The organism is Micromonospora sp. WMMD1082 (assembly GCF_029626175.1).
In the GTDB taxonomy this organism is placed as follows: domain Bacteria; phylum Actinomycetota; class Actinomycetes; order Mycobacteriales; family Micromonosporaceae; genus Micromonospora.
The window spans coordinates 6,977,844-7,092,317 of the sequence record NZ_JARUBM010000002.1 but is presented as its reverse complement, the minus strand read 5'-3'; the positions used below and the strand labels follow the sequence as shown (position 1 = coordinate 7,092,317).

Sequence of the window (114,474 nt, the reverse complement as noted above, 5' to 3'; positions counted from 1 at the left end):
CGCTGGATCCCGAGCTGCCGGCCACCCTGAGCGGCCGGATCCTGGGCGGGCTGCTCCGCGAGGAGATGGGCTTCAACGGCGTCGTGGTGACCGATGCGGTGGAGATGCGGGGGGTCACCGATCGGTACGGCTTCGCCGGCACGGCGGTGCGCGCCCTCGCCGCCGGTGCGGACGCGATCTGCGTCGGCGGCGAGCACGCCGACGAGGAGACGGCGCGTTACCTGCGCGACGCCATCGTCGCCGCGGTCCTCTCCGGGGACCTACCCGAGGAGCGGCTGGCCGAGGCGGCCAAGCGGGTCGGCCAACTCGCCGCCTGGACGGTGGCGGCCCGGGCGGCCCGCCCCGGCACGGGCGTCGCGGCGGCGGGTGCGGGTTCGGTGGTCGGGCTGGCCGCCGCGCGGCGCGCGATCCGGGTCACCACCAGCGGGCCAGCCACCATGCTGCCGCTGGCCGGCCCGCCGCACGTGGTGGAGTTCCAGCCGCCGCACAACATCGCGATCGGGTCGGAGACCCCCTGGGGGGTGGCCGCGCCGTTGACCGCACTCGTGGCGGGCACCACCGGGGTCCGGTACACCGAGGCCACGGTGCCCGTCGACCCGACCGCCGGTGCCGCCGGCCGGCCGCTGGTTCTGGTCGTGCGCGACCTGCACCGGCACGGCTGGATGCGGGAGGCGGTCGCCCGGGCGTCGGCCGCCCGGCCCGACACGGTGGTGGTCGAACTCGGGGTGCCCGCGCTGGTCACCGGCGCGGTGCACGTCGCCACCCACGGCGCCACCCGGGCCGCCGGCCGGGCCGCGGCCGAGCTGCTCAGCGGCGTCGCCGTCACGCCGGATTGGTGACCAGGTCGGCGTACTCCGGGTGACGCTCGATGAAGGCGGCCATGAACGGGCACTGGGGCACCAGCCGTTGGCCCTGCGCGCGGACCTGGTCCAGGGTGCCGCGCATCAGCGCCGCGCCGACGCCCATGTTCTGGAAGGCCGGATCCACCTCGGTATGGGTGAAGACCAGCACCTCGCCGCGGGGCAGGTACGCGACGAAGCCGGCGAGCGCGTCGTCGACCAGGATCTCGTAGCGGTGTTTGGCGGGGTTCTCCTCGACCAGCATGCTCACCCGGTCCATTGAACCCTTTTCCACCTGGACCGCGCGGCGATTGTGCGCCGTGTCTCCCCTTGCGGTCCGACGGACCCCAGGGGGAGGTGGAAAAGGGTTCATTGAACACCCGTTGCCGGGCCGGGGGCGGGCCGCGGGCTTCTCGTACCCTGGTCGGTGTGACGAAACCCCCCACCCGTACGACCCGCCGCACCCCCGCCCCCCGCGCCCGCCGGGCCGCCGGACTGCTGGCCGGCCTCGCGCTCGGCGCGGCCCTGCTGGCCGGTTGCAGCTCCGAGGGAGCCAGCACCAGCTGCGGGCTGGACGCCTGCACGGTGACCTTCGACCGGGGCGTGGACGCCCGGGCCAACGTCCTCGGCGTCGAGGCCCGCCTGGTCGAGGCCCAGGACGACGTGGTCACCGTCGAGGTGGGCGGCCAGCAACTGTCGCTGACCGTCGGCCAGCAGGCCACCGAGGTCGGCGGGCTCGCGGTCACGCTGGACAGCGTCACCGACTCCGAGGTGAAGGTCCGCATCTCCAACAACCCGGGCTGACGACGGTCGCCGATCCGCCTTCCGCTTGGTCCGCCCGTCGTGTAGCCGGCCGGTCACCGCCCGCCTCCGGGCGGTGACCGGCCACGTTTGGAAATCCTCGCGTCCGGAGATTGAGGCGCCATGTCTCTCACCCGGAACGCCGAAGCCACCGCCGCCCGTACGGCCGACAGCCGGTGGCTGGAACTCCTCGCCCGGGCCGGTTTCATCGGCTACGGGATCGTGCACCTGCTCTTCGGCTGGCTGGCGCTGCAGATCGCCTTCGGCAACTCGTCCGACGACGGCGATCAGGCCGGCGCGCTGCGTACCCTCGCCGCTCAGCCCATGGGCAAGGTCATCGTCATCGCCATCGCCGTGGGGATGCTCGCCATGGCGATCTGGCAGGCCCTGGAGGCGGCCGTCGGGCATCGCACCGAGCGGGGCAACGACCGGCTCAAGGAGCGGGTCGTCTCCGGTGCCCGCACCGTCATCTACCTCTGGCTGGCCTGGACCGCCTGGAAGGTCTTCACCAACGCCAACTCCGACAGCGCGTCGCAGCAGGAGGAGTTCACCGCCCGGATGATGGAGTCCACCGGCGGCCGGTGGCTGGTCGGCCTCGCCGGCCTGGTCCTCACCGGGATCGGCGTGGGCATGGCGATCTACGGCGTCAAGAAGAAGTTCATGAAGCGCCTGAAGACCGGCGAGATGAACCCCCGCACCACGAAGCTCGCCCGCCGGCTCGGCCTGGCCGGCTACGCCTCCCGGGGCAGCGCCTTCGCGGTGACCGGCCTGCTGGTCGTGCTGGCCGCGGTGAACTACGACCCGGAGCGGGCCCGTGGTCTGGACGCCGCGCTGCGGACGCTGCGCGACCAGGCGTACGGCACCATCCTGCTCACCCTCGTCGCGCTGGGCATCGCGGCCTTCGGTGTCTACTGCTTCCTTCAGGCCCGCTACCGCAAGGTATGACCTTCTCCTCCGCAGGCTCCCTGCGGTGGCCGGTGACGGCGATCCGAGGCAACATTGCCCCTTTGGTCGGATCTTGCCGTCGCGCCGGGAGGAGAAGTAGGACGTGCACAGCTACCTCGCGACGGTCGTCGCCGCGCTCGCCGCGGCGGCGATCGCCCTTGCCGTGGTCGAGGTGGTGCACCGCCTCACCCGGCGGTGGGGCCGCCGCTCGCTGCTGCTGACGGAGTTGACGGAGCATGCACACCGCTCCTTCCAGATCGCCGCCACGGTGCTCGCGGTGCAGTTCGCCGTCCGTTTCAGCACCGGGTACGCGGTCGGCACCGCCTGGCGCCAGGCGCTGCTGCACCTGCTGGTGCTCGCCGTCATCGCCGCGGCCGCCTGGCTGGTCGCCTCGCTGCTGATGGTGGTCGAGGACACCGCACTGGCCCGGTTCCGGGTGGACGTGCCGGACAACCGCCACGCCCGCCGGGTGCGTACCCAGGTCGTGATGCTGCGCCGGCTGACCGTCGTGGTGATCGTCGTGCTCGCCGCCGGCGTGATGCTGATGACCTTCCCCGCCGTGCGGGGCATCGGCGCCGGCGTCCTCACCAGCGCCGGTGTGGTCGGTATCGTCGCCGCGCTGGCCGCGCAGAGCCTGCTGGGTAACGTCTTCGCCGGCCTGCAACTCGCCTTCAGCGACGCCGTACGCCTCGACGACGTGGTCGTGGTCGAGGGCGAGTGGGGCCGGATCGAGGAGCTGACGCTCAGCTACGTGGTGGTCCAGGTCTGGGACGACCGGCGGCTGATCCTGCCCACCTCCTACTTCACCAGCACCCCGTTCCAGAACTGGACCCGCACCGAGGCGGCCGTCCTGGGTACCGCCGAGTTCGAGGTCGACTGGTCGATTCCGGTGCAGGCGATGCGGGAGGAACTGCGCCGCCTGGTGGAGGGCACCGAGCTGTGGGACGGCCGGGTCTGCGTACTACAGGTCACCGACGCGACCGGCGGCATGATCAAGGTGCGCGCGCTGGTGAGCGCGAGCAACGCGGGTGCGCTGTGGGACCTGCGCTGCCTGGTCCGGGAACACCTGGTGGCGTGGGTACGCGACCACCGGCCCACCGCGATGCCCCGGCTGCGCGCCGAGGTCGGCGACGGCGGGGGCGTGCTGCCCTGGCAGTGGGTGCAGCCCCGGCGCCCGTCGCGCCGCGCGGTCGAGGGCGAGGTCCCCGACGACGCCCGCCTCTTCGGCGGCAGCCACGACGGCGACGCCCGCCAGGAAGCCTTCACCGGCCCCGAAGACCCCACCCCCACCCCCACCCCCACCCCCTCTCCCGCCCCCCACCCCGCCACCCAGCGTTGATCATGAAGTTGTTGTGCGCCCACCCGGCGTGTCGCGACAACAACTTCATGATCAACGCGTTAAGGGGTGAGGGGGTTTGGGATGGGGGGATTTGGGGAGGTGCTGCGCGGTGCTCGTTCGGGTCGGGGAGCGTGTGCAGGATTGACGGGCGGCGACTCCGGGCATACAGCGCGGTGATGACGAGAGGGGGACAGCATGGCTGACGTGGCGAATGCCCGTACGTCCCACAACGGGAGCGATCCGTCCACCGCCGAACTGGTCCAGCGGGCGACGGAGCAGGTGTCGCGTCTGGTCCGGGACGAGCTCGCGCTGGCCCGCGCGGAGTTGACCCAGAAGGGCAAGCATGCCGGCATTGGCCTCGGTCTACTTGCCGGTGGCGGCGCGCTCGCCTTCTTCGGCCTCGGGGCACTGATCGCCGCCGCGATCCTGCTGCTGGCCCTGGTACTGCCGGCGTGGGCGGCGGCCCTGATCGTGGCGGCGGCCCTGTTCCTGGTCGCCGGCGTGCTGGCGCTGATCGGCAAGCGGCAGGTCAGCCAGGCGGTCCCGCCGGTGCCCGAGGCGACGGTGCGTAGCCTGCGGGCGGATGTCGACGTGGTCAGCGCCGCGGTGAAGGACAGGGGACGGGCATGACGGGCAACGGCATGGGCGACACCGAGGCGCTGCGGGAGGAGATCCGGCGGACCCGGGTCGAGCTGGGCGAGACGATGGAGGCGCTGGCCGCCAAGGCCGACGTCAAGAAGCGGCTGAAGTCCTCGGCGGACCAGGCACGCGAGCGGGTACGGGAGCAGGCGGCGCTGACCGTCGCCCGGGTCCGCGCCCAGACGGGCCTGGACCACGCGCAGGGGCGCGGACGGCAGGGGCCCGCGCCGTTCATCGCGCTCGCGGCCGGCGCGGTCGCCGCTGCGGTGGTGCTGCTGATCATTCGGGGGAGGCGCGGGTGAGCAAGGGCATCAGCAAGGTCGCCTACAAGCCGGTCGGCGTGCTCATGGGCATCGCGGCCGGCGCGATCGCGGGCGTGGTCTTCCGTCAGGTGTGGAAGATGACCGCCGGTGACGGCGATGCGCCCAACCCGACCGACGAGGACCGCCGCTGGGTCGAGATCCTCGCGGCGGCGGCGTTGCAGGGGGCCATCTTCTCCGTCGTCCGGGCCGCGGTGGACCGGGGCGGTGCGGTCGGCGTACGCCGGCTGACCGGTCGGTGGCCGGACTAGGGCGTGCGACCGCAACGCCTTTTAGTGCAACAGCAATAGCGCGTCAAGGGCCCTCTCACCATTTGCCGGTGAGAGGGCCTTTTGCCGTGTCTCGCAGCCCCGCCCAGCGGATCTCACGCATCCGTCAGGTCACATGTCGGAGAATTTCGTCGGGTAGGCTGTGCGAAGTTTTTGCGTACGTGGTTTGCTGTTCCACGCTGTTGAGAGACGGCGTGGGTTGAGAGAAGTCTCCTCATCGGGGGCCGCCTCAGGCGCCGCTGCTCGAAAACGGCCAACCGGCCGCACGGCGTGCTCGGCCGCCAGTTTTAGAAGGAGATACGCATGGCGCAGGGAACCGTGAAGTGGTTCAACGCTGACAAGGGCTTCGGCTTCATCACCGTCGACGGCGGGGGTGCTGACGTGTTCGTCCACTTCTCGGCCATCCAGTCCAGCGGCTACCGCACGCTGGAGGAGAACCAGCGGGTGGAGTTCGAGATCGCCCAGGGCCAGAAGGGTCCGCAGGCCGAGCAGGTCCGCCCCCTCTGAGGCACCGGTCGGCGACCGCCGGCCAGTGGCGAGGCAGTCCCCGAATCAGTGCGAAGCCCCGCGTTCCGACCGGACGCGGGGCTTTCCGCATCCGTACGCTGTGGCCGGTCAGCGCCCGGTCAGCGTCGGTTGCGGGCGCGGACGCCGAGCCAGAGCAGGATCAGCCCGACCAGCACCAGCACCGGCCCGAGTACGGCCCAGATCCGCTGGTCGGTCATCACGCTGCCCTGGACGTAGCCGAGGCCCTGCACCGTCCAGACGGCACCGATGACCACGGCCAGCAGGCCGAGCGTGAGCCGGAACCAGCCACTCATCACGGTCTCCCGCTGCTGGGGGCCGCCGGGGGTCGAGCCGTGAGCCCCGCCGTGGCCCGGGCCTTCAGGCCCGCCGGGGGCCGGACGGTGGGGCTCGCCGGGGGCCGGGCGGCCGGCGGGCGGTTCGTTCACCACCGGTGGTGCACCTGGGGGCGGATCATCTCGTCGTAGACCGTCGCCACCTCGGCCAGTTCCTCGGTGGACAGTGCCGGTTGGCCGGCCACGGCGGCGTTGCTCCGGGCCTGCGCGGCGTCGCGGGCACCGGGGATGACCACCGTGACCCCCGGTTGGTCGAGCACCCAGCGCAGCGCGAACTGGGCCATCGTCCGGTCCGCGCCGACCAGCGGGGCGAGTCGCCGGACGGCGGCCAGGCCGGTGGCGAAGTCGACGCCGGAGAACGTCTCGCCGACGTCGAACGCCTCCCCGTGCCGGTTGTACGTGCGGTGGTCGTCGGCGGCGAAGGTGGTGTGCTCGTCGTACCGGCCGGAGAGCAGGCCGCTGGCCAGCGGGACGCGGGCGATGATGCCGACCCCGGCGGCCGAGGCGGCCGGCAGCACGCGTTCGAGCGGCTTGTGGCGCAGCGCGTTGAGGATGATCTGCACGCTGGTCACGCCGGGCCGGGCGATCGCGGTGAGCGCCTCGTCGCAGGTCTCCACGCTGACGCCGTACGCCGCGATCCGCTTCTCGGCCACCAGGGTGTCGAGGGCGTCGAAGACCGTGTCGTCGCCGAAGACGGCCGTCGGCGGGCAGTGCAACTGCACGAGGTCCAGTGTGTCCACGCCGAGGTTCGCCCGGGACCGGTCGGTCCACCGGCGGAAGTTGTCCAGAATGTACGCCTGCGGGGTCTGTGCGACGCGCCGGCCCATCTTGGTCGCCACCGTCAGCCCGGCGTCGGGGTGCGCCGCCAGGAAGCGCCCGATCAGCTGCTCGCTGCGCCCGTCGCCGTAGACGTCGGCGGTGTCCAGGAAGGTGACCCCGGCGTCGACCGCGGCGCTCAGCACCGCCATCGCGTCGTCCTCGGTGACCGTGCCCCAGTCGGCGCCGAGCTGCCAGGCGCCGAGCCCGACCACGCCGACCTGTCGGTCCATGCGGGGAAACGTGCGTTGCTCCATGGGTGGAGCCTAGTGACCCGCCTTCCCGCGCCGGGGGCCGGGCCGTACGGTAAAACAATACGAGCGTACGGTTTGCGGAGTGTGGAGGCGGCATGTGGGATCCGGCGGCGTATCTGCGCTACGGCGACGAGCGCTCCCGACCCTTCCACGACCTGCTCGCCCGGGTGGCCGCCGACCGGCCCCGGACGGTGGTCGACCTCGGCTGCGGCCCCGGCACCCTGACCGCCGGCCTCGCCGCCCGCTGGCCGGACAGCCGGATCATCGGTCTGGACTCCTCGCCGGAGATGATCGCACGGGCCACCGCGCTGGGCGCCCCGGTCACCTTCGGCGTGGCCGACGTCCGCGACTGGCACCCCGACCCGGACACCGACGTGGTGGTCAGCAACGCGGTGCTCCAGTGGGTGCCCGGCCACCGCGAGCTGCTCACCCGCTGGGCCGCCGAGCTGCCCACCGGCGCCTGGCTGGCGATGCAGGTGCCCGGCAACTTCGACGCACCCTCGCACCGCGCGCTGCGCGAGGTCGCCGGGCGCCTGCCGTGGCGGGCGGAGCTGACCCCGCTGCTGCGGGAGGCACCGGTCGCCGACCCCGTCGACTACGCCGGGTCGCTGGCCGCCGCCGGCTGCGCCGTCGACGCCTGGGAGACTACCTACGTGCACCTGCTGGCGGCCCGTCCCGACGCGGACCACCCGGTCCTGACCTGGATGGAGGGCACGGCGCTGCGCCCGCGCTGGCCGCCGCCGACTGGTCCGCCTTCCGGGCCGCCCTGGCGGTACGCCTCGACGAGGCGTATCCGGTGCGGCACGGCCAGGTGTCCTTCCCGTTCCGACGGATCTTCGTCGTCGCCCGTACCGCCCGCGCCCAGGAGAACCCGTGACCGATCTGCGTACCTTCATCGCCGGACTGCCCAAGGCGGAGCTGCACGTGCACCACGTCGGATCCGCCTCGCCCCGGATCGTGGCGGAGCTGGCCGCCCGGCACGAGGGGCGCAGCCCCGTACCGGCCGATCCGCAGCTGCTCGCGGAGTACTTCGTCTTCCGCGACTTCGCGCACTTCATCGAGCTCTACCTGAGCGTGGTGGATCTGGTCCGTGACCAGGAGGACGTCTGGATCCTCACCCACGAGGTGGCCCGGGAGCTGGCCCGCCAGCAGGTCCGCTACGCCGAACTGACCGTGACGCCCTACTCGCACGTGTCGCGCGGCATCCCCGCACCGGCGTTCTGCGAGGCGATCGAGGACGCCCGCCGGCGGGCCGCCGCCGACTTCGGCATCGAGCTGCGCTGGTGCTTCGACATCCCCGGGGAGGCGGGGCTGCCGGCGGCCGAGGAGACGCTGCGGATCTCGCTGGAGGAGCGCCCGGACGGGCTGGTCAGCTTCGGCCTCGGCGGCCCCGAGATCGGCGTGCCGAGGCCGCAGTTCAAGCCCTACTTCGACCGGGCCCGGGCCGCGGGGCTGCGTTCGGTGCCGCACGCCGGGGAGACCACCGGCCCACAGACCATCTGGGACGCGCTGCGCGAGCTGGGCGCCGAACGCATCGGGCACGGCATCTCCGCCGCCGAGGACCCGCAACTGCTCGCGTACCTCGCCGAGCGGCAGATCCCGGTGGAGGTCTGCCCGACCTCCAACGTGCGGACCCGGGCCGTGGCGCACATCGAGGAGCACCCGCTGCGCCGGCTGGTCGAGGCCGGGTTGCTGGTAACCGTCAACTCCGACGACCCGCCGATGTTCGGCACCACCCTGGACGACGAGTACGCGGTGGCCGCCCGGCTGCTCGACGCCGGCCCGGAACAGGTGGCCGGCCTGGCCCGCAACGCGGTGGGCGCGTCCTTCCTCGACGCCGCCGGCAAGCAACGGATCAACGCGGAGATCGACGCCCACCTGGCCGCCACGACCGGCTGACGGCGCCGGCCCGGCCGGTGGCGCGATGCCGTCCCGGCGGAAGTGGCGCGGGTCGCCCCGGCGAAAGTGGCGCGCGGCGGGAGTGAGGTGTGGGGGGACCGTGTCTCCCGCCGCGCGCACGGCTCCACCGGTCGATGTGCGCGCCGGTGGAACTGCTGGGTTCGACGCCGATCCTGCCAGCTGCGCCGGGCGGCCGGACCGGCATTAATCCGGATCTAAGGAAGACTTGTGCCGGCACACAGCCCGCCCGCGCGGTGACCGTACGGCCGACGTTCAGCGGTCCGCCGGGCGCTGCCGGGGCCAGCGGCGTCCGCTGGCCTTCTGTTCCCGGCCCTCCCGCGCCATCCGGCCCACCAGGCCGAACCGGCTGACCTGGCGCGGTGTCGCCTCCGGATCGGCCAGCAGCATCACCACGCTGGCCCCGCCCAGCCGGGCCCGGTCGATGCTGACCGAGCCGTTGGCCTGCAACGCCACCCGCTTGGCGATGTCCAGCCCGAGACCGGTGGAGCCCTGGTCGCTGGCGCCGCGACGCAGGGCCCGGTCGGGGTTGGCGATACCGGGCCCGGCGTCGTCGATCCGGATCGCCACGTAGCCGTCGCGGCGGGAGACCGCCACCTCGAACGCCGTGCCCTGCGGCGTGTAGCGGAACACGTTGCCGATCACCGCGTCCAGGGCGGCGGCCAGCTCGGCCCGGGGCACCGGTACCGGAATGCGCAACTGGGCACCGGAGACCCGGTGCGGGCGGTTCTGGTCGCCGGCCAGGGCCGCCCAGAAGACCATCCGGTCCCGGACGACCTCGCTCACGTCACACATCGCCGGGGCGGCGGCCTCGGTCGCCACCGCCTTGCGGGTGGTCTTGATCAGCACGTCGATCTCACCCTCCAGGGTGACGATCGCCTGCCGGATCCGCCGGATACCGCGCCGGTAGTCCAGCTCCGCCTGGCTGAACGAGCCCACGCTGGTGTCGTCGGACTCCAGCGCCTCGGCGTCCAGCCGCAGCACGGTCAGCGGGGTGCGCAGCCGGTGGGACAGGTCCGCCACCAGCTCCCGCTCGTCGGTGCGGGCGGCCACCAACCGCTCCACCATCCGGTTGAACGCGTGGCCGGCCTCGGCTAGCTCGCGCGGGCCGTTCGGCTCGACGCGTACGCCCAGGTCGCCCTCGCCCACCGCGAGCGCCGCCTTGACCAGGCCCCGACCGGCGTCGGCCGCCCGGCCGGCAACCCGGTCCACCACCAGGACGGCGGCGCCCACCAGGGCGACGGCCACCCCGATCAACAGCAGCCACCGGCCGCCGGGGCCGGCGTCGAGTGCGGCGTCCGGGACGAAGACCTCGACCACGGCGGTCCGCTCGCCGAGCACCACCGGATCCAGCCGCAGCACCCCGCCGTCGATGTCGACGACCAGGGAACGCCCCTCGGACCGGGCCCGGTCCAGCTGCCCCGCGTCGGCCCGCCCGGCGGTGGAGTCCCCGTCGAGCCCGTGCACCACCGGCCGGGTGGCCGGGTCGTCGCCACTCGCCTCGATCGCGCGGGCCACCACCTCGGCCTCGGTGCTGACCGCGAGCGCCCCGGTCACCAGCGCGCTGCGGCGGGCCGCGTCGGCGATCGCCTCCTCGCGGGCTTGCCCGCCGAGGGTCAGCCCGAGCGGGACGAGGAAGGCCAGCGCCAGCAGGGCGCCCATGCCGGCCGTCAGCAGGGCCAGCGACCGCCTCAGTCCGGCGCCACCAGCCGGAAGCCCACCCCCCGCACGGTGCGCAGGTAGCGCGGCTTCGCCGCGGACTCGCCCATTTTGCGCCGTAGCCAGTACAGGTGAACGTCGATGGTCTGATCCTCGCCGACCGATGGCTGCCGCCATACCTCCTCCAAGAGCTCCCGCCGGGACACTACCCGGCCAGGGCGTGCGGCGAGATACGCCAGCAGGTCGAATTCCTTGCGGGTCAGCGCCAGCGCCTCGCCGTCGAGGAGGGCACTGCGTTCACCGACGTCGACCCGCAGCCCGCCCACGCTGTGCACGGCCGGCTGCGCGACGCGGCTGGCCCGGCCCACCCGGCGCAGCACGCTGGTGATCCGGGCGTCCAGGTGCGCGCCGGTGAACGGCTTGACCATGTAGTCGTCGGCGCCGGCCCGCAGCAGCTTGACCACGGACTGCTCGTCGTCGCGGGCGGTGGCGATGATGATCGGCACGTCGGTGATGCCCCGCAGCATCCGCAGCGCGTCCGAACCGTCCAGGTCCGGCAGGCCGAGGTCGAGCACGACCAGATCCGGCGTCTCCGCGGCGACCCGGCGCAGCGCGTCCAGCGCGGTGCCCACGGCGTGTACGGCGTGGCCCCGGTCGGTGAGGGAACGAAGCATCGCGCCGCGGACGACGTGATCGTCTTCGACCAGGAGGACGGTGGCCACCTCAGCACGGTACCCGCGCCGGCAAGCGCGGCGTCATTGCGGCCCACCCCGGAACACGCCAAGCTGGTGCGACCATGACGTTCACCCTCTATCCGGACACCCGGCTGACCCTCGCCCGGGACAGCCTCGCCGGCCTGTCGGTCGGCGACGCCCTCGGCGCCCAGTTCTTCGTCCCCGGCCGGCACCCCGCCGACCTGGCCGCCGAACGGCTTCCCCCACCGCCGTGGCAGTGGACCGACGACACCGAGATGGCCTGCTCGGTGCTGGCGCAGCTGGCCGAGGCGGGCCGGATCGACCGGGACCGGCTCGCGCTGGACTTCGCCGAGCGCTGCGAGCCCTACCGTGGCTACGGGCCCGGCGCGGTGCGCATCCTGCACCTGATCCGTACCGGCACCCCGTGGCCGGTCGCGGCGGCAGCCGCCTTCGACGGGCAGGGCTCCTGCGGCAACGGGGCCGCGATGCGGGTCGCGCCGCTGGGGGCGTACTTCGCCGACTCGACCGGCCGGGCGGCCGCGCAGGCCCGCGCCAGCGCGGAGGTCACCCATGCCCACCCGGAGGGGATCGCCGGTGCGGTGGCGGTGGCGGTCGCCGCGGCCCGCGCCGCCCGGGCCCGCCTCGACGGCGACCGGCCGGAACCGGGCCGGCTGCTCGCCGGCGTGGCCGCCGCGCTGGACCCGGCCACCGAGGTGCACCGGGGCGTACGCCGGGTCGCCGGGCTGCTCGGTCGCCCGCTGCCCGAGGTGGTGGACGCGGTCGGCAACGGCTCCCGGGTCACCGCGCAGGACACCGTCGCCTTCACCTGCTGGGTCGCCGCCACGCACCTGGACGACTACCCGGCGGCCGTGCGGGCCTGCGTGGCGGCGGGCGGGGACGTGGACACCACCGCCGCGATCGCCGGTGGCATCGTCGCCGCGTACACCGGGGTCGGCACCGACGGCGGCGTGCCCGCCGACTGGCTGGCCGCCCGGGAGCCGCTACCCGACTGGGTCGGCTGACCGAGCCGCTACCCGACTGGGTCGGCTGACGACCCCGGCGGGCACCCGCCGCTCACCGCCGTGCGCCCGCCTCGGCGGCCTCGCTGCCCGCCCGGCCGGTGGTGTCGGCGTCATCGCCGGTCGGCTCCCCGTCGAGCACCGAGCGGTCGATCTCCTCGGCCGAGTTCCGGCGCCAGCGGCTGATCAGCCAGCCCACCACGGCACCGCCGCCGAGGCCGGCGACCAGGCCGGCGGCGAGCAGGCTGTTGGCGTTCGGGCCACCGTCGCCGGTGGCCTCGGCGGGCGGGTCGCCGGCCGACGGCTGCCCGTCCGGCGCACCGCCGTGCGCGCCGTGCCCACCCGGCGCGGCCGGATCCGCCGGCAGCAGCGCCAACGCGGGCAGCGGTCGCTGGCCGGGGCCGCCCCACCGCACCACCATGCCGTCGGCGTACGTCTGGAGCAGCTCGAAGGCCAGCCGGTCGGTCTGCGGCAGCGGCCCCATCGACAGCGGCAGCCGGGCCGGTCCGTCGCCGGCATTCGGGGTGCGGGACCAGGTCACCGTGGCGGTCACGATGTCGGTGGCGGGCGCGTGGAGACCGGCCACCGGCGTGTCGAGCTTGCGGGTGGTGATCAGCGGCGCCCAGCCGTCGACCGACAGCGGGTAGACCTCGGCGATCGGGTTGTCGGCCGGCAACCGCACCTCGATCCGTTCGGTACGGATGCCGGGCCGCTCGTCGGGCACCACGAACTCCACCTTCACCGACTCGCCCTGCCGGGCCTGGGTCGGGGTGAAACTCGCGTCCGCCGCCCACGCCGTGCCCGGCCAGAGCAGCACCACGGCCGTGACCAGGGCGGCCACCGGCCCGCCCCGGCGTCGACGGCTCCCGCCGCGCGTCATCGCCATCCTGGGTCCCCATCCGTGTCCGTGGCCGGAACGGGCTCCGGCCACACCTGGTAGTTCGTATCCCGGGCCGAAAAGGTTCAACGGTCGGCCCGATCGCCGGTGGCCCGGTGTCGACGGCGAGGCCACCGGGGCGCCCGATAGCATCAGTGCGCCGACATCGGCACCATCCGTTACGTCTGCTGCGAGGAGTCACCCGTGTCCGCACCCCGTACCCCCGCCGTGGCCGACCCCGTCGTCGTCGCCGGGACGACGGCGGCCGACGCGGTGGCCGCGGCCGGGCTGCCCACCACCGGCCCGAAGGCGATCGTGGTGGTCCGTGACCCGCAGGGCGTGCTGCGCGACCTGGACTGGCGGCCGTCCGAGGAGACCGCCGTCGAGCCGGTGGCGCTCGACGAGCCGGACGGGCTGAACGTGCTGCGCCACTCGACGGCGCACGTGCTCGCCCAGGCCGTGCAGGACGTCTTCCCGGAGGCCCGGCTCGGCATCGGCCCGCCGATCGACAACGGCTTCTACTACGACTTCGCGGTGGACAAGCCGTTCCAGCCCGACGACCTGGCCCGGCTCGAGAAGCGGATGCAGGAGATCATCAAGTCCGGGCAGCGGTTCCGCCGCCGCCGCTTCGACAGCCTGGACGAGGCGCGGACCGAGCTGGCCGCCGAGCCGTTCAAGCTGGAACTCATCGAGGTCAAGGGCGAGGGGCTGGATTCGTCCGAGGTGATGGAGGTGGGCGGCGGCGAGCTGACCATCTACGACAACCTCGCCGCCGACGAGGACAAGGTCTGCTGGTCGGACCTGTGCCGCGGCCCGCACCTGCCGAACACCCGGCTGATCGGCGCGTTCAAGCTGATGCGCTCGGCCGCCGCGTACTGGCGGGGCAGCGAGCGCAACCCGCAGTTGCAGCGGGTGTACGGCACGGCCTGGCCGACCCGGGACGGGCTGAAGGCGTACCTGAAGCTGCTGGAGGAGGCCGCCCGGCGCGACCACCGCAAGCTCGGTGCGGACCTCGACCTGTTCAGCTTCCCCGACGAGATCGGCTCCGGTCTCGCGGTCTTCCACCCCAAGGGCGGCATCATCCGCCGCGAGCTGGAGGACTACTCGCGTCGCCGGCACGAGCAGGCGGGGTACGAGTTCGTCAACAGCCCGCACATCACCAAGGCGCAGCTCTTCGAGACCTCGGGTCACCTGCCCTACTACGCCGACACGATGTTCCCGCCCATGCAGTTGGAGGGGGCGGACTACTACCTCAAGGCGATGAACTGCCCCATGCACAACCTGATCTTCAGGTCGCGTGGGCGGTCCTACCGGGAACTGCCGCTGCGGCTGTTCGAGTTCGGCACCGTCTACCGCTACGAGAAGTCGGGCGTGGTGCACGGCCTGACCCGGGTACGCGGCCTGACCCAGGACGACTCGCACATCTACTGCACCCGGGAGCAGATGCCCGGTGAGCTGACCACGCTGCTGTCGTTCGTGCTGGACCTGCTGCGCGACTACGGCCTGGACGACTTCTACCTGGAGCTGTCGACCCGCGACGACTCGCCGAAGTTCATCGGGTCGGAGGCCGACTGGGCCGAGGCCACCGAGGCGCTGCGTACCGCCGCCGAGACCTCCGGGCTCGACCTGGTGCCCGACCCGGGCGGGGCGGCCTTCTACGGCCCGAAGATCTCGGTGCAGGCTAAGGACGCCATCGGCCGGACCTGGCAGATGTCCACCATCCAGGTCGACTTCAACCAGCCGGAGCGGTTCGGCCTGGAGTACCAGGCGGCCGACGGCACCCGGCAGCGGCCGGTCATGATCCACCGAGCGCTCTTCGGCTCGATCGAGCGGTTCTTCGGCGTGCTCACCGAGCACTACGCGGGGGCGTTCCCGGCCTGGCTGGCCCCGGTGCAGGTGGTCGGCATCCCGATCCGCGAGGACCACACCGACTACCTGCACGGCTTCGTCGCCGCGCTGCGCGCCGAGGGCATCCGCGCCCAGGTCGACGCCGGTGACGAGCGGATGCAGAAGAAGATCCGCACCGCGCAGCAGCAGAAGATCCCCTTCATGGTGATCGCCGGTGACGACGACGTGGCCGCGGGCACGGTCTCGTTCCGCTACCGGGACGGCTCCCAGCGCAACGGCGTGCCGCTCGCCGAGGCGGTCGCCCACGTCCTCGACGTGGTCGGCTCCCGCACCAACACCGGCCCCTCCGCACAGATGTAAGGGCGGGCGGGGGTCGTAGGATCGCCGGTGTGACTGGGGCGGAGCACATCGACAGGGACATGGCCGACGGGCTGGACCGGCTCTGGACGCCCCACCGGATGACGTACATCTCCGGGGAGGACCGGCCGGAGGGCGGCTACGAGAAACCCTCCGGGTGCCCGTTCTGCCTGGCACCGGGCCGGCCGCCGGAGGAGAACCTGGTGGTGGCGCGCGGCGGGCACGTGTTCGTGGTGCTCAACCTGTATCCGTACAACCCGGGGCACCTGCTGGTCTGCCCGTACCGGCACGTCGCCGACTACACCGACCTGGACGGGCCGGAGACGGCCGAGCTGGCGTCGTACACCCAGACCGCGATGCGGGTGATCCGCAAGGTCAGCAACGCGCACGGCTTCAACCTGGGCATGAACCAGGGCGGCGTGGCCGGCGCCGGCATCGCCGCCCACCTGCACCAGCACGTGGTGCCCCGGTGGGGCGGCGACGCCAACTTCATGCCGGTCATCGGGCGTACCAAGGTCCTGCCGCAGTTGCTGGGCGACACCCGCGACCTGCTCGTGCGCGCCTGGCCCTCCTGACCTGCTCGTCCGCGCCTGGCCCTGCTGACCCGCCCCGCCGCCGGCCCTCCTGAGCCGCCCGCCGCCAGTCATCCGCACCGCGCCCCCTTTGCTCTGCTTACCCCCACGCAACGGTTACCGACCGGAGCCGATGCGTATCGGTAAGCAGAGCAAACGGCGCGTGCGGGAAGAGAGATCGAGGCGGTACGCAGGTCGTTCGCAGAAGGGCGCGAAACCGGGCGCAGCCACGGTGATCCGGGCGGCACCGGTGCCCGTACGGATGATCGTGCTGGATGTTTGTCAAAGCCTGTCCGGTAGATGGCACGATGCGCCGGTGGGGGAGTCGACGCGGACACTGGGCCGCAGCGGCATCGAGGTCAGCGCCCTGGGCATGGGCTGCTGGGCGATCGCCGGTCCCTGGGCGGCGGGGCAGGCCCCGCTGGGCTGGGGCGCGGTCGACGACGAGGAGTCGGTCCGGACGATCCGCCGGGCGCTCGAGTGCGGTGTGACGCTCTTCGACACCGCCGACACGTACGGGGCCGGGCACGGTGAACGCATCCTCGGGCGGGCCCTGGCCGGCCGGCGCGACGCGGCGGTCATCGCCACCAAGTGGGGCTACACGTTCGACGAACGGACCCGGCAGGCCATCGGGCCGGACGCCTCACCGGCGTACCTGCGGCGGGCCGTGCGGGACTCGCTGCGTCGCCTCGGCACCGACCGGATCGACCTCTACCAGCTGCACCTGGCCGATCTGCCCGTGCCCCGGGCGCAGGAGCTGATCGGTGCGCTCGAGGACCTGGTCGCCGAGGGCCTGGTCCGGGCGTACGGCTGGAGCACCGACCGGGCCGACCGGGCGGCCGCCTTCGGGCACGACGCCCCGCACGCCGCCGCCGTGCAGCACGGCCTGTCGGTGCTGCGGGACGCACCCGACCTGCTCGCCGTCTGCGAGAAGTACGACCTGGCCAGCGTCAACCGTGGACCGCTCGGCATGGGGCTGCTCACCGGCAAGTACCACCCCGCGTCGACCCTGCCCCGCGACGACGTACGGGGGATGACCTCGGGCTGGCTGGAGTGGTTCCGCGGTGGCCGGCCCGCGCCGGAGTGGCTGCGCCGGGTGCACGCCGTCCGGGCGACGCTGACCGCCGACGGGCGCACCCTGGCGCAGGGCGCGCTCGGTTGGATCTGGGCACGCAGCGGCCGGACGATCCCGATCCCGGGCTGTCGCACCGTTGCCCAGGTGGAGGAGAACGCCGCCGCGCTGGCCCTCGGCCCGCTCGCCCCCGACCACTTCGCCGAGGTGGAGCGGCAGCTCGCGGCGCTGCGCACGGCCGCGCTCCGGGAGGCCGACCGCCCCTACTGGCCGAGCCCCATGCTCCCCACCGCCCGCCCCTGACCGTGCGGGCCCGGCACGCTCAGACGTGCTCCTTGCGGATCTGGTCGGCCAGGTGGGCGGGCATGGGGTCGTAGCGGACGAAGTGGCGGCGGAAGGTGCCGGCGCCCGAGGTCATCGCGCGCAGCTCCACGGCGTAGCGCAGCAGCTCCGTGGCGGGAACCTCGGCGCGTACCAGGGTGCGCCCGTCGGAGTCCGGATCCGGCTCGGTGCCGAGCACCCGGGCGCGCCGGCCAGACAGGTCGCCCATCACGGTGCCCACGTTGCCGTCGGGAACCCGCACGGTGACCTCGTCGACCGGTTCCAGCAGCGCCGGCCCGCCCTGTTCGGCGGCGTCGCGCAGGGCCAGCGCCCCGGCGGTCTGGAACGCCGCGTCGGAGGAGTCCACGCTGTGCGCCTTGCCATCGACCAGGGTCACCCGCAGGTCCACCACCGGGTGGCCGGCGACGATCCCGCGCTCCATCTGGGCGCGGACACCCTTCTCCACGGAGGGGATGTAGTTGTGCGGCACCGCGCCGCCGACCACCCGGTCGACGAACTCGAAACCGGCGCCGCGCGGCAGCGGCTCCACCTCGATGTCGCAGACGGCGTACTGGCCGTGCCCGCCGGACTGCTTGACGTGCCGGCCGTGCCCGCGGGCGGGTGCCGTCAGCGTCTCCCGCAGCGACACCCGCACCGGCTCGGTGTCCAGGTCGACCCCGCCGGCGCGCAGCCGCTCCAGGACCACGTCGGCGTGCGCCTCGCCCATGCACCAGAGCACCAGCTGGTGGGTCTCCGGGTTGCGTTCCAGCCGCATCGTCGGGTCGCCCGCCACCAGCCGGGCCAGGTTGCGGGCCAGCGCGTCCTCGTCCGAGCGGGACTTCGCCACGATCGCCACCGGCAGCAGTGGCTCCGGCATCTCCCAGGGCGCGATCAGCAGCGGGTTCTCCCGGGCGGAGATGGTGTCGCCGGTCTCCGCGCTGCCGGACTTGGTGATCGCGCAGATGTCGCCGGCCACGGCCACGCCGACCTCCCGCAGGGCGGCACCGAGCGGGCTGTAGAGGTGGGCGATCCGCTCGTCGGCGTCGTGGTCGGGGTGGCCGCGTTCGGCCAGGCCGTGCCCGCAGATGTGGACGGTCTGCTCGGGGCGCAGCGTGCCGGAGAAGACCCGGACCACGCAGACCCGCCCGACGTGCCGGTCGATGGTGGTCTTGACCACCTCGGCGACCAGTGGGCCGTCCGGGTCGCAGGTCAGCGGCGGTCGCGGCGAGCCGTCCACCCCGGTCACCACGGGCAGGTCGTGCTCCGGCGGCGACGGGAAGCCGGCGGTGAGCACCTCCAGCAGCGCGTCCAGCCCGACCCCGGTCGCCGCGCAGACCGGCACCACCGGGTAGAAGTGACCCCGGGCCACGGCCTTCTCCAGGTCCTCGACCAGGACCCCGGAGTCGATCTCCTCGCCCGCGAGGTAGTGGTCCATCAGGCTCTCGTCCTCGCTCTCGGCGATGATCCCCTCGATCAGCTCGTTGCGGGACTCGACGATGGCCGGCAGATGTTCCGGGTCGGGCTCGCGGACCTGCGGCGGCAGGCCGTCGGTGTAGTCGAAGATCCGCCGGGTGATCAGCCCGAGCAGGCCGACGGTGGACTCGCCGTCGTCGCCGAGCATCGGCAGGTAGAGCGGGAGCACGTTGTCGCCGAAGACGCGCTGGCAGAGCGCCACCGCCTCGTCGAAGTCGGCGCGCGGATGGTCCAGCCGGGCCACGGCGACCGCCCGGGGCATGTCCACCGCGGCGCACTCCTCCCACAGCGCGGCGGTGGCGGCGTCCATCCCGTCGACCGCCGAGACCACGAAGAGCGCGGCGTCCGCGGCGCGCAGGCCGGCGCGCAGCTCACCGACGAAGTCGGCGTAGCCGGGCGTGTCGAGCAGGTTGACCTTGATCCCGTCGTGCAGCAGCGGCGCACAGGCCAGGGCCACCGAACGCTGCTGGCGTACGGCCGCGGGGTCGTGGTCGCAGACGGTGGTGCCGTCGGTGACCGAGCCGGCGCGCCCGATCGTGCCGCTCGCCGCGAGCAACGCCTCGACCAGGGTCGTCTTGCCCGCTCCGGAATGCCCGACGAGCACCACGTTGCGGATCCTGGCGGGATCGGTCACCGACGGTACGCCGCCGGTGGCCCCCTTGTCCTGACTCCTCTGCGCCATCGGGCGCACCTCCCTCAGCCGGTGGTGGTGGTGGCGACCGCCGCGTGCGACGGGGATGCGGCCCGGGCGGGTGCTGCGGCGATATCCTCCGGTGGTTCGCTGGGAACCGGGCGGTCAACAGGCGGTGGGGTGAGCCGGGTCACCCTCCTGGCTCGATCTCACACCCGTTGGCGGGTCGGCACAACCCACCCGGGCGGTCGGCGCGACCCACCCTGGTCAGGCGGCGGTATCGCGGTCGACGGCCGACGGTTATCGTGGGACCGCCATGGCGAAGATCTTCCAAGTGTCGGTCCGCGCGGGGATGACCCGCGTCGTGGAGCCGATCGCCCGTAGCCTGCTGCGCGCAGGCGTGTCCCCCAACACGGTCACCGTCGCGGGCACCCTCGGGGTGCTCGTCGGTGCGCTCGGCTTCGGCGCCCGCGGCCATCTGGTCGCCGGTGCGCTGATCGTGACGGTCTTCGCGCTGACCGACCTGCTCGACGGGACGATGGCCCGGATGAGTGGCGGGTCGACCCGGTTCGGAGCGTTCCTCGATTCGAGCATGGACCGGGTCGCCGACAGCGCCGTGTTCGGCGCGGTCGCCTTCTACCTGGCCACCGAGGGAGATCGCGCGGGCGTGGCCGCCGCGCTGATCTGCCTGGCCGCGGGTGGGCTCGTGTCGTACGTCAAGGCCCGCGCCGAGGGGCTCGGGATGGACGGCAACGTCGGCATCGCCGAGCGTACCGAGCGACTGCTGATCGTCGGCGTCGGCGGCCTGCTCACCGGCCTGGGCCTCGAACCGGCGCTGCCGATCGCGCTCTGGCTGCTGGCGGCGGTGTCGCTGTTCACCGTGGGACAGCGGATCCGGCACGTCTACCGGCAGGCCCAGCGGGTCGGTGCGCCCGGCGGCCCCGGGTGAGCGGCACACCGCGGTGAACCTCACCGAACTCGGCTTCGTCGCCGGCTGGCGGCTGGTCCGCGTGCTGCCCGGGCCGGTCGCGGCCGCGGCGTTCACCGCCGTGGCGGACCGTGCCCACCGTCGCCGGGGCGCCGGTGCCAGCCGGCTGCGCGCCAACCTGCGCCGGGTGGTCGGCCCCGATCTGCCCGAGGCCGAGCTGGACGCGCTGGTCCGCCGGGGCCTGCGCTCGTACGCCCGCTACTGGATGGAGGCGTTCCGGCTGCCGTCGCGCAGCCGCGAGCAGATCCTCGCCGGGTTCCGGCTGGGCGGCGCCGAGCTGCTCGCCGCCGACGTGGCGGCCGGGCGGGGCGCGGTGGTGGCGCTGCCGCACGCCGGGAACTGGGACGCGGCGGGTGCCTGGGTGGCGGCCAACGGCTGGCCGCTGTCCACGGTCGCCGAGCGGCTCAAGCCGGAGGGGGTCTACAAGCGGTTCATGGCGTTCCGGCAGGGCCTGGGGATGGAGATCCTGCCCACCAACGGTGGCGCGCGCCCGCCGATCGACGTGTTGACCGACCGCCTGGCCGCCGGGGCGGTGGTGCCGCTGCTCGCCGACCGGGACCTCTCCGCCCGGGGGGTGGAGGTCGAGTTCTTCGGCGGCCGGACCCGGATGCCGGCCGGTCCGGCGCTGCTCGCGCTGCGCACCGGCGCGCCGCTGTACGTGGCGTCGATGTGGTACGAACCGGACGTCGCGTGCGCCGCGCTGGACGGCCCGCTGCCGGTGCCCGGGCCCGAGGAGGGCACGCTGGACGCGCGGGTCCGATCGCTGACCCAGCTGATCGCCGACCGTCTCGCGGCGGGCATCGCCCGGCATCCGCAAGACTGGCACATGCTGCAGCGGATGTGGCTGGACTGAGGGGACGGGCGCAATGCGGATCGGCATCGTCTGCCCGTACTCCTTCGACGTACCCGGCGGGGTGCAGAACCACGTCCTGGACCTCGCGGAGGCGCTGATCGGGCTCGGGCACGAGGTGAGCGTCCTCGCCCCGGCGGACGAGGACTCGCCGCTGCCGCCGTACGTGGTGCCGGCCGGCCGGTCGGTGCCCCTGCCGTACAACGGCTCGGTGGCCCGGGTGGCGTTCGGGCCGGTCTCCACCGCCCGGGTGCGCCGGTGGATCACCCGGGGCGACTTCGACGTGCTGCACGTGCACGAGCCGCTCGCGCTGAGCCTGTCGATGGTCGCGGTGCTCTCCGCCCGGGGGCCGGTGGTGGCCACGTTCCACACCGCGATGACCCGCTCCCGGATGCTCGCGGCCGCCCAGGGCGCGCTCCAGATCGTGCTGGAGCGGATCACCGCGCGGATCGCGGTGAGCGCCCTGGCCCGCAAGGTGCAGGTCGAGCACCTGGACGGCGGCGCGGTGGAGATCCCCAACGGGGTAGCGGTGGCCAAGTTCGCGGCGGTCGAGCCGCTGCCCGGCTGGCCGGGGGAGTGCGCGCCGGGTCGCGGCGGCACGCTCGGCTTCCTGGGCCGGTTCACCGAACCTCGCAAGGGGTTCCCGATCCTGCGGGACGCCTTCGTCGAGCTGGCCCGGCAGCGGCCCGGCCTGCGCCTGCTGGTCGCCGGCCCCGGCGACGCCGACGATCTGTTCGACCGGTTCCCGCCCGATCTCCGGGACCGGGTCACCTTCCTCGGCCTGGTGTCGGAGGAGGACAAGGCGCGCATGCTGCGCAGCGTGCACCTCTACGTGGCGCCGAACACGGGGGGTGAGTCGTTCGGCATGATCCTCACCGAGGCGCTCGCCGCCGGCACCACGGTCGTCGCCAGTGACCTCGACGCCTTCCGCCGGGTGCTCGACGGCGGCCGGGCCGGGCGGCTCTTCCCCACCGGTGACGCGGCGGCGCTGCGTGAGACGCTGACGGGGCTCCTGGACGACCCGGCCCAGCGGGCGGAGCTGACCGCCTGTGGTGACCAGGTGGTGGCGAGTTTCGACTGGCCCGTGGTTGCCCGCCGGGTTCTGGAGGTATACGCAGCGGCGATAGAGGCGACCGACGGGCGGGTGATCGACCAGGAGTGGGCGGGGCCGGACTGACCGGGAGGAACGGGAGCAGCACTACGATGCCGGGCATGTGGTGGGTGGTGGGCGCGACGGTGGTCGTCGCCCTGGTCGTGCCGTACCTCATCTGGACCGCCGGCCGGGTCGAGCGGCTGCAGGCCCGCGCGCAGCTCGCGGCCCGCGCCCTGGACGCCCACCTGCTGCGCCGGGCCGCCGCCGCGGCGGTGCTGGCCGAGCGCCGCTACGGCGTCGAGCTGTACGCGGCGGCGCGCATCGCGCTCGACGCCCGGCCGGACGAGCGGGAGGCGGCCGAGAACGACCTGACCCGGCAGCTGCGGGCGGTTCAGCTCGATCCCACCGACCCGGACTGCGAGGCGGTCATCGCCGCCAGCCGGCGGCTCGCCCTGGCCCGGCAGGTGCACACCGACCTGGTCCGGGACGCCCGCACGGCGCGCGGCCGTCCGCTGGTACGCCTGTTGCGGATGGGGCGCCGGCACAGCTGGCCGCGGTACTTCGACATCGACGACCCGACTCTCACCGTCCCCGCCGCCGACGTGTCCACCCGCTGACCGGCACCGACCGGCCCCGCCGCCCGGGAACAGCTGCCCGAGCGGCAGCCACCCGGGGGACAGCCGCCCGAGCGGCAGCCGTCCGGGCGGCAGCGTGAGTGACGGCGGCCACAGAGCAGGCCACCACGGGTCTGATTGGCCGTCGGAGCGGCGTTGCCTCGGGCGTAGCATCTCCGCTGCCACCTCCCGAGGACGCCTGAGGAGCGATGATCCGTGCCCGAGACGACTTCCCCGAACGCCAGCACCCCCGTGGTCGGCACCGCGCGCGTGAAGCGCGGCATGGCCGAGATGCTCAAGGGCGGTGTGATCATGGACGTGGTCACCGCCGAGCAAGCCAAGATCGCTGAAGATGCCGGCGCGGTCGCGGTGATGGCGCTGGAGCGGGTGCCCGCGGACATCCGCGCCCAGGGCGGAGTGTCCCGGATGAGCGATCCCGACATGATCGACGGCATCATCAACGCCGTCTCCATCCCGGTGATGGCCAAGGCCCGCATCGGCCACTTCGTCGAGGCGCAGATCCTGCAGTCCCTCGGCGTCGACTACGTCGACGAGTCCGAGGTGCTCACCCCCGCCGACTACGCCAACCACATCGACAAGTGGGCCTTCACCGTGCCGTTCGTCTGCGGCGCGACGAACCTGGGCGAGGCGCTGCGCCGGATCACCGAGGGCGCGGCCATGATCCGTTCCAAGGGCGAGGCCGGCACCGGTGACGTCTCCAACGCCACCACCCACATGCGGAAGATCCGCCAGGAGATCCGCCGCCTCCAGACGCTGCCGACCGACGAGCTGTTCGTCGCGGCGAAGGAGTTGCAGGCCCCGTACGAGCTGGTCAAGGAGGTCGCCGAGACCGGCAAGCTGCCGGTGGTGCTCTTCACCGCCGGTGGCATCGCCACCCCGGCCGACGCGGCGATGATGATGCAACTCGGCGCCGAGGGTGTCTTCGTCGGCTCCGGCATCTTCAAGTCCGGCAACCCGGCCCAGCGGGCCGCCGCGATCGTCAAGGCGACCACCTTCCACGACGACCCGGACGTGCTGGCCAAGGTCTCCCGGGGCCTCGGCGAGGCGATGGTCGGCATCAACGTCGACGACATCCCGCAGCCGCACCGCCTGGCCGAGCGCGGGTGGTGACGGCACCGGTCATCGGCGTGCTCGCCCTGCAGGGCGACGTCCGCGAGCACGCCGAGGCCCTGACCGGGGCCGGCGCGCAGGCCCGACCGGTACGCCGGGCGGCCGAGCTGGACGCGGTCGACGGCCTGGTGATCCCGGGCGGGGAGTCCACCACCATGAGCAAGCTGGTGGACATCTTCGAGCTGCGCGAGCCGATCGACAAGCGGATCGCCGAGGGCATGCCGGTCTACGGCTCGTGCGCCGGAATGATCATGCTGGCCACCGACGTCCTCGACGGCCGGCCGGACCAGCGCGGCTTCGACGGCATCGAGATGACCGTGCGCCGCAACGCCTTCGGCCGGCAGGTCGACTCGTTCGAGGCGCCGGTGGAGATCGCCGGCCTGGACGGTGGACCGCTGCACGCGGTCTTCATCCGCGCACCCTGGGTCGAACGGGTCGGCGACGGCGTCGAGGTACTGGGCACGGTGACCGACGGTCCGGCCGCCGGCCGGATCGTCGCGGTGCGCCAGGGCAACCTGCTGGCCACCGCCTTCCACCCGGAACTCACCGGCGACCGCCGACTGCACGCCTACTTCGTCGACCTGGTCCGCGCCGCAACCTGATCAGCCGGCCACCGAGCGCAGGCCGCCCGGCCGCCGGCCCAGCAGCCGGTCCAGCGCCTCCGTGCTGGCGGCGTCGGCGGGCAGTTGCACCACCAGCCGCTGCTGGTCGTCGGCGAACGCCAGCGTCTCGTACGCCAACCGCAACGGCCCGACCTCCGGATGCCGCAACCAGCGGACGACGGTGGTCGGCACCGCGACCGGCCGGCGCTGCCACCGGGAGGTGAACGGCGCACCGACCGTGCGGCCGAGCCGCTCGGCGAACTCGTCGGTGGCCGGATCGCCCCGGCGCAGTCCGTGCAGCTCGGCGACCTGCTGGTCGGCCAGCTCCGCCCAGTCGGGGAAGTGCTCGCGGGCACGTTCGTCGGCGAAGACGAACCAGACCAGGTTGGGCCGGTCGCGGTCGAGCAGCCCCAGCGGGCGGGCCAGCCGGTCGAACGGATCGTTCCAGGCCAGCACGTCGCCGAGCCGGTTGAGCAGGTACGCCGGCCGGTCCCGCAGCGCCTCCAGCACCGCCTGGACCTCCGGGCGGACGGTACGCGAGACCGACGGCCGGCATCCGGTGCACAGTTGCCGGCCGTGGTTGACCGCCACGAGTTGCTGGAGGTGTTGCCGGTCGGCCTCGTCGAGCCGCAGGGCGTTCGCCAGCGCGGCGAGGATCTCCGGCGAGGGGCGGGTGTCCCTGCCCTGTTCGAGGCGGGTCAGGTACTCCACGCTGACCTGGGCCAACGTCGCCAGTTCCGCCCGCCGTAGCCCCGGGGTGCGTCGCCGGGTGCCCTCCGGCAGCCCGACCTGCTCGGGCCGCAGCGCCTCCCGGCGGCTGCGCAGGAAGGCGCCCAGCTCTCCGTCCATCACGGATCCAGTGTGCCGGTGCCACCTCCGGTGAGGGTGTCCCCGTCGGGGCTACCCGCGCGCCGGTCTCCCGGTGGTGCCGACCCATGGATGGGATGGGGCCATGGACAGTGCGCAGCAGAAGAGACCGGTCGTGGTGGGTTTGGTCGTGGGCAGTAGTCGTCCGGGCCGGCGGGGACCGGCGGTGGCGGGATGGGTGGCCGAGGTGGCGGCGGGCCACCCGGCGCTGCGGGCCGGGGAGGTGAGCATCGAGCTGATCGACGTCGCGGAGCAGGAGCTGCCGCTGCTGGACGAACCGGTGCCGGCGAGGTTCGGCGACTACCGGTACGAGCACACCCGCCGCTGGGCGGCGGTGGTGTCGGCGTACGACGCGTTCGTCTTCGTCACGCCGGAGTACAACGCGTCGATCCCGGCGGTGCTCAAGAACGCCGTCGACTACCTGGACGCCGAGTGGCGCGGCAAGCCGGCCGGCGTGCTCAGCTACGGCGTGCACGGCGGCGGTCGGGGCGCCACGCAGTTGCGGGAGATCCTTACCGAGGTGGGCGCGGCGGTCGTGCCGAGCCAGGTCGAGTTGGCGCTCTTCACCGACTTCGACTGGTCCGGCGTTGATCCGTCCGACCCGACCGCCGCCGGGCGGATCGCGCCCGCCGACGAGCGCGTCACCGCCGTGACCGCCATGATCACTGATCTGTTGGCCGCCAGCCGGGAAACGGTCGGCCTGGCGGGGGTCGCCCCACAACCCGACGCGACGGCGGCGGGGTAGGCGATGGGGGAGGACCGCTGCGAGCAGCGGGAGACCGCCGAGTTCAGCGTGCTGGGCTCGTACGGCATGGGGGAGTAGCCTTTGTCCGTTCTGCGGTGATCGGGGGAGATCGGGCAGGCCGCCGGCGTGCGGCGGGTGACGGCCACCCGTCGTACGCCGGTAGGATTGTCGAGATTCGGCAGGGCCATCTGGCCGCCACGGCTTCCACCAAGAGCTGACCGGCACCACCGCGTGCGCCGGTGCGGAGCGGGGCGTGCGCGGTGCGGTCGATGCAGGCGGCGGGTAGCAACGGAGGTAACAGATGTCCGGCCACTCAAAGTGGGCGACGACCAAGCACAAGAAGGCGGTCATCGACGCCAAGCGCGGCAAGATGTTCGCCAAGCTGATCAAGAACGTGGAGGTCGCGGCGCGTACCGGCGGGGGCGACCCGGCGGGCAATCCGACCCTCTACGACGCCATCCAGAAGGCCAAGAAGAACTCGGTCCCCAACGACAACATCGACCGGGCGGTCAAGCGCGGCTCCGGCCTGGAGGCCGGCGGCGCCGACTACCAGACGATCATGTATGAGGGGTACGGCCCGAACGGCGTCGCGCTGCTGATCGAGTGCCTGACCGACAACCGCAACCGGGCCGCCACCGAGGTGCGCACCGCGCTGACCCGCAACGGCGGCTCGTTCGCCGATGCCGGCTCGGTGTCGTACATGTTCTCCCGCAAGGGCGTGGTGATCGTCCCCAAGGCCGGCACGACCGAGGACGACGTCATGCTGGCGGTCCTCGACGCGGGCGCCGAGGAGGTCAACGACCTGGACGAGGCGTTCGAGGTGGTCTCCGAGCCGGGCGACCTGGTCGCCGTGCGGACCGCCTTGCAGGATGCCGGCATCGAGTACGAGTCGGCCGAGTCCTCGCTCATCCCCAGCGTCAGCGTGCCGCTGGACGAGGAGGGCGCGCGCAAGATCTTCAAGCTGATCGACGTCCTGGAGGACAGCGACGACGTGCAGAACGTCTACGCGAACTTCGACGTCTCCGACGAGATCATGGCAGCCGTCGGCTGACCCGGCATCGGCCAGCACCTGCCCGGACGGCCCGTCGCCGCTGCGTGGGTGACGGGCCGTCCGGTGTCGAGGTCAGGCTACGGCCGAAGCTGGATCAGCGTCGGTAGTGACTCCTGGGCGGTCCAGCGGCTCGTGTTCCGGGTGGCGTTCTTGTTGATCTGGTCTCGGTTGATGGTCTTCGTCGGCCGGCCGAGGTAGTAGATCTCCGTGCCGCTCGCGGAGTCCCCGTTGTACGCCACGCAGGTGTGGGTGATCTCGACGGTCACCAGCCGGCCCATCGAGTCGTACTCCCTGATGGTGTCGTCCCGGCAGGCGGGGGCGAGCTTGGTGACGAGGTTCTCGTAGCCGCGGATGAGGCCGTTGAGCAGGTCGGTGGTGGTGAGGCCGTACTTGGCGAAGGCAACCATGGCGATGGAGTAGATGACCCCCATCAGTTTGCCGATGTTGTCGGCGGCGCGGGGATCCTGGACGGCGTTCAGGTAGGCGTTGGAGAGCGCGGCGCAGTCGACGGCGCCGTTGACGAAGGGACCGAGCAGGCTCCCCGGCATGCTGTCGATCTGCGCGATCTTGGTGACGGCGGCCTCGGTGCAGGCCTCGACGTCGGCGGCGGCGATGGCGTCGATGTGGTTGAGGATCTCCTGCTTGGAACTCTCGACGGCGGCGATGATCTCCTGCTTGGCCCGTTCCAGGTCGCTGCCGCCGCCGCTGCCACCGTAGAGGTACGAGACCACGGCGACGGCGATCTGGGGCCACGGGATCGCGGCGCGGGCGGGTTGGGCGGTGCCGGAGACGGCGAGCACCATCGCGGTGGTCGCGGAAACGATGCCGGTGACGATTCTGCGTTTCATGTACGGGCTCTCATCTCATCTCTCGGGGGGATGTCTGCCTGGTCGGTCACGGTCAGGGGAGGCCGACGCCCCTGTCGATCAGCACCTGTAGGGCCCGCTTCGCGAGCCGCTGTGCGGTGTCGTACATGAGGACGTCCGCCACGAGTTGCCTGTTGAAGGGCCCGGGGAGCGGTGGATCGTCGTCGATCCGGAAGGTGTCGGTGCCCTCCCAGTACGTCCCGCGGACCGTCTTTCCGCCGTAGGAGCAGGTGTACGTGTAGAGACCGGCGTTCGGGACGCCGCCGTCCACGCAGTCCGGCGTCATCGCCTGGATGAGGTATTCCAGGCCCTGGCGGAAGTACGGGCGTTGGGTCGCCGCGAGATTCGTGCCATCGTCGGCGTCGACCATGAGGTACGCGGTCTCCAGCATGGTGAACAGGGTGATCATCGCTCGACCCACGGCATCGAGCGCGTCGTCGTCGTCGCGGACCGTCTGTAGGTGCACCTTTGCCGCGTAGGCCGCGTCGTGGGTGCTGTTCAGGGCGGGGCCGGCGGCCCACGGCACCTGCAACAGTTCGACCTTTGTCACGGCCGCCTCGGTCTTGGCCTGGATCTCGTGGGTGAGCTGCGAGTTGAGGCGGGCGAGCAGGTCGACCCTGGTGCCGTTGACGGCGCCGATCACCTGCTGAATCAGCTGGTTGATCTCCTGCGGGGTGTAGACACCGTCCCGCCCCATCTCGGCCGCGGCGAGAAGAATGTCGATGAGCTTCCCGTAGTCGACGCCCTCGGCGACCTGTGCCCTGGCCGACGCAGCCCCCGCCTCAGCCCCCGACGCAGCCGCCGACGCAGCCCCTGATGCCGCCGCCGACGCCGCCGGGGGCGCCGGCAGGGCCAGCCCCACACCCAGCGCTACGGCGATGACCCCACGGAGAAGTAGTTTCCCTGTCCGCACTCCGATCCTCCTCACCTTCCGTCCATCGATGCCGGCCGGCCAACGGCGGTCAGCGTTCCATTCCGGAGAAGGCGTGCGGTATCCGTGAAACTACGCAACCGTGGATTGCGTGAGGTGGGGTCCGGTGTGGCCGGAGACCGGTCACCGCGCGGTGCCATGACGTAGCGCGGCGTCTAGGATCGGTTCCAGGCAACGAGTCTGGGGAGGCGCCGTGGCCGCACGTCCGTTGGGCGTGGGCGCGTCGGCGTCCCTCGTCGGCCGTACCAGCCAGCTGGCGGCGCTCGACTCGGCCGTGTCGGCGGTGGCCGGCGGCGAGTTCGTGGCGGTCAACCTGTGCGGCGAGGCGGGCATCGGGAAGACCAGCATGCTGCGGGCGCTGGCGGACCGGGCGGCAGCCGCCGGGCTGCTGGTCTGCGCGGGCCGGGCCGCCGAGTTCGAGCGGGACGTGCCCTTCGCGATGTACGCCGACGCGCTGGAGCCACTCGTCTCGGCCGGCGGCACGGCGGAGCACGGCGAGGTGGTGTCGCGTGCTCTCCACGGCCAACCGATAGCCCACGGTTCGGCCTCGTCTGTGGACCGGGCCCGGATCTACGCGGCGGTACGGCGGCTCGTCGACGGTGCCCGGGCACCCGGCGTCGCACTGCTCCTCGACGACCTGCACTGGGCGGACGAACCGTCGCTGGAGCTGACCGAGTACCTCATCCGCAAGCCACCGCGCCGCCCGGCGCTGATCGCGGTCGCCTTCCGCAGCGAGCAGCCCCCGGCCGGGGTCGCCGACGCGATCGTGCACCTCGGCCCGGCCGCCATCCACATCGACCTGCCCCGCCTCGGGCCCGCCGACATCGACGCGCTGCTTCCGGGGGTGCCGCGCCGCCGTCGGATGCTTCTCTCGCGGGCCAGTGGCGGTAACCCGCTCTACATCCAGGAGCTGTCCCGCTGCCGCGACGACACGCTCGCGGCGCTGGTGGACAACGACGACGTGGACGTCTCGGAGCGTCACGTCCTCACCGCGCTCGCCGGCGACATCGCCGATCTGGACGGGCCGGTTCGCCGCGTCGCGTACGCGGCGGCCATCGCCGGCGACCACGCCTCCATCGGCCTGGTGGCGCAGGTGGCGGAGTTGCCGACCGGCGCGGTGGTGGACGCCGCCGACGAGCTGCACCGGCGCGGGCTGATGGGCGTCGACGCCGCGCAGCTGCGGTTCCGGCATCCGCTGGTGCGCGCCGCCGCCCACGAGCTGGCCGGTCCGGCGTGGCGGGTCACCGCACACGCCCGCGCGGCGGCCCACCTGCGCGCCCATCACGGCCCTCCGCAGGTGGTGGCACACCACACCGAACGGTCCGCCCAACCCGGCGACGAGGCCGCCGCCGAGACCCTGATCGACGCGGGCCTGGCCTTCACCTACCACGCGCCGGCCCAGGCGGCCCGCTGGCTCGGCGCCGCCCTTCGCCTGCTGCCGGAGGGCCATCCGCTCGGTGACCGGCGGCCGACCGTGCTCCTCCAGTACGCCCGCGCCCTGGGGCTGAGCGGCGACCTGGAACGCAGCCGGGAGGTGCTGCGCGAGCTGGCGCACGTCGACGACCGGGTGCGTACCGAGGCGGCGGCGTTCCGCGCGGTCGTGGCCCGCCTGCGTGGCGACATCGACGAGGCGGCCAGCCTGGTCACGGCGCAACTGACCGGCGAGCGGCTGCCCCGGACCTCGGCGGGGAAGCTGCACGTGGAACTCGCCGCGATAGCGGCGCTCGGCGAGGACAGCGACACCACGGTACGGCACGCGGAGCGCGCACTCGCCCTGCTGGAGGCCGACCGTCCAGCGCTCTCCGCCGCGGCACGTGCGCTGCGCGCCTTCGGCGGTCTCTACCGCGGCGACCTCGACGCGGCCCGGCGCGACGGGGCCGTGGCGGCCGAGCTGGTCGACACGGCGACGAACGCGGCGCTGCGCCCGCACGTCGAGCTGTTCGGCCCGCTGGCGTGGGTCCGCATGCACCTGGGCGAGGTCGCCGCCGCCGCCCATCACCTGGACCGGGCGGCGGACGTGGTGGAGAGCGTCCGGGACAGCAGCGCGGTGCCGTACCTGCTGGTCGTGCGCGCCGCGCTCCAGACGCGGCTCGGGCACCTGGAGACGGCCATCCAACTCGCGGACGAGGCGGCGGCGGTTGCCCGGCGCATCGGCAGCGTCGAGATGCGGGCCATGGCGGAGGCGGTCGCGCTGCGTCCGCTGCTGTTGACCGCCGGGCCGTCGGCCGCCCTCGGCGCCACCGACCGGCTCGCTACGAGTGACTGGCCGCGCTCCCGGATGTGGCGGCGGGTCGGCCAGGTCAACCTGGCCATCGCCCATCTGGCCGCCGGGCGGCCGGAGTCGTGCCTGGGGATCGTCGCCGACCCGGGGCCGTGGCCCGCCGGCCCACCGACCGCCGTACCCCGCGACGCGCTGCGCGCGATCGGGCTGGCCAGGTCGGGTGACGCCGGCACCGCCGGCCGGTACGCCAGCCGGGCGGTCGCGCTGGCCGACGCCGCCGGGCTCGCCTACGAACAGGGCTGGGCCGGCTATGCCCAGGCGTACGTGGCCGCCGGTGCGCACCGGTACGACGAGGCCGCGACCCTGGCCGCCGCCGCTGCCACCCGACTCGCCGTCGCCAGGGCGCCCGTCGAGGAAGCGCTCGCGCGGCACCTGGCCGGCAACGCGCATGTCCGGGGCGGTCGCCCCGGGCGGGCCCGGGACGCCTTCCGGCAGGCCCAGGAGGGGTACGAAGCCTGCGGGGCCACCTGGCTGCTGTCGGTGCTCGCCCGGGACCGGGCCGCGACACCGTCGCGCCCCCGGCGGGAACCGCGCCCGGCGGCGACCGGCACCACCACGCTCTCCGCCCGGGAGCGGGAGATCGCCGAGCTGGTACGCGGCGGCCTGACCAACCAGGAGATCGCCGCCCGGCTCTTCCTGAGCCGCCGTACCGTCGAGTCGCACCTGTCCCGGATCTTCGCCAAGCTGGGCGTGCGTTCGCGCACCGAGATGGTCGGCCGGTTCACCGGCACGGCCCCCACCCCGTAGTACCCTCGCCCCGGCTGTAGATCTGGACACTTTCCGTTCGACGCTGACGGTAACTGTCCAAGTCGCCCGGTCTCTTCGGGACGCCGTGCAGACGCAGAGAGGGCATGCGGTCTGCCGCGCGGTCTGCTCGGCCCCCGTGGACCACGAAGCCCGCAAGGGCAAGGCCCCGTCGGATCATGCTGCCAAGATCTGCACAGTTTCAGGGATACTGCTGCCTCAGCTCCGTCCGAGGCAGCAGTATCAGGGAAGTTGCGCGGATCATGAACCCGGGCCGGGACCTCTTGTCGCCGGTGCGCTGTGGTGGGCTCCCTCTAGCGGTCAGATCTCACTGCCGTTGCCCGCGCTGCGGGACGGGGGCCGTCCAGGCCAGGAAGCGGTCGAACAGCTCCATCGGGGTCGGAGGTGGGCAGTCGGCGCGGCGCAGCAGGTCCCCGGTGGCGTCGAAGAGCATCCCGGCCAGGTAGACGGAGAGGCCGACCCGGTCGGGTCCGTATTCGATCCGGAGCAGCATCCGGGCGGTCGGGCACGGCCAGGCGGCGGAGCACACCCGGCACGACCATCCGGGTCGCTGGGGCAGGTGCTGGTGCACCGGATGCAGCCGGCCCAGCGGCTGCCGCCGGTCGGGAGAGAAGTGCGGTGCGCTCATCCCCCGATGCTGACGGATGCTGTTGCCCGAGTCAATAGACTCCGTAGTTGTCGGAGTCGAGTATGGTGGCCGCTGTCATTGTCAACGTGTGGAGATCGTGGGCGTGTCGGAGATTCGGGAGATGCTGGGGAACGTCTCCCGGCAGCGTGCATCCGTGATCGCCAACCAGCGGAACTTCCCGGAGCCCATCGCGGTGCTGGCGATGGGAAAGGTGTGGCGGAAGTCGGATGTCGAGGCGTGGATCAGGGAGCATCGACCGGAGCTGACGGAGGACTGACCGGGGCGCGGGGGGTGTGGGTGGCGACGATCGGACGGTTCGCGCCGGGCGACGTGGTCGTCCGGCGTGAGGTGCTGCGTGGCGAGGTCTGGTTCGGCTGTCCGACGATCTGTGTCGAGGATTCTCCCGACCTGCTCGCGCTCTACCTGCCGACCAGCACCGAGTTCGGTTTCCCGGACGAGGGGGCCTTCCCGTGCGGGCGGCACCCGTGGCAGACGGCCGGGCACCGCGCCTGGACGGGCCACGGCAAGCTGATGCTCCAGCGCCCCGGCGAGGCGCACTCGATCGATGTCTTCTGGTCCGGCCCGGATCGGACCTTCGCCGGGTGGTACTTCAACCTCCAGGACCCGTTCCGGCGTACCCCCATCGGGGTGGACACCCTCGACCACGAGTTGGACCTGTGGTGGGCGGCGGACGCCGACCGGTACGTCTTCAAGGACGTGGAGATCTTCGCCCAGCGGCTGGTCGAGGGGCGCTACCCCGGGATGGGTGAGGCGATCCGGGCCGAGGGCGACCGGATCGCCGCCCGGCTCGACGCCGGTGAGCGCTGGTGGGACCGGTCCTGGGCGACCTGGCGGCCCGACCCGGCCTGGCCGGTCCCGCGCCTGCCCGCCGGCTGGGCCGCGGTGCCGGGGGCGGCGTGACCTGACGTCCCTCAGTGGACGAACTGGGTGCGCCGTCGGGAGCGCCGGTAGCCGAGGAACAACACCAGGCCGGCGACGGTGGCCACCGCGCCGCTGGCCATAATGATCATGGGAAGCCGCTCGGAGAAGGTCGTCGGCAGGCCCCAGGAGCCGTTCCGGTCCGGGAAGGTGATCCGGGCGGTGACCTCGCGGTGGATCCGGCCGCTCTCCACCCGGAGCCGGGCCTGCCACGGGCCGTTGGGCAGTTGCGGGTCGAGCACCACCTCAAGCTGGGCGGTGTCGCCGGGCAGCACGGTCGTGCCGAGCCGGGCCGGGAAGGGGCCGGCACTCAGCCCGCCCGGCCCGTCGGAGAGCCACAGCTTGCCGCTCAGGTCGAGGGCGCGCTCGCCGGTGTTGCGGACCCTGGCCCGGACCACCGGGGCGCCCTGCTCGGTGCGGCCCGGCACCAGCTCCTCGATCCGGAAGTCCGACGGCGGCTCGCCGCCCCGGCCGACGTCCAGATACACCCGGATCCCGACCCGGTTGACCCGCCGGACCAGCATCGCGGCGTCCTGGCCGTCGGCCCCGCTGACGGTCGCCCAGATCGCGCCGTAGCGCTCACCCCTGGAGGCCGAGGGAGGCACGTCGATGGTGGCGCGCACGACCGTGGTGCTGTGCGGCTCCGCCATGATGACCGGTTCGTCGATGGTGATCCACGAGGGCAGCTCGTTGTCGTTCGGTTCCGGCGCCGGCATGAACTCGTGATTCCTGATCTCGGCGGCGCCGGCCGAGAGGGTGATCCGGTGTGGTGAGTCGGAGGTGTTGCTCACCTCGATCCGCCGGGTCATCCGACTGCCCGGCTTCACGTGGTCGACGATGTAGACCCGAGCCCGGGGGTCGTCGTGCCGGTCCGCCGACGCCTCCACCAGGCGGATGCCGATGCTGCCGGACGCGCTCGGGGCCGGGCTCGGGCTGCGCTCCCGGTCGGCCGCGGCGGCCGGGATGCCGGCCGCGACGCCGGTCACCAGGGTGACCAGCGTCGCGGCCAGAACGCCCCAGGAACGGGTCGTCACTGCCGTCATCGGGATCAGACGACGCTGTGCGTGATGGTGCCGGTGAACTCCCCGGCGATCGTGGCGAGCGGGATGTTCACGCTGAGCAGCGGATTCCAGGTGGCGGTGTTGTTGCCGACGCCGTCGGTGCCGTGACTGAACGCTTCCTGCTCGGTGTCCAGCGGCACCCCGCCGGCCGGCGGCGGCGTGCAGGGGCCGGCCTGGCCGGGGGTGAAGGTGCCGGAACCGGTGGTGGCGGTGGCGGGGCCGGAGCAGTAGAGGACGTTCCCGCTGTCGATCGTCTCGCCCGGGTCGGCGCCGTCGTCGGTGGTGAAGTCGGTACTGATCACCGAGGCGGTCCAACCCACCCCCGATTCCGCCCGCAGGTCCTCCACCAGGACCGGGCCGAGCTGGCCGAAGGCGTACCCACCGGGCGGGCTGTCGTTGGTCAGCGCCACGTCGTCCGGCACGGTGATCTGGAGATCACCCGCCAGCACCTCGAAGGTCACCTCCGTGTCGCACGGGTCCGGTGTCACGCAGGTGTCGGCCTGCGCGGGCGTGGCGACCAGTAGCGCGGCGGCCACGGTGGTCGCCCCGACGAGGGTGCTGGCGGCGAGTCGCAGTCTCATTCAGTACCTCCTGTAGACGATGGTGTCCACCAGGGAGGCTATGTCCGCTTTAGGGTTTTTGTCGTCTATGACGGATTCAGGTCACGAGGACGGGTGAACCTGCCGCGTTGTTCAGCCCAGCGTCTCCCGCTCCCGCCAGGCGGTGCGGATCGAGGTGCGGCCGTTGGTGCGCAGCAGCGACCCCTCGTACACCCGGGCACCCGCGGCCAGGAAACCGGCGGCGGCGACCAGGAGCAGCACCAGCGACACCGCCAGCTCCCAACCGGCCGCGTCCCCGGTGAACAGCCGCAGCGGCATCGCCGTCGGCGAGGAGAACGGCAGGTACGACAGCACCCGCATGGCGGTGGTGTTGTCGTTCAGGAAGATCACCGCGAAGAACGGCAGCATCACCGCGAGCTGCACCGGCATCGACACGCCGCCGATGTCCTCCAACCGGTTGACCAGCGCGCCGGCCGCCGCCCACATGGCCGCGATCAGCACGAAGCCGAGCAGGAAGAACGGCAGGAACCAGCCGATCGCCGGCCCGAGCAGCGAGAGCAGCCCGCTGCTGTCGCCGAACGCCATGCCGGCCACGGCGACCAGCGCGACCAGCCCGATCTGCCCGAGCGCGAGGACGGTGCCGGCGAGCATCTTCCCGGCCAGCAGGGCACGCACCGGTACCGCGGCGACCAGGATCTCCACGATCCGGGTCTGTTTCTCCTCGATGATGCTCTGCGCGATCTGCACGCCGAAGGTCTGCGAGGTGACGAAGAAGATGAAGGCGAAGGCGAACGGCACCAGGAAGGCCACCACCGGGTCCACCGCGTCGGGGTTCAGCAGCCGGACCGGGGGTTCGGTGCTCAGCGCCGACACCACGTCACCGGGGGCGTCGTTCATGGCGAGCACCGCCGGCCCGGCGACCACGGCGGCATCCGCGTCGCCGTCGCGTACCGCCTGCTCGGCGGCGGTGTCGTCGGGCACCGTCCGGACCTCCAGCCCCGCCGCGCGCAGCGGTCCGGCCACCGCCTCGGTGGCGGCCACGGTGGACGGCCCGCCGGACAGCAGCGGCGGCAGGATGGTCGCCGCCGCGGCGATCAGCAGGAAGAACAGGGTGCTGATCAGGAAGGTACGGTCGCGCAGCTTGACCCGGATCTCCCGGGCGGCGACCAGGCGGGTGGCCTGCATGACGTTCACTGGGTGACCTCTCGGAAGATCTCGGCGAGGGAGGGGCTGACCGGGCGGAACACGCGCACCGGCCCCCGGGCCAGCGCCGCGTGCAGCACCGGCTGTTCGTCGGTGCCGGGGGCGAGGTCGAACACCGCGCGGGCGCCGTCGAGGTCGACCAGGCTCACTCCGGGCTGGTCCCGCAGCCAGCCGGCGTCGGTCTCCACCTCCAGCTCGTACCGGGGCGTGGTGTACGCCGCGCGCAGCTGCTCCCGGGCGCCGGCGGCGCGGATCGCGCCGTCCGCGATGATCACCAGGTCGTCGCAGAGCCGCTCGACCACGTCGAGCTGGTGGCTGGAGAAGAGCACCGGCACCCCGGCGGAGGCCCGCTCCCGCAGCACGGCGACGACCGTGTCCACGGCCAGCGGGTCCAGCCCGGAGAACGGCTCGTCGAGCACCAGCACCTCGGGGTCGTGCACCAGCGCGGCGGCGATCTGGGCGCGCTGCTGGTTGCCCAGCGACAGCGTCTCCAGCAGGTCGTCGCCCCGCTCGGCGAGACCCACCCGCTCCAGCAGCGTGTCGGTGGCCCGCCCGGCCGCGTCGGCGGCCAGCCCGTGCAGCCGGCCCAGGTAGGTCACCTGCTCGCGGACGCTCATCTTCGGGTAGAGGCCGCGTTCCTCGGGCATGTAACCGAAGCGCCGCCGGGCCTCCCGGCCCAGCGGCTCGCCCTGCCAGGTCACCCGGCCCGCGTCCGCGGCGAGCACCCCGAGGATGATGCGCATGGTCGTGGTCTTGCCGGCGCCGTTGCCGCCGACGAAGCCGGTCATCCGGCCGGCGACCACGTCGAAGGAGACGTTCTTGAGTACCTGACGGTCGCCGAAGCTGCGGTCGACGCCATCGAGGCGGAGCACCTTGGTCACGCCGTACACGCTAGATCGCCGGCCATCGACTGCCCTCCGCCCGCCGACGGAGATTGCGTCTCCGTCGGAAGGCGGAGGCGCTCAACCGCCGGGCCGGACCACCCCGTGCTCGTACGCGAAGACCACCGCCTGCACCCGGTCGCGCAGGCCCAGCTTGGCCAGCACCCGGCTGACGTGTGACTTGACCGTCGCCTCGCCCAGGTGCAGCGCGCCGGCGATCTCGGCGTTGCTGGCGCCCCCGGCGACCAGCACCAGGACCTCCCGCTCCCGGGGCGTGAGGTCGCGCAACGCCGTCTCCGGCGTACCGCCGTCGCCCATGGGGGTGCCCGCCCGGGCGAAGGTGGCGATCACCCGCCGGGTCAGCTCCGGGGCGAGCAGCCCGTCGCCCCGGGCCACCACCCGGATCGCCTCGACCAGCGCCTCCGGCGTGCCGTTCTTGAGCAGGAAGCCGCCGGCCCCGGCGCGCAGCGCGGCGAAGAGGTAGTCGTCCCGGTCGAAGGTGGTGAGGATCAGCACGGTGGGCCCACCCGGGCCCGCGGAGTCGGCGCCGATCCGCCGGGTGGCCTCCAGCCCGTCGACCCCGGGCATCTCCACGTCCATCAGCACCACGTCCGGGCGCAGCGCCCGGGTCATCCCGACGGCCCGTTCGCCGTCCGCCGCCTCGCCGACCACCTCGATGTCGTCCTCGATCTCCAGGATGACCCGGAAGCCGGTGCGCACCAGATGGTGGTCGTCGACGAGCAGCACCTTGATCATCCGCTGAGGCTCGCTCATGAAGGAATCTCCGCTGTCTGCCGGAGCGGGAGGCGGACCCGCACCCGCCAACCGCCGCCGGTACGTTGACCGACCTCCAACTCGCCGCCGTGGGCGGTGACCCGCTCGCGCATCCCGATCAGTCCCAGCCCGTCGGCGTTCGCCGGCCGGGTGGGGCGGCCGTCGTCGGTCACCTCGACCTCCATCTCCTGCCGCAGATAGCGGATCCGGACGTCGAGCAGGGTCGCCCCGGTGGCGTGCTTCACCACGTTCGTCACGGCCTCCTGCACCACCCGGTACGCGGCCTGGGAGACCGACTCGGGCAGCGGCGCCGGATCGCCGTACACCCCGAGGGTGGCGCGCAGCCCGGCGTCGCGCGCCCGGTCCAGCACGGCGGGAACCTGGTCGATCCCGGCCGGCTGTGCCGCGGTGTCGCCGTCGGGGGAGCGCAGCACGCCGAGCATCCGGCGCAGCTCGTCCACGGCCGTGCGGGCGGACTCCTCGATCGAGGCCAGCGCGGACCGGGCCTTGGCCGGATCCCGGTCGAAGACCCGGCGGCAGGCGGACGCCTGCACCCCCATCACCGACACGTGGTGGGCGACCACGTCGTGCAGCTCGCGGGCGATCCGGACCCGTTCGCCGACCACCGCGTGCTCCCGCGCCTCGGCCTGCGACCGGCGCAGCCGCTCGGCCTGCTCCGCCACCTCATGCTGCCGGCGGGCGGCGATCCAGGCGGTCTCGCCGAAGAAGTACGTGAACCCGAAGAACAGCGCGTTGACCAGCAGGCCGGTGACGATCGCGGCGAGCAGCGGCGGCACCGGCCCGATCGCGTCCGCGAAGGTCTCCTCGGTGATGGCGTCGTAGCTGGTCAGGTAGGCGATCCCGAACCAGACGAACATGGCGGTGATCACGCCGATCCGCAGCCGCCGGGCCAGCCGGCGGTCCTGACCCCAGGCGCCCAGGGTGTAGATGGCGGCGAACAACGCCCACTGGGAGAGCTGCCACTCGGGAACGGCGCGGACCTGCGACCCGATGAAGGCGGCCGAGACGACCAGCGCCGTGGCGGCCGGGAATCGGCGTCGCCAGATCAGCGGCAGGGGCACCGCGACGGTCCAGAGAACCTGTTCGAGGCCGGACGGCGGTGGGCCCAGCAGGAACGTCCCGGTGCTGCGGGCCAGGGTGAGGCTGAGCAGGGCCAGCGCCGTCGCGGCCAGCCCCGCGTAGAAATCCAGGCGCCGCTGCTCGGGTGTGGGGCCCGGCCGCCGCCACTCGTCGGTGGTCACCTGGTGAGGATGTCACCCGTTCCGCTGGCGGGTGCTGCGACCCGGCCGCTGGTTGCCTCGGGCGCTCAGACGTCGTCAACCGGAATGTAGTGCACCAGGTCAGCTGCGATGAGCGCGGGCACCAGATGGGGTTCGCTGGTGAGGTAGTAGGCGTCGTGCCTCAGCGCGGCCCAGACCGCGTGGGCGCGGCCGAGGTCGCCCTTGACCAGACGGACCACGGTGGCCACCTCGGCCGCCTGCCCGGCCGCCAGCGGCAGCACCGTCACGCCGGGCAGGGTGGCCAGCACGCCGAGCCGTGCGGTGGCCGGTCGATCCGCGCTGGTCTGCGCGTACGCCTCCAGGAGCGCCACCGTGGGCAGCCCGACATACGCGCCCTCGTCGGCGATGTCGACCAGCAGTTCCCCGACATGCACATGCCCTCGGGAGAAGGAGAGCACGGCGGAGGCATCCAGGACGGCTCGGATCTCGATGTCGTCGCGCATCAGGCGGCGACGATGTCATCGGTCGGCCATGTTCCGGACGTCAGCATGTCGCGCCGGCGTGCGTTCTCCGCCCGCTGTTCGGCGGTGAGGCGGGGCAGCTTCCCCCGCACCCGCGCGACGCCCTCGTCGGTCACGTCGATGCCAACGGCCCGCAGCGTGGCGGCGGTGGCGGCGGCCCGGTCCATCCGGGCACGGAGGGCGTCGGCGACAGCGGCCGAGGCGTTCTCCTCGCCGTCGAGGTAGGCGGCCACGTCATCGGGGAGACTCACCGTCACACGCTTCGTCATACCCGGATCATACCGGTCCGCCCCCTCGGACCACGGTCGGCGCGCCGGGCTGCGTACGCTGTCCCGGTGGTGACCCTCGACCTGCCGATCGAGACCGGGCGGCTGCTGCTGCGCCCGTTCCAACCGTCCGACCTGGCCGACCTGCACGCCTACTTCGCCGACCCCGCCGCGCACCGCTACCTCTACAGCGAGGCGCCGGCGGATCTCGACGGCACCCGGGAGGTGCTGGCGCGGCGGCAACAGCGGACCGTCCTGCGCGAGCAGGGCGACGCGCTCCAGTTGGCGGCGGTGCGGCGCGGGACCGGCGAGGTGGTCGGCGACGTGGTGCTGATCTGGACCAGCCCGGAGCACCGGCAGGGCGAGATCGGCTACCTGCTGCACCCGGAGCACCGGGGGCACGGCTACGCCACCGAGGCGGCGGAGGCGATGCTGGCGCTCGCCTTCGACCGGCTGGACCTGCACCGGGTCGCCGGCCGGCTGGACGCCCGCAACACCGCCTCGGCGCGGGTGCTGGAGCGGCTGGGCATGCGGCGCGAGGCGCACCTGCGGGAGAACGAGTTCGTCAAGGGCGAGTGGACCGACGAGGTGATCTACGCGATGCTGGCCCGGGAGTGGCGGGCGCGCCGCGACGCCGCCCCGGCCGCGCCCGGCCGGGGCGACCGGGCGGGCGCGGCGATCGAGGGATAGCGGGGGCCGCCGTGGTCAGCCGGTGCCGTGGCCGGCCATCGGCGGCAGCGGGCAGTGCAACAGACCGCAGATCGTACGCAGCAGCTCGATCTCGGGCACGGTCATCATCCCGTCGTGGCTGATCACCGCGACGGTGGCCGCCACCAGCCGCTCCTTGTCGGCGGGGCGCAACCCGTCCAGCACCGGCCAGGCGGTCTCCAGCGCCAGCACGCCGTTCTCCGGCGGCGCGTACGGCAACGTGGTGCCCGGCAGCAGCGTGGCGATGCCGGCCTGGAAGGCCCGCTCGGCGGCGGCCTGGTCGGGGTGCCCGACCTGGGCGAGCGTGGCCAGCAGGTAGCCCGCCGCCGAGCGGGCGTCGGTGAGGGTGCGCCGGTCGGTACGCCAGCGGGAATCCGGTCTCAGCGACTCCTCCAGCTCGGCGAGCAGCAGCCGGGAGAGGCAGTACTCGGTCACGTTGATCGCGCCGTCGGCGTGGATCAGGGTGAACACCTCGGCGAGCAGCACCTCCAGCTGCGCGTCCGGGCGGTCGCGCAGGGCCGGGAAGGCCAGCTCGGCCAGGGGCAGCCGGAGCATCGGGTGCAGGCCGGCCAGCTCGCCCGCCTCCCGCAGCGCGGCGTCGGCGAGGTCGGACCCGTGCCGTTCGGCCAGCGCGGCGTGCTGTTGCTGGCGGACCTGCGGCTCCTCGCTGAGCAGCAGGCCGAGCAGCAGCGGTATGGCCGCGTCCCGGTTGCGGGCCCGGTCGAGCAGCGGCTCGGGGATCCGGTCGAGGATCGCGGCGGCGTGCGTGTAGGCGGTCTCCGTGGGTGCGGCCACCCGGCCCAGCACCTCCGTGGGCGCGACGCGTACCCGGGTGTCGCCCGTCGGCAGCGCGGGCCCGGCCGGCGCCACCCCGCCGGTGGCGGCCGGCGCGGCCGATGCTCCCGGTGCGGCCGGCGCCAGCCCCATCGCCACGTCCTCCTGCCGGCCGGACGGCGGTGCCGCCGCCCAGCGCTGGGCCAGCTGGCGCAGCTCGGCCGGATCGAACGACGGCTCCAGGGCCCGGATCCGGTCGGCCAGCGGGGGATGGGTGGCGAACCAGGACGTCCGGGCCGCCTCGCCGAAGAGCATGTGACCCACCTCGTCGCGCTTCGGCGACTTCAGCTCGGAGCCGTCGGTCAGGCCGCCGATCTTCTTCAGCGCCCCGGCGATGCCGCCGGTCTGGCGGGTGTACTGCACGGCCGAGGCGTCGGCGAGGTACTCCCGCTGCCGGGACACCGACGCCTGGATGAGCCTCCCGGCGAGCACGCCCACGTAGCCGGCCACCAGCAGGGCCAGCCCCACCAGCGCCAGCGGGGCGGCGCTGCCGCCGCTGTTGTTGCCGCGCGAGCGACCGCCGCCGATGACGCCGGCGCGGGCCAGGCCCCGGCCGATCACGGTCAGGAACAGGATGCCGAACAGCAGGCCCATCAGCCGGATGTTGAGCCGCATGTCGCCGTTGACGACGTGGCTGAACTCGTGGGCGATGACCCCCTGCAACTCGTCGCGGTTGAGCCGCTGCAACGCGCCCCGGGTGACGGCGACCGCCGCGTCGGACGGGCTCCACCCGGCGGCGAAGGCGTTGATCGCCGTCTCCTCCGGCAGGACGTAGACCTCGGGGACGGGCACGCCGGAGGCCAGCGCCATCTCCTCGACGACGTTGCGCAGCCGGCGCAGCTCCGGGTCGGTGGTGTTCGGCGGCACCGGCACCCCGCCCAGCTCGCGGGCCACCTTCCCACCACCACCGCGCAGCGCCAGCGTACGCACGAGCGCGGCCAGCCCGATCGCGGCGACCGTCGCCACGGTGACCATCGCGACGAGCCCGGCCAGCTGCCCGGGATCGGCGGAGGCGGCGTTGAACGCGAAGATCGCCGCGAGGTTCACCACCACCACGATGCCGACCACGGCCAGCACGAACAGCAGCACCAGCCGGGTCGACAGCCGGCGTACCTGGCGCTGCCGCTCGAAGAAGTTCATCGGGGCCCGATCAGAACGAGACCTGCGGCGCCTGGCGCTGCTGCGGGTCGTCCGGCTGGAAGAGCGCGGCCGGCCCGAAGGAGAACATCCCCGCCACCACGCTGGACGGGAACACCTCGCGCTTGTTGTTGTACGCCATCACGGCGTCGTTGTACGCCTGCCGGGCGAAGGCGACCCGGTTCTCCGTCGAGGTCAGCTCCTCGGACAGCTGCATCATGTTCTGGTTGGCCTTGAGGTCCGGGTACGCCTCGGAGAGCGCGAACAGCCGGCCCAGGGTGGCGGTGAGCATGTTCTCCGCGCCGCTGAGCTGCTGCATCGCGGCCGGGTCACCGGGGGCCGCCGCGGCGGTGGCCTGCGCGTTGACGGCGGCATTGCGGGCCGTGATGACTGCCTCCAGCGTCTCCCGTTCGTGCTTGAGGTAGCCCTTGGCGGTCTCGACCAGGTTGGGGATGAGGTCGTGCCGCCGGACGAGCTGCACGTCGATCTGGGCGAAGGCGTTCTGGTACGCGTTGCGGGCCCGGACCAGCCCGTTGTAGATCGAGACGCCGAAGCCGAGTACCGCCACGACGATCAACGCCAGACATACCAATCCGATGATCAGTTCCACGGCCGCTCCCTCGGTGCGCGTCGGTTGTCCCGCTGATCATCGTACGTTCGTCGGTCCAGTGCTGCTGCCGCCTGTCGCGCCGACCTGGCTCCGCCGATCCGCCGCCTGCCTCCGCCGACCCGCCGGCTGCCTTCGCCGACCGGGCGGGACGGCGGCGCGGGCGGGACCGCCGTGCGTCCCGCCCGCGACATTCAGTGCCGGCATCGGTGCCGGGGTCAGCGCTGGGCCCGGCGCGCCTTGACCACGCTGTCGATCACGTCCCAGACGGAGATGACGACGATGGCGACGACGCTGATCCGGGCGACGGTGTCCAGACCGCCGTCGCGGAGCCAGGCGAAGCGGGCGACAAACTCCGGGTTGAGCAGCCGGTCGTCGAGCAGCAGCCAGATCGCCGGCACCGCGAAGGCCAGGTTGAGCAGGGCGTTGACGCCTACCAGCGGCCAGGTCCACCGGCGGGCGCGGTACTTGGCGATCTCCAGCCCGGTGCTGGCGACCAGGACGGCGAGGAAGAACGGCAGCCAGGATGTCCAGAGCGCCGGGTCGAGGATGGGCAACCGGTCGCCGTCGCCGATCACCGACTGGAAGTGCTGCCACGGCAGGAAGGCGATGAACAGCACCAGGAACACGATCGAGGCGCACACGTCGATCAGCGTGGTGTCTCCTTGGCTGGGCTCGTCGGGGAGCTGGTCGACGTTCCACGCGGGCAGGTGCAGCGGGGTGCCGAGCCGTTCCAGCACCGCGAAGACCGCCGTCACCCAGAAGGTGATGTGCAGCGCGACGTTGAGCGCCGTGACCACGCCCTGGCCGATGGCACCGGCCGGGTTGTCGTTGACGGTGGCCTGGACCACGCCGACCGTCACCCCGGCGATGGCGGGCACGATGCTGAGCAGCACGATCAGCAGGCGTTGCCAGGCCAGGTAGTAGGTGGGGCCGATGAGTTGGAGCCGGCGGTCGGCGTACCGGGCGGCCAACTGCGCCGGGTCGCCCAGCTCGTTGAGCACGTCGCGTTCGGCCGCCGGCGCCTCGTCGCCCGCGGCGGTGCGGTCGTCGATCATGTCCGCGATCGAGGCACGCAGCTCGGTGGCGATCTCCTCGCGCCGCCCGGCCGGCACCGAGCGCAGGGTGGCGGCGAGGTAGCGGTCGGTCAGCGATGTCATGGGGTGTCTCCTTCGATGAGGGTGGCCAGGGAGGTCTGTACGGCGGCGAGGTCGTCGAGCAGCCGGCGCAGCACCTGCTCGCCGGCCTCACTGGTGCGGTAGAACTTGCGCGGGCGGCTCTCCTCGGTGTTCCACTCGCTGGTCAGGAGCCCCTGCTCCTCCAGCCGCCGCAGCAGGGGGTAGAGGGTGTTGGCGTCGACCGGGAAGCCATGCCCGGCCAGCCGTTGCAGCAGCGCGTAGCCGTAGCCGGGCCGGCGCAGGGCGACCAGGCTCGCCACCACCACCGTGCCCCGGCGTAACTCCTGAAGGTGTGTCCGCAGGACATCGTCGCTGACCATGCGTCACACCATACTGTGTGACACACACTATTGTCTACCGCCCAATGATGTCCCCAACACGACGACGCCCCGGGCTCGATGATCGACACATTGGGTGGGGTGCGAGGGCGCGGTGTGGTGGAGGGGGGTTTGGGGCGGCGATAGGGTGGTGCGGTCCGACTCGATCATTCGACCTGGGGGGCTCCGTATGGGCGATTCGTTCGCGCATCTGCACGTGCACACGGAGTACTCGATGCTCGACGGGGCGGCCCGGCTGAAGGACCTGTTCGCCGAGGTCAAGCGGCAGGGGATGCCGGCGGTGGCGATGACCGACCACGGCAACATGCACGGCGCGAACGACTTCTACAAGCAGGCCATGGCCGCCGGGGTCACCCCCATCCTGGGCATCGAGGCGTACGTGGCGCCGGAGTCGCGGTTCCACAAGCAGCGGGTGCGGTGGGGCCGGCCGGAGCAGAAGAGCGACGACGTCTCGGGTAGCGGTGGCTACACCCACAAGACGATCTGGGCGCGCAACAAGACCGGCCTGCACAACCTCTTCACGCTCACCACCAAGGCGTACACCGACGGCTACTTCGTCAAGTGGCCCCGGATGGACGCCGAACTGCTCGCCGAGTACGCCGACGGCCTGATGGCCACCACCGGCTGCCCCTCCGGCGAGGTGCAGACCCGGCTGCGACTCGGCCAGGACGCGCAGGCCCTCGAAGCCGCCGCGAAGTACCAGGACATCTTCGGCAAGGAGAACTACTTCCTGGAGCTGATGGACCACGGCCTGGATATCGAGAGCAAGGTCCGGAAGGGGCTGCTGGAGATCGGCCGCAAGCTCGGCATCCCGCCGGTGGTCACCAACGACTCGCACTACACGCACGAGGCGCAGTCCGAGGCGCACGACGTGCTGCTCTGCGTGCAGACCGGCAGCAACGTCGCCGACCCGAACCGGTTCAAGTTCGGCGGCAGCGGCTACTACATCAAGTCCGCCGACGAGATGCGCGGCGTCGACAACTCCGACGCCTGGCTGGAGGGCTGCCGCAACACCCTGCTGGTGGCCGAGCGGGTCGACCCGACCGGGATGTTCGAGTTCCACAACCTGATGCCGCGCTTCCCGGTGCCGGAGGGGGAGACCGAGGAGTCCTGGTTCCGCAAGGAGACCTTCGCCGGCCTGGCCCGCCGCTACCCGGAGGGCATCCCCCAGGGGCACGTGGTGCAGGCCGAGTACGAGCTGGGCGTCATCATCCAGATGGGCTTCCCGTCGTACTTCCTCGTGGTGGCCGACTTCATCGGTTGGGCCAAGGCGCAGGGCATCGCCGTCGGTCCCGGCCGTGGCTCCGCGGCCGGCTCACTGGTCGCGTACGCGCTGGGCATCACCGACCTGGACCCGATCCCGCACGGGCTGATCTTCGAGCGGTTCCTCAACCCCGAGCGGGTCTCCATGCCGGACGTCGACATCGACTTCGACGAGCGCCGGCGTGGTGAGGTGATCAAGTACGTCACCGACAAGTGGGGCGAGGACAAGGTCGCGCAGATCGCCACCTTCGGCACCATCAAGGCGAAGGCCGCGATCAAGGACTCGGCCCGGGTGCTCGGCTACCCGTACGCGGTCGGCGACCGGATCACCAAGGCCATGCCGCCGGCCGTGATGGGCAAGGACATCCCGCTCACCGGCATCTTCGACCCGCAGCACCCGCGCTACGCCGAGGCCGGCGAGATCCGTGGCCTGTACGAGTCCGACCCGGACGTGCGCAAGGTGATCGACACCGCCAAGGGCATCGAGGGGCTGATCCGGCAGACCGGCGTGCACGCCGCCGGCGTCATCATGTCGGCCGAGCCGATCATCGAGCACATCCCGCTGATGCGCCGGGACGCCGATGGGGCGATCATCACCCAGTTCGACTACCCGACCTGCGAGTCGCTCGGGCTGTTGAAGATGGACTTCCTCGGGCTGCGCAACCTGACCATCATCGACGACGCCCTGAAGAACATCGAGCTCAACCACGGCCGCAAGGTCGACCTGCTCAAGCTGCCGCTGGACGACAAGCCCACGTACGAGCTGCTGGCCCGCGGCGACACCCTGGGCGTGTTCCAGCTCGACGGCGGGCCGATGCGCTCGCTGCTGCGGCTGATGAAGCCGGACAACTTCGAGGACATCTCCGCCGTCCTGGCGCTCTACCGGCCCGGCCCGATGGGCGCCAACTCGCACACCAACTACGCGCTGCGCAAGAACGGCCTCCAGGAGATCACCCCGATCCACCCGGAGCTGGCCGAGCCCCTGGAGGAGATCCTCGGCCCGACCTACGGCCTGATCGTCTACCAGGAGCAGGTGCAACGCGCCGCCCAGGTCCTCGCCGGCTACAGCCTGGGCAAGGCCGACCTGCTGCGCCGGGCGATGGGCAAGAAGAAGAAGGAGGTCCTCGACAAGGAGTTCATCCCGTTCCGGGACGGGATGCGGGGCAACGGCTACTCCGACGAGGCCATCAAGACCCTCTGGGACATCCTCGTCCCGTTCGCCGACTACGCCTTCAACAAGGCGCACACCGCCGGCTACGGCCTGGTGTCGTACTGGACCGGCTACCTGAAGGCCAACTACCCGGCCGAGTACATGGCGGCGCTGCTCACCTCCGTCGGCGACGACAAGGACAAGATGGCGATGTACCTGTCGGAGTGCCGGCGGATGGGCATCCAGGTGCTGCCACCCGACGTGAACACCTCGGCCGGGCCGTTCACCCCGGTCGGCCGGGAGATCCGCTTCGGCCTCGGCGCGATCCGCAACGTCGGCGCGAACGTGGTCGCCGCGGTCATGCGCTGCCGCGACGAGAAGGGCGAGTACGCCGACTTCTACGACTTCCTGTCCAAGGTGGACGCGGTGGTCTGCAACAAGAAGACCATCGAATCACTGATCAAGGCCGGGGCGTTCGACTCGCTGGGGCACCCCCGCCGGGGCCTGCTCGCCGTGCACGCCGACGCCATCGACGCGTACGCCGACGTCAAGCGCAAGGAGGCGGTCGGGCAGTACGACCTGTTCGGCGCGGGCTTCGGCGACGCCGAGACCGCGACCACCACCACGGTCATGCCGATCATCGCCGAGGGGGAGTGGGACAAGCGCGACAAGCTCGCCTTCGAACGCGAGATGCTCGGCCTGTACGTCTCCGACCACCCGTTGTTCGGCCTGGAACACATCCTCGGCGCGGCGGCCGACACCACCATCGCCGCCCTCTCCGAGGAGGGCACCGTGCCCGACGGCGCGGTGGTCACCCTCGCCGGCATCCTCTCCGGCGTGCAGCGCCGGGTCACCAAGCAGGGCCGGGCGTGGGCCTCGGCGACCCTGGAGGATCTGGCCGGTGGCGTGGAGACGCTGTTCTTCCCGAACACCTACGAGGTGATCGGGCAGTACATCGCCGAGGACGCGATCGTGGTGGTCAAGGGCCGGGTCGACCGGCGCGACGACACCCCACGCATCATGGCGATGGACATGTCCCTGCCCGACATCAGCACCAGCACGGCGAACAAGCCGGTCACCCTCACCATTCCGGTGACCCGCTGCACCCCACCGCTGGTGGAACGGCTCAAGGAGACCCTGGTGCTGCATCCCGGCGACGCCGAGGTGCACGTCAAGCTGCTCAACGGCAGCCGGAGCACCACCCTGCGGCTGAGCCCGGTGCGGGTGGCGGCGACCACCGCCCTGATGGCCGACCTGAAGAGCGTCCTCGGCCCGGCCAACGTCAGCTGATCCGGCGCCGCACCGCAGGGCCCCGCTGGCTTCGTCCAGGCCCCTGAAAGCCTTGGGACGAGTGCGCGCCCCGGCACCGAGGAAACCTGGTGCCGGGGCGTGACGTTTGTGTGGGGCTGGTCAGGCGCCGAAGCGGTCCGCTTGCACGGTGCGGACGAACGCGACGAAGGCGGCCGGCGCGAACGCGAGGGCGGGGCCGGTCGGGTCCTTGCTGTCCCGGATGCCGACGATGCCGGGAAGGTTGTCGGCGACCTCGACGCAGTTACCGCCGTTGCCGCTGCTGCGGGTGCTCTTGCGCCACCGGGCGCCGGTCAGGTCCATGTCTCTGCCACTTCCCTTACGAGATCGACTGATTGCCGGTGGGACAGCGCCTCACCACGGACGTCCTCCCACGCTGCCAGTATGGCCGCGATGTCGTCGGGATCGCTAACCACTTGTCCCTGTAGCTGCGTGTCCAGGTACGCCGCGATGCGATGATCCCGGCTGGTGGCGATCACGAACGGCCCGTCCAGGCCAGCGTAGGCCCCCACGGACCACGGCACGACGTGGACGCGGACGTGGGGCTGCTCGCTCGCGGTGACCAGGGCCTGTAACTGCTCGCGCATCACCTGGGGGCCACCCACGGGCCGGCGCAGCGCGCACTCGTCCACCACGGCCGTGAACCACGGCGGGTTGTCCCACCGCAGGACGGCTTGCCGGGCGAGCCGCGCCGCTACCAGCTGGTCCACCTCCTCCGGGGTGCGCCGCCCGCTCGCGCTGAGCACCGCCCGTGCGTACGCCTCGGTCTGTAGCAGGCCGGGGAGGACGTTGGGCTCAAACGATCGGAGTTCGGTTGCCTCGCGTTCGATCTCCTGCCATGGACGGAACCAGACGAGGTCACGCATTCGGCGTCTTGTCGTGTCCGGCCATATGTCCGACTCGTCCCGGCCGAGTGCGGCGGCGGCGGTGGCCCGGTGGCCCGGATGGGGTATCCGGCCCTGGCGTAGCCAACGGTCCGTGGTCTTCGGGTCCACGCCGATCTTCGCGGCCAGTGATTCCGTGGTGTGGCCTGTCTCTCGGAGCGCTACCCGCAGTGCGTCGTTCACCGATCCTCCATCGGACAGATTAGATTTCTGGCCACCATACAGACACGCGGTGTTGCTGTCTGGTCACTGTTTGGCAGTGTGTCGCCAGAGGACAGCGCGGCCGGTGGAGGCACACCCGACAGCCCGGCGGCTGCGCTTGTCGAGGGGCCGCCCTGGGCGGCAACCGAGGGCGGCCCCTCCCTGACCAGCCGAAGGGGACGCCATGGGCGCAGTACGTGAGCACCTGCCGGGCCGTCCGCACTGGCGCTGCCGCGCGTGTGGCGCGCACTGGCCGTGTCAGCCGGCCAAGCTCTCCCTCCGCCGCGAATACCGGGGACACACGCTGGCGCTCGTCTTCTATCTCGCGATCTCGTTGCGGGAAGCCGTGGACGACACCGCCCGGCTCGGGCGGACGCCCGACCTCGCCGCACTGACCGACCGCTTCATGAGCTGGGTTTCTTCCCCCCGTGCCCCGGCCGAGAAGGGCTGAGGTCGATGCGTTCTTGGTGCCACGAGGCGAGGATTGGCGCTCAGCGCCGGCCGGGTCGGGTGGCTAGCGTCGATCACCGTGGAACTCGAACAGGCGCAGAAGCTGTGGCAACCGCAACCCGGGTGGCTCGACACCGCCAGCTACGGATTGCCGCCCGACCCGGCCTGGGACGCGTTGCAGGAGGCGCTCGCCGCCTGGCGGGTCGGCCAGCAGTCGTGGAAACCCTGGGGCGAGGCGACCGGCCGGTGCCGGGCCGCGTTCGCCCGGCTGGTCGGGGTGCCGGCCGCCGACGTGGCGGTCGGTGCCACCGTCTCCCAACTACTGGCACCGGTCGCCGCCGCGCTGCCCGCCGGCGCGCGGCTGGTCGTGCCCGAGGTGGAGTTCACCTCCAACCTGTTTCCCTGGCTCGTGCAGGCCGAACGGGGCGTCGAGGTGCGCACCGTGCCGCTGGACGGGCTGGCCACCTCGATCGACGCCGGCACCGACCTGGTGGCGTTCAGCCTGGTGCAGTCCGCCGACGGCACGGTGGCCGCGTACGACGACATCGTCGCGGCGGCCCGGGCCCACGGCGCGCTCGTCGTGGTGGACGCCACCCAGGCGTGCGGCTGGCTGCCGTTCGACGCGGCCCCCGCCGACGTGGTCGTGGCCGGCGGGTACAAGTGGCTGATGGGCCCCCGGGGCACCGCGTTCGCCTACCTCGCCCCCGGGCTGCGCGACCGGCTGCGGCCCGACGCCGCCGGCTGGTACGCGGGCCTCGACCCGTACACCTCCTACTACGGCCCGCCGCTGCGGCTCGCCGAGGACGCCCGCCGGTTCGACATCTCGCCGGCCTGGTTCAGCTGGGTGGGCGCGGCCCCCGCGCTGGACCTGCTGCTGGAGATCGGGGTACCGGCGGTGCGGGAGTACGACGTGGCGCTGGCCAACCGCTTCCTCGCCGGGCTGGGGCAGCCGCCGGGGAACAGCGCGATCGTCACCGTCGAGGTGCCCGGCGCGCAGGAGAAGCTGGCGCGGGCCGGGATCCGCGCGGCCGTGCGGGCGGGCCGCGTGCGCGCCTCCTTCCACCTCTACTCCACGGTGGAGGACGTCGACCTCGCCCTGGAGGCGTTGACCGGCTGACACCGGCGGGCCGGCTGACACCGGTGGGCCGGCCGCCCTCGCCGCGCGGCCGGCGAGGGCGGCTGGCTCACTTGGCGTTGCCGGTGACGATGCCCGGGTTGATGCACAGACCCGGCGTGCTGCCGTTCTTGTCGGCGATCTCCAGGCAGCGGGTCACCTTGTCCACCTGGGCGTTGGTCTCGGTGATCTGCTTCTGGATCTCGGCGTTGAGGCGGTCCTGTTCGAGGTTGCGGGTCTGGGCGAGCTTGTCCTGGAACGCCTTGATGTTGCCCTCGGTCTTGTCGTCGTGGTTGACCCGGGTGATGGTGACCGACAGGATGTCGACGTCGTCGGCCAGCCGGCCCTCGGCGCTGGACTTGATGCTCTCCGAGAAGGGCTTGAGGTCGACGTTCAGGTTGCCGGTCTTCGAGTCGATGCGCTCCAAGGGGTTGTAGGAGGCGAAGGCGTCGTTCACCGCACTGTCGAGTTGGACGCCGACCCGCTGCCCCCGGAAGCTCTCGAAGTCGCCCTTGTAGTCCATGAACTGCTGCGGGGCGTTCTCCGGCCGGACCTGCCACTCGATCAGCACCTCCACACAGGCGTCGGCGAGGGTGCCGGTGCGTACCCGGACGCAGTTGTTGTCGCCGATGTGGTCGTACTTCTGCCGTCCGGCGTCCCACTCGCCGACCCGCTGCCACGGCGCGACCCACTTCAGGCCGGAGCCGGTGACCTCGCCGGTCGGCTTGCCGAAGCTGGTGACGATGCCGACCGAGCGGATCGGCACCGAGTGGGCGCTCGATGTGACGGCCAGGAAGAGTGTCACGAGCAGGGCGCCGACCGTCGCCAACCCACCCATCTGCCGCACCTGGCGTTGCGAGCTGAGCAGGGTGACGGCGAGGGCGAGGGCCGCGAGGACGGCGGTGACGATCGCGAGGATGAAGCCGAAGGGCATGACCGTGGGGCCTTCCAGGTGGGCTGCTGAGTGGATCATCAACGTAGCCGCCGGGGGCAAGGGCCGCGCTGGCGGTCGCGGCCGTGGTCATGCCGCTGGCCGGCACCCCGGGTGGGGGTGCCGGCCAGCGGTGTGGTTGGTGTGTCGGGTGTCAGCTGTTCCAGTGTGCGGCGACCAGGTCGGCGGCCAGCTGTTCCCACTGGGCGTAGTGGTCCGGGAACGCGGAGACCTGGACGGTCTGGGCGGCGACGGTGAGGGGCATGTCCTGCCAGCCGTCGACCTGCTTCAGGCCCTTCAGGAAGGCCAGGGTCGAGTATTCGGGGTCGGTGATCTGTTCGACCGTGCCCCAACCGCTGGACGGGCGCTGCTGGAACAGGCCCTGCGAGTCGTGGTCGTTGCGGTCGCCGAGGTGACCCAGGTTCTCCAGCTTCGACTCCTGCAACGCGGTGCCGATGGCGACCACGGCGGCACGCTCGTCCATGTCGGCCTTCTTCGTCGCGGCGATGATGGCCTTGACGTTGTCGACCTGCTCGTCGGTGAGGTCGATGCGGGACTGGGCGCCCTGCACGCCGTGCGGGATCAGGGTGCTGGTGTCGGGCTTGTCGGTCTGGACGGCGGCGGCGATGGGGTTGGTGGGGGTGGGGTTGTCGGTGGTGTTGAGGGGGCCGGCGGCGAGGCCGCCGGCGATGGTGAGTCCGGCGAGGCCGAGGATGCTCTTACGCAGCATGGTGTTCATGGGGAAGCTCCGTTCGGGGGTTGGCGCACGGGTGCCGACAGGGGGGTCGGCGGTGCGCGGGCACCGTCAGGCGCTCAAGGGAAGAGGGGAGGTCGTGGTGGCGCGCGGGCTAGGGGGGTTCTTCGCGGCGCCGGACCATGTATAACGACCGACCGGGCCAGGTCATTCCCGGGGTGCGCCGGCCGGTGGCGCGGCGGTCAGGGCCGGGGGCCCTGCTTGGTCAGCCACCGGTTACAACGCCCCCACCCCAGCGCAGATTCCGCCGGGGGCGGGTGTCAGTCCGGACATCCCGGACATCGAATCCAGCCGGGCCACTGTCGCCGGCCAAGCGGCCCGCCTGTGGGTGCGTTTCTTGCTGCTGGGGCGACAAGAAACGCACCCAAACCCCGGCGGCGAGCGGGTGTTGGGGTGACCGGCGTCACAATAGATACGAACCTGTTCCGTATCGTTATTGCCGGACCTAGGCTCGGCATCGATTACGGACGGGACCGTATCGAAACCGGGGGGCCGGAGATGCAACCGAACGGGAACACCGGACATCCGAGGAGGTGGGCGATCCTCGGGGTGATGGTGATCAGCCTGCTCGTGGTCGTCCTCGACAACACCATCCTCAACGTCGCGCTGCGTACGCTCGCCGACCCGGTGCACGGGCTCGGGGCCAGCCATGGCGAGCTGGAGTGGTCGATCAACTCCTACACGCTGGTCTTCGCCGGGCTGCTGTTCACCTTCGGCGTGCTGGGTGACCGGGCCGGCCGGCGTCGCATCCTGCTGATCGGGCTGGTGCTCTTCGGCCTGGCGTCGCTGCTCTCCGCGTACGCGCAGAGCCCCGCCCAGCTCATCTGGGCCCGCGCGCTGATGGGGATCGGCGGCGCGGCCATCATGCCGGCCACCCTGTCGATCATCTCCAACGTCTTTGACCCGCGCGACCGCGGGCGGGCCATCGGGATCTGGGCCGGCGCGGTGGGCCTGGGGGTGGCGATCGGGCCGGTCCTCGGTGGCCTGCTGCTGGAGCACTACTGGTGGGGCTCGGTCTTCCTGATCAACGTGCCGGTCGTGGCACTCGGCGTGCTCCTGGTGGCGCTGCTGGTGCCCGAGTCGCGGGATCCCCGGCCGGGCCGCATCGACGCGGTCGGCGTACTGCTCTCGGTGGTCGGTCTGGTCGCCCTGACCTACGGCATCATCGACGGCGGCGAGCACGGCTTCGGCCGCCCCGTGGTCTGGGCCTCGATCCTCGGCGGCGTCGCGGTGCTGGCCGCGTTCGTCGCGTACGAGCGGCGCAGCAGCCACCCGTCGCTGGACGTCCGGCTGTTCCGGGTGCCCCGCTTCGCCGCCCCGGTGGCGCTGATCGGGCTGGTCTTCTTCGGCGCGATGGGCGTGATGTTCTTCAGCACGTTCTACCTGCAACTGGTGCGCGGCTACAGCCCGCTGGAAACCGGCCTGCTCTTCCTGCCCTTCGCGGTCGCCCAACTCGTCTTCGCCCCGCGCAGCGCCACGATGGTGCGCCGGTACGGCGCCCGGACGGTCTCGACGGTGGGGCTGGTGCTGACCGCGGTGGCGCTGAGCGCCTTCGCCTTCGTCGATGCGACCACGCCCATCTGGGTGGTGCTGGTCGCCTTCTTCCTCCAGGGCACCGGGATGGCCAACATCATGCCGCCGGCCACCGAGTCGATCATGTCGGCGCTGCCCCGGGAGAAGGCCGGTGTCGGCTCGGCGGTCAGCAACACCATCCGGCAGGTGGCCGCCGCGCTCGGCGTGGCGGTGATCGGCTCGGTGCTGGCCGCCGGCTACCGAGGGGGGATCGACCCGGCGTTGGCGGAGCTGCCGCCGACGGCACGCGAGGCGGCCGGCGAGTCGATCGCCGGCGCGTACGCCGCGGCGGGGCAACTCGGCCCCGCGGGCCCGCAGCTGGTCGCGGCGGCCAACGACTCCTTCGTCTCGGCCATGCACCTCTCGGCGACGGTGGCCGCACTGGTCACGGCCGGCGGCATCCTGGTGGCACTGCGCTGGATGCCGGGCCGATCCGGCGCCGGCGCGCCGACGCCGAGCGGCGAGCCGGAGTTGGCCGGTGCCGCATAGCGTCGGGGACGATGGGCAGATGAGTACCACGGCAGATGCTCCGCGGCCGCCCGGGCGGCCGCGGAGCGTCCGCGCGGACGAGGCGATCATCGAGGCGACGCTGGACCTCCTCGCGGAGGGCAGCACGATCGAGGCGATCTCGGTCGAGGCGATCGCCGCGCGGGCCGGGGTCGGCAAGGCCACGATCTACCGCCGCTGGCCGGGCAAGGACGCGTTGCTGCGCGACGCCCTGCGTACCCTCAAGGGCACCCCGCCGCCGCCGTCCGGCCGCTCCGTCCGCGACGACCTGATCACGCTGGTCAGCGCGATCGGGCGCAACATCGACCCCCGGGCGGAGCGGATCATGCCGTGTCTGGTGCCCGAGGTGAACCGGAGCCCCGAGCACTACGCGCTCTACCAGAACATCATCGAGCCGCGCCGGGCGATGATGCGGGAGGTGCTGCAACGCGGCGTCCGCGACGGGTTGCTCCGCGCCGATCTCGACATCGAGGTGACCATGGCGATGCTCGCCGGCCCGATGCTCGTCCAGCGGATGATGCGCTGGCATCCCGACCTCGACGAGAGCACGCTCCCCGAGAAGATCGTCGACGGCGTCCTGACCGGCATCCGCACCGGCTGACCCCCGCCGCCCGCGACCGGCGGTTCAGCCGGCGGGTTCAGCCTGCGGTTCGGTCGGCCGGGCCGCGCAGGCGGTGCAGGCGCAGGGCCAGCTGCACCTCCAGGGCCCGCTCGGGCCGCTGCCAGTCGGCGCCGAGCAGCTGCCCGACCCGCTCCAGCCGCTGGGTCACCGTGTTGACGTGCACGTGCAGCTGCTCGGCGGCGCGGGCCAGGCTGCCGCCCACCCCGAAGTACGCCTCCAGGGTCCGCACCAGCGCGGTGCCCCGGCGGGCGTCATAGTCGACCACCGGGCCGACGGTGGCGGTGAGGAACCGGCTGACGTCCGCGTCACCGCCGTCGCCGACCGTGCCCAGCAGCAGCCCGACGAAGCCCAACTCGGCGGTGCTCGCGCCCTGCCCGGCCCGGCCCAGCGCGCCGAGCGCGGTCAGGCAGCGGTCGGCCTCCCGGAAGGCGGCGGCCAGCGACGCCGGGCCGGTGGACGGGCCGCTCGCCCCGGCGGTCACCGGCCGTCCGGTGATCCGCGACAGGTCCCGGGCCACCGCCCGGGCACTGCCGCCGGCGTCCTGCCCGGGCAGCATCAGCGCCACCCGGCCGTCGCGCGCCGCGGCCAGCCCGCCCCGGGTCGAGGCGTACGTGGTGGCCCAGGAGAGCGCCCGCTGCCGGGCCGAGCCGGTCGCCGCGATGGCGTCGTCGCCGACGGCCACCAGCACGTACGGTGCGTCCAGGTCCACGCCGAGGCGGCGGGCCCGGCTGCGCAACGCCTCGGTGTCCCGCAGCGGCCGGGCGATCAGGTCGTCGAGCAACTCGCCCCGGACCCGGCCCTCCGCCTCGGCGACGGTACGCCGGAACAGCAGCAGCAGGGCGGTCACCAGGGCGGCCCGCTCCAGGATCCGCTGGTCGGCGTCGGCCGGTTCGCCATCGGGGCGCAGCACCAGCACGCCCAGGTTCTCCGCGCCGGCCACCACTGCGGCGTACCACAGCGTGCCCCGGCGTACGCTGCGTCCCTCGGTCCGCGACGCGGCCACCGCCTCGACGATCTCCGCCCGGTCCGGCTCCTCGATCTCGCCGACCCGGGCCAGCCGCCGCCCCTCGGCGTCCAGCGCCAGCAGCGCACCGCCGAGCACCTCGGTGACCGCCGCCGCCACGTCCTCCACCCCGCCGCCGCGCAGCACCAGGGCGGTCATCCGGTCGTGGGCCGCCGCGGCCCGCTCCACCGAACTGCTGTGCGCGCGGATGGTGGTGTTGGCCGAGGAGAGCTCCTCCAGCGCCGCGCGGGTCTCGGCCAGCAGCCGCGCGGTGTCGATCGCCACCGCGGCGTGGGCGGCCAGCGAGAGCAGCAGCGCCACCTCCTCGCGGGCGAACGGCCGGGCCGACCGGTTCGCCGCGTAGAGCACGCCGATGCTGGTCGAGCCGAGCCGCAGCGGCACCCCGAGGATGGCCACCAGGCCCTCCTCACCCACCCCGGCGTCGATCTCCCGGGTGTGGTGGAAACGCTCGTCCTGCGGGTAGTTCGCGGTGACGTACGGGGCTCCCGACTGGGCCACCAGGCCGCCGAGCCCGGCACCCATGGGCAGCCGCAGCCGCTGGAACCGGGCGGAGACCGAGCCGTCGGTCACCCGCATGTAGGTGTCGCCGCGCTCGGCGTCGTTGAGCGTCATGTAGGCGACGTCGGCGCCGAGCAGGTGCCGGGCGCGGTGCACGATCGCCCGCAGCACGTCGTCCAGGTCGCGCAGCCCCGCCAGGTCGCTGACCGTGTCGTACAGGCCGGACAGCTCGCTCTCCCGGCGGCGGCGGCGCTCCAGCAGCGCGCGGACCCGCAGCGCCACCGTCTTGGCCTGCTCCAGCTCGGCGATCCGGTCGGCGGGCAGCCCGGCCGACCGGGCGGCGACCAGCGGTCCCTCGAACTCGACCGCGGCCGCCTCCCGGGCCAGCAGTTCCAGGAACTCCACCGGCGACGACATGACCGACATTGTGCGGGTGGCCGGCGCTAGTTCGCCGTCCAGCCCCCGTCGAGCGCGATCGAGGCGCCGGTGAGGAACGCCGCCGGCGGGGAGCAGAGGTAGGCCAGCAGCTCCGCCACCTCCTCGGGCTCGATCAGCCGCTTGATCGCCGCGCGGGCCAGCATGATCTTCTCGATCACCTCGGTCTCGGCGATGCCGTGGGTGGCCGCCTGGTCGGCGATCTGGCTCTGCACCAGCGCGGTGCGCACGTACGCCGGGTTGATGCAGTTGGCGGTCACCCCGTGCGCCGCGCCCTCCAGCGCCACCACCTTCGACAGCCCCTCCAGGGCGTGCTTGGCCGAGACGTACGCCGCCTTGTACGGCGAGGCCCGCAGCCCGTGCACCGAGGAGATGTTCACGATCCGGCCCCAGCGGCGCGCGTACATGTGTGGCAGTGCCCGCCGGATGAGCAGGAACGGCGCCTCGACCATCACCCGCTGGATGTACTCGAAGCGTTCGACGGGGAACTCCTGCAGCGGGGCGACGTGCTGTAGCCCGGCGTTGTTGACCACGATGTCCACGTCGGCGTCGAGCCGGTCCACCGCCTCGGGGTCGGCCAGGTCCACGCCCTCGGCCCGGCCGCCGGCCTCGGCGGCCACCAGCTTGGCCGCCTCGACGTTGCGGTCCACCACCAGCACGCTGGCGCCGGCCGCGGCCAGCCGCAGGGCGCAGGCCCGGCCGATGCCGCCGCCCCCGCCCGTCACCAGGGCGGTACGACCGGAGAGGTCGACGTTCACGACGTGGGGGACCGCCACGGGTTCTGCCGTCATGGCGCATGAAGTTACGAGCTGTGTGGCCGATCGCACATGGCGTCGCGGCACATACTCCCGCCGGATTCTGTGGCCGGCCGCGACACCACCGCCCGCACGACGTGACGACGTGCTCGCCGGCCCGCCCCGACGGTCGTGTCTCGGCGTGTCTCGCGGCGTGGTGGCGGCGATCGGCGGGCGTGTCCCGCGGCGCGGCGTGGCGACGGCATCGGTAGGGTGTCGAACACACGTACTGGGAGGAGGCGGCGTGCGGGTGCTCGGCGTCGACCCGGGGCTGACCCGGTGCGGGGTCGGCGTGGTCGAGGGGGTGCCCGGCCGGCCCTGCACGCTGGTCGCCTACTACGTCGTCTACACCGATCCCGCCGACGAACTGCCCACCCGCCTGCTGCACCTGGACCGCTCCCTCACCGGGCTGGTCGCCGAGCACCGGCCGGACAGCGTGGCCGTGGAGCGGGTGTTCAGCCAGCACAACGTGCGTACGGTGATGGGCACCGCCCAGGCCAGCGGGATCGCGGTGCTGGCCGGGGCGCGCGCCGGGCTGCCGGTGCAGACGTATACCCCGAGCGAGGTGAAGGCGGCGGTGACCGGTTCCGGTCAGGCGGACAAGGCCCAGATGACCGCGATGGTCACCCGGTTGCTGCGGCTGCCCGAGCCGCCCCGGCCGGCCGACGCGGCGGACGCGCTCGCGCTGGCCATCTGCCACGTGTGGCGCGGTGGCACGCGCTCGAAGCTGGCCGCCGCCGCGGATCGGGCCCGACGAGGAGGAGCGAGATGATCGCCAGTGTGCGTGGCGTGGTGATCGCCACCGGTCCGGACCACGCGGTGATCGAGGTCGGCGGGGTCGGCCTGGCCGTGCAGTGCGCCCCCGGCACGATCGCCGACCTGCGGGTCGGCCAGCCGGCCCGGTTGGCCACCAGCCTGGTCGTCCGGGAGGACTCGCTCACCCTCTACGGCTTCGCCGACGACGACGCCAAGTCGCTGTTCGAGCTGTTGCAGACCGCCAGCGGGGTCGGCCCGCGCCTGGCGCAGGCGGTGCTCGCCGTGCACACCCCCGATGCCGTACGCAAGGCGATCGCCAACGCCGACCTCGCGGCGCTGACCCGGGTGCCCGGCATCGGCAGGAAGGGCGCCGAGCGGCTGGTGCTGGAGCTGCGCGACCGGATCGGTCCGGTCGCGGTGGGTGCCGACGGTGCGGCCGGGGTCACCGGTGGCGCGTGGCCCGAGCAGGTCCGCCAGGCGCTGATCGGGCTCGGCTGGACGGCCGGGCAGGCCGACCAGGCGGTCGCCGCCGTCGCCGAGACCGTCGACGGACCCACCCCGCCGGTGCCGGTGCTGTTGAAGCAGGCCATCCGGCTGCTGGGCCGGACCCGGTGACCGGCGACAACCTGGTCTCGGCGTACGTGGCCGACGCCGAGCAGGAGGCGGAGGCCAGCGTCCGGCCCAGGCGGCTGGACGAGTTCATCGCCCAGCACCGCGTCCGTGACCAGCTGGACCTGCTGCTACAGGGGGCGATGCGGCGCGGCTCCCCGCCCGACCACATCCTCCTGTCGGGCCCGCCCGGCCTTGGTAAGACGACCCTGGCCAACATCGTCGCCGCCGAGCTGGGCACCGGCATCCGGGTGACCAGCGGGCCGGCGATCGAGCGCTCGGGCGACCTGGCGGCGATCCTGACCAGCCTGGCCGAGGGCGACGTGCTCTTCATCGACGAGATCCACCGGATCGCCAAGCCGGCCGAGGAGCTGCTCTACAGCGCGATGGAGGACTTCCGGGTCGACGTGGTGGTCGGCAAGGGGCCGGGCGCCACCGCGATCCCGTTGGACGTCGAACCGTTCACGCTGGTCGGCGCGACCACCCGCTCGGGCCTGCTCACCGGCCCGATGCGGGACCGGTTCGGCTTCGTCGCGCACCTCGACTTCTACGCACCGGGCGACCTGGAGACGCTGCTGCACCGCTCGGCGCGCATCCTCGGGGTGCCGATCACCGACGACGGGGCGGCGGAGATCGCCGGCCGCTCGCGCGGCACGCCGCGCATCGCCAACCGGCTGCTGCGCCGGGTGCGGGACTTCGCCGAGGTACGCGCCGACGGCGTGGTCACCGTCGATACCGCCCGCGCGGCCCTGACCGTGTACGACGTGGACGCGTTGGGGCTGGACCGGCTCGACCGGGCGGTGCTGACGGCGCTGGTCGGCTCGTTCCGGGGCGGCCCGGTCGGCCTGTCGACCCTGGCCGTGGCGGTGGGGGAGCAGCCGGACACGGTGGAGGAGGTCTGCGAGCCGTTCCTGGTACGGGCCGGTCTGCTGGCCCGTACGCCCCGGGGGCGGGTGGCGACCGAGGCCGCCTGGCACCATCTGGGTCGTACGCCCCCGAATGGTACATTTGCCACCGATGATCCTGTCGCGCCCGACCTGTTCTCGGTGGACACCGACCAGCCGTGATCTGTTCGTGATCTGTGCCGCATTCGGCGTTCCCAGGCAGAGCGACTAGACTCGCCGCGGTCTGTACAGGATGTGAAAATCCGCCTCCGTTCCGGCGTTGACGCGCCGATCGGGGCCAATGGGAAGGTCGACAACCGTGTTCAACGCAGCAGAAGGCGGCGCCGGAGCGGGCGGTTTCACGCCGATCCTCCTGATCGCCCTGCTCTTCGGCGTCATGTACTTCATGATGATCCGTCCGCAGCAGAAGCGCCGCCGCGAGGCCGAGGCGATGCAGTCCGCGCTCTCCCCGGGCGACGAGGTGGTCACCATCGGCGGGCTCTACGGCACGGTCACCGGTGTCGAGGACGACAGCGTGCTGCTTGAGGTCGCTCCCGGTGTGCAGACCCGCTACGCCCGCCCGGCGATCGCCCGGGTGGTCACCCCGGCGGAGCGTCCCGTCGAGTCGACCGCCGAGGAGACCGACTCCGTCAAGGAGTGAGCACCCCGCCCACCCGGTCGCCGGTCCGCCGGCAGACCGGGCGGGGAGGCGACCACCCGCACGCGTCCCCGAGCGGGTGGTCGCCTCGACGCACGGAGCGAGACAACTGGATAGCAGGCCGACGCCGGGCGTCGGCGCGCCGGCTCGCCCCGGTCCACGCGCCCGCGTCGACCCCCCGAGGCGGCGCCGGCCCGGGCGCCGTCGGAAGGCAGACTGTCGGCCGGGCCCCGGCCGACCCGCCGCCGCGCCCGCGGCGGCGTGACCACAGGGAGACAGGACAGCCGTGGCACCACCTCAGGGACAGATGCGCCCGGGACGGCAGTTGGCCGTGCTCGGGGCGATCTTCGTCGTCCTCTATCTGTTGGCGTTCTTCTCGGGCGGTGCCAGCGGCGGCTGGAAGGACCGGCTCGAACCGCGCCTCGGTCTTGACCTGGTCGGCGGCACACGGCTCACGCTGGAGGCGACCAACACCCTCGACGGTCGGGCCCCGACGGCGGACAATCTCGAACGGGCCCGTCAGATCATCGAGAGCCGGGTCAACGCGTACGGCGTCGCCGAGGCCGAGGTGGTCACCGAGGGCGACCGCAACATCGTCATCTCCCTGCCCGGCGAGAACCGCGACCTGAGCGAGGTCGGCAGCGCCGCCGAGCTGCGCTTCCGCAAGGTGCTGAAGATCGCCGACGGCAGCGGGTCGGTGCCGTCGCCGGCACCGACCGAGAGCCCCGAGCCCGAGGCGAGCCCGACCGGCACCCCGAGCCCGACCGGCACCGCCAGCCCCACGCCCGACGCCGAGGCCACCGCGTCACCGTCGCCCGGCGGCCAGGGCGGCGGCGCACCCACCCCCACCCCGTCCGAGTCGCCGAGCGCCACCCCGTCGCCCGCCGCGACCGAAGACGTGCCGCAGAGCATCGAGGAGCAGCGCCAGGCCGTCGAGCAGAAGGTCGGCGCCGAGGCGTGGGCCGCGGCGAGCGGGCTGCAGGCGCCGGCCGACCTGAGCGCCGACCCGTCGCTGGCCGAGACGCTCAAGCCCTTTGCCGAGCTGAGCGGGCGCGAGGTCGCCGTACTGCCCGCGCAGATGCAGTTCAACGTGCCGACGATCGGCTGCCTCCAGCTCGACGACCGGCCGCCGGCGTCCATCTCCGACCCGGAGCAGCAGGCCGTCGCCTGTGAGGGCGGCTACGCCAAGAACCTGCTGGACGTCGCGAAGGTGCTCGGCACCGACGTCTCCGGCGCGACCGCGGTGCGCGACCAGACCATGCAATGGGTGGTCAGCCTCAACTTCACCAGCGCCGGTCAGGACAAGTGGACCGCACTGACCCGCGAGGCGTTCAACAACGACGCACAGGCGTGTGACGCCTCCGCGCTCGGTGACGAGGGCAAGTGCCGCGTCGCCGTGGTGCTGGACAACCAGATCATCTCGTCGCCGCAGATCCAGGGCGTGCTGACCGGTAACTCGCAGATCACCGGCAACTTCACCAACGCCGAGGCCAGCGAGCTGGCCGGCTACCTCAGCTACGGCGCGCTGCCGGTCACCTTCGAGGCGCAGGAGCAGCAGAACGTCACCGCCACCCTGGGCGCCAGCCACCTGCGGGCCGGTCTGCTCGCGGCCGGCATCGGCATGCTGCTGGTCATCATCTACTCGTTCTTCTACTACCGCCTGCTCGGCTCGGTGATCTTCCTGAGCCTGGTCCTGTCGGGCCTGCTGCTCTTCGGCGCCCTGGTGGTGCTCGGCCGGCAGATCGGCTTCACGCTCACCCTCGCCGGCATCGCCGGCATCATCGTCTCACTCGGTGTGGCGGCGGACTCGTTCGTCATCTACTTCGAACGGCTCAAGGACGAGATCCGGGACGGCCGCAGCCCGCGTAGCGCGGTGCCCCGAGCCTGGATCCGGGCCCGCCGGACGATCATCTCGGCGAACGCGATCACCATCCTGTCGGCGCTGGTGCTCTACATCGTCTCGGTCGGCACGGTCAAGGGCTTCGCCTTCGCCCTCGGCCTGGCCACGGTGCTCGACCTGCTCGTCGTCTTCCTCTTCAGGCATCCGGTCATGACGATGTTCGCCCGCACCAGGGCATTCCTGTCCCCGCGGGTCAGCGGGCTCGGCCGGGTCCTGCCGGCCCGGTCGGAGCAGCCTTCGCCCCGCAACCAGCGCGTCAAGGAGGCCTGAGATGGCTGAGACTGGTCTGGCCGCCCGCCTCTACCGAGGCGAGGCCGGCCTCAACATCGTCGGCCGGCGCCGAGCGTGGTTCACCATCGCCGCCGTGCTGGTGGTGATCGCGCTCAGCAGCGTCATCTTCCGCGGGTTCAGCCTCGGCATCGAGTTCGCCGGCGGCAACTCGTTCCAGATCCCGACCAGCGTCGGCACCATGGAGCAGGCGGAGGCCCGTGCCGACGAGGCGCTGACCAGCGCGGGCGGCGGTGCCCACGTGGTCACCGCCCAGCGGGTCGGCGGGGGCGGCGGCGAGTTCTACGAGCTGCGCACCACCGAACTCGGCGCCGAGCAGGCCGAGGCGGTCCGGATCGAGATGGGCCGGCTCTTCAACATCGATCCGGCGGAGATCGCCAGCAACCGGGTCAGCGAGGCGTGGGGTAGCCAGGTGACCAACCGGGCCCTGCTCGGTCTGGTGATCTTCCTCGCGCTGGTGACGGTCTACCTGGTCCTGCGCTTCGAGTGGCAGATGGCCGTCGGCGCCATCTTCTCGCTGGTGTCGAACCTGATCCTCACCGCCGGCATCTACTCGATCGTCGGCTTCGAGGTCACCCCGTCGACGATCATCGGATTCCTCACCATCCTGGGCTTCGCCATGTATGACGTGGTGGTGGTCTTCGACAAGGTGCAGGAGAACACCAGAGGGATCACCGCGAACAACAACCAGACGTACGGCGAGGCGGCCAACCTGGCCGTCAACCAGAGCCTGATGCGGTCGATCAACACGTCCGTGGTCGCCCTGCTGCCGGTCGGCGGCATCCTCTTCATCGGTGCCGGCCTGCTCGGCGCGGGCACCCTGAAGGACCTCGGCCTGGTGCTCTTCGTCGGCATGGCGATGGCCTTCGTCACCTCGATCACGCTGGCCACCCCGCTGCTGGTGGTGCTCAAGAACCGCGACCCGCGGATCCAGGCGCACAACAAGCGGGTGCAGGCCCGCCGGGCCGCGATCGGCCGGGGCGAGACCCCGGCGAAGCCGGCCGCCTCCCGGGCGGCCGAGCCGCGCGACGAGGAGCCGGTGACGGCGGAGCCCGACGCGGCGCTGGCCGGGGCGGCGGCACCGAAGGTCGGCGCCCGTCCGGGTGGCAAGCGCTCCGGCGGGGCCCGGGGCGGGCGCCCGCGTGGTGGCGGCGGAAACCGCCCGGGCGGCGGAAAGCGACGCTGAGGACGCCGGGGGCCACCCGGTAGGAACCGTACCGGCGGCGTCCTGCATGCTGTGACGAGCAGCGTGCGGGACGCCGCCGTCGCGTGGAAGGGAAACGGAACGCCGTGACGGAGACCCACAGCACCGTGGTACGCGGGGACAGCGGGCCGGAGACGGCCCGGTTGGTGGCCAGCCGGGTGCTCGACGTGCCCGACTTCCCCAAGCCCGGCGTCATGTTCAAGGACCTGATGCCGTTGTTCGCCGACGGTGACGCCTTCCGGGACGTGATCGACGGGATCGTCGCGTACCACGGACGGGAGTCGTTCGACACCGTGGTCGGCATCGAGGCGCGGGGCTTCGTGGTCGCCGCGGCCATCGCGTACGCGACCGGCCTCGGCGTGGTGCCGGTGCGCAAGGCCGGCAAGCTGCCCCGGGCCGCCTACGCCGCCTCCTACGCGCTGGAGTACGGCGAGGCCACGCTGGAGGTGCACCAGGACGCCTTCACGGCCGGTCACCGGGTGCTGGTGGTCGACGACGTGCTCGCCACCGGGGGCACCGCCGCGGCCACGCTGGACCTGGTGGAACGGGCCGGCGGCACGGTGGCCGGCTTCACCGTGCTGCTGGAACTGGCCTTCCTCGGCGGCCGGGACCGGCTGGCACCGCGTCCCGTCCATGCCCTGTTGACCGTCTGAGGCGCGTCGACACCGGGCGGACCCGGCACAGTCCGTCCGGCGGAGCGGCACGGCACCCCCGGGGCGGGTAGCATTGCCCATTGCTGACCGGGCGGTCACCCGTCTGAGCGGCGCTAGACCAGGCCGGCCGGCGCACGGTCGGTGTTTCCCGGCGAGCGGTGAGGAGGCCGGTGTCCCACGATGTCGTCCCTCCGGCGGAGGGCACGGTGCACCCGACAGGTGACGCGGACGGCTCGCTGGCCGAGCACAACGGTGCCGCACCGGCGCCGGGCGGCGGAACCGGCGCGGCGGGGCCCACCGGCGACGCCACCCGTACGCCCGCCGACGCCGACGTCGCGGCGACCGAGACCACCGCGGACTCCTCGGCCGGCAGCGGCTTCGCGCTGTCCCACGCGCCCACCGGGCGCCGGGTCCGGGCGCGCCTGGCGCGGTTCAACGCGCCGTGGCAGTCGTCGCAGGTCAGCGAGGTGCTGGAACCGCTGATCTCGTCACACCGGGAGAATCACCCCAAGGCCGACGCGCGGCTGCTCCAGCGGGCCTTCGACACCGCGGCGCGCTGGCACTCGGGTCAGTACCGCAAGTCCGGCGACCCGTACATCACCCATCCGCTGGCCGTGGCGACCATCCTGGCGAACCTCGGCATGGACACCACCACCCTGGTCGCCGCGCTGCTGCACGACACCATCGAGGACACGGAATACTCCCTCGACCAGATGCGCGCGGACTTCGGTGGCGAGGTCGCCCTGCTGGTCGACGGGGTCACCAAGCTCGACAAGGTCAAGCTCGGCGACGCGGCCAAGGCCGAGACGATCCGCAAGATGGTCGTCGCCATGGCCAAGGACCCGCGCGTCCTGGTGATCAAGCTGGCCGACCGGCTGCACAACATGCGGACGCTGACCTTCCTGCCCCGCCCCAAGCAGGAGCAGAAGGCGAAGGAGACGCTGGAGATCCTCGCCCCGCTGGCCCACCGGCTCGGTATGAACACGATCAAGTGGGAGCTGGAGGATCTGGCCTTCGGGACGCTCTTCCCGAAGCGGTTCGAGGAGATCAACCGGCTGATCGGGGAGCACCAGCCGCAGCGGGAGGCGTTGCTGCGGCAGGTGACGCAGAAGGTGCAGACCGACCTGAAGGCCGCCAAGATCAAGGCGGAGACGACCGGTCGGCCGAAGCACCTGTACTCGATCTACCAGAAGATGATCGTGCGGGGTCGGGACTTCAACGACATCTATGACCTGGTGGGTGTGCGGATCCTGGTCGACACGGTGCGGGACTGCTACGCGGCGTTGGGGGTGATCCACGCGAACTGGCAGCCGGTGCCGGGCCGGTTCAAGGATTACATCGCGATGCCGAAGTTCAACATGTACCAGTCGTTGCACACGACGGTGATCGGGCCGACCGGTAAGCCGGTGGAGATGCAGATCCGGACGTACGCGATGCACCGTACGGCGGAGTTCGGTATCGCGGCGCACTGGAAGTACAAGGAGCACAAGGGCACCCAGATCGTCGGGCCGCCGGCGCACATCGACGAGATGACCTGGCTGCGGCAGTTGCTGGACTGGCAGCGGGAGGCGGCGGATCCGAGCGAGTTCCTGGACGCGCTGCGGTTCGACCTGTCCAGCCAGGAGGTGTACGTCTTCACCCCGAAGGGCGACGTGATCCCGTTGCCGACGGGGTCGACGCCGGTGGACTTCGCGTACGCGGTGCACACCGAGGTGGGGCACAAGTGCATCGGGGCGCGGGTCAACGGCAAGTTGGTGCCGTTGGAGTCGACGCTGTCCAACGGCGACGTGATCGAGATCTTCACCTCGAAGTCCGACACGGCCGGCCCCACGCAGGACTGGTTGGGCTTCGTCAAGAGTCCTCGGGCGCGGACGAAGATCCGACAATACTTCAACAAGGAGCGGCGCGAGGAGGCGATCGAGGAGGGCAAGGACGCGATCGTCAAGGCGATGCGTAAGCAGGGCATGCCGTTGCAGCGGATGCTCACCTCCGACAACCTGATGGCGATCGCCCGGGATCTGCACCTGGCCGACGTGGCGTCGCTGTACGCGGCGGTCGGCGACAGTCAGGTGTCCGCGCAGTCGGTGGTGCAGAAGCTGATGGCCTCCTACGGTGGCGAGGAGGGCGCGGCGGAGGACATCGCCGAGACCGCCGTGGCCACCCGACCGCCGCGCAGCCGTGCCTCCAGCCACGATCCGGGTGTGGTCGTCCGCGGCGTCAGCGACGTGTGGATCAAGCTGGCCCGCTGCTGCACGCCGGTGCCGCCGGACACCGTCTTCGGCTTCGTGACCCGCTCCGGCGGGGTAAGCGTGCACCGCGACGACTGCGCCAACGCCGAGGACCTGCGCGCCCAGGGCGAGCGGGTGGTCGAGGTGAACTGGAAGCTCACCTCCGCCTCGACGTTCCTGGTCGCCATCCAGGTCGAGGCGCTGGACCGGCACAAGCTGCTTGCGGACGTCACCCGGGTGCTCTCCGACGAGCGGGTCAACATCCTCTCCGCCACCGTCACCACCACCCGCGACCGGGTGGCCGTCAGCCGGTTCAGCTTCGAGATGGCCGACCCCAAGCACCTGGGCCACCTCCTCGCCGCCGTCCGCAAGGTAGACGGCGTCTTCGACGCCTACCGCGTAACCTCCGGCGCCTAACCCCACCCCCCGGGGCCGGACCCCACCCCGCGCTCTCTCGGTTGATCATGAAGTTAGCGGGCGCTTTGATCTCCAAAACACCCGCCAACTTCATGATCAACGGGGTGGCGGTGGGGGTGGGGTGGGGGCAGTGCAGCGCCCGCCGGCGGGGGCCGGCGGGCGCTGTGGTGTGTGGAGGGGAGGGTCAGCCGGTGGCTTCGCTCATGGTGAGGTCGGTGATGACGACCTCCTTCTTGGGGTGGCCGCCACCGGCCTGCTGGGCGAACGCGCCGTCGTCGCCGGCGGCCGCCACGTCCTTGACGATGTCCATTCCGCCGGTGACGGTGCCGAGGACGGTGTAGTTCGGGTCCAGCGGCGAGTCACCGTAGACGATGAAGAACTGGCTGCCGCTGCTGGCCGGCTGGCCGGAGTTGGCCATCGCGATGACGCCCTCCGGGTACGGCGGCCGCATCTCGGTCGGCAGGTTCTCCTCCGCCATCCGGTAGCTCGGGCCGCCGGTGCCGTCGCTCTCCCGCCAGCCGTCGCCGGTGGCGCTCGGGTCGCCGCACTGGAGCACCTTGATGCCCTCGGTCACCAGCCGGTGGCACTTGGTGTTGTCGAAGAAGTTCTGCTCGGCCAGGTGGGTGAAGCTCGCCGCGGTGCACGGCACCGCCGACCGGTCGATCCGCGCGGTGATCGGGCCGAGGTTGGTGGTGATCGTCATGGTCTGGACGCCGGTGCGGCTCTGCTCGGCCTGCGGCAGGCCGACGTCCTTGGTCGTCGGGCTCCGCTCGCCGTCGGCCAGCTCGATCCAGTCACACTGCACCTGGCCGCCGCCCTCGGCGGTATTGTCGGTGCCGCTGTCGTCGCCGATCAGGCTGCTGGCCAGCCAGGCCGTGCCGGCAACCACCAGCAGCAGCACCACACCGGCCCCCACGACCGCCTGGGTCTGGCGGCGCTTACGGGCCCGTGCGGCCCGCTCGGCCATCTCCTTCTCGAGCCGGGCGCGGGCCGCCGCGCGCTGCCGCTCTCTGGTGGACGTCACGCCTCGATCCTCCTGGACTGTATGTGGATGCCGCTGCGGTGGGGTGGATCCCCGTGGCGCGGTCGGTGCCGGTCGCCGGGTGGTCAGCCGGCGTTCGGGCTGGCCTCCGGTGCGCCGGAGGGCTCCGGGCTCGGCGTACCCGTGGGACCGGGATCGGCGGGTGACGCCGGATCCAGCACGGGCTCGCCGACGGTCAGGCTCTGGATGACCACGTCGTTCTCCGGCTTGACCTTCTCCCCAGCCTCATTGTCCACCGTCGGCAGGGCGCCGATCGTCTCGACGACATCGAGGCCACCGGTGACCCGGCCGATGACCGGGAACCTCGGCTCGGCGGTGGTGAAGTCCTTGAAGAAGATCAGGAACTGGCTGCCGTTGGCACCCGGCGGGTTCGCGATCATCGCGACCGTGCCCTTGGGGTACGTCGGCGGCTCGTCCGGCGCCGGGCTGGGTTCCGGCGACGCCTCGGGGGCGGTGGGCACATTCTCGTCGTAGAACGAGTACGCCGGGCCACCCAGGCCGCTGCCGCTGGGGTCGCCGCAGCGCACCGCGCCGTCGGCGGTGATCTCGTGGCAGTTGGTGTTGTCGTAGAAGCCCTGGCCCGCCAGGTGGGCGATGCTCGCCGCGGCGCACGGCGCGTTCGCCAGGTCCAGCTCGACGGAGATCGGCTCGCCCTGGTTGGTGGTGATCGTCATCGGTCGGGTGCCGGTTACCGGCAGCCCGGTGGTGGCGGGCTCGCCCACGTCCTTGAGGTTGCTGTTGCCCTCGGTGTTCTGCGGGGTCCAGAGGCAGACCTCGTCGGCGGCGGTGTTCTCGGTCGGCTCCCGGTCGAAGGCGCCCAGCGCCCACGCCGAGCCGGCGACGACCAGCACGAGGATCAGGGCAGTGCCGACGCCGGCCTGGATCCGTCGGCGACGTCTGACGGCGGCGGCCCGGCGGGCCAGTTGCCGGTCGAGCTTGGCCCGCGCCAGTTTGCGCTGCCGGTCCCTGCTGGAAGCCACCCGTGCTCCCCTTTCCTCTACCCTGGTCGTCAGCCGGTGGTCGCGTACCCGTCGGGCGGCAGGTGCGCCACGCCACACGCCCGCCAGAGTGTACGGGTACCGGCTGGGAAAGTCGTGTACGAGGTCGGCGCTCGACTACATCGGGGTACGTCAGTGCCCCGTGGTGCCGGTGGGACGGATGGGGCCGGGACCGACGCGGGCGCCGGTTAGGCTGCCGGGAGGACGACTCGACGGAAGGGGAGCGGACGTGCTCGTGGCCGGCTTTCCCGCGGACGCCTTCGGCACCAACTGCTACGTGGTCGCCGCCGCCCCGGGGGAACAGTGCGTGGTGGTCGACCCCGGCATCGGGGTGATCGACCGGCTGGACGCGCTGCTCGCCGAGCATCGGCTGCATCCGGCCGCGGTGCTGCTCACCCACGGGCACCTCGACCACACCTTCTCCGTGGCACCGGTCTGCGGTGCGCGCGGGATCACCGCGTACGTGCACCCGGAGGATCGCGAGCTGCTGGCCGACCCGGCCAAGGGGCTGTCGGCGGAGCTGGCCCAGCTCTTCGGCGGGCGGCTGCCGTACACCGAACCGGACGACGTGGCCGAGCTGGCCGACGGGACGACGCTCGCCCTCGCCGGGTTGGAGATCACCGTCGACCACGCACCCGGCCATACCGGCGGGTCGGTGCTGTTCCGGTTGCCCGGCGCCGGCTCGCCCTGGGAGGCGGAGCAGATCTGCCTCTCCGGTGACGTGCTCTTCGCCGGCTCGATCGGCCGTACCGACCTGCCGGGCGGCAGCATGCCGACGATGCTCACCAGCCTGCAGAGCAAGATCCTTCCGCTGGCTGACGACACCGTCGTACTGCCCGGCCACGGCCCCGCGACCACCATCGGCCGCGAGCGCGCCACCAACCCGTACCTCGCCGAGGTGGCGGGGATGGGCGGTGCGCGACCGGCGGCCCCCACCCGCGGCCTGTAGCGGCCGCGCCGACTTTCCCCGCGCGGACCGCGCGGCACCCAAGGAGTACGTCATGAGCAAGCCCACGCCCATCTCCGGGTTCCCGGAGTGGACGCCCGCCCAGCGGATGATCGAGCAGTACGTGCTGGACCGGATCCGCTCGACCTTCGAGCTGTACGGCTTCGCCCCCCTGGAGACCCGGGCGGTGGAGCCGCTGGACCAGCTGTTGCGCAAGGGGGAGACCTCCAAGGAGGTCTACGTGATCCGGCGTCTGCACGGCGACCCGGAGGGCGCGGCCGGAGACGACACCCTCGGCCTGCACTTCGACCTGACCGTGCCGTTCGCCCGGTACGTGCTCGAGAACGCCGGCAAGCTGACCTTCCCGTTCCGCCGCTACCAGATCCAGAAGGTGTGGCGCGGCGAGCGCCCGCAGGAGGGGCGGTACCGCGAGTTCCTCCAGGCCGACATCGACATCGTCGACCGGGACACCCTCGCGCCGCACCACGAGGCGGAGATGCCGCTGGTCATCGGCGATGCGCTGCGCTCGTTGCCGATCCCGTCGGTCCGCATCCAGGTCAACAACCGCAAGATCTGCGAGGGCTTCTACCGGGGCATCGGGCTGACCGACCCGGAGGCGGCGCTGCGGGCGGTCGACAAGCTCGACAAGATCGGCCCGGCCGGGGTGGCGGAGCTGCTGGCCGCCACCGCCGGGGCGAGCGAGGCACAGGCCAAGGCGTGCCTGGCGCTGGCGGAGATCTCCGCGCCGGACGCCTCGTTCGCCGACGCGGTGCGGGCCCTGGGGGTGAGCCACCCGCTGCTCGACGAGGGCGTCGAGGAACTGGTCCGGGTGGTGGAGACCGCCGCCGCGCACTCGCCCGGCCTCTGCGTGGCCGACCTGCGCATCGCCCGAGGGCTGGACTACTACACCGGCACCGTCTACGAGACGCAGATGATCGGGTACGAGCGGTTCGGCTCGATCTGCTCCGGCGGTCGGTACGACAACCTGGCCAGCGCCGGCGCCACCCGGTTCCCCGGGGTCGGCATCTCGATCGGGGTGACCCGGCTGCTCGGGCTGCTCTTCGGCGCCGGTGCGCTCTCCGTATCGCGGGACGTGCCCACCTGCGTGCTGGTGGCGGTGGCCAACGAGGAGCTGCGCGGGGCCAGCAACTCCGTTGCCGAGGCGCTGCGCTCCCGGGGCATCCCCACCGAGGTGTCGCCGAGCGCCGCCAAGTTCGGCAAGCAGATCCGGTACGCCGAGCGGCGCGGCATCCCGTACGTCTGGTTCCCCGGCGCGGACGGCGCCGCCGACGAGGTGAAGGACATCCGCTCCGGCGAGCAGATCGTCGCGGCGGCGGGGGAGTGGGCGCCACCCCGGGCGGATCTCACGCCGCTGGTGAGCTGAGCCCCGACGTTTCGGTACGCGGGGGCGACCCTGGGTGGTGCGGGGCGGACCTCGGTCGCGTTGGCGGAGTGAGCCCCGGGCGCGGCAGTCGCTGGCTCTCTCGACGACTGCCGCGCCCGAGGCGGTTCAGGGCGCCCCACCGTCTGGGTCGTGGGTGCCGGGCGGTCCGGGCGGGGGGTGTCGGTCAGGCGGGGGAGTCCAGGGGCAGCAGGAGGCAGCTGGAGGTGGCGTGGGCGACCAGGCGGGACCGGCCGTCGGTCAGCCGGGCCTCCGCCAGGGCGGTGCGCCGACCGCGTTGCAGCACGGTTCCCTCGCAGCGCAGCGTCCCGGAGTCCACGGTGACCGGGCGGAGGAACTTCACGTTCAGGTCCAGCGAGGTGTAGCCGACGCCGACCGGCAGGGTGGTGTGCACGGCGCAGCCGGCGGCGGTGTCCAGCAGGGTGGAGATCACCCCGCCGTGCACCGTGCCGAGCGGGTTGTAGTGGAACTCCTGCGGCTCCAACTCGACCACGACCCGACCCTCGTCGGCCTCCATCCGGGCCATGTCGATCAGGTGCATCACCGGCGGGGCGGCCAGCTCGCCGCCGATCATGGCGCGGATCAGCTCCAGCCCGCTGCGCCGGCCGACCTGGGTGGCGTTGATGCTCGGGTCGGACCAGGAGAAGGTGCGGCTGCGTGCCGCGCCCTGCGTCTGCGTCATGGACTCAGCCTGGCAGTGGTTGCTGAGTCTGTCAATCAGACCTAGCCTCATGGGCATGAGACCCGCGGCCCTGGACTGGTCGGTCGACAACTGCACCGTCGCCCGCGCGATGGAGATCCTCGGCGAGAAGTGGACCCTGGTCGTGCTGCGCGAGGTGTTCAGCGGGGTACGCCGCTTCGACGACATGCGGGTGCGCACCGGCGTACCCCGGCAGGTGCTGACCAACCGGCTGGCCACCATGGTGGAACAGGGGGTGCTGCGCCGCGAGCCGTACCGCGAGCCGGGTAGCCGGCTGCGCCACGAGTACCGGCTCACCGCCAAGGGGCTGGACCTGTGGCCGGTGCTGGTCGCGGTGCTGGCCTGGGGTGACCGGTATCTCGCCGATCCCGAGGGTCCGCCGCTGAGCGTCGGGCACCGCGACTGCGGAGCCGAGATCCGCGTCGAGCTGCACTGCGTGGCCGGTCATCCCGTCACCGACCCCCGCGATGTGCTCCCCCGCCCCGGCCCCGGCGCCCACCCCCGCTGACCCCCTCCCGCCCTCCCCACACCCCTCCCCACCCTCCCGCCGCCGCGATCTTGCACTTGTGGTCGTTCCAAACCAGGGTGAAAGTCGCGTATTGGGGACCACAAGTGCAAGATCGACGCAGGTGAGAGGGCGGGGGAGGGCGGGAGGGGCGGGGTGGGGGTGGGGGGGTTACCAGGCGAAGCCGGCGGGGTAGGAGACGGTGGCGAGGACCTGCTGGCCGGTGGCGTTGGGGTGGAAGTAGTCCCAGCTGGAGAGCTGGTTGAGGGTGAACGGGTAGCCAAAGACGGCGTTGCCGTCGTACCGGCAGTTCGAGCCGTACGCGGCGCAGGCCGCCGCGAGCTGGCCGTTGAAGTCGACCACCCGCTGCCGTACGCGGTTGCGCCGGTCGACATCGGCCTGTGCGGTGGAGGTGGGGCTGGCCAGGATGGACTGGCAGATGCTGAAGAGGGACCAGGCGGTGCGAGCGCTGCCGCTGTCCTTGCCGACCGACCAGAGGCGGTGCACGTCCGGGATGCTGATCACGTAGACCCTGGCGTTCGGCAGACCGGCCTTGAGCCGGTTCAGGCCGGAGTCGATGTTCGCCCGGAAGGTGGCCACCGAGGTCATCGTCGACTCCGAGCTGGTGCAGGCGTCGTTCGCGCCGATCAGGACGGTCACGTAGTCGACCCCCTGGCTGACCGCGGTGCCGGCCTGGCCGTACAGGTCGGCGGACTTCGCGCCGGTGCTGGCGGCGTTGTGGTTGCGGCCGTTGATGGCCGAGTTGACCCCACGGATTCGCAGGTAGTGGCTGTTCACGGCGGAGTCGCCGCCGGTGCTGAACGAGCGGTTGGTGCAGTCGACGTACCACCCGCAGGCGTTGAAGCCACGGGTGATGGAGTCACCGAGACTCGCCATCGAGGTCGGTGGTGGGCCGGGGTCGGCCGTTGCGGGGCTGGTGAGGAGCAGGACGAGGGCGGTGGCGCCGGCGAGGGCAGCCAGCGTGCGTCGGACGAGGGTCATGGTGGCCTCCGGTTCACGGGTTGCCGGATTGCGGCGGTGACCAGAGCGTATAGATGACCTTCTGTGTCCACAATGTTTCGGACGGGTTGCCTGGGGCCGACGGGTGAAACCGGGCAAAGGGGGGTCTTGTTTAGGATCTTAAATATGTGAATACTTTCCCTCGCTCGGCCATTTCCCCAGGTGGTCGAGCTGCCCCCGCCCCTGTCGCCGTGACAGGGCCTTAACCCCCAACCGGGAGGCTGTTACATGCGACCCACAAGGTCAATGCTGCGTCGCGTCGTCACCGTCGCCGCCGCCGGAACCCTGGTCGCCGGCACGCTGCTCGGCGCGCCGGCCCAGGCGGCACCCGCGTCCGTCTCATCCGACGCCGCGGCCGCCCTCGCCGAGCGGCTCGGTGAACGTGCCGCCGGCAACTACGTCGACGCCGCCGGCAAGATGGTCGTCGCCGTCACCGACTCCCTCGCGGCCCGCCAGGTGGCTGCCGCCGGAGCCACCCCCAAGATCGTCAAGCGCGGTGCCGCCGAGCTGAACCGGGCCACCGCCGAACTGGACCGCTCCGCCGCGATCGCCGGCACGGCCTGGTGGGTCGACCCGGTCACCAACCAGGTCGTCGTCTCCGTGGACAGCACGGTGACCGGTGCGAAGCTGGAGCGGGTCAAGGCGGCCGCCGCGCGGACCAACGGCGCGGTACGCATCGAGGCCGAGGCCGGCGTACTGAGCACCCGCATCTCCGGCGGCGAGGCCATCTACGCCCAGGGCGGCGGGCGCTGCTCGCTCGGCTTCAACGTCCGGACCGGCAGCACCTACTACTTCCTCACCGCCGGGCACTGCACCAGGATCGCCGCGAACTGGTACAGCAACTCGGGTCAGACCTCGCTGCTGGGCACCCGCGCCGGCAGCAGCTTCCCGGGCAACGACTACGGCATCGTCCGGTACAGCAACCAGAGCACCGTGCAGCCGGGCAACGTCTACCTGTACAACGGCAGCTACCGCGACATCACCGGGGCCGGCAACGCGAGCGTCGGCCAGTCGGCGCAGCGTTCGGGCAGCACCACCGGGGTGCGCAGTGGCTCGGTGACCGGGCTGAACGCCACGGTCAACTACGCCGAGGGCCAGGTTCGCGGCCTGATCCGCACCAACATCTGTGCCCAGCCCGGTGACAGCGGCGGCTCGCTGTTCAGCGGCGGCACCGCGCTCGGCCTGACCTCCGGCGGCAGCGGCAACTGCAGCAGCGGCGGCACCACGTACTTCCAGCCGGTCGTGCCGGTGCTGAACGCCTACGGCGTGAGCGTCTACTGATCCTCGTTACCGATCTACCTGCTCCGCCAGCGGGCCGCCGGATTCCTCCTCCGGCGGCCCGCCCGCGTGCCTGGTGGGTTCTTGGGTTAGGCGGGGGCTCTGCTCCACACCGGGCGTCAAGAAGTGGCCCTTCCTTGCACCCGTCGAACGGGGACGGGTGGGTGCTGACAGAATGCCGGGAGCAGAGACGTAGTACAGACGAGGGAGACGCACGTCGTGATCCGTACCCATGACGCCGGCAGCCTGCGCGCGACGGACGCCGGCACCACGGTGACGCTCGCCGGGTGGGTGGCCCGCCGGCGCGACCACGGCGGTGTCATCTTTGTCGACCTGCGGGACGGTTCCGGCGTGGTCCAGGTGGTCTTCCGCGAGGAGGACGCGCACGCCCTGCGCAACGAGTACTGCGTCAAGGTCGTCGGTGAGGTCACCCGGCGGCCCGAGGGCAACGAGAACCCGGAGCTGCCCACCGGCGAGATCGAGGTGACGGCGGCCGAGCTGGACGTGCTCTCCGAGGCCGCGCCGCTGCCCCTGCCGGTGGACGACCAGGTGGTGGCCGGCGACGACGTCCGACTGAAGTACCGCTACCTCGACCTGCGTCGCGGTGGGCCGGCGCGGGCGATGCGGCTGCGCTCGCGGGCCAACCAGCTGGCCCGCGCGGTGCTGCACGAGCGCGACTTCCTGGAGATCGAGACGCCGACGCTGACCCGGTCCACGCCGGAGGGCGCCCGCGACTTCCTGGTCCCGGTCCGCCTGCAGCCCGGCAGCTGGTACGCGCTGCCGCAGTCGCCGCAGCTGTTCAAGCAGCTGCTGATGGTCGGCGGCATGGAGCGCTATTACCAGATCGCCCGCTGCTACCGCGACGAGGACTTCCGCGCCGACCGGCAGCCGGAGTTCACCCAGCTCGACATCGAGATGTCCTTCGTCACCGAGGACGACGTGATCGACCTCGGCGAGGCGATCGTCGCCGCGCTCTGGTCGGATCTGGCCGGCTACGACATCCCCCGGCCGATCCCGCGCATCACCTGGCACGACGCCCTGGCACGGTACGGGTCGGACAAGCCCGACCTGCGCTACGGCGTGGAGCTGACCGAGCTGACCGACTACCTGCGCGGCACCCAGTTCCGGGTGTTCGCCGGGGCGATCGACGCGGGCGGCTACGTCGGCGCGGTGGTCATGCCCGGTGGCGCCGGCCAGACCCGCAAGGAACTGGACGGCTGGCAGGACTGGGCCAAGGCGCGCGGCGCGCGGGGCCTGGCGTACGTGGTGCTCGACGCCGAGACCGGCGAGGCGCGCGGTCCGGTGGCGAAGAACCTCTCGGCCGAGCACCTGGCCGGGCTGGCCGACGCCGTCGGCGCCAAGCCGGGCGACGCGGTCTTCTTCGCCGCGAGCGGCGAGACCCGCGAGGCGCAGGAACTGCTCGGCGCGGCCCGCGTCGAGATCGCCCGGCGGGCCGGGCTGGTCGACGAGAGCGCCTGGGCGTTCTGCTGGGTGGTCGACGCGCCCATGTTCGAACGGACGGACGAGGGTGGTTGGACCGCCGTGCATCATCCGTTCACCTCGCCGAACGCCGAGTGGGTCGACCGCTTCGAGGAGGCGCCGGACCGGGCCCTGGCGTACGCGTACGACATCGTCTGCAACGGCAACGAGATCGGCGGCGGCTCGATCCGTATCCACCGCCGCGACGTGCAGCAGCGGGTCTTCGACCTGCTCGGCATCTCGCCCGAGGAGGCGCAGGACAAGTTCGGCTTCCTGCTGGAGGCGTTCAGCTACGGCCCGCCCCCGCACGGCGGCATCGCGTTCGGCTGGGACCGGGTCTGCATGCTGCTCGCCGGCGCCGAGTCGATCCGCGAGGTGATCGCCTTCCCGAAGACCCGGGGCGGCTTCGACCCGCTGACCGGCGCCCCCACCCCCATCACCGGCCAGCAGCGCGCCGAAGCCGGCATCGACGCCAAGCCCAAGCCCCACCCCGCCCCCACCCACCCCGGCACCGCCGGCCCCGCCGCCCCCGTAGCCGACCCCACCTAACCCACCCCACCCCCGCGTCCCTCCGCGTTGATCATGAAGTTAGCGGGGCGACACGCCGAAGCGCGGCCCGCTAACTTCATGATCGACGTGGTCGGTCGGTGGGAGGCGGGGCGATGCGGGTGGTGTTGGTGGTCGGGGGGAGTGGGTTGTTGGGGCGGGAGGTGTGTCGGCGGGCCCTGGGGGTGGGGTTGCGGGTGGTGGGGACGTACCACTCGGGTGAGGTGGGGGTGCGGGGGGTGGTGGGGCGGCGGGTTGATGTGACCGATCGGGCGGCGGTGCGGGCGCTGGTGTCGGAGGTGCGGCCCGACGCCGTGGTGTCCACCCCCTACCGGTACGGGGACTGGGCGGTCACCGCCGACGGGGCGGCCAACGTGGCGTACGCCGCCGCCGAGGCCGGGGCGCGGCTGGTGCACATCTCCAGCGACGCGCTGCACGCCGGGCGCCCCGAGGCGTACGCCGACGACGACCCGCCCACGCCGATCTTCCCGTACGGGGCGGCGAAGGCGGCCGCGGAGACGGCGGTACGGGCGATCGATCCGGCCGCCGTGTTGGTGCGTACCTCGCTGATCCTGGGAGAGGGGAGCAAGCAGATCCAGCTCTGCCGGGACGCCCTGGCCGGACGGGCGACCCTGTTCACCGACGAACTCCGCTGCCCGATCGATGTCGGCGACCTCGCCGCCGCCGTACTGGAACTGGTGCCCTCCACCGTCGCCGGCCCGCTCAACGTGGCCGGCCCGGACGCGGTCAGCCGCGCGGAGTTGGGCCTGCTGGTGGCCCGTCGGGAGGGCATCGACCCGGCCGGCCTGACGACCACCACCGGGGCCGCCGCCGGGGTGGTGCGCCCCACCGAGGTACGCCTCGACTCCTCCCACGCCGCCGGTCTGCTCAGCACCCGGTTGCGCGGCGTCACCGAACTGCTCGCCGCCTAGTGACACCGCACTAGCCCCGACGCGGACAGCGGTGCCCCTTCAACACCTTTGGGTGCAGCTCTTGTCGCTGGAGCAGCAATAACTGCACCCAAACCCCAGTGACCCTCCACCTCCACCCCCGCGACCATCCCAAGCACAGGTTCTATGCACAACTATTGTGCATAGAACCTGTGCACAGTTACTGTGCATTCATGACGGAGGAAGAGGGGCGACCCGCGCCACGGCGGGTCCGGATCGATCACCGGCAGGTCCGCGCGCTGGCGCATCCGCTGCGGACCCGGCTGGTCGGCGCGTTGCGGGTGAAGGGGCCGGCCACCGCCACCGCCCTCGCCGAGCTGCTGGACACCAACACCGGCGCCACCAGCTACCACCTGCGCCAGCTCGCGGAGGTCGGGCTGGTCGTCGAGGAGCCCGACCGGGGGACCGGTCGGCAGCGCTGGTGGCGGGCCGCGCACGACGTCACCAGCTGGGAGAACACCGACTTCGACGACGACCCGGACGCCCGCGCCGCGGTCGAGTGGATCCAGGCCGAGCAGGTGCGCCTCTTCATCGAGCACACCGAGCGCTGGTTCGCCGTACGCGACCAGTGGTCGCCGCAGTGGCGCGACGCGTTCGGCATGAGCGACGCCTTCATGACCATTCCGGCGACGCGGTTGACGGCGCTCCAGGCGGAGCTGTGGCAGATCCTGGAGCGCTACCGCGCCGAGGCCGATCCGGGCGAGCCCGGTGCCGAGCAGGTGCAGATTTTCCTCGCCTCCTTCCCCCTGCTGCTCGGGGCGAAGCGATGAGTCAGCTCTCCGTACGCCAGATCCGGCGTCGTTTCCTGATCCTGCACGGCCTGCGCTGGCTGCCGACCGGCCTGCTGCTCCCGGTGATCATCCTGTTGATGCAGGAGCGGGGTCTGACCCTGGCCCAGATCGGCCTGGCCGCCGCCGCCCAGGGGGTGGTGGTGCTCGCCCTGGAGCTGCCCACCGGCGGGTTCGCCGACGCCCTGGGCCGCAAGCCGGTGCTGGTGGTGGCCAGCGTGGTCGGCCTCGCTTCGATGGGCCTGCTGCTGGTGGCGGACTCGTTCGTCCTGCTGGCCACCGTCTGGGCGTTGCAGGGGGTGTTCCGCGCGCTGGACAGCGGCCCCCTGGAATCGTGGTACGTCGACAGCACCCTGGCCGCCGACCCGGATGCCGCGTACGAGAAAGGGTTGGGCCAGGGCGGCACCGTGCTCGGCCTGAGCATCGCGGCCGGCGCGCTGCTCAGCGGCGGCCTGGTGGCTCTCGGCCCGCTCGGTCCGGTCAGTGCGCTCACCACACCGATCGTGGCCGCGCTCCTGCTCCAGGCGGTCGCCCTGGTGGCGCTGCTGACGCTGCTGGTGGAGCAACGCCCGGCGGTCGGTCCGACCGCGCTGCGGGCGTCGGTCCGCGCCGCCCCGCGCATGGTCGGCGAGGCGTTCGGCCTGCTGCGCCGCTCCCGGGTGCTGCTCGCCCTGGTCGCGGTCGAGTTGTTCTGGGGGTTCGGGATGGTCGCCTTCGAGATGCTGCCGCCGGTGCGGTTGGCCGAGGTGGTGGGGGATGCCGACCGGGCCGCCGCCCTGCTCGGCCCGGCCACCACCGTGGCGTGGCTCGCCTCGGCCGGCGGTGCCGCGCTCACCCCGCTGCTCATCCGCTGGCTCGGTGCCGCACCCGGCGCGGCTCTGCTGCGGATCGTGCAGGGTGCGATCGTGGTCGGCATGGCCCTGTTCGCCGGCCCGGTCGGCTTGCTGATCGCCCTCGTCGCCTGCTACGCGGTGCACGGCGCGGCGAACCCGCTGCACATGGGGCTGCTGCACCGGCAGGTCGACGGCCCGTACCGGACCAGCGTGATCTCGGTGAACTCGATGATGAGCATGCCGGCAGCCGCGCTGGGCGGCGTGTTGCTCGGCGTCGTCGGCGACCGCGCCGGGGTGAGCGCGGCGATGCTGGTCGGCGCGGTGGTGCTGGCCGTCGCCGCGCCGCTGTACCTGCCGGCGTGGCGGGCCGGCCGCCAAGCCGGCGACACAACCGGCGACGCGACCGGCGGCGGGGGCGTCGGTCTGGCGGACCGGACCGAGGTGAGCGAGCAGGTGCCGACGTAGCCGAGTGCCGGGGCAGGGGTGATCCACGGTGGAGATTGGCGAGCCGACCGATCGGGTACATCCCGCGCCGACCTACTGGAACCCCCACCGGAGGAATGCCATGCTCGCCATCGCCGCGGCCGCGGTCTTCGGCTTCGCCCTGCTGCTCGACCTGCTGGACACCAACCTCGGCGCGCCGGACCTGTTCAACTGGAACACCCTCGTGCTGATCGGACTGCTGCTGCTCGCGCTCTACCTGGCCGGCGTGGGCCGGGGCCCGCGCGGCGGCGGTGGCGGTCGCTGGTACCGGGGCCGTCGGCCGGGGCGCGGCTGACCGGAACGGATCACCTCGGGCTCGGCCGGTGGCGCGATTCCGGCGTTGCCGGCCGAGCCCGGTACTGTTCTCGTGATGGAGTCCGACGCCCTCTTCACCCTCGGTGAACCCGCAGCAGCACCCGGTGCGCAGGCGGGTGCCGGCGGCGTCGGCGGCTTCGCCGCGGTCGGGCCGGACGCGCCGCTGCCGGTCCGGATGCGCCCGGCCGACCTGGACGAACTCGTGGGCCAGGAGCACCTGCTCACACCCGGTGCGCCGCTGCGGCAACTGGTGGCCGGCAGCGCGCCGATGTCGGTCATCCTGTGGGGCCCCCCGGGCAGCGGCAAGACCACTATCGCCCACCTGGTCGCCGGCGCCACGGATCGGCGCTTCGTCGCCATGTCGGCGCTGTCGGCCGGGGTGAAGGACGTCCGGGCCGTGATCGACACCGCCCGGCGGCAGCGGCGCGCGGGCGGCCCGCCGACGGTGCTCTTCATCGACGAGGTGCACCGGTTCAGCAAGACCCAGCAGGATTCGCTGCTCGCCGCCGTGGAGGACCGGACCGTCACGCTGCTGGCGGCGACCACGGAGAACCCGTACTTCTCGGTGATCTCCCCGCTGCTGTCCCGGTGCGTGCTGCTCACCCTCCGGCCGCTCGACGACGCGGCGGTACGCGGACTGCTGCGCCGGGCGATGGCCGACGAACGTGGTCTCGCCGGTGCGCTCACCCTCGCGCCCGAGGCCGAGGAGCACCTGGTCCGGCTGGCCGGTGGGGATGTCCGCAAGGCGCTCACCGCGCTGGAGGCGGCCGCCGCGTCGACGACCGCGCTGGGCAACGAGCGGATCGACCTGGCCACCGCCGAACGGGCGGTGGACACGGCGGCCGTGCGCTACGACCGGGCGGGCGACGCCCACTACGACGTGACCAGTGCCTTCATCAAGAGCATGCGCGGTTCGGACGTGGACGCCGCGCTGCACTGGCTGGCCCGGATGCTGGTCGCCGGGGAGGACGCGAGGTTCATCGCGCGGCGGCTGGTCATCTTCGCCAGCGAGGACGTCGGCATGGCGGACCCGGCCGCCCTCGGCGTGGCCACCGCCGCGGCCCACGCGGTGGAGTACGTCGGCCTGCCCGAGGCGCAGCTCAACCTCGCCCAGGCGGTGATCCACCTGGCCACCGCACCCAAGTCCAACTCGGCCACCACGGCGGTCGGCGCGGCGATCGCCGACGTACGGGCCGGCCGCGGCGGCCCCGTTCCCCGGGGCCTGCGGGACGCGCACTACTCCGGTGCCCGGGGCCTCGGGCACGGCACCGGCTACCGCTACCCGCACGACGACCAGCGGGGTGTGGTCAGCCAGCAGTACGTGCCGGACGATCTGGTCGGCACCGACTACTACCGGCCGAGCCAGCACGGCGCGGAGCGGTCGGTGGCCAGCCGGCTGCCGTTGCTGCGCCGGATCGTCCGCGGGCTGCCCACCCCCGCCCGCACGGACGAGTCGACGGTGGGCGGTCCGGTGCAGACGCCGACGCCGTCCGGCGTCGACGGCAGCCGCCTGACGGCCACGGAAGCCGCCTCGGCGGATGAGGTCGGCGCCAGCGCCGACGGGAGGGGTCAACAGTGAGATCGTCGGAGCGACCGGACGACGGCCCGGACGAGCGGCGCGGCAAGGCCCGCCGCTGGGGCCGGAGCAGATCCGAGGCCGCCCCGGAGGAGCCGGGCGGCGGCGAGGACTTCGGCTGGATCGACGACCTGCGTTCGGCCAAGCAGGAGCGCGGCCAACTGGGCCCGGACGGTGTCGCGCCGGCACCGGAGCCTCCCGCCGCGCCCAGGCCGGGCCCGGACCGCCCGGGCCAGGCGCCGCCCGCCGCACCCAGGTCCGGTCCGGATCGCCCCGGTCAGGCGCCGCCCGCCCGACCCGGCCCGGCACCGGCGGGCCGTGGGGCACCCGGCGTACCCGTGCCACCCCCGCCCGGCCGGGGGCCGGTGCCGCCGGCCCGCCCGGCGCCGCCGGATCCGGCGGCCGGCCCGCCCGCCGCGCCACCGCTGCGCCGGGGGGCGGCCGAACCGCCCCGCGCGCGACCGGTGGACGGTCCCTGGCCGGGAAACCCCTCCGTGCGGACGCCCACCGGCCCACCGCCTGTCGGCCCACCGCCTGCCGGCACCCGGGAGCGGCCACCGGCCGGCCCGCCGTTCGGCGCCGGTCGCCCCGAGCCCGGTGCGCCGCACACCCCGCCGCACACTCCGCCGGGCGGCTGGCCGCAGCAGCCGGAGGCCGCCGGGCGCCGGGCGCGTCCCGGCGAACCGGTTGCCGGTGCGGCCGGGCCCCGGTCCGTACCGGGGGGTGGTCCGGTCGCCGGTGCCCCGGCCGCCGGGCCGGTGTCCGGGCCGCCGCAGTCCCGTGTCCCGGGCCCGGAGTCGCCGCGACGAGGTCGACGCGCCGTACCGGATGCCGCCGCCGACCCGGCCGGTGGCCGTGGTGCCGGCCGGACGGCACCGGAAACGACGCCCGTCTCCGGTGCGCCGGGCATGACGCCCGCCGCCGGTCGACCGGTCGGCGCTCCGGCCGGCGGCCGGCGGGCCGGTCGCCGGCGAGCCGCCGAGCCCGAGGACAACCAGGCGGTGGTGCCGCTGTCCGGCAACGCGCCGTCGATTCCCGGCGTACCGTCCACCAACCCGGTCGCACCGGTCAGCGGCGGGAGCGCCCCCACCGGCCGCGGGACCGCACCGGACGCGTCGACCGCCACCGGCGGCCGGGGCCGTCGGGGAGGCACCGAGGCGGATCGGCCGCAGGACCCCGCCGCCGCCCGGGGCCGGCGGGCGGCCGACGAGCAGCCGTCCGGGCGGCACGGCGTCGTGAGTGGAAACGCCGCGGAACCGCCATCCGGCGGCCGGGCCGGCGACGGCCGCACCGTTCGCCCGGAGCGACCGGCCGACTGGCTCAGGCAGGCCGGCCGCCCCCACCACACCGATCCGGCGCTGCCGACCATCACCAAGCGACCCGCGCCGCCGTCCGGTGCCCCGATCGGTCGCGGCGCAGGCACGCCGCCCGGCGGTACGCCGGCGGCCGGTGAGCGCCACGGCGCGGACGCCGCCGGCTCGGCCGGCCGGCCGAACGCCAGGGCCACGCCGGCTCGGCCACCGGTTGACGGACGTCGTGGCGCCGACCCCGGGCCGCAGCGTCCGGGTGTCGGTACGCCGCGCCCCGCCGACGCGCCGCCCACCGGACGTGGCCGCCCGACTCCCACCTCCGGCCCACCGGCCCCCGGTGCGGGTGTGCCCGAGCCGTCGACGGGTCGGCCCGGCTCTGCCCCGCTGACCGGCGGCGCCCGGCCGGACGGTGCCCCCGCCGGCCCGCCGCGCGGTGCGGCCCGTCCGGACGGGCCGCCGGCGACGAGGGGAACCGCCCGTCCCGACGGCGCGCTCACCGGCCCGTCACGCGGTGCCGCCCGCATCGACGGGATGGCCGGTGGCGCCGGCCGTCCGGGCGGACCGCCGCCGGCCCCCGCCCGTGGCGCGCCGCGGCCCGACACCGGCCCGCGTGGCGGTGCGGTGCCGGGCGACCCCACCCGGGCTGGCGGGGAACGCCCCGAACCACCCGGATCGCCGGCCGTGGCCCGGGCCGCGGCCTCGGTGCGACCGGACGACCGGCTGGCCGGCCGGGCCGCCCCGCCGCACCGGAACCCGGCCCGTCCCGAGCCCTCCGGCGTCCCGCCGGTGCCGCCGACGCGTACCGGCGAGGGTCCGGCGGTGGCCCGGGCCGCGGCCGCCGTGGCGCCCGTCGCGCCGGTCGACCCGCGGGCCGGGATGCAGCCGTCGGTACGGCGCCCCGGCGAGCCGGAGAACGCGACCACCGGACGGCCCGAGGACGACCTCTCCGACGACCGTGACGAGTCCCGTCGGCCGGCTCCGGGGTCTCCGCGGCTGCGCACCGCGATCCTGGTGCTGGCCAGCCTGCTCCTGCTCGGCGGGGTGCCGGCGTACTTCGGCATGGAGACCTCGGACCGGGATCCGGTCTTCGTCTCGCTGGACGAACTGGAGGTGCCGCCCTGGGCGGCGGTCGATCCGGTCGACGACGTCAGCGGCAGCCAGTGGTGCCTGCTCGACTGCCGGTTGCGGGAGCGCACCGCCACCTCCGACCGATCGACGGAGGAGACGGCCCAGGCGTACGAGGCGGCGCTGACCCGGGACGGCTGGCAGCCGTGGCGGCCGAACTACTGCCCCGAACAGGAGGAGAAGGGGAGCTACACCTGCTGGCGGCGGGACGAGATGACCCTCGACCTCTGGGTCCGGGAGCGGACCTGCGTACCGCCCCCGGTCGACGGCGAGCCCGCGGTGGTGCCCTCGCTCGACCCGTCCACCGCGGCGCAGGAGTGCCCCGGATCGTTGGTGTCGGTGAAGGTACGCAACGCGATCGACGACGACCGGACGCGACCACAGCCGAGCACCGACCCGTCACTGACCGGTGAGGATCCCTTCCCGACACTGACCGATGATCCGTTGGGGGAGTTGACGCCCTCACCACCGTCCTGAGCCGATCGTCATCACGGACGGTAGGGTCAGGTTCTGGTCGGGCGACTCGGGGGATCTCGTGCCCGAGACACTGTTTGAGGAGGACAGGGCGTGGGCTTTTTGGAGGTTGCGGCGCTGATCGCGGCGATCGCGTTCGCGATGCTGGTGCTGATCCTGACGCTGCCCATCCTGCGGCTGCGGCACACCGTCGACGCCACCACTCGGATGATCAACGACCTCAACGACCGGACCGCGCCGCTGCTCGGTGACGTCAACACCACGGTGCGCAACGTCAACGTGACGTTGGAGCAGGTGCAGACCTCACTCGACGGCGTGAACCTCCAGCTGGCCAAGGTCGACACCATGACCAGCCACGCGCAGAACATCAGCGCCAACGTCGCCAACCTGGTCACCGTGGTCTCCGCCGCGGCGGCGAACCCGCTGGTCAAGGTGGCCGCGTTCGGCTACGGGGTGCGCAAGGCCGCGTCCGCCCGCCGGCACGCCGAGACCGAGCGCGAGGTCCGGGACACCATCAAGTCTCAGCGGCGCGCCGCCCGGCGCGGGAACCGCTGACCGACCGGGACCGGGAGATACGAGCATGAGGCGCCTCTTCTGGCTGGGCATCGGGCTGGCCGTCGGCGTGGTGGTGGTCCGCAAGGTGACCCGCGCCGCGCACGCGTACACCCCGGCCGGCATCGCCGACAACCTGTCACAATCCGCTGGCGGCCTGGTCGAGGAGGTGCGTAGCTTCGTGGCGGACGTACGCGCCGGGATGGCCGAGCGGGAGCACGACATCCACGAGGCGTTCGCCCAGGGCGAGGCGTTCGACGACCAGTTCGCCGAGCTGCGCGAGGACCCGCGTATCGGCGATCGAGAGATTTTTCCGGAGGAACACCAGCGATGAAGACGGCGGAGATCAAGCGGCGGTACCTCGCCCACTTCGAGGCGAACGGGCACACCGTGGTGCCGTCCGCTCCGCTGCCCGCCATCAGCGACCCGAACCTGCTGTTCGTCAACGCCGGCATGGTGCAGTTCGTCCCGTACTTCCTCGGCCAGCAGACCCCGCCGTACCGGCGGGCGGTCAGCGTGCAGAAGTGCATCCGGACGCCGGACATCGACGAGGTCGGCAAGACCAGCCGGCACGGGACGTTCTTCCAGATGAACGGCAACTTCTCGTTCGGTGACTACTTCAAGGAGCAGGCGATCCCGCTCGCCTGGGAGCTGTCCACCAAGCCGGTCGACCAGGGCGGGTTCGGCCTGGATCCCGAGCGGATCTGGGCGACCGTGTACCTCGACGACGACGAGGCGTACGACATCTGGCGCCGCACCGGCGTGCCGGACGCCCGGATCGTGCGGCGGGGCAAGGCGGACAACTTCTGGTCGATGGGGATTCCCGGTCCGTGCGGCCCGTGTTCCGAGCTGTACTACGACCGGGGCCCGGCCTACGGCCGCGAGGGCGGCCCGGAGGTCGACGAGGACCGCTACCTGGAGTTCTGGAACCTCGTCTTCATGCAGTTCGAGCGGGGACCGGGCACCGACAAGGAGAACTTCCCGATCCTGGGGGAGCTGCCGGCGAAGAACATCGACACCGGCATGGGCCTGGAGCGGATGGCCTCCCTCCTCCAGGGGGTGGACAACCTCTACGAGATCGACGAGGTCCGGCCGATCCTGGACCGGGCGGCCGAGCTGACCGGCAAGCGTTACGGCGCGCAGTCGGGTCACGCGGCCACCCAGTCGCACCCGGACGACGTGCGGCTGCGGGTGGTCGCCGACCACGTGCGTACCGCGTTGATGCTGATCGGTGACGGGGTGACCCCGGGCAACGAGGGCCGGGGGTACGTGCTGCGGCGGATCATGCGCCGGGCGATCAGGGCGATGCGGCTGCTCGGCTGGCAGGAGCGGGCGCTGCCCGAGCTGCTGCCCGTGGCGCGCGACTGCATGGCCCCGTCCTACCCGGAGCTGTCGGCGGACTTCGACCGGATCTCGGCGTACGCGTACGCCGAGGAGGACGCGTTCCTGGCCACGCTGCGCGCCGGCACCACGATCCTGGACACCGCGATCGCGCAGACCCGCACCGCGGGCGGTGCGGCGCTGTCCGGGGAGAAGGCGTTCCAGCTGCACGACACGTACGGCTTCCCGATCGACCTGACCCTGGAGATCGCCGCCGAGCAGGGCCTCACCGTCGACCAGGACGGCTTCCGCCGGCTGATGGCCGACCAGCGCGCCCGGGCCAAGGCCGACGCGCAGGCCCGCAAGACCGGGCACACCGACCTGTCGGCGTACCGCTCGGTGCTCGACGCGGGCGGGCCGGTCACCTTCACCGGTTACACCGAGGTGGCCCGCGAGTCGACGGTCCGGGCGGTGCTCGGCACCGAGGGTGCGCGCGCGGCGGCGGTCGAGGGGGACCTGGTCGAGCTGGTGCTCGACACCACCCCGTTCTACGCGGAGGGCGGCGGCCAGCAGCCCGACCTCGGCATGATCACGGTGGGCGGCGGCCAGGTCGAGGTCCTCGACGTGCAGCAGCCGGTGCCGGGCCTGATCGTGCACCGGGCCCGGGTGCTGCGGGGCGAGGTGCGCGCGGGTGAGACCGGCTACGCCGAGATCGACACCAGCCGGCGGCGGGCCATCTCCCGGTCGCACACCGCGACCCACCTGGTGCACCAGACGATGCGCAACTTCCTCGGCGAGTCCGCCACCCAGGCCGGTTCGCTGAACGCCCCGGGCCGACTCCGGTTCGACTTCAACACCGCGACCGGGGTGGCGCCGAGCGTGCTGCGCGACGTGGAGCAGCAGGTCAACGAAGTGCTCCTGGCCGACCTTGAGGTGCACGCCTTCGTCACCTCGCTGGACGAGGCGCGTCGCATCGGCGCCATGGCGCTCTTCGGCGAGAAGTACGGCGAGCAGGTCCGGGTGGTCGAGGTCGGTGACTACGCCCGCGAGCTGTGCGGCGGCACCCACGTGGCCCGCTCCGGCCAGCTCGGCCTGGTGAAGATCCTCTCCGAGTCGTCCATCGGTTCCGGCGTACGCCGCGTCGAGGCGCTCGTCGGCATGGACGCGTTCAACTTCCTGGCCCGCGAGCATCTGCTGGTGGCCCGCCTCGCCGAGCTGTACCGAGTCCCCGCCGAGCAGGTCGCCGACCGGGTCGAGCAGACGGTGACCCAGCTGCGCGACGCGGAGAAGGAGCTGGAGAAGCTGCGCGCGCAGCTGGTGCTCGGCGGCGCGGCGGCGCTCGCCGCCCAGGCCAAGGATGTGCGCGGGGTCGCCTACGTGGGCACCGAGGCGCCCGAGGGGGCGGCCGGCAACGACGTACGCACGCTCGCCCAGGAGATCCGGGGCCGGATCGACCCGGCGCGGCCCGGCGTGGTCGCGGTGGCGGCCCGGGCCGGTGGCAAGGCGTCCCTGGTGGTGGCCGTGAACCCGGCCGCCCGCAGCCGGGGCCTCGCCGCCAACGACCTGGTCAAGGCGGCGTTCTCCGGGCGTGGCGGCGGCAGCCCCGAGCTGGCCCAGGGCGGTGGGCTGCCCGAGTCGGAGGTGCCGAGGCTGCTGCTCACGGTCGAGCAGGCGGTCGCCGGGGCGTGACTCACCAGCGGGGCGGATCAGGGCGGGCCGGGTCGGTCCGCCCTGACGCGTTTGTCGGGAAAGGTGACGTGGCGTGAGGGAATCGCCCCGCGGCGTACGACTGGGAGTGGACGTCGGGCAGGTGCGAATCGGGGTGTCCCGGTCCGATCCGCACGGGGTCCTAGCCACCCCGCTGGTCACCCTCGCACGGGAACAAAAGCCCAGGCCAGAGGCGGTGCCGTCGGACGTCGCCGAGCTGGCCGCGCTGGTCGCCGAACACGAGGCCGTCGAGGTGGTGGTGGGCCTCCCGGTCAATCTTGCCGGCCGGCACGGCCCCGCGGCGGAACATGTGAAGGCGTACGCTCTTTTACTGGCCGGTGTGATCACGCCTGTCCCGGTGACGTTCACCGACGAGAGGATGTCCACGGTCGTGGCGAGCCGTAGGCTTGCCGAACGCGGTGTCCGGGGGAAAAGGCAACGCGCGGTGGTCGACCAGGCCGCCGCGGTGGAGATTCTGCAGAGCTGGCTGGATGCGCAGCGGAGGCCGACGCAATGATGGACGATCTGGACCTCGGGTTCGACGAGCAGGAGCGGGGGGAGAAGGGCAAGCATCGCCGGGGCCGCCGCAAGGACGGCCGTTCCGGAGGCGGGCGGGGCAAGACCGTGCTCGCGCTGCTGCTGGCGGTGGTGCTGCTCGGCGGCATCGGCGGCGGCGCCTTCTACGGCTTCGACCGGATCCAGAACTACTTCGTCACGCCGGACTACGACGGCGCCGGCACGGAGGACGTGACGGTCCAGATCCCGCAGGGCGCGTTCCTGGCCGACATGGCGGTGGCGCTCTACGACGCCGGCGTGATCAAGAGCACCAAGGCGTTCATCGAGGCGGCGGAGGACAACTCCCGTAGCCGCAACATCCAGCCCGGCACGTACAAGCTGCGCAAGCAGATGAGCGGGGAGAACGCCCTCACCGCGATGCTCGACCCGCAGAGCCGGATCGTCAACGGGGTCACCATCCCCGAGGGGCGCACCGCCAAGGGCATCTACAAGCTGCTCAGCGAGCACACCGACATCCCGGTCAAGGAGTTCGAGGCCGCCGCGAAGGACCCGGAGAAGCTCGGCGTACCGGACTGGTGGTTCACTCGCAACGACGGCAAGAAGGTCAAGAAGTCCATCGAGGGCTTCCTCTTCCCGGACACCTACGAGATCCCGCCGGACGCCACCGCCGAGGCCATCCTCGGGCAGATGGTCGACCACTTCCTCACCGTCACCGGGCAGATGGAGTTCGCCGACCGGGTGCAGAAGGAACGCAAGATTAGCCCGTACGAGGCGCTGATCGTGGCGTCGCTGGCGCAGGCGGAGGCCGGCACCAAGAAGGATCTCGGCAAGGTCGCCCGGGTCGCCTACAACCGGGTGTACCGAGGCGGATTCGACTGCACCTGCCTGGAGATGGACGTCACGGTCAACTACTACTTCGAGCTGACTGGTCAGGAGACCAAGACATCCGGCCAGATGACGCAGAGCGACCTCGACAACCCGAAGAACCCGTACAACCGCAAGCTGCCCGGCATGATCCCCACCCCGATCAACAACCCGGGCAAGGAAGCCCTTGAAGGGGCGATGGATCCACCGAACGGCGACTGGCTCTTCTTCGTGGCGATCGACAAGGAGGGCAACTCCGCGTTCGCCGAGACCTATGCGGATCACCAGAAGAACGAGGCCAAGGCCCGGGAGGCCGGGATCATCTGATGGCGGTCACGCGGCGGGCGGCGGTGGTGGGTAAGCCGATCGCGCACTCGCTCTCTCCGGTGATCCACAACGCCGGGTACGCCGCCGCCGGGCTGGCCGGGTGGTCGTACACCCGGATCGAGTGCGCGGCGGCGGAGCTGGCCGATCTCGTCGCGGGCCTGGGCCCGGAGTGGGCCGGGCTGTCGGTGACCATGCCGGGCAAGGAGGCGGCGCTCGCGGTGGCCGCCGAGGTCTCGCCGGTCGCCGCCGCCGTGGGTGCGGCCAACACGTTGGTACGCCGACCCGACGGCTCCTGGTACGCGGACAACACCGACGTCACCGGCATGGTCGAGGTGCTCACCGAGGCGGGCGTACGCGCCTTGCCGGATCGTCGGCCGGACTCCGCCTCGCGCGCCCCGGGGTTTCCCAACGGCCTCTCGGTCACCGTGCTCGGTGCGGGCGGCACCGCGCGGGCGGCGCTGGCCGCGGTGGCCCGGCTGCACGCGGCCGACGTGACCGTGGTGGCCCGCCGCCCGGCGGCGGTCGCCGAGCTGGCGCCGGTCGCGGACTCCCTCGGGGTGGCGATGAGCGCCGCGCCGTGGTCGGCGGCGCCGGACTTGGCCGGCGCCGACCTGCTGATCTCCACGGTGCCGAAGGGTGCGGCCGACGAGCTGGCCGACGCCGTGCGCTGGCGTCCGGGCACCGTGCTCTTCGACGCGATCTACGACCCGTGGCCGACCCCGCTGGCCGCCTCCGCCGCTGCCGCCGGCTGCCGCATCGTCTCCGGCCTCGACCTGCTGCTGGCCCAGGCCATCGGCCAGTTCGAGCAGTTCACCGGCGTCCCCGCCCCCCGCCCCGCCATGGCCGCCGCCCTCACCGCCTGACCGCCACCGGCTTCAACTGGTGACGGTCAGGCGGTGAGGGCGGCCCGACCTTACTGGGGTTACCACGGAGTGCACAGGAATATTGAAATGGTGCAACGACCTGCGGCGTTGTCAGCAGTAGGAAGACTTCGACGTGTAGTAGGCGATCGACCAGATATCGTAACCGTTGTAGAAAAGAACCTGGTAGCGGCCGTCAATGCGCTTTAGGGCGAGGGTGGTGTTGGAGCCGCGATAATATACGTAGCCATTTCCCTGGTCGCTGAGCCGGTCGTCGGCCCGGCCGAACGTCAGTGGGCCCACCTTGCCGTCCGCGCTTAGGTTGTTGCGCTGCTGCCAGGACTTGGTTGCCGACTCCGTGACCGGCCCGAACTCGCAGTCGACCTGTGCGAGGGTGAGGAGTCCATCGGCGACCAGGACACGTTGCCAGAGCCCGACGGCACTGCTGCTTGCGTAACTCGTCCGACTGAGCGTGCCTTCGTCACCCCAGTCATCAGTGACGACGCCAGCGCCACCAATGTAGCCCTGGGACACTGATGCCTGTGCTGGCGATGGCTGGAGCAGCGAGCCTAGCAGCGCAAGTGCGAACGCGGAACTGGCGAGCGCGCGCCACCTTTTTGGGCGCGTTGAAGTCGACCGTGTTCTTTGCATGGCAGTTCCTCCCCGTCGTTTCTCTGATGCCGGTAGAGCGTCTTGGACGTGTCGCTGTTTCTCCGGCCAGTGGCATCCAAGTATTGCCTGTTCTCGATCAGCAATCAAGGATGTAACGGAGCGTTACTGTGGAGGGCGAGCGTCTCGATGTCTGTCGGTGGGTGGTCGTGCGGGATGGCAGGGGTGAACGGCTGTCACCCCAGGTCCGTCTTAGGTGCCCCTTAAGACGCGCTTAGGTCGCGATGTTGTTAACACGCTCTGTTGCGGACGTCGATACGCTGCTCAGCGTTAACCGTTCCGTCACGAGGAGTGTCTGTGGCCAGGCGTGGACTGCACCGGCTCATCCGGCACGGCGGCTCCCGGCGTAAGGCCGTGATGCTCGGTGTCATCGGCACCACGGTGGCGCTGGGGCTCGGCGCGACCATGGTGCCCCTGCTCGCCGACGACGACCTGTCGATCCCGGTGGTGGCCGACACCACCGCCACGACGGTGCCGCAGGACGGCGACAACAGTGTCAAGACGACGCTGGCGACCTGCCCCGCCCGCTGCGACGGCAACCCGCGCGGCGCCCGGGAGGCGGTGCTCACCTTCCTGGTGACCTCGGTGCCGGCGACCGCGGTGCGGGTCCGCGCGACGCTGCGGGTGCACGCCTGGCAGGCGTTCGACGCGCGGGTGACCGCGCACGACTCCCGGCTCAACGCCCGCGCCGCCCGGCCGGCACCCGCACCGCTCGGCGCGGCCCTGGACGCGGTCGACGGGGTCGGCAAGGGCTTCAACGAGTGGGACGTCTCGGCGCTGGTCACCGGCAACGGCATCTGGACGCTGTCGCTGGCGCAGACCGGGCTGGACACCCGCATCTACTGGGCCTCGGCCGAGCACCGCAACGCGGATCTGCGTCCCCGCCTGTCGATCAGCTACGGCGTGGGTACGCCTGCGACCTCGGCCGCACCCAGCACCGCGCCGACGCCCACGGCCGTGCCCACCCGGGTGCCGGTGGCGGCGAGCGCCTCGCCGAGCGTCCCGCCCAGCGTGAGCCCGACGCCCGTCCGGCCGAGTCCCACGGCGCCGGCCGATCCGGCCGGCTGCGGAAAGGTCTCGGCGAAGCTGGTCCCGTCCTGCGGGGCCTGGTGGGGGATGTACACGCCGTCCAGTGCCGCCACCGGGTGGGACCACGGCAAGGTGTTCGCCGATGTGGAGAAGCAGGTGGGACGGACCTTCGACATCGTCCACCGCTACCACGACTTCTCCAACGCCGGCAGCAACGGTGCCTTCCCCGACGCCTACCAGCAGCAGCAGATGCGCGAGGGCCGGCTGCTCTTCTTCGCCTGGGAGAGCCGGATCTTCTCCTCGGGCACGGTGCTGAGCTGGAAGGACGTCTACAGTGGAGGGCACGACGCGACCATCGACGCGGTCGCCGGCCGGATCCGGGCCATCGGCCAGCCGGTCTTCATGGGCTTCGACCACGAGCCGGAGGACGAGCCGGCCAAGGGCAGCGACGCCGACTTCGTCCGGGCCTGGCGGTACGTGCACGACCGGTTCGCCGCCGCCGGGGCCGGCAACGCCGTCTGGGTGTGGACGATGATGGGCTGGTCCGGCCACTACGACCGGTACGCCGGCCTCTATCCGGGTGACCGCTATGTCGACTGGGTGGCCTGGGATCCGTACAACTTCCACGTCTGCAACAACAGCACGCTCTGGAAGACGCCGGCCGCGACGATGGGCTCGTTCTACCGCTGGCTCGACGAGCACGGCATCGGTGCGGGCAAACCACGGATGCTGGCCGAGTTCGGCACCAACTTCGACGCGTCCGACCCGAACGCCAAGCGGCGCTGGTTCGAGGAGTTCCCGGCGGCGCTGAAGGCCCACCCGAAGATCAAGGCGGTGAACTACTTCAACTCCCCGGGCATGACGCGCACGACCGGCACCTGCAACATGACCATGAACCAGGACGCCTCGGCGCTGGCCGGGTTCGCCGCCGCCGGACGGGACGCCTACCTGCGGCAGCCGACAGGAGGAGGCCGTTGAGCTGAGGTGAGCCAGGGATCGGTGTCGTCACGGCGACTGTCGGGGATCCGATCGTCGGCGAGGTTGTCCGTTTCCGGATTCACCGTCCGCCCAATCGGTGGATGTTGCCCTCCAGGGTGGGCCGGGCACGCTACGTGCATTCTCGTCCACTCTGGAGGCGCAGCGTGCCCAGAATCTCCTTCCTGTGGCGTCCTACCCGTCGGTGCCGATTCCGGGCTGCAGCCGTCGCGCTGGTGACCGCTGCGGCCGTGCTGGTCGTGCCCACCGCGACCTCGGCGGCGGTGGTGCCGGTGCCGGGGCCGGCGACCCTGGTGTCGGCGAACCCGGCCGACCAGACCCCGCACGCCCGGGACGGCGAGGCCCGCGCCTTCGCCCAGGTGGGCAACACCGTCTTCGTGGGCGGCAGCTTCACCCAGATCCGCCAGACGGTCGGCTCGGCGTGGATCTCCCGCAGCTACCTCTTCGCGTACGACCGGAGCACCGGGACCATCTCCACCGCGTTCCTGCCGGTGCTCGACGGGGCGGTCAACGCCCTCATCGCCGGCCCGGGTGGGACGCTGATCGTCGGCGGGGCGTTCAAGAACGTCAACGGCATCTCCCGCCGGAACCTGGTGGCGCTCGATCCGGCCACCGGGATGATCGTCGACAGCTGGGTCGGCCGCTCCGACGGCGGCAACGTCCGCGACCTGGTGCTGCACGGCAACTGGCTCTACGTGGCCGGCGCGTTCAACTGGCTCAACGGCACCGCGCACGCCGGGCTCGGCCGGCTCAACGCGACCACCGGCGCGATCGACCCCACCTTCAACATCAACACCAGCGTCGGCCGGCACGGCACCAGCATGTACGCCTGGACCATCGACGTCTCGCCGGACGGCGGCACCCTCGTCGTGGGTGGCAACTTCCTCTACGTCAACGACCTGCCCCGCAACCAGATGGCCCTGGTCGACCTCACCGGCACGCCGAGCGTGATCGACTGGAGCACGGAGCGGTTCGTGCCGCCCTGCGCGGCACCGGCGACGTTCGTGCACTACGTGCAGGACGTGCGCTTCGGCGCGGACGGCACCTGGTTCGTCGCCGGCACCAACGGCGGCGCTGGCTGGCCGGCCGCGTACTGCGACGCGCTGGTGCGTTTCGAGACCGCTGACCGGGGCCCCAACCAGGTCGCCACCTGGGTCAACTACACCGGTAACGACACGATCACCTCGGTCGAGGTGGCCGACAACGTCATCTACCTCGGTGGGCACTTCCGCTGGCTGAACAACCCGAACGCGAGCGACCGGGCCGGCAACGGCGCGATCGACCGGCTGGGCATCGGCGCGGTCACCCCGGCCACCGGCATGCCGGTGAACTGGAACCCGCGCCGCAGCGGCGGCTCCGCCCTGCCCTCCGGCGCCAGCTCCTGGGGGTCGACCGTGCCGGTGCTCTGGCGGGGCAGTGACGGTCTCTACTTCGGGCACAACTCCGACGGCATGGGCAACGAGTACCACGGCCGGCTCGGCATGTTCCCGCTCAGCGGTGGGCGCACCATCACGCCGAAGAACCCGCCCACGGCCAGCAGCGGCCACCTCTACCTGAACGCCGGCAGCGGGCAGGTGGCGAAGGTGCCGTTCGACGGGGCCAGCCTCGGCACCGCCACCACGGTGAGCCAGCCGAACTACACCGGCGCCGGGGCGACCTGGCGGGTCGACGACCGGATCTACTGGTCGCGGGTGGTCTCCGGCAGCCCGACCGGCAGCCGGATCGACATCTCGCTGTTCAACGGCGCGACGATCGGCGTGCCCTGGGAGGCGTCGGGCTACAACGACTGGTACAACCCGGCGTCGCTGACCGGGGCGTTCTTCCTCGACGGCCGCCTCTACTACACCCGCAGCGGCGCCAACAACCTCTACTACCGCTACTTCGAGATCGACGGCAACTACCTGGGCGCCACCGAGTTCGTGCTGCCGACCACGGGCGTCACCTGGTCGTCGGTGCGCGGCATGGCCTGGGTGAACGGCCGGATCGTGCACGGCGCCACCGACGGATCGCTGCGCAGCGTGGCGTTCGATCCGACCGCCGCTCCCGCCGCCGTGGTCGACGGTGCCTCCTCGACACTCATCGCGTCCGCGACACCCGAGCTGACCTGGTCAGTGCCCGCCACGTTCTTTTCCGTTCAGTAGCGTTCACTGTTCGTAATGATGCCTCGATAGTTTGTGCAGGTCGGGCCGGTGGCGCTCCGCCGCCGGCCCGCTGGAGGTGGGGAGGCTCGTTGACCGTCATCCGGCGGGGACTCGTGGTGCGTACGATCTTCGCGGTCAAGCGCGGCTGGTATCAGCTGCGCTACCCGCGCCTGCACCTGGGCGCGGGCGTGGAGATCCGGGGACGCATCCGGCTGCGTCGCGGCGTACGGGTGAGCATCGGCGAGAACACCCGGTTGAACAAGCTGGTCCGTTTCGCCGGTCACGGCGAGGTGCGCGTCGGCGCGAACTGCCTGCTCAACGCGACCTGGATCGGCGCCTGGACCTCGGTGACCGTCGGGGACGGGTGCCTGCTGTCGAACTGTGAACTGCTCGACAACGACTTCCACAACCTCCCCCCGGCCCTACGGCACGACCCGCCGACGGCGGCCAGCCGGGCACCGATCGTGGTCGAGGACAACGTGTGGATCGGCGCGCACGCGCTGGTCATGAAGGGCGTACGGGTCGGCCGGGACAGCGTGGTGGGTGCCGCGACGGTGGTCCGGACGGACGTGCCGCCCGGGGTCGTGGTCATCGGCAATCCACAACAGATAGCGAAGAAGTTCCATGACTGATGCCACTCCCAGCGCCTGGACCGGCGACGGCGGCACCGCCGCCGGGTCGTCCCGCACCGTCACGATCACCGACGTGGTGCGCGTACCCCTGCACCGGATCCGGCTGGTCGCGGCGGCCGCCGCCTGCGGGCTGCTCGGCGCGACCGGCTACGTGCTGCTGGCACCGGCCGCGGTGACGGCGAGCGCGGTGGTGGCGGTCCGTCCGGTGGTGACTGACGCCTTCACGCCCAGCGGCGCCGCCGCCGACCGGGCGGTGAACATGAACGTGGAGAGCGGGATCGCCACCGGCACCGAGGTGGTCGGGAAGCTGGCCGAGGCGTTCGGCTCGGACCAGCGCACCGTGCGCGACGCCCTGGAGGTGGAGGTGCCCGCCGGCGGCCAGATCCTGCGCTTCGTCTACCAGGCGGGCCGCGCCGACCGGGCCGTCGAGGGCGCCAACCTCGCCGCGCAGAGCTATCTGGATATCCGGCGCGCGATGTACGAGAAGCAGCGCGAGGAGATGCTGCGCTCGTACGAGGCCAGCATCAGCAAGGTCGTCGAGCAGCAGGTCGCGGTGCAGCGGCGGATCAACAACGCCCGGGACTCCGCCGCCGCCAACGCCGCGGTCGCCGAACTCGGCGGGATCAACAACCAGCTCACCCAGCTCAACTCCGCGCGGACCGAGATCGCCGCGGTCGACGTGAACCCGGGCTGGGTCACCCGCAGCGCCGAGCTGGCGCTGACCTCGTCGGCCGTCAACCCGGCGCTGCTGCTGGCCGGCGGGCTGCTCGGCGGCACGCTGATCGGGCTGGTGCTCGCCTTCGTGTGGGAGTCCGTGGACCGGCGGATCCGGACCGTGGCCGACGCGACGGACAGCACCGGTCTGCCGCTGCTGGGCACCATCCGCAGCCGTGGGCTGCGGGGTCGGGTGGTCGACTCCGACGTGCGCTACGTCGCGATGGCCGTCGCCGAGCGGGTGCGCCAACCCGCCCGGGTCGCCGTGGTGACCGCCCGCGAGGACGCCACCGCGATCACCGCCGGGCTCGCGGTCGCGCTCGCCGTGGCCGGGCGGGAGGTGTTCGTGGCCGACGACAGCGGCCGGACCGACCGGTTGCGGGCCGCGGTGCTCACCGACCGGGATCGGCTGCCCGCCGGCATCGACCCCACCCGACCCGGCGTGCCCAAGCCGCGTACGCCCCCGACGGACACCGACGACGGACCCACCGAAGTGATCACCCGGCGCCCCTCTCCGCACCCGATCGGCGCGCGGGCCTCGACCGACCCGGAGGCCACGCTCACGCTGCCCCGGGTGACCCAGACCGTCGTCGGCGCCGAGAACGGCCGGCTGACCGGCAACGAGCAGGTGGTGGTGGGCGCCGGCAGCATCCGGTTCGGCACCTGGCGGCAGGGCGCCGACCAGCGCCTCGTGCTGTACAACGCCCCGCCGGCCGAGGCCGACGAGCGGGGGGTGGCAGTGGCCCGGCAGGGCACCGCCGTGGTCGTGGTCGAACGCGACCGGACCCGCCAGGCCGACCTGCGCCGGCTCGCCGGGCGGCTGCGCGCGGCCGGGGTGAACCCGCTCGGGTTCGTGCTGTGCCGCAGCGGGCGGAGCTGAGACGTGCCGGTCACCCGCGCCCCGGCCACCACCGAGCCGCCCCGGCCGGTGAGCCCCGCGGCGCGACCCCTGCCGCCCGCGCCGCCGCGACTGCCGCTGTGGCCGCTGGCGGCGATGTTCGGGCTGGTCCCGCTCTGGTGGCTGGCGGGCGCCTTCTATCTCGGTTGGCCGTTGCTGGGCGCCCTGCTGTTCACGTTGCTGGCCACCCGGGGTCGGGTGCCGCTGCCGCCCGCCGCCGGGATCTGGCTGCTGTTCCTGGCGCTCGTGGTGGCCAGCGCGACCCGGCTGGCGTCGCCGACCTCGCTGCTGACCTTCGCGCTGCGGCTCTCCTTCTACCTCACCGCGCTGATCGTCGCCGTCTACGTCTACACCGTCGCCCGGGAGCGCCCCGACCAGGCGGCCGTCCTGGCGCCGCTGTGCGTGTTCTGGCTCGGGCTGGTCGCCCTGGGCTGGCTGGGCGTGCTGGTACCACGCTTCGAGTTGACCACCCCGGTCGAGATGCTGCTCCCCGCCGGTGTGGCCCGCGCCCCGTTCATCCATGACATGGTCCATCTCGCCACCGCGGAGTACAGCGCGAGGTCGCTCAACCCGATCTACCGCCCGGCCGCCCCGTACGCGTACACCAACACCTACGGCAGCGCATACGCGATGACGCTGCCGTGCGTGGTCGCGTACACCATGCTGCGCCGCCGTGGCCTGCTGCGGTGGGCACTGCTGGTGACGCTGCCGCTGTCGCTGGTCCCGGCGTTCCTCACCCTCAACCGGGCGATGTTCCTCAGCCTCGGCGTGGGCCTGGCCGTGCTGGGGGTGCGGGCGGCGTTGCGCGGCAACACGCGGGTGGCCGCCTCCATCTGCGGGGTGGTGGTGATCGGCGGGCTCGCCGCCCTGTTCATCCCGGTCGCCGAGCTGATCGGCAACCGGGTCCAGTCCAGCGACACCAACACCGACCGGCTCTCGCTCTACGCGGAGGTGCTGCGCCGGGTGGGCGACTCACCGTGGCTGGGCTACGGCGCGCCGATGGACGTGGACACCGTCTCCGCCGAGGCGCCGATCGGCACCCAGGGGCAGCTGTGGATGGTGCTGTTCAGCCACGGCGTACCGGCGCTGCTGTGCTTCCTGGCCTGGTTCGTCGTCGCCGCGGTGGTCTGCGCCCGGGCCACCTCGGCGGCCGGGCAGTGGCTCTCCGTCGTCGCGGTGATCTGCCTGGTGCAGGTGCCCTTCTACGGGATGGCGAACCAGAACCTCGCGGTCGCCTTCTTCGCGATCGCCTTCGCGATGGCGCTCACCGAGCGGGAGCGACGCGTCCCGCCGCCGACCGTCCGGCCGCCGGAACCGGCGGCGGTGGTGCCGGCATGACCGCGACCACCAGCCCCCCGGCGGGGGAGGGGCCCGGCCGCGCGCCCGGCGTCGGCTCGGCGGCGGGTCCGGCCCTGGCCACGGTGGACAGCGCGGCCGAGACCCGGCGCAGCGCCCGCAGCGGGGTCGCGGGGCTGCTCGGCGCGGCGACCAGCGGGCTGTTCGGCTTCGTGCTCGCGATCGTCATCACCCGTGGCTACGGCACCTCCGGCTCCGGCGCGTTCTTCGCCGCGATCGGCGTGGTGACCGTCGCCGCCGCGGTCTGCACCCTGGGCGCGGAGACCGGGCTGATGTGGGCACTGCCCCGGCGGCGGGCCGGCGTGACCGGCGACGCGGCCCGGGTGCTGCCGGTCGCCCTGGTGCCGCCGCTGCTGCTCGCCGCGCTGGTCGCGGTCGGCGGGGCGCTGGCCGCCGGGCCGCTCGCCGGTCGACTCCTCGGGCCGGCGGGTGGGCCGCTGCTGGTGGTGACCTTCGCGGCGGTGCCCGTGGTGGTCGCGATGAACCTGCTGCTGGCCGTCGTGCGCTGCGTACGCCCGATGCGGGCCTACGTCTCGGTGCAGTTCCTGCTGCTGCCGGTCGCCCGGCCGCTGCTGGTCGGTGCGGCGGTGCTGGTCGGCGGCGGGCTGCTGGCCGGCATGACCGGCTGGTTGGTGCCCGCCGCCGTGGCCCTGCTGGTGTGCCTGATCCTGGTCGCCGGCCCACTCGGCGTGGGTGCCGGCGCCCGGCTGCGTCCGGAGCCCGGCGACTGGTCCACGTTCTGGCGTTTCGCGCTGCCCCGCGCCGCCTCCGCGGCGATCGACGCCGGCAGCATGTGGATCGGCGTGCTGCTCACCTCGGCGTTGGCCGGCCCCGCCGAGGCCGGGGTCTTCGGGGCGGTCGGCCGCTACGTCCTCGCCGGTCAACTGGCGATGCAGGGGCTGCGCGTGGCGGTCTCCCCGCAGCTGTCGCGGCTGCTGGGGCGCGGCGAGCGGGCCGCCGCCGCGGCCGTGCACCGGCAGCTGACCACCTGGGGGCTGGTGCTCTCCTGGCCGGTGTACCTGCTGCTCGCCGTCTTCGCGCCGGCCTTCCTGGCGTTGTTCGGCGCGGAGTTCACCGCCGGCGCCGCCGCGATGACCGTGCTCGCGCTGGCGATGCTGGTCAACACGGGCGTCGGCAACGTGCAGAGCATGCTGCTGATGGGCGGGCGCAGCGGCCTGCACCTGGTGGCGGCACTGGCCGGGTTGCTGGTCACGGTCGGTCTCGGCCTGGCGCTGATTCCCGGGCACGGGGCGACCGGCGCGGCGGTGGCCTGGGCCGCCGGCATCGTCACCGAGAACCTCGGCGCCGCCACGTTCGCCCGGCTGGTGGTCGGCCAGCGGCTGGTCGACACCCGGATGCTGGCCGCGGCGGCGGCCACCGTGGGCGGGGTCGGCCTGGCCTCGGTCGCCGGTCTGGCGGTGGCCGGCCGGGGGATCACGGGGCTGGTGCCGACGGTGGCCGTGCTCGCCGCCGGCTGCGTCGGCTTGTTGACGTTGCCCCGGGTGCGGTCCGGCATCCGGGTGACCATGATGCAGATCCGTGGCGGGGCGCCGGCCGGCGCCCCGCCACGCACGTCGAAGGGCAGGTGAGTTCGTCTTGTCGTCCATGCGGGACCGGGTGAAGCAGTTGGTGCCGACCCAGGTCACGAGCCGGCTACGGGAAAGCCTCGTCGACTACGGGGTACGCACCAGTGACCGCCGGCCGCTGCCGGACTTCCTCATCATCGGTACCAAGCGGGGCGGCACCACCTCGCTGTGGAATTACCTCATCCAGCACCCGCTGGTGCCTCGGCTCTTCCCGGCCTGGAACACGAAGTCCTCGCACTACTTCGAGGAGAACTGGAGTCGCGGCGAGGCGTGGTATCGCTCGCACTTCCCGACCGTGCGGCAGCGGGAGGTGCTGGAGAGCCGCCACGGCGGCCCGGTGCGGGTCGGCGAGGCGGCACCGCTCTACATGTTCCACCCCCTGGCCGCCGAGCGGGTCGCCACGCTGATGCCCTCGGTGCGGCTGATCGTGCTGCTGCGCGACCCGGTCGAGCGGGCGTACTCGCACTGGAAGGAGCGGCGGACCAACGGCGTGGAGCCGCTGGACTTCGCCGCCGCGCTGGCCGCCGAGCCGGAGCGTACGGCCGGGGAGCGGGAGCGGCTGATCGCCGAACCGGAGTACTTCAGCGAGCGCTACGACTGGTACACCTACCGGGCCCGGGGCCGGTACCTGGAGCATCTGGAACCGTGGTTGGCGCGCTTCGACCGGGCGCGGATCCTCTTCCTGCCCAGCGAGGAGCTCTACCGCGACGCACGGGCGGCCTACCGGCGCACCCTGGACTTTCTCGGCCTGCCCCCCTTCGACCTGCCCGACTTCCGGGTCTACAACGACCGGCGTTCGGCGCCGCTGGAGCCGGCGCTGCGGGCCGAGCTGACGGCGTACTACCGCCCGCACAACGAGGCGCTGCGGCAGCGGCTGGGGTTGCGGCTCGACTGGCCGGACCGGGCCGCGTGACCGCGTCGGCGACGGCCGACCCCCGCTGCCGCGACGACGGGTTGGGCTGGGTCACCCGGGCGGTCTTCGCCGACCACCGGGTCGCGGTGACCGTGGACGCCGCCCCGCCGGCCGGGCACACCGTCGTGGCCCGCTACGCGGTCGTGCCGTCGGTCGCCCGGGCGCGGTTCCTGCTGCCGTTGGGTTCGCCCCGGGTCGCGGCGGCGGCGCTGCTGGCGTACAACGCCCTGCGCCCGCCGAAGGTGCGGGCCGCGCGGGCACTGCTCGGCGTGGCGGCCCGGGCCGGTGTGGTGGACCGGGCGCCGTTCCCGGTGTTGACCGTCGCGCTGCCCCGCGGGCTCGATCCGGCGGAGGCGCTGCTCGCCGACCGGGTCGCCGCCGTGCTCGGCACGCCGATGTACGCGGCCTTCGGGGTGCGCCCGCCGGATCCGAACCACAAGCCGACCCTGCAACTGTTCGACCGCTCCGGCGTGCCCCGCGGATACGCGAAGATCGGCTGGAACGACGCGACGCGGGCGCTGGTCACCGCCGAGGCGGCGGCGCTGGGCGAGGTGGCCGGGCTGGCGGGGCACCCCGGCACGCCCCGGCTGCTCACCGAGCTGACCTGGGCGGGTCAGGTGGTCGCCGTGGTGGAGCCGCTGCCGACCCGGGTCCGTGGGGTGCCGGCCGCCGCCGCGCCCGACCTCGGGGCGCTGCTCGCGGTGGCTCGCCGGGGCCGCCCGCCGGCCGAGCCCCGGCCGCTGGGCGGCTCGCCCTTCCTGGACCGGTTGGCGGCGCAGGCGCGGCGGGCCGCCGCCACGGACCCGGCCGGTCAGCGTGCCGTGGCGGCCGTCGCCGCGCTGGCCCGCCGGCACGGCGAGGTCGCCGTCGAGTTCGGCCACTGGCACGGCGACTGGGTGCCGTGGAACCTGGGCCGGCACGCCGGTGAGGTCATCGCCTGGGACTGGGAGCACAGCGGCGCGGACGTGCCGGTGGGGTTCGACCTGGCCCACGACGCCTTCCAGCGTGCCGTCGTGCTGCGCGGTGAGCCGGTCGCGGCGGCGGCCGACGAGGTCGGGCGCTGGTTGGACCGCCACGGTGACCGGTTGGGGCTGGACGCCCCCGGCCGCCGGCTGGTGGCCGACGCCTACCTGGTGGAGATGTGGCTGCGCACCTGGCGCCTGGCCGACGCCGGTGCCGGCTGGAACGCGGCGTTGCACCCCGCGCTGTTGGACACGATCGAGAGACGAGGTGGCGGTTGATCGGTTCGCACCGGCCACCTTCTGCTGTGGCGTGACACTGACCGAAATTCCAAGCGGACTTGTGGGGAGTCGCGTGGACACCTTGATGGAAGAGCCCGAGGAACAACCACTGTTGCTGTTGGTCGGATCCAGCGGCGGGCACCTGGCCCAGTTGCTGGCCCTGCGGCCCTGGTACGAGACCTGGCGGCGATGCTGGGTCACCTTCGACACGCCTGAGGCACTGTCCCTGCTCGCCGGTGAGGACGTGGTACGGGCGTACCATCCGACCACCCGCCACCTGGGCAACCTGCTGCGCAACGCGGTACTGGCCGCCCGGGTGCTGCGCCGGCGACGGGTCGCCGCGGTGGTCACCACCGGCGCGGGAGTGGCCGTGCCGTTCGTCGTGCTCGCCCGGCTCCGGCGCATCCCGACCGTCTACATCGAGGTCTACGACCGGATCGACACGCCGACGCTGACCGCCCGGCTGTGCCGCCCGTTCCTGTCGGCGATGCTCGTGCAGTGGGAGGAGCAGCGCCGCCAGTACCCGGAGGCCACCGTCGTGGGGACGCTGCTGTGAGCGGCGAGGCCGTGGGCGACGCGCACCGCGTCGCGCCGGTGCGGCCCCGCGCCGCCCGGGACGAACCAGGGGTACGCATACCGGAGCCGCGTGAGCCGCGCCCCGACAGCCGGATCCAGCTGCTGGTGGCCGTCGGCACCGACAAGCATCCCTTCGACCGGCTGGTCGACTGGCTGCGGGAGTGGCACGGCGAGGCCGCGGGTGAGGTCGTGCTGACCGTGCAGCACGGGCACACCCGCGTCGCCGGCCTGCCCGAGGCGGTGCCGTTCCTCGGGCACGCCGAGTTGCAGGCGGCGATGGCCCGGGCCGACCTGGTGGTCTGTCACGGTGGGCCGGCGACCATTCTGGAGGCCCGCCGGCACGGCCACCTGCCGATCGTGGTGCCCCGTGACCCGACGCGCGGCGAGCACGTCGACGACCACCAGCAGCTGTTCGCCCGCCGGCTCGGCGCGGCCGGCCTGGTCGCCCTCTGCGAGTCCCGGCGGGAGCTGCTGGACGCACTGGCCGCCGGTCTCGCCGACCGGTCGCGCTTCACCGTCGCCGTGGACGCCGAGGCGGCCAACGGGCGGCGTGCCGCGGTGCGGCGGGTGGGAGTGATCGTCGAGGACCTGGTGGCCGCCGCCGCGGGGCGGCACCACCGACCCTGGTGGCGGCCGTGGCGTCGGCCCGGCCCGAATGGCCCGAACGGAAGGCGGAACCGGTGAGCCCGTACCCGAGCGTGAGCGCCGTCGTGCCCACCCGGAACCGCCCGGAACTGCTGCGGGCCGCGGTGCGGGCGATCGTCGCCCAGGACTATCCCGGGCCGGTCGAGGTGGTCGTGGTGTACGACCAGTCCGAGCCGGACCCGTCGCTGGCCGAGCTGTCCGCCCCGGACCGACCGGTGCGGGTGGTGACCAACGTCCGCACGCCGGGCCTGGCCGGCGCCCGCAACTCGGGCACCCTGGCCGCCACCGGTGAGCTGGTCGCCTTCTGCGACGACGACGACGAGTGGCTGCCCGGCAAGCTGCGTGCCCAGGCCGAGGCGCTGGCCGGGGTGCCCGGCGCCGAGTTCGTCAGCTGCGGCATCCGGGTCAGCTACGACGGGCACACCGTCGAGCGGGTGCTGGACCGCGACTCGATCAGCCTGGCCGAGCTGCTGCGGGACCGGATGACCGAGCTGCACCCGTCGACCTTCCTCATCCGGGCGTCGGCGCTGCGCGACGGGTTCGGGCTGGTCGACGAGGAGATCCCGGGCAGCTACGCCGAGGACTACGAGTTCCTGCTCCGGGCCGCCCGCAGCGCGCCACTGGTCAACCTGCGCATCCCATACGTCCTGGTGCGCTGGCACAAGCGGTCGTACTTCGCCCAGCGGTGGGACACCATCTCCGAGGCGTTGCAGTGGCTGCTGGACCGCTATCCGGAGTTCGCCACCCAGCCGGCGGGGCAGGCGCGGGTCACCGGTCAGATCGCCTTCGCCCACGCCGCGTCGGGCGACCCCCGGGGCGCGATGCGCTGGGCCCGCCGGACCATCCGCCGCAACCCGCGCGAGCCCCGGGCGTACCTCGCCCTGGCGGTGGCCGGCCGGGTGGTCCGGGCCGACACGGTGCTGCGCACCCTGCACCGGCGGGGCCGCGGCATCTGACCGCCCGCCCGCCCGTGCCGCCCGTCCGTGCCGCGCCCGCCCGTGCCGCCCGCCCGGTTGTGGCGTCCGCTGGGCGGGACGGGGCGGGCGGTCCGTGGCGGCGGACACCCGGCGTGACAGACTGACCGCTGTGTTGCGCTGGTTGACCGCAGGGGAATCGCACGGGCCCGCCCTCGTCGCGTTGCTGGAGGGGGTGCCGGCCGGCGTCGAGGTGACCTCCGCCCAGATCGCCGGGGAGTTGGCGCGCCGCCGGCTCGGCTACGGGCGCGGCGCCCGGATGTCCTTCGAGCAGGACGAGATCGAGGTCATCGGCGGCCTGCGGCACGGCGTGACGCTGGGCAGCCCGGTCGCCGTCCGGGTCGGCAACTCCGAGTGGCCCAAGTGGCGCACCGTGATGGCCGCCGACCCGGTCGACCCCGACGAGTTGGCCCGGCAGGCCCGCAACGCCCCGCTCACCCGCCCCCGGCCCGGCCACGCGGACCTGGCCGGCATGCAGAAGTACGGCCACACCGACGCCCGGCCCATCCTGGAGCGGGCCAGCGCGCGGGAGACCGCCGCCCGGGTCGCGGTCGGCACGGTGGCCAAGGCGCTGCTCCGGCAGGCGCTCGACGTCGAGATCGTCTCGCACGTGGTCGAGCTGGGTCCGGTCGCCGCGAAGCCGGGGCTGCGGCCCCGCCCGGAGGACGCCGAGCGCATCGACGCCGACCCGCTGCGCTGCCTCGACCCCGAGGCCAGCGCCCGGATGGTGGCCGAGGTCGACGCCGCGAAGAAGGACGCCGACACCCTCGGCGGCGTGGTCGAGGTGCTGGCGTACGGCGTACCGCCCGGTCTCGGCAGCCACGTGCAGTGGGACCGCAAGCTCGACGCCCGCCTGGCCACCGCGCTGATGTCGATCCAGGCGATCAAGGGTGTGGAGATCGGCGACGGCTGGCAGCAGGCCCGGTCGCGCGGCTCCGAGGCGCACGACGAGATCATGCCCACCGCCACCGGCGTGCGCCGGATCACCGACCGGGCCGGCGGCCTGGAGGGCGGCATCACCACCGGCGAGCCGCTGCGCGTGAAGGCGGCGATGAAGCCGATCTCCTCGCTGAACCGCGCCCTGGCCACGGTGGACGTGACCACCGGCGAGCCGGCCACCGCGATCAACCAGCGCTCCGACGTCTGCGCGGTGCCGGCCGCCGCCGTCGTCGCCGAGGCGATGGTCGCGCTGGTGCTGGCCGAGGCGGCGGTGGAGAAGTTCGGCGGTGACTCGGTCGCCGAGATGCGCCGCAACCTCGCCGGCTACCTCGACGCGCTGGTGATCCGGTGACCGCTGCGACCCGCCCGGTCTGCGTGCTGGTCGGCGCGCCGGGCTCGGGTAAGACCACCGTCGGGCAGGGCCTGGCGGCCGCGCTCGGGGTGGAGTTCCGCGACACCGACGCCGACATCGAGCGGCTCGCCGGCAAGCCGATCCCGGAGATCTTCCTCGACGAGGGGGAGGCCCACTTCCGTACCCTCGAACGGGCGGCGGTGGCCGCGGCGCTGGCCTCCTGCCCGGGGGTGCTCGCCCTCGGCGGCGGCGCGGTGCTGGCCGAGGAGAACCGCGCCGCGCTGGTCGGCCACCGGGTGGTGCACCTCGACGTCGGGCTGGCCGACGCCGTCAAGCGGGTCGGCCTCGGCGCCGGGCGTCCGCTGCTGGCGATCAACCCCCGGGCCACCCTCAAACATCTGATGGACCAGCGCCGGCCGCTCTACGCCGAGGTGGCCACCGACACGGTGGTCACCGACGGCCGCGCGCCCGAGGAGATCATCGCCGAGATCGCGCAGCTGCTGCGCAAGGATGGTTAGGCTCCCGCCGATGGACGAGGTGACCCGGATCCCGGTCGGCGGCGAGCGGCCGTACGACGTGCTGGTCGGGCGCGGCCTGCTCGACGCGCTGCCCGGCCTGCTCCCCGACGCCACCCGGGTGGCGGTGCTGCACGCCCCGCCGCTGAAGGAACTGGCCGACGCGATCGGTGCCCGGCTGGGGGCGGCCGGCGTCACCCCGTTGCCGATCGAGGTGCCCGACGCCGAGGCCGGCAAGCACGTCGACGTGGCGGCGCAGTGCTGGGACCGGCTCGGCGAGGCGGGGTTCACCCGTACCGACGCGGTGGTCGGCCTGGGCGGCGGCGCGATCACCGACCTGGCCGGCTTCGTGGCGGCGTGCTGGCTGCGCGGGGTGCGGTGGGTGCCGGTGGCCACCTCGTTGCTGGGCATGGTCGACGCGGCGGTGGGCGGCAAGACCGGGATCAACACCGCGGCCGGGAAGAACCTGGTCGGTGCCTTCCACCCGCCGGTGGGGGTGCTGGCCGACCTGGCCACCCTGGACAGCCTGCCCGCGGCGGACCTGGCCGCCGGCCTGGCCGAGGTGGTCAAGTGCGGGTTCATCGCCGATCCGGTCATCCTCGACTTGATCGAGCGCGATCCGGCCGCCGCGACCGACCCGGCCGGGTCGGTCGCCCGGGAGCTGATTGAGCGGGCGATCCGGGTCAAGGCCGACGTGGTCGCGGGCGACCTGCGCGAGTCGGGCGTGCGGGAGGTGCTCAACTACGGGCACACCCTGGCCCACGCGATCGAGAAGGTCGAGGGGTACCGCTGGCGGCACGGCCACGCGGTCTCGGTCGGCCTGGTGTACGCCGCCGAACTGGCCCGCCTCGCTGGCCGGCTGGACGCGGCCACCGCACGGCGGCACCGTGACGTGGTGACCGTGCTCGGCCTGCCCACCGGCTACCCGGCGGATGCCTGGCCCCGGTTGCTGGCCACCATGCGGGTGGACAAGAAGGCCCGGGGCAGCCGGCTGCGCTTCGTGGTGCTCGACGGGCTGGCCCGGCCGGCGATCCTGGAGGGCCCCGACGACGACCTGCTGCACGAGGCGTATCGCGCGGTCTGTTCATGAGGGTGTACGTGCTCAACGGGCCGAACCTGGGGCGCCTCGGCACCCGCCAGGTCGACGTGTACGGCGGGACCAGCTACGCCGACCTGGTCGCACTCTGCGAGTCGACCGGGCGGGACCTTGGCCTGAGCGTCACGGTCCGGCAGACCGACGCCGAGCACGAGCTGATCGGCTGGCTGCACGCCGCCGCCGACGAGGGGGCCGCCGTGGTGCTGAACCCGGCCGCCTGGTCGCACTACTCGATCGCGGTCCGGGACGCCTGCGCCATGCTGCGCGGCCCGCTGGTCGAGGTGCACATCTCCAACATCCACGCCCGCGAGGAGTTCCGGCACCACTCGGTCGTCTCGGCGGTCGCCACCGGCGTGATCTGCGGCCTCGGGGTGGATGGCTACCGCCTCGCCCTGCACCACGTGGCCACCCTCCGCGATCAGCCCGGCTGACGCACCCACCCACCGCGCCCGCCCTCCCGCGTTCCCTCCCGCAGCGACCGGACCGGCGGACGTGCCTGCCCGCCGCGACTACCCTGCGTGCCGGCTACCTTCGGTGACGATCCGGCGACCTCGACCCGATGCCCCTCTGCTCGCTTTGCTCTGCTTCAACCCACGCAATAGCTCGTGAACAGCGCTTCTGTGGTGCGCCTGAGTGATCTTCGCGGCGTTGATCGCCACGAGGAGTGACTGTTGCGTGGGTTGAAGCAGAGCAAAGGGGCGAAGGGGTGGGTGGGGGTGGGGGGTGGAACGTCACTGACGGTGTCGGTTCGACGTGCCGAATGCGGCCAGGGACGGCGGGCGGCGGGTTTCCCAGTGGCGAGTAGACTTGGCAGGTCCGTCCGCCAAATGATGATCAAGGCAGGAAATGGCCACCACCAACGACCTGAAGAACGGCCTGGTACTCAACCTTGACGGGGAGCTCTGGTCCGTCGTCGAGTTCCAGCACGTCAAGCCCGGCAAGGGTGGTGCGTTCGTGCGTACCACGCTGAAGAACGTGCTCTCCGGCAAGGTCGTCGACAAGACCTTCAACGCGGGCACCAAGGTCGAGACCGCGACCGTGGACAAGCGCACCATGCAGTATCTCTACGCCGACGGCGAGGACTACGTCTTCATGGACATGGAGACGTTCGACCAGATCACGGTGCTCGGCGGGACGGTCGGCGAGGCGGCCAACTACCTGCTGCCCGAGGCCGAGGCGATCGTGGCCACCCACGAGGGTGTGCCGCTCTACGTCGAGCTGCCGACCTCCGTCGTGCTGGAGATCACCTACACCGAGCCGGGCCTGCAGGGCGACCGCTCCACCGGTGGCAACAAGCCGGCGACCGTGGAGACCGGCGCGACCGTGCAGGTGCCGCTCTTCATCACCACCGGCGAGAAGATCAAGGTCGACACCCGCGACGGCCGTTACCTCGGCCGCGCCTGATGGCCGAGGGTCCGAAGCAGCAGATGCCGGCGCGCCGCAAGGCGCGCAAGCGGGCGCTGGACGTGCTCTTCGAGGCCGACCTGCGTGATCGTCCACCGGTCGAGGTGCTCGCCGGCTACCTCGAACGGATCGAGAAACCGCACCCCGCCCACCTGGGTTACGCGGTCGGCCTGGTCGAGGGCGTGGCCGGGCACCTGGACCGGATCGACGAGGTGATCTCCAGCTACGCCGAGGGCTGGACGCTGGACCGGATGCCGGTGGTCGATCGGAACCTGGCCCGGATCGCCGTCTACGAGCTGCTCTACGTCGACGAGATCGACGACGCGGTGGCGATCAGTGAGGCCGTCGAGCTGGCCCGGCAGATGTCGACCGACGACTCGCCCCGCTTCCTCAACGGCGTGCTCGGTCGGATCGCCGAGTACGCCACCCGCTGACGGCCGGAGATCGCACCCCGGACGACGCGAAGGGCCCGTGCCGGACGGCACGGGCCCTTGCGGTGCTCTGCTCAGGAGGCGAAGAACGCCCGCGGGTCGGCGACCAGCACGCCGTGCTCGGTCAGCCGCTCGATCAGGCCGGACGGCGAGGCGTCGTAGACGATGGCGAGGGCTCGCAGGTCGTCGGCGCGGATCGACAGCACCCGGCCGTTGTAGTCACCGCGCTGCTGCTGGATGGCGCGCGCGTACCGGGCGACGTAGGCGAGATCCTCGCTGGCCTCGTCGTAGAGGCGCTCCAGGTCCAGGACGATCTTGCTGGTGGGCTCGTGCCGCACTCCGCTGCCGTCGGGCAGCAGCTCCGAGACCGGTACGCGGTAGAACTCGGCCAACTCGGCCAGGCGGGACACCGTGACGGCCCGGTCGCCGCGTTCGTACGAGCCGACCACCACCGCCTTCCAGCGCCCGTTCGACTTCTCCTCCACTCCCTGCAGGGACAGGCCCTGCTGCTGGCGGATGGAGCGCAGGCGGGCGCCCAGAGACTTGGCGTATTCAGAGGGCATTCGGACACTCCCAGTGCTGCTCGGGGTTCTCCCAGCGATCGCTACGGAGCGTGACGGTACGGGGATTCGTACACCTGGTCAAGTGGTGGTGACGTTCCCGTTGAGCACACCGGGTGAGTTGTCCCGTTTCGTCGGGCTGATCGGGTGGTCAGTGAACGTCGACGCGCCCGCCGTGCCCGGGCGCGGGTGCGGCGGCGACCACTGGTAACGTGGCTGCAGCCCCTCCGCCGGCCACCCGCAGGCCGGCCCGGAGGACCCGACGTCCTTTAACGACCCGTCCCGTGAGGCGGGAAAGGAGGTCCGCCGTGGCCTACCCATCGGCTGCCCCGTCGTCGCCACCGCGACAACCCTCGGTGAAGGTGATTCTGACCAGCGCCGACGTGCACCGCGTCGTCGACCGGATCGCCCACCAGATCCTCGAGAAGACCCAGGGTGCCGCCGACACCGTGCTGCTCGGCATCCCCACCCGGGGCGCCCCGCTCGCCCGCCGCCTCGCCGCCCGGATCAGCGCCTTCGAGGGCATCTCCGTGCCGGTCGGCGTGCTCGACATCACCCTCTACCGCGACGACCTGCGCCGGCAGGGCACCCGGGCGGTCGGCCCGACCCAGCTGCCCGCCAGCGGCATCGACGGCCGGCGGGTGATCCTCGTCGACGACGTGCTCTTCTCCGGCCGCAGCGTCCGGGCCGCCCTCGATGCGCTCGGTGACCTCGGGCGCCCGGCGTCGGTGCAGCTCGCCGTCCTGGTGGACCGCGGGCACCGGCAGCTGCCGATCCGCGCCGACTACGTCGGGAAGAACATCCCGACCGCGCTCGCCGAGAGCGTGAAGGTGACGCTGGCCGAGACCGACGGCAACGACGAGGTCCGGCTCTACGGGGAGGTCATCCAGTGATCAGGCACCTGCTCTCCGGAGCCGACCTCGATGCCGACACCGCCACCCAGATCCTGGACACCGCCGCCGAGATGGCGGCCGTGGCCGGCCGCGAGGTCAAGAAGCTGCCCGCGCTGCGGGGCCGGACGGTGGTCAACCTCTTCTACGAGGACTCCACCCGCACCCGGATCTCCTTCGAGGCGGCGGCCAAGCGGCTCAGCGCCGATGTGATCAATTTCTCGGCGAAGGGCTCCAGCGTCGCCAAGGGCGAGAGCCTGAAGGACACCGCGCTGACCCTGCAGGCGATGGGGGCCGACGCGGTGGTCGTCCGCCACCCGGCCTCGGGTGCCCCGCACCGGCTCGCCGACTGGGTCGACGGCTCGGTGGTCAACGCCGGTGACGGCACGCACGAGCACCCCACCCAGGCGCTGCTCGACGCGTACACGGTGCGCTCCCGGCTGGGTCGGCTGGCCGGCCTGTCGGTGGCGGTGGTCGGCGACGTGCTGCACTCCCGGGTGGCCCGCTCCAACGTGCTGCTGCTCTCCACCCTCGGCGCCAAGGTCACCCTGGTCGGACCGCCCACCCTCATTCCGGTCGACATCGCCGCGGCGCTCGCACCCGGCACGAACGTCTGCTACGACCTCGACGCGATACTGCCGTCGGTGGACGTGGTGATGATGCTGCGGGTGCAGCGGGAGCGGATGAACGACTCGTACTTCCCGTCCGCCCGCGAGTACGCCCGCCGCTACGGCCTGGACGGTCCGCGCATGCGCCGGCTTCCCGAGCACGCGATCGTCATGCATCCCGGCCCGATGAACCGGGGCATGGAGATCACGCCGGAGGTCGCCGACTCGGCCCGCTCCACCATCGTCGAACAGGTCACCAACGGGGTCTCCGTCCGGATGGCCGTCCTCTACCTGCTGCTCGGGGGGAACAACCGGTGAACTCGTACCTGCTCAGGAACGTCAGCGTCCTCGGCGCGGCACCGACCGACCTGCTGATCCGCGACGGCGTGGTCGCCGAGGCCGGCCCGGGTCGCTCCGCGCCCGACGCCACCGTGGTCGAGGCCGACGGGCTGGTCGCCCTGCCCGGCCTGGTCGACCTGCACACCCACCTGCGCGAGCCCGGCCGGGAGGACGCCGAGACCGTCGAGACCGGTTCCCGATCGGCGGCGCTGGGCGGTTACACCGCGGTCTGCGCGATGGCGAACACCTCCCCGGTGGCCGACACCGCGGGCGTGGTGGAGCAGGTCTGGCGGCTCGGTCGCGAGGCCGGGCTGGTCGACGTGCAGCCGATCGGCGCGGTCACCGTCGGCCTGGCCGGCGAGCGCCTCGCCGAGCTGGGTGCGATGGCCGACTCCGCGGCCCGGGTGCGGATCTTCTCCGACGACGGGCACTGCGTCGCCGACCCCCGGCTGATGCGCCGCGCCCTGGAGTACGTGAAGGCCTTCGACGGGATCATCGCCCAGCACGCCGAGGAGCCCCGGCTCACCGAGGGCGCGCAGATGCACGAGGGCGAGGTCTCCGTCCGGCTGGGCCTGACCGGCTGGCCGGCGGTGGCCGAGGAGGCGATCATCGCCCGGGACGTGCTGCTGGCCGAGCACGTCGGCAGCCGGCTGCACGTCTGCCACGTCTCCACCGCCGGCAGCGTCGAGGTGCTGCGCCAGGCCAAGGCCCGGGGGGTACGCGTCACCGCCGAGGTGACCCCGCACCACCTGCTGCTCACCGACGCC

110 protein-coding genes and 1 pseudogene (2 of these 111 running past the window's edge) are annotated in these 114,474 nt (G+C 72.7%); 76 read left to right on the top strand and 35 right to left on the bottom strand.

What is annotated here, in order from left to right; all coding sequences use genetic code 11:
* Positions 1–839 carry the 3' portion of a glycoside hydrolase family 3 N-terminal domain-containing protein gene (locus O7615_RS32610; protein ID WP_278181632.1) on the top strand. It extends 676 nt beyond the left edge of the window, so only the last 839 of its 1,515 coding nucleotides appear in the window; its start codon lies off the left edge, out of view; its stop codon occupies positions 837–839.
* Here the strand turns inward: O7615_RS32610 and O7615_RS32605 are convergent.
* Positions 823–1,104 (bottom strand): GNAT family N-acetyltransferase, encoded by a 282-nt coding sequence (locus O7615_RS32605; protein WP_278182317.1) that lies wholly within the window; start codon positions 1,102–1,104, stop codon positions 823–825. The genes O7615_RS32610 and O7615_RS32605 overlap by 17 nt on opposite strands.
* Before the next feature lie 164 nt (positions 1,105–1,268).
* Between O7615_RS32605 and O7615_RS32600 the strand changes: the two genes are divergently transcribed.
* From O7615_RS32600 to O7615_RS32570, 7 genes are all read left to right on the top strand, one after another.
* On the top strand, positions 1,269–1,643 hold the full coding sequence (locus O7615_RS32600) for a hypothetical protein (RefSeq protein WP_278181631.1): 375 nt from the start codon (positions 1,269–1,271) through the stop codon (positions 1,641–1,643).
* 120 nt (positions 1,644–1,763) lie between these two features.
* The gene (locus O7615_RS32595) at positions 1,764–2,585 is read left to right on the top strand and encodes a DUF1206 domain-containing protein (RefSeq protein WP_278181630.1); all 822 of its coding nucleotides are present in this window, start codon (positions 1,764–1,766) and stop codon (positions 2,583–2,585) included.
* A 103-nt stretch (positions 2,586–2,688) separates the two neighbouring features.
* The gene (locus tag O7615_RS32590; RefSeq protein WP_278181629.1) at positions 2,689–3,924 is read left to right on the top strand and encodes a mechanosensitive ion channel domain-containing protein; all 1,236 of its coding nucleotides are present in this window, start codon (positions 2,689–2,691) and stop codon (positions 3,922–3,924) included.
* A 195-nt stretch (positions 3,925–4,119) separates the two neighbouring features.
* On the top strand, positions 4,120–4,554 hold the full coding sequence (locus tag O7615_RS32585; RefSeq protein ID WP_278181628.1) for a phage holin family protein: 435 nt from the start codon (positions 4,120–4,122) through the stop codon (positions 4,552–4,554).
* Positions 4,551–4,865, top strand: a complete 315-nt coding sequence (locus tag O7615_RS32580; RefSeq protein ID WP_278181627.1) for a DUF3618 domain-containing protein — start codon at positions 4,551–4,553, stop codon at positions 4,863–4,865. The genes O7615_RS32585 and O7615_RS32580 overlap by 4 nt, the downstream gene beginning before the upstream one ends.
* Entirely contained in the window at positions 4,862–5,134 is a 273-nt protein-coding gene (locus tag O7615_RS32575; protein WP_278181626.1) for a DUF4235 domain-containing protein, read from the top strand. Before O7615_RS32580 ends, O7615_RS32575 begins: the two co-directional genes overlap by 4 nt.
* Before the next feature lie 321 nt (positions 5,135–5,455).
* Entirely contained in the window at positions 5,456–5,659 is a 204-nt protein-coding gene (locus tag O7615_RS32570; RefSeq protein WP_013732668.1) for a cold-shock protein, read from the top strand.
* A gap of 119 nt (positions 5,660–5,778) precedes the next feature.
* Here O7615_RS32570 and O7615_RS32565 read toward each other — a convergent pair whose 3' ends face one another.
* The gene (locus O7615_RS32565; protein WP_278181625.1) at positions 5,779–5,973 is read right to left on the bottom strand and encodes a hypothetical protein; all 195 of its coding nucleotides are present in this window, start codon (positions 5,971–5,973) and stop codon (positions 5,779–5,781) included.
* A gap of 128 nt (positions 5,974–6,101) precedes the next feature.
* Entirely contained in the window at positions 6,102–7,085 is a 984-nt protein-coding gene (locus O7615_RS32560) for an aldo/keto reductase (protein WP_278181624.1), read from the bottom strand.
* A 92-nt stretch (positions 7,086–7,177) separates the two neighbouring features.
* On the opposite strand from O7615_RS32560, the pseudogene O7615_RS32555 reads away from it, so the two are divergent.
* Positions 7,178–7,959, top strand: a pseudogene (locus tag O7615_RS32555) (trans-aconitate 2-methyltransferase).
* Entirely contained in the window at positions 7,956–8,981 is a 1,026-nt protein-coding gene (locus O7615_RS32550) for an adenosine deaminase (RefSeq protein ID WP_278181623.1), read from the top strand. The pseudogene O7615_RS32555 and the gene O7615_RS32550 overlap by 4 nt, the downstream one beginning before the upstream one ends.
* Positions 8,982–9,254: 273 nt before the next feature.
* On the opposite strand, the gene O7615_RS32545 is transcribed toward O7615_RS32550, so the two are convergent.
* Entirely contained in the window at positions 9,255–10,661 is a 1,407-nt protein-coding gene (locus O7615_RS32545) for a HAMP domain-containing sensor histidine kinase (protein WP_278181622.1), read from the bottom strand.
* 29 nt (positions 10,662–10,690) lie between these two features.
* The gene (locus tag O7615_RS32540; RefSeq protein WP_278181621.1) at positions 10,691–11,380 is read right to left on the bottom strand and encodes a response regulator transcription factor; all 690 of its coding nucleotides are present in this window, start codon (positions 11,378–11,380) and stop codon (positions 10,691–10,693) included.
* Between the two features lie 74 nt (positions 11,381–11,454).
* On the opposite strand from O7615_RS32540, the gene O7615_RS32535 reads away from it, so the two are divergent.
* Entirely contained in the window at positions 11,455–12,375 is a 921-nt protein-coding gene (locus O7615_RS32535) for an ADP-ribosylglycohydrolase family protein (protein WP_278181620.1), read from the top strand.
* Between the two features lie 52 nt (positions 12,376–12,427).
* Here the strand turns inward: O7615_RS32535 and O7615_RS32530 are convergent, their stop codons facing one another.
* Positions 12,428–13,258: a DUF1775 domain-containing protein gene (locus tag O7615_RS32530; protein WP_278181619.1), complete on the bottom strand. Its 831-nt coding sequence runs from the start codon at positions 13,256–13,258 to the stop codon at positions 12,428–12,430.
* A gap of 195 nt (positions 13,259–13,453) precedes the next feature.
* Between O7615_RS32530 and thrS the strand changes: the two genes are divergently transcribed.
* The 3 genes from thrS to O7615_RS32515 all read left to right on the top strand — a co-directional run bounded on the left by thrS (position 13,454) and on the right by O7615_RS32515 (position 17,401).
* A complete protein-coding gene (gene thrS / locus O7615_RS32525; RefSeq protein ID WP_278181618.1) occupies positions 13,454–15,457 on the top strand; it encodes a threonine--tRNA ligase in 2,004 nt (667 codons plus the stop codon).
* Between the two features lie 59 nt (positions 15,458–15,516).
* Positions 15,517–16,029, top strand: a complete 513-nt coding sequence (locus tag O7615_RS32520; RefSeq protein ID WP_278182316.1) for an HIT domain-containing protein — start codon at positions 15,517–15,519, stop codon at positions 16,027–16,029.
* Positions 16,030–16,342: 313 nt separating this feature from the next.
* Positions 16,343–17,401 carry an aldo/keto reductase gene (locus tag O7615_RS32515; protein WP_278181617.1) on the top strand — a complete coding sequence of 353 codons (1,059 nt, stop codon included), beginning with the start codon at positions 16,343–16,345 and terminating at the stop codon, positions 17,399–17,401.
* Positions 17,402–17,420: 19 nt separating this feature from the next.
* Here O7615_RS32515 and O7615_RS32510 read toward each other — a convergent pair whose 3' ends face one another.
* Complete coding sequence (locus O7615_RS32510; RefSeq protein ID WP_278181616.1) at positions 17,421–19,574, bottom strand: elongation factor G-like protein EF-G2; 2,154 nt, start codon at positions 19,572–19,574, stop codon at positions 17,421–17,423.
* Positions 19,575–19,839: 265 nt separating this feature from the next.
* Between O7615_RS32510 and pgsA the strand changes: the two genes are divergently transcribed.
* From pgsA to pdxT, 6 genes are all read left to right on the top strand, one after another.
* Positions 19,840–20,472 (top strand): phosphatidylinositol phosphate synthase, encoded by a 633-nt coding sequence (gene pgsA, locus O7615_RS32505; RefSeq protein ID WP_278181615.1) that lies wholly within the window; start codon positions 19,840–19,842, stop codon positions 20,470–20,472.
* A 13-nt stretch (positions 20,473–20,485) separates the two neighbouring features.
* A complete protein-coding gene (locus tag O7615_RS32500; RefSeq protein WP_278181614.1) occupies positions 20,486–21,364 on the top strand; it encodes a phosphatidylinositol mannoside acyltransferase in 879 nt (292 codons plus the stop codon).
* 13 nt (positions 21,365–21,377) lie between these two features.
* On the top strand, positions 21,378–22,538 hold the full coding sequence (locus tag O7615_RS32495; RefSeq protein WP_278181613.1) for a glycosyltransferase family 4 protein: 1,161 nt from the start codon (positions 21,378–21,380) through the stop codon (positions 22,536–22,538).
* Positions 22,539–22,573: 35 nt separating this feature from the next.
* Positions 22,574–23,071 (top strand): hypothetical protein, encoded by a 498-nt coding sequence (locus O7615_RS32490; protein ID WP_278181612.1) that lies wholly within the window; start codon positions 22,574–22,576, stop codon positions 23,069–23,071.
* Positions 23,072–23,284: 213 nt separating this feature from the next.
* Positions 23,285–24,199 (top strand): pyridoxal 5'-phosphate synthase lyase subunit PdxS, encoded by a 915-nt coding sequence (gene pdxS / locus O7615_RS32485; RefSeq protein ID WP_278181611.1) that lies wholly within the window; start codon positions 23,285–23,287, stop codon positions 24,197–24,199.
* Entirely contained in the window at positions 24,196–24,801 is a 606-nt protein-coding gene (gene pdxT / locus O7615_RS32480) for a pyridoxal 5'-phosphate synthase glutaminase subunit PdxT (RefSeq protein WP_278182315.1), read from the top strand. Before pdxS ends, pdxT begins: the two co-directional genes overlap by 4 nt.
* Here the strand turns inward: pdxT and O7615_RS32475 are convergent, their stop codons facing one another.
* A complete protein-coding gene (locus O7615_RS32475; RefSeq protein ID WP_278182314.1) occupies positions 24,802–25,650 on the bottom strand; it encodes a helix-turn-helix transcriptional regulator in 849 nt (282 codons plus the stop codon).
* Positions 25,651–25,753: 103 nt separating this feature from the next.
* Between O7615_RS32475 and O7615_RS32470 the strand changes: the two genes are divergently transcribed.
* Positions 25,754–26,413 carry an NADPH-dependent FMN reductase gene (locus O7615_RS32470; protein WP_278181610.1) on the top strand — a complete coding sequence of 220 codons (660 nt, stop codon included), beginning with the start codon at positions 25,754–25,756 and terminating at the stop codon, positions 26,411–26,413.
* Positions 26,414–26,714: 301 nt separating this feature from the next.
* The gene (locus O7615_RS32465) at positions 26,715–27,464 is read left to right on the top strand and encodes a YebC/PmpR family DNA-binding transcriptional regulator (RefSeq protein WP_278181609.1); all 750 of its coding nucleotides are present in this window, start codon (positions 26,715–26,717) and stop codon (positions 27,462–27,464) included.
* 77 nt (positions 27,465–27,541) lie between these two features.
* Here O7615_RS32465 and O7615_RS32460 read toward each other — a convergent pair whose 3' ends face one another.
* Positions 27,542–28,312 carry a hypothetical protein gene (locus O7615_RS32460; RefSeq protein ID WP_278181608.1) on the bottom strand — a complete coding sequence of 257 codons (771 nt, stop codon included), beginning with the start codon at positions 28,310–28,312 and terminating at the stop codon, positions 27,542–27,544.
* 52 nt (positions 28,313–28,364) lie between these two features.
* Entirely contained in the window at positions 28,365–29,243 is an 879-nt protein-coding gene (locus O7615_RS32455; protein ID WP_278181607.1) for a hypothetical protein, read from the bottom strand.
* A gap of 211 nt (positions 29,244–29,454) precedes the next feature.
* Here O7615_RS32455 and O7615_RS32450 point away from each other — a divergent pair, with 211 nt between their 5' ends.
* Positions 29,455–32,289, top strand: coding sequence for a LuxR family transcriptional regulator (locus O7615_RS32450; RefSeq protein ID WP_278181606.1), 2,835 nt, complete (start codon positions 29,455–29,457; stop codon positions 32,287–32,289).
* A gap of 325 nt (positions 32,290–32,614) precedes the next feature.
* Here the strand turns inward: O7615_RS32450 and O7615_RS32445 are convergent, their stop codons facing one another.
* Positions 32,615–32,935, bottom strand: a complete 321-nt coding sequence (locus O7615_RS32445; protein ID WP_278181605.1) for a hypothetical protein — start codon at positions 32,933–32,935, stop codon at positions 32,615–32,617.
* A 97-nt stretch (positions 32,936–33,032) separates the two neighbouring features.
* Between O7615_RS32445 and O7615_RS32440 the strand changes: the two genes are divergently transcribed.
* Both O7615_RS32440 and O7615_RS32435 read left to right on the top strand, forming a co-directional pair.
* Positions 33,033–33,212, top strand: a complete 180-nt coding sequence (locus O7615_RS32440) for a hypothetical protein (RefSeq protein ID WP_278182313.1) — start codon at positions 33,033–33,035, stop codon at positions 33,210–33,212.
* Positions 33,213–33,232: 20 nt separating this feature from the next.
* Positions 33,233–33,856: a DUF402 domain-containing protein gene (locus O7615_RS32435; protein ID WP_278181604.1), complete on the top strand. Its 624-nt coding sequence runs from the start codon at positions 33,233–33,235 to the stop codon at positions 33,854–33,856.
* A gap of 11 nt (positions 33,857–33,867) precedes the next feature.
* Here the strand turns inward: O7615_RS32435 and O7615_RS32430 are convergent, their stop codons facing one another.
* The 8 genes from O7615_RS32430 to O7615_RS32395 form a co-directional block, all read right to left on the bottom strand.
* Positions 33,868–34,917, bottom strand: a complete 1,050-nt coding sequence (locus O7615_RS32430; protein ID WP_278181603.1) for a hypothetical protein — start codon at positions 34,915–34,917, stop codon at positions 33,868–33,870.
* A 5-nt stretch (positions 34,918–34,922) separates the two neighbouring features.
* Positions 34,923–35,516, bottom strand: coding sequence for a hypothetical protein (locus O7615_RS32425; RefSeq protein ID WP_278181602.1), 594 nt, complete (start codon positions 35,514–35,516; stop codon positions 34,923–34,925).
* A 111-nt stretch (positions 35,517–35,627) separates the two neighbouring features.
* Positions 35,628–36,689 (bottom strand): ABC transporter permease, encoded by a 1,062-nt coding sequence (locus O7615_RS32420; protein ID WP_278181601.1) that lies wholly within the window; start codon positions 36,687–36,689, stop codon positions 35,628–35,630.
* Entirely contained in the window at positions 36,686–37,579 is an 894-nt protein-coding gene (locus tag O7615_RS32415) for an ATP-binding cassette domain-containing protein (RefSeq protein WP_278181600.1), read from the bottom strand. The genes O7615_RS32420 and O7615_RS32415 overlap by 4 nt, the downstream gene beginning before the upstream one ends.
* A gap of 81 nt (positions 37,580–37,660) precedes the next feature.
* Entirely contained in the window at positions 37,661–38,353 is a 693-nt protein-coding gene (locus tag O7615_RS32410; RefSeq protein WP_278181599.1) for a response regulator transcription factor, read from the bottom strand.
* On the bottom strand, positions 38,350–39,615 hold the full coding sequence (locus O7615_RS32405; RefSeq protein WP_278181598.1) for a sensor histidine kinase: 1,266 nt from the start codon (positions 39,613–39,615) through the stop codon (positions 38,350–38,352). The genes O7615_RS32410 and O7615_RS32405 overlap by 4 nt, the downstream gene beginning before the upstream one ends.
* Positions 39,616–39,680: 65 nt before the next feature.
* The gene (locus O7615_RS32400; protein ID WP_278181597.1) at positions 39,681–40,097 is read right to left on the bottom strand and encodes a hypothetical protein; all 417 of its coding nucleotides are present in this window, start codon (positions 40,095–40,097) and stop codon (positions 39,681–39,683) included.
* Entirely contained in the window at positions 40,097–40,384 is a 288-nt protein-coding gene (locus O7615_RS32395) for a hypothetical protein (protein ID WP_278181596.1), read from the bottom strand. Before O7615_RS32395 ends, O7615_RS32400 begins: the two co-directional genes overlap by 1 nt.
* Positions 40,385–40,450: 66 nt before the next feature.
* Between O7615_RS32395 and O7615_RS32390 the strand changes: the two genes are divergently transcribed.
* Positions 40,451–41,071, top strand: coding sequence for a GNAT family protein (locus tag O7615_RS32390; protein ID WP_278181595.1), 621 nt, complete (start codon positions 40,451–40,453; stop codon positions 41,069–41,071).
* Positions 41,072–41,086: 15 nt separating this feature from the next.
* On the opposite strand, the gene O7615_RS32385 is transcribed toward O7615_RS32390, so the two are convergent.
* The 4 genes from O7615_RS32385 to O7615_RS32370 form a co-directional block, all read right to left on the bottom strand.
* Positions 41,087–43,063: a M48 family metallopeptidase gene (locus O7615_RS32385; RefSeq protein WP_278181594.1), complete on the bottom strand. Its 1,977-nt coding sequence runs from the start codon at positions 43,061–43,063 to the stop codon at positions 41,087–41,089.
* Positions 43,064–43,073: 10 nt separating this feature from the next.
* Positions 43,074–43,670 (bottom strand): LemA family protein, encoded by a 597-nt coding sequence (locus O7615_RS32380; protein WP_278181593.1) that lies wholly within the window; start codon positions 43,668–43,670, stop codon positions 43,074–43,076.
* A 215-nt stretch (positions 43,671–43,885) separates the two neighbouring features.
* Positions 43,886–44,827 carry a permease prefix domain 1-containing protein gene (locus O7615_RS32375; RefSeq protein WP_278181591.1) on the bottom strand — a complete coding sequence of 314 codons (942 nt, stop codon included), beginning with the start codon at positions 44,825–44,827 and terminating at the stop codon, positions 43,886–43,888.
* On the bottom strand, positions 44,824–45,165 hold the full coding sequence (locus tag O7615_RS32370; RefSeq protein WP_278181590.1) for a PadR family transcriptional regulator: 342 nt from the start codon (positions 45,163–45,165) through the stop codon (positions 44,824–44,826). Before O7615_RS32370 ends, O7615_RS32375 begins: the two co-directional genes overlap by 4 nt.
* A 187-nt stretch (positions 45,166–45,352) precedes the next feature.
* Here O7615_RS32370 and dnaE point away from each other — a divergent pair, with 187 nt between their 5' ends.
* Positions 45,353–48,886 carry a DNA polymerase III subunit alpha gene (gene dnaE, locus O7615_RS32365; protein WP_278181589.1) on the top strand — a complete coding sequence of 1,178 codons (3,534 nt, stop codon included), beginning with the start codon at positions 45,353–45,355 and terminating at the stop codon, positions 48,884–48,886.
* Positions 48,887–49,006: 120 nt separating this feature from the next.
* Here the strand turns inward: dnaE and O7615_RS32360 are convergent, their stop codons facing one another.
* Both O7615_RS32360 and O7615_RS32355 read right to left on the bottom strand, forming a co-directional pair.
* Complete coding sequence (locus O7615_RS32360; RefSeq protein WP_278181588.1) at positions 49,007–49,207, bottom strand: DUF397 domain-containing protein; 201 nt, start codon at positions 49,205–49,207, stop codon at positions 49,007–49,009.
* A complete protein-coding gene (locus O7615_RS32355) occupies positions 49,198–49,971 on the bottom strand; it encodes a DUF5753 domain-containing protein (RefSeq protein WP_278181587.1) in 774 nt (257 codons plus the stop codon). Before O7615_RS32355 ends, O7615_RS32360 begins: the two co-directional genes overlap by 10 nt.
* Before the next feature lie 202 nt (positions 49,972–50,173).
* Between O7615_RS32355 and O7615_RS32350 the strand changes: the two genes are divergently transcribed.
* Together O7615_RS32350 and O7615_RS32345 are read left to right on the top strand one after the other, a co-directional pair.
* Entirely contained in the window at positions 50,174–50,440 is a 267-nt protein-coding gene (locus O7615_RS32350) for a hypothetical protein (protein ID WP_278181586.1), read from the top strand.
* Between the two features lie 78 nt (positions 50,441–50,518).
* Complete coding sequence (locus O7615_RS32345) at positions 50,519–51,556, top strand: aminotransferase class V-fold PLP-dependent enzyme (RefSeq protein WP_278181585.1); 1,038 nt, start codon at positions 50,519–50,521, stop codon at positions 51,554–51,556.
* Positions 51,557–51,623: 67 nt separating this feature from the next.
* Here the strand turns inward: O7615_RS32345 and O7615_RS32340 are convergent, their stop codons facing one another.
* On the bottom strand, positions 51,624–52,526 hold the full coding sequence (locus tag O7615_RS32340) for an SPFH domain-containing protein (protein WP_278181584.1): 903 nt from the start codon (positions 52,524–52,526) through the stop codon (positions 51,624–51,626).
* A 112-nt stretch (positions 52,527–52,638) separates the two neighbouring features.
* Complete coding sequence (locus O7615_RS32335; protein WP_278181583.1) at positions 52,639–53,223, bottom strand: hypothetical protein; 585 nt, start codon at positions 53,221–53,223, stop codon at positions 52,639–52,641.
* Positions 53,224–53,736: 513 nt separating this feature from the next.
* Between O7615_RS32335 and O7615_RS32330 the strand changes: the two genes are divergently transcribed.
* Both O7615_RS32330 and O7615_RS32325 read left to right on the top strand, forming a co-directional pair.
* Complete coding sequence (locus O7615_RS32330; protein ID WP_278181582.1) at positions 53,737–55,299, top strand: MFS transporter; 1,563 nt, start codon at positions 53,737–53,739, stop codon at positions 55,297–55,299.
* Between the two features lie 19 nt (positions 55,300–55,318).
* Positions 55,319–55,918, top strand: coding sequence for a TetR/AcrR family transcriptional regulator (locus O7615_RS32325; protein WP_278181581.1), 600 nt, complete (start codon positions 55,319–55,321; stop codon positions 55,916–55,918).
* A gap of 37 nt (positions 55,919–55,955) precedes the next feature.
* Here the strand turns inward: O7615_RS32325 and O7615_RS32320 are convergent, their stop codons facing one another.
* Together O7615_RS32320 and O7615_RS32315 are read right to left on the bottom strand one after the other, a co-directional pair.
* On the bottom strand, positions 55,956–57,887 hold the full coding sequence (locus O7615_RS32320; protein ID WP_278181580.1) for a helix-turn-helix domain-containing protein: 1,932 nt from the start codon (positions 57,885–57,887) through the stop codon (positions 55,956–55,958).
* Between the two features lie 17 nt (positions 57,888–57,904).
* Positions 57,905–58,687, bottom strand: coding sequence for a 3-hydroxybutyrate dehydrogenase (locus tag O7615_RS32315; protein WP_278181579.1), 783 nt, complete (start codon positions 58,685–58,687; stop codon positions 57,905–57,907).
* Between the two features lie 247 nt (positions 58,688–58,934).
* On the opposite strand from O7615_RS32315, the gene ruvC reads away from it, so the two are divergent.
* The 8 genes from ruvC to O7615_RS32275 all read left to right on the top strand — a co-directional run bounded on the left by ruvC (position 58,935) and on the right by O7615_RS32275 (position 68,287).
* Entirely contained in the window at positions 58,935–59,462 is a 528-nt protein-coding gene (gene ruvC, locus O7615_RS32310) for a crossover junction endodeoxyribonuclease RuvC (protein WP_278181578.1), read from the top strand.
* A complete protein-coding gene (gene ruvA, locus O7615_RS32305; protein ID WP_278181577.1) occupies positions 59,459–60,061 on the top strand; it encodes a Holliday junction branch migration protein RuvA in 603 nt (200 codons plus the stop codon). Before ruvC ends, ruvA begins: the two co-directional genes overlap by 4 nt.
* The gene (ruvB, locus tag O7615_RS32300) at positions 60,058–61,122 is read left to right on the top strand and encodes a Holliday junction branch migration DNA helicase RuvB (RefSeq protein ID WP_278181576.1); all 1,065 of its coding nucleotides are present in this window, start codon (positions 60,058–60,060) and stop codon (positions 61,120–61,122) included. Before ruvA ends, ruvB begins: the two co-directional genes overlap by 4 nt.
* Before the next feature lie 136 nt (positions 61,123–61,258).
* Complete coding sequence (gene yajC / locus O7615_RS32295; RefSeq protein WP_278181575.1) at positions 61,259–61,600, top strand: preprotein translocase subunit YajC; 342 nt, start codon at positions 61,259–61,261, stop codon at positions 61,598–61,600.
* Positions 61,601–61,883: 283 nt separating this feature from the next.
* On the top strand, positions 61,884–63,767 hold the full coding sequence (secD, locus tag O7615_RS32290) for a protein translocase subunit SecD (protein WP_278181573.1): 1,884 nt from the start codon (positions 61,884–61,886) through the stop codon (positions 63,765–63,767).
* Between the two features lies 1 nt (position 63,768).
* On the top strand, positions 63,769–64,971 hold the full coding sequence (gene secF / locus O7615_RS32285; protein WP_278181572.1) for a protein translocase subunit SecF: 1,203 nt from the start codon (positions 63,769–63,771) through the stop codon (positions 64,969–64,971).
* Between the two features lie 104 nt (positions 64,972–65,075).
* Entirely contained in the window at positions 65,076–65,642 is a 567-nt protein-coding gene (locus tag O7615_RS32280; RefSeq protein ID WP_278181571.1) for an adenine phosphoribosyltransferase, read from the top strand.
* Positions 65,643–65,812: 170 nt separating this feature from the next.
* Positions 65,813–68,287, top strand: a complete 2,475-nt coding sequence (locus tag O7615_RS32275; RefSeq protein WP_278181570.1) for a bifunctional (p)ppGpp synthetase/guanosine-3',5'-bis(diphosphate) 3'-pyrophosphohydrolase — start codon at positions 65,813–65,815, stop codon at positions 68,285–68,287.
* Between the two features lie 184 nt (positions 68,288–68,471).
* On the opposite strand, the gene O7615_RS32270 is transcribed toward O7615_RS32275, so the two are convergent.
* Both O7615_RS32270 and O7615_RS32265 read right to left on the bottom strand, forming a co-directional pair.
* Positions 68,472–69,311 carry a peptidylprolyl isomerase gene (locus tag O7615_RS32270; RefSeq protein ID WP_278181569.1) on the bottom strand — a complete coding sequence of 280 codons (840 nt, stop codon included), beginning with the start codon at positions 69,309–69,311 and terminating at the stop codon, positions 68,472–68,474.
* Positions 69,312–69,394: 83 nt separating this feature from the next.
* The gene (locus O7615_RS32265) at positions 69,395–70,309 is read right to left on the bottom strand and encodes a peptidylprolyl isomerase (protein WP_278181568.1); all 915 of its coding nucleotides are present in this window, start codon (positions 70,307–70,309) and stop codon (positions 69,395–69,397) included.
* A 247-nt stretch (positions 70,310–70,556) separates the two neighbouring features.
* Here O7615_RS32265 and O7615_RS32260 point away from each other — a divergent pair, with 247 nt between their 5' ends.
* Entirely contained in the window at positions 70,557–71,276 is a 720-nt protein-coding gene (locus O7615_RS32260) for an MBL fold metallo-hydrolase (protein ID WP_278181567.1), read from the top strand.
* 52 nt (positions 71,277–71,328) lie between these two features.
* Positions 71,329–72,657 (top strand): histidine--tRNA ligase, encoded by a 1,329-nt coding sequence (gene hisS, locus O7615_RS32255; protein WP_278181566.1) that lies wholly within the window; start codon positions 71,329–71,331, stop codon positions 72,655–72,657.
* Positions 72,658–72,841: 184 nt separating this feature from the next.
* On the opposite strand, the gene O7615_RS32250 is transcribed toward hisS, so the two are convergent.
* Positions 72,842–73,357, bottom strand: a complete 516-nt coding sequence (locus tag O7615_RS32250; RefSeq protein WP_278181565.1) for a PaaI family thioesterase — start codon at positions 73,355–73,357, stop codon at positions 72,842–72,844.
* 55 nt (positions 73,358–73,412) lie between these two features.
* On the opposite strand from O7615_RS32250, the gene O7615_RS32245 reads away from it, so the two are divergent.
* Positions 73,413–73,883, top strand: coding sequence for a helix-turn-helix domain-containing protein (locus O7615_RS32245; RefSeq protein ID WP_278181564.1), 471 nt, complete (start codon positions 73,413–73,415; stop codon positions 73,881–73,883).
* 168 nt (positions 73,884–74,051) lie between these two features.
* Here O7615_RS32245 and O7615_RS32240 read toward each other — a convergent pair whose 3' ends face one another.
* The gene (locus O7615_RS32240; RefSeq protein ID WP_278181563.1) at positions 74,052–74,882 is read right to left on the bottom strand and encodes an SGNH/GDSL hydrolase family protein; all 831 of its coding nucleotides are present in this window, start codon (positions 74,880–74,882) and stop codon (positions 74,052–74,054) included.
* Positions 74,883–75,128: 246 nt separating this feature from the next.
* On the opposite strand from O7615_RS32240, the gene O7615_RS32235 reads away from it, so the two are divergent.
* The 14 genes from O7615_RS32235 to O7615_RS32170 all read left to right on the top strand — a co-directional run bounded on the left by O7615_RS32235 (position 75,129) and on the right by O7615_RS32170 (position 92,206).
* Positions 75,129–76,181 carry a S1 family peptidase gene (locus tag O7615_RS32235; RefSeq protein ID WP_278181562.1) on the top strand — a complete coding sequence of 351 codons (1,053 nt, stop codon included), beginning with the start codon at positions 75,129–75,131 and terminating at the stop codon, positions 76,179–76,181.
* 216 nt (positions 76,182–76,397) lie between these two features.
* Positions 76,398–78,206, top strand: a complete 1,809-nt coding sequence (gene aspS, locus O7615_RS32230) for an aspartate--tRNA ligase (protein WP_278181561.1) — start codon at positions 76,398–76,400, stop codon at positions 78,204–78,206.
* A 113-nt stretch (positions 78,207–78,319) separates the two neighbouring features.
* Complete coding sequence (locus tag O7615_RS32225) at positions 78,320–79,135, top strand: sugar nucleotide-binding protein (RefSeq protein WP_278181559.1); 816 nt, start codon at positions 78,320–78,322, stop codon at positions 79,133–79,135.
* Positions 79,136–79,326: 191 nt separating this feature from the next.
* Complete coding sequence (locus tag O7615_RS32220) at positions 79,327–79,923, top strand: helix-turn-helix domain-containing protein (RefSeq protein WP_278181558.1); 597 nt, start codon at positions 79,327–79,329, stop codon at positions 79,921–79,923.
* Positions 79,920–81,239 carry an MFS transporter gene (locus O7615_RS32215; protein WP_278181557.1) on the top strand — a complete coding sequence of 440 codons (1,320 nt, stop codon included), beginning with the start codon at positions 79,920–79,922 and terminating at the stop codon, positions 81,237–81,239. Before O7615_RS32220 ends, O7615_RS32215 begins: the two co-directional genes overlap by 4 nt.
* A 100-nt stretch (positions 81,240–81,339) precedes the next feature.
* Positions 81,340–81,552, top strand: a complete 213-nt coding sequence (locus O7615_RS32210) for a hypothetical protein (RefSeq protein ID WP_347405138.1) — start codon at positions 81,340–81,342, stop codon at positions 81,550–81,552.
* 75 nt (positions 81,553–81,627) lie between these two features.
* Positions 81,628–83,151, top strand: a complete 1,524-nt coding sequence (locus O7615_RS32205; RefSeq protein WP_278181555.1) for a replication-associated recombination protein A — start codon at positions 81,628–81,630, stop codon at positions 83,149–83,151.
* A 2,300-nt stretch (positions 83,152–85,451) separates the two neighbouring features.
* On the top strand, positions 85,452–86,060 hold the full coding sequence (locus O7615_RS32200; protein WP_278182312.1) for a hypothetical protein: 609 nt from the start codon (positions 85,452–85,454) through the stop codon (positions 86,058–86,060).
* Between the two features lie 90 nt (positions 86,061–86,150).
* Positions 86,151–86,612 (top strand): DUF948 domain-containing protein, encoded by a 462-nt coding sequence (locus O7615_RS32195; RefSeq protein ID WP_092374911.1) that lies wholly within the window; start codon positions 86,151–86,153, stop codon positions 86,610–86,612.
* A 25-nt stretch (positions 86,613–86,637) separates the two neighbouring features.
* Complete coding sequence (locus tag O7615_RS32190; protein ID WP_278181554.1) at positions 86,638–86,943, top strand: hypothetical protein; 306 nt, start codon at positions 86,638–86,640, stop codon at positions 86,941–86,943.
* Positions 86,940–89,618: an alanine--tRNA ligase gene (gene alaS, locus O7615_RS32185; protein ID WP_278181553.1), complete on the top strand. Its 2,679-nt coding sequence runs from the start codon at positions 86,940–86,942 to the stop codon at positions 89,616–89,618. Before O7615_RS32190 ends, alaS begins: the two co-directional genes overlap by 4 nt.
* Before the next feature lie 73 nt (positions 89,619–89,691).
* Positions 89,692–90,153, top strand: coding sequence for a Holliday junction resolvase RuvX (ruvX, locus tag O7615_RS32180; RefSeq protein WP_278181552.1), 462 nt, complete (start codon positions 89,692–89,694; stop codon positions 90,151–90,153).
* Positions 90,150–91,343 (top strand): endolytic transglycosylase MltG, encoded by a 1,194-nt coding sequence (gene mltG, locus O7615_RS32175; RefSeq protein ID WP_278181551.1) that lies wholly within the window; start codon positions 90,150–90,152, stop codon positions 91,341–91,343. The genes ruvX and mltG overlap by 4 nt, the downstream gene beginning before the upstream one ends.
* Positions 91,343–92,206 carry a shikimate dehydrogenase gene (locus tag O7615_RS32170; protein ID WP_278181550.1) on the top strand — a complete coding sequence of 288 codons (864 nt, stop codon included), beginning with the start codon at positions 91,343–91,345 and terminating at the stop codon, positions 92,204–92,206. The genes mltG and O7615_RS32170 overlap by 1 nt, the downstream gene beginning before the upstream one ends.
* Before the next feature lie 111 nt (positions 92,207–92,317).
* Here O7615_RS32170 and O7615_RS32165 read toward each other — a convergent pair whose 3' ends face one another.
* Positions 92,318–92,737: a peptidoglycan-binding protein gene (locus O7615_RS32165; RefSeq protein WP_278181549.1), complete on the bottom strand. Its 420-nt coding sequence runs from the start codon at positions 92,735–92,737 to the stop codon at positions 92,318–92,320.
* Between the two features lie 432 nt (positions 92,738–93,169).
* On the opposite strand from O7615_RS32165, the gene O7615_RS32160 reads away from it, so the two are divergent.
* The 17 genes from O7615_RS32160 to nusB all read left to right on the top strand — a co-directional run bounded on the left by O7615_RS32160 (position 93,170) and on the right by nusB (position 111,313).
* The gene (locus O7615_RS32160) at positions 93,170–94,879 is read left to right on the top strand and encodes a glycoside hydrolase (RefSeq protein ID WP_278181548.1); all 1,710 of its coding nucleotides are present in this window, start codon (positions 93,170–93,172) and stop codon (positions 94,877–94,879) included.
* Positions 94,880–95,112: 233 nt separating this feature from the next.
* A complete protein-coding gene (locus O7615_RS32155) occupies positions 95,113–97,038 on the top strand; it encodes a hypothetical protein (RefSeq protein ID WP_278181547.1) in 1,926 nt (641 codons plus the stop codon).
* Between the two features lie 89 nt (positions 97,039–97,127).
* A complete protein-coding gene (locus O7615_RS32150) occupies positions 97,128–97,670 on the top strand; it encodes an acyltransferase (protein ID WP_278181546.1) in 543 nt (180 codons plus the stop codon).
* A complete protein-coding gene (locus O7615_RS32145) occupies positions 97,663–99,264 on the top strand; it encodes a lipopolysaccharide biosynthesis protein (protein WP_278181545.1) in 1,602 nt (533 codons plus the stop codon). Before O7615_RS32150 ends, O7615_RS32145 begins: the two co-directional genes overlap by 8 nt.
* A gap of 114 nt (positions 99,265–99,378) precedes the next feature.
* Positions 99,379–100,620, top strand: coding sequence for an O-antigen ligase family protein (locus tag O7615_RS32140; protein WP_278182311.1), 1,242 nt, complete (start codon positions 99,379–99,381; stop codon positions 100,618–100,620).
* Positions 100,617–102,227, top strand: coding sequence for a lipopolysaccharide biosynthesis protein (locus O7615_RS32135; protein WP_278181544.1), 1,611 nt, complete (start codon positions 100,617–100,619; stop codon positions 102,225–102,227). The genes O7615_RS32140 and O7615_RS32135 overlap by 4 nt, the downstream gene beginning before the upstream one ends.
* Before the next feature lie 7 nt (positions 102,228–102,234).
* Positions 102,235–103,137: a sulfotransferase domain-containing protein gene (locus O7615_RS32130; RefSeq protein WP_278181543.1), complete on the top strand. Its 903-nt coding sequence runs from the start codon at positions 102,235–102,237 to the stop codon at positions 103,135–103,137.
* On the top strand, positions 103,134–104,378 hold the full coding sequence (locus tag O7615_RS32125; RefSeq protein WP_278181542.1) for a hypothetical protein: 1,245 nt from the start codon (positions 103,134–103,136) through the stop codon (positions 104,376–104,378). Before O7615_RS32130 ends, O7615_RS32125 begins: the two co-directional genes overlap by 4 nt.
* A gap of 85 nt (positions 104,379–104,463) precedes the next feature.
* Positions 104,464–104,934 (top strand): UDP-N-acetylglucosamine--LPS N-acetylglucosamine transferase, encoded by a 471-nt coding sequence (locus O7615_RS32120; RefSeq protein WP_278181541.1) that lies wholly within the window; start codon positions 104,464–104,466, stop codon positions 104,932–104,934.
* Positions 104,935–105,011: 77 nt separating this feature from the next.
* The gene (locus O7615_RS32115; protein WP_278182310.1) at positions 105,012–105,638 is read left to right on the top strand and encodes a glycosyltransferase; all 627 of its coding nucleotides are present in this window, start codon (positions 105,012–105,014) and stop codon (positions 105,636–105,638) included.
* A complete protein-coding gene (locus O7615_RS32110) occupies positions 105,635–106,555 on the top strand; it encodes a glycosyltransferase family A protein (protein ID WP_278181540.1) in 921 nt (306 codons plus the stop codon). The genes O7615_RS32115 and O7615_RS32110 overlap by 4 nt, the downstream gene beginning before the upstream one ends.
* 130 nt (positions 106,556–106,685) lie before the next feature.
* On the top strand, positions 106,686–107,864 hold the full coding sequence (gene aroC / locus O7615_RS32105) for a chorismate synthase (protein ID WP_278181539.1): 1,179 nt from the start codon (positions 106,686–106,688) through the stop codon (positions 107,862–107,864).
* Positions 107,861–108,382 (top strand): shikimate kinase, encoded by a 522-nt coding sequence (locus O7615_RS32100; RefSeq protein ID WP_278181538.1) that lies wholly within the window; start codon positions 107,861–107,863, stop codon positions 108,380–108,382. Before aroC ends, O7615_RS32100 begins: the two co-directional genes overlap by 4 nt.
* A 10-nt stretch (positions 108,383–108,392) precedes the next feature.
* Positions 108,393–109,469, top strand: a complete 1,077-nt coding sequence (gene aroB, locus O7615_RS32095; RefSeq protein ID WP_278181537.1) for a 3-dehydroquinate synthase — start codon at positions 108,393–108,395, stop codon at positions 109,467–109,469.
* On the top strand, positions 109,466–109,906 hold the full coding sequence (gene aroQ / locus O7615_RS32090; RefSeq protein ID WP_278181536.1) for a type II 3-dehydroquinate dehydratase: 441 nt from the start codon (positions 109,466–109,468) through the stop codon (positions 109,904–109,906). The genes aroB and aroQ overlap by 4 nt, the downstream gene beginning before the upstream one ends.
* Positions 109,907–110,321: 415 nt before the next feature.
* On the top strand, positions 110,322–110,879 hold the full coding sequence (efp, locus tag O7615_RS32085) for an elongation factor P (RefSeq protein WP_278181535.1): 558 nt from the start codon (positions 110,322–110,324) through the stop codon (positions 110,877–110,879).
* 23 nt (positions 110,880–110,902) lie between these two features.
* Positions 110,903–111,313 carry a transcription antitermination factor NusB gene (gene nusB / locus O7615_RS32080; protein WP_278182309.1) on the top strand — a complete coding sequence of 137 codons (411 nt, stop codon included), beginning with the start codon at positions 110,903–110,905 and terminating at the stop codon, positions 111,311–111,313.
* A gap of 71 nt (positions 111,314–111,384) precedes the next feature.
* On the opposite strand, the gene O7615_RS32075 is transcribed toward nusB, so the two are convergent.
* On the bottom strand, positions 111,385–111,873 hold the full coding sequence (locus O7615_RS32075) for a transcriptional regulator (RefSeq protein ID WP_007458348.1): 489 nt from the start codon (positions 111,871–111,873) through the stop codon (positions 111,385–111,387).
* Positions 111,874–112,178: 305 nt separating this feature from the next.
* On the opposite strand from O7615_RS32075, the gene pyrR reads away from it, so the two are divergent.
* The 3 genes in view from pyrR to O7615_RS32060 are tightly spaced (each overlapping or abutting the next) and all read left to right on the top strand, a layout consistent with a single transcriptional unit that may run on beyond the window.
* Complete coding sequence (pyrR, locus tag O7615_RS32070; RefSeq protein ID WP_278181534.1) at positions 112,179–112,763, top strand: bifunctional pyr operon transcriptional regulator/uracil phosphoribosyltransferase PyrR; 585 nt, start codon at positions 112,179–112,181, stop codon at positions 112,761–112,763.
* Positions 112,760–113,686 (top strand): aspartate carbamoyltransferase catalytic subunit, encoded by a 927-nt coding sequence (locus O7615_RS32065; RefSeq protein ID WP_278181533.1) that lies wholly within the window; start codon positions 112,760–112,762, stop codon positions 113,684–113,686. The genes pyrR and O7615_RS32065 overlap by 4 nt, the downstream gene beginning before the upstream one ends.
* Positions 113,683–114,474: the 5' portion of a dihydroorotase gene (locus O7615_RS32060; protein ID WP_278181532.1), read on the top strand. Its footprint extends 486 nt past the window's final position; only the first 792 of its 1,278 coding nucleotides appear in the window; its start codon is at positions 113,683–113,685; its stop codon lies beyond the right edge, outside the window. Before O7615_RS32065 ends, O7615_RS32060 begins: the two co-directional genes overlap by 4 nt.

Bases quoted from the DNA above. Each gene is read 5' to 3' on its own strand.
- O7615_RS32335 (WP_278181583.1), bottom strand. From the start codon at position 53,223: ATGAACACCATGCTGCGTAAGAGCATCCTCGGCCTCGCCGGACTCACC.
- O7615_RS32145 (WP_278181545.1), top strand. From the start codon at position 97,663: ATGACTGATGCCACTCCCAGCGCCTGGACCGGCGACGGCGGCACCGCC.
- O7615_RS32215 (WP_278181557.1), top strand. From the start codon at position 79,920: ATGAGTCAGCTCTCCGTACGCCAGATCCGGCGTCGTTTCCTGATCCTG.
- O7615_RS32570 (WP_013732668.1), top strand. From the start codon at position 5,456: ATGGCGCAGGGAACCGTGAAGTGGTTCAACGCTGACAAGGGCTTCGGC.
- O7615_RS32375 (WP_278181591.1), bottom strand. From the start codon at position 44,827: ATGACATCGCTGACCGACCGCTACCTCGCCGCCACCCTGCGCTCGGTG.
- O7615_RS32385 (WP_278181594.1), bottom strand. From the start codon at position 43,063: ATGAACTTCTTCGAGCGGCAGCGCCAGGTACGCCGGCTGTCGACCCGG.
- secF (WP_278181572.1), top strand. From the start codon at position 63,769: ATGGCTGAGACTGGTCTGGCCGCCCGCCTCTACCGAGGCGAGGCCGGC.
- O7615_RS32395 (WP_278181596.1), bottom strand. From the start codon at position 40,384: ATGACGAAGCGTGTGACGGTGAGTCTCCCCGATGACGTGGCCGCCTAC.
- ruvA (WP_278181577.1), top strand. From the start codon at position 59,459: ATGATCGCCAGTGTGCGTGGCGTGGTGATCGCCACCGGTCCGGACCAC.
- O7615_RS32465 (WP_278181609.1), top strand. From the start codon at position 26,715: ATGTCCGGCCACTCAAAGTGGGCGACGACCAAGCACAAGAAGGCGGTC.
- O7615_RS32475 (WP_278182314.1), bottom strand. From the start codon at position 25,650: ATGGACGGAGAGCTGGGCGCCTTCCTGCGCAGCCGCCGGGAGGCGCTG.
- O7615_RS32315 (WP_278181579.1), bottom strand. From the start codon at position 58,687: ATGACGGCAGAACCCGTGGCGGTCCCCCACGTCGTGAACGTCGACCTC.
- O7615_RS32460 (WP_278181608.1), bottom strand. From the start codon at position 28,312: ATGAAACGCAGAATCGTCACCGGCATCGTTTCCGCGACCACCGCGATG.
- O7615_RS32425 (WP_278181602.1), bottom strand. From the start codon at position 35,516: ATGAGACTGCGACTCGCCGCCAGCACCCTCGTCGGGGCGACCACCGTG.
- O7615_RS32520 (WP_278182316.1), top strand. From the start codon at position 15,517: ATGGCCGACGGGCTGGACCGGCTCTGGACGCCCCACCGGATGACGTAC.
- dnaE (WP_278181589.1), top strand. From the start codon at position 45,353: ATGGGCGATTCGTTCGCGCATCTGCACGTGCACACGGAGTACTCGATG.
- aroQ (WP_278181536.1), top strand. From the start codon at position 109,466: ATGAGGGTGTACGTGCTCAACGGGCCGAACCTGGGGCGCCTCGGCACC.
- O7615_RS32235 (WP_278181562.1), top strand. From the start codon at position 75,129: ATGCGACCCACAAGGTCAATGCTGCGTCGCGTCGTCACCGTCGCCGCC.
- O7615_RS32605 (WP_278182317.1), bottom strand. From the start codon at position 1,104: ATGCTGGTCGAGGAGAACCCCGCCAAACACCGCTACGAGATCCTGGTC.
- O7615_RS32360 (WP_278181588.1), bottom strand. From the start codon at position 49,207: ATGGACCTGACCGGCGCCCGGTGGCGCAAGAGCACCCGCAGCAGCGGC.
- nusB (WP_278182309.1), top strand. From the start codon at position 110,903: ATGCCGGCGCGCCGCAAGGCGCGCAAGCGGGCGCTGGACGTGCTCTTC.
- O7615_RS32400 (WP_278181597.1), bottom strand. From the start codon at position 40,097: ATGCGCGACGACATCGAGATCCGAGCCGTCCTGGATGCCTCCGCCGTG.
- O7615_RS32330 (WP_278181582.1), top strand. From the start codon at position 53,737: ATGCAACCGAACGGGAACACCGGACATCCGAGGAGGTGGGCGATCCTC.
- O7615_RS32595 (WP_278181630.1), top strand. From the start codon at position 1,764: ATGTCTCTCACCCGGAACGCCGAAGCCACCGCCGCCCGTACGGCCGAC.
- hisS (WP_278181566.1), top strand. From the start codon at position 71,329: ATGAGCAAGCCCACGCCCATCTCCGGGTTCCCGGAGTGGACGCCCGCC.
- O7615_RS32470 (WP_278181610.1), top strand. From the start codon at position 25,754: ATGGACAGTGCGCAGCAGAAGAGACCGGTCGTGGTGGGTTTGGTCGTG.
- O7615_RS32340 (WP_278181584.1), bottom strand. From the start codon at position 52,526: ATGATCCACTCAGCAGCCCACCTGGAAGGCCCCACGGTCATGCCCTTC.
- O7615_RS32250 (WP_278181565.1), bottom strand. From the start codon at position 73,357: ATGACGCAGACGCAGGGCGCGGCACGCAGCCGCACCTTCTCCTGGTCC.
- O7615_RS32350 (WP_278181586.1), top strand. From the start codon at position 50,174: ATGGGCGCAGTACGTGAGCACCTGCCGGGCCGTCCGCACTGGCGCTGC.
- O7615_RS32495 (WP_278181613.1), top strand. From the start codon at position 21,378: ATGCGGATCGGCATCGTCTGCCCGTACTCCTTCGACGTACCCGGCGGG.
- O7615_RS32445 (WP_278181605.1), bottom strand. From the start codon at position 32,935: ATGAGCGCACCGCACTTCTCTCCCGACCGGCGGCAGCCGCTGGGCCGG.
- O7615_RS32410 (WP_278181599.1), bottom strand. From the start codon at position 38,353: ATGAGCGAGCCTCAGCGGATGATCAAGGTGCTGCTCGTCGACGACCAC.
- O7615_RS32320 (WP_278181580.1), bottom strand. From the start codon at position 57,887: ATGTCGGTCATGTCGTCGCCGGTGGAGTTCCTGGAACTGCTGGCCCGG.
- O7615_RS32560 (WP_278181624.1), bottom strand. From the start codon at position 7,085: ATGGAGCAACGCACGTTTCCCCGCATGGACCGACAGGTCGGCGTGGTC.
- O7615_RS32225 (WP_278181559.1), top strand. From the start codon at position 78,320: ATGCGGGTGGTGTTGGTGGTCGGGGGGAGTGGGTTGTTGGGGCGGGAG.
- O7615_RS32135 (WP_278181544.1), top strand. From the start codon at position 100,617: ATGACCGCGACCACCAGCCCCCCGGCGGGGGAGGGGCCCGGCCGCGCG.
- pgsA (WP_278181615.1), top strand. From the start codon at position 19,840: ATGGCGAAGATCTTCCAAGTGTCGGTCCGCGCGGGGATGACCCGCGTC.
- O7615_RS32205 (WP_278181555.1), top strand. From the start codon at position 81,628: ATGGAGTCCGACGCCCTCTTCACCCTCGGTGAACCCGCAGCAGCACCC.
- O7615_RS32370 (WP_278181590.1), bottom strand. From the start codon at position 45,165: ATGGTCAGCGACGATGTCCTGCGGACACACCTTCAGGAGTTACGCCGG.
- O7615_RS32535 (WP_278181620.1), top strand. From the start codon at position 11,455: ATGACGTTCACCCTCTATCCGGACACCCGGCTGACCCTCGCCCGGGAC.
- O7615_RS32530 (WP_278181619.1), bottom strand. From the start codon at position 13,258: ATGGCGATGACGCGCGGCGGGAGCCGTCGACGCCGGGGCGGGCCGGTG.
- O7615_RS32075 (WP_007458348.1), bottom strand. From the start codon at position 111,873: ATGCCCTCTGAATACGCCAAGTCTCTGGGCGCCCGCCTGCGCTCCATC.
- O7615_RS32240 (WP_278181563.1), bottom strand. From the start codon at position 74,882: ATGACCCTCGTCCGACGCACGCTGGCTGCCCTCGCCGGCGCCACCGCC.
- O7615_RS32490 (WP_278181612.1), top strand. From the start codon at position 22,574: ATGTGGTGGGTGGTGGGCGCGACGGTGGTCGTCGCCCTGGTCGTGCCG.
- O7615_RS32190 (WP_278181554.1), top strand. From the start codon at position 86,638: ATGAGGCGCCTCTTCTGGCTGGGCATCGGGCTGGCCGTCGGCGTGGTG.
- O7615_RS32220 (WP_278181558.1), top strand. From the start codon at position 79,327: ATGACGGAGGAAGAGGGGCGACCCGCGCCACGGCGGGTCCGGATCGAT.
- O7615_RS32170 (WP_278181550.1), top strand. From the start codon at position 91,343: ATGGCGGTCACGCGGCGGGCGGCGGTGGTGGGTAAGCCGATCGCGCAC.
- O7615_RS32430 (WP_278181603.1), bottom strand. From the start codon at position 34,917: ATGACGGCAGTGACGACCCGTTCCTGGGGCGTTCTGGCCGCGACGCTG.
- O7615_RS32545 (WP_278181622.1), bottom strand. From the start codon at position 10,661: ATGGGCGCCCTGCTGGCGCTGGCCTTCCTCGTCCCGCTCGGGCTGACC.
- O7615_RS32210 (WP_347405138.1), top strand. From the start codon at position 81,340: ATGCTCGCCATCGCCGCGGCCGCGGTCTTCGGCTTCGCCCTGCTGCTC.
- O7615_RS32140 (WP_278182311.1), top strand. From the start codon at position 99,379: ATGTTCGGGCTGGTCCCGCTCTGGTGGCTGGCGGGCGCCTTCTATCTC.
- aroB (WP_278181537.1), top strand. From the start codon at position 108,393: ATGGACGAGGTGACCCGGATCCCGGTCGGCGGCGAGCGGCCGTACGAC.
- O7615_RS32325 (WP_278181581.1), top strand. From the start codon at position 55,319: ATGAGTACCACGGCAGATGCTCCGCGGCCGCCCGGGCGGCCGCGGAGC.
- O7615_RS32585 (WP_278181628.1), top strand. From the start codon at position 4,120: ATGGCTGACGTGGCGAATGCCCGTACGTCCCACAACGGGAGCGATCCG.
- alaS (WP_278181553.1), top strand. From the start codon at position 86,940: ATGAAGACGGCGGAGATCAAGCGGCGGTACCTCGCCCACTTCGAGGCG.
- O7615_RS32565 (WP_278181625.1), bottom strand. From the start codon at position 5,973: ATGAGTGGCTGGTTCCGGCTCACGCTCGGCCTGCTGGCCGTGGTCATC.
- O7615_RS32120 (WP_278181541.1), top strand. From the start codon at position 104,464: ATGGAAGAGCCCGAGGAACAACCACTGTTGCTGTTGGTCGGATCCAGC.
- O7615_RS32510 (WP_278181616.1), bottom strand. From the start codon at position 19,574: ATGGCGCAGAGGAGTCAGGACAAGGGGGCCACCGGCGGCGTACCGTCG.
- efp (WP_278181535.1), top strand. From the start codon at position 110,322: ATGGCCACCACCAACGACCTGAAGAACGGCCTGGTACTCAACCTTGAC.
- O7615_RS32245 (WP_278181564.1), top strand. From the start codon at position 73,413: ATGAGACCCGCGGCCCTGGACTGGTCGGTCGACAACTGCACCGTCGCC.
- O7615_RS32580 (WP_278181627.1), top strand. From the start codon at position 4,551: ATGACGGGCAACGGCATGGGCGACACCGAGGCGCTGCGGGAGGAGATC.
- mltG (WP_278181551.1), top strand. From the start codon at position 90,150: ATGATGGACGATCTGGACCTCGGGTTCGACGAGCAGGAGCGGGGGGAG.